Below are 115,343 nucleotides of genomic sequence, written 5' to 3' on the forward strand. Positions count from 1 at the left end.
GGCTCGACCGCGGCACGCAACTCGTCGGCGGTCACGGGATGCGCGGGCCCGTTGGCGGGCATGGTCGCGGCATCGAAAACCAGGACGAAGTACGACGCCCCCGGTGCGGCCGCACGCACGATGGAGCGCTGATAGCCGTCACGCAACTCAACCGGCATCGAGTGGAACAGGGTGGAGTCGACGATGGTGCCGAATCTGCCGTCGTAGCCGCCGAAGTCACTGATGTCGGCGACGTCGAAGCTCGCGTTGCTCAGGCCGCGCTTGGCCGCCTCAGCCCGGGCGAGCTCGATGGCCGCGGGCGACAGGTCCAGGCCGACGGTGGTGAAACCGCGCTCGGCGAGGTAGATCGAGACGGCCGCCTCCCCGCAGCCGGCGTCGAGGACATCACCATGGAACTTGCCCTGTTCGATCAGTGCCGCGATTTCGGGCTGGGGCTCGTCGATACTCCACGGCGGACGAAAACCCGCGAACCCGGGAGCCGCCTGACGGTAGGCCGAATCAAAGAGATCTTCTGTACTCATACCTCCAGGACTATCAACCACGTTGATATATGTCAATATCATTGACATGGGTGGAGGCCACGACGAGACGCTCGGCTACCTGATGCACCGGGTGGCCTCGGCGCTGCGCGCCGAAGTGAGCGCCACCGCGCTCGAACCGGCCGGCCTGTCGTTCCCGCAATACATCTGCATGCGAATTCTGTCCCGCTTCCCCGACCGCTCCAACGCGGAACTGGCCCGCGACACCGGCGTCTCACCACAGGCGATGAACATGGTGCTGCGCAGCCTGGAAGAACGCGGGCTGGTCACCCGCCCCGACACCGTGGCCTCGGGCCGCTCGTTGCCGGCCAAACTGACCCGCGCGGGTGCCGAGCTGCTGGGCAGCACCGAGACGGGTGTGCGCGCCGCCGAGCAGCGGCTGATGGCGGGCCTGTCCGCCGAGCAGCGGCGAGAATTCCGTGCGATTCTCGCCGCCCTCGGTCCCCCGGACTAGAAGCCGCCACCGATTACGTTGTGGTGCAGCACCGTTGGCGGTCAGTGATTTGCGTGGCAGGCCTTCGGCGGTGACGGTGGCAGGTCGAGCGCGGGATTGCCGTCGAAGAACCCGATCGGCTTCAGGTGGAATCCCGCATACGCACACGGCATCACCGGCCAGTCCTCCGGCCGCACGATGTGGTGCGCGCCGAGGGTGTACCAGAGCACCACATCGGTGTCCTCCAGCGGAGCGTCGTCGGCCACGTACTGCGGCAGCCCCTGCGCCTCGGCGCACTGGTACATGTAGTCCCCCGCGGCGAACTTCTCCGCCGGGTCGTACTTGGTCACCCACAGGTTGTGCTGGACGAACTTCGCCCGGTCGTAGATGTAGGAACCCTCCTGCACCATCACCGGAACGATCTCGCGCGGCACCAGCTTGTAGCCCACCGGGCTGCCGAGTTCGTTCTTCTTCGACGGGTTGGTCACCTTCCAGTACCGGCCGGTGCCCCAGTTCCAGTCCCTGGCACCCTCGGCTTCTGACGCCACCAACGTGTCCTTGGTGATCCAGGCGTTGTGGTGCGGGTTGAGCGCGGGGTCCGGCTCCACCACCGAATCCACCTCGTACACACTGTTGTTCGGCCCATCAACGCTCATGTCGAGCCGGAAGTTGAAGAAGTGCTGGTGGTTGGGGCCGTAGATGCCGGGGGCGACGAGCTTGCCCCAACGGGGCGACTCCCCGTCTTCGACCGCACCCGTGGTGAGCACCCCGGAGAGCTTGACCTCCATCTCGATCGACGCGTCGTTGTACAGGTACCAGAAGAACCCGTACTCGTAGTTGCCGACGGTGCAAATCATCGAGATCACCAGCCGGCGCGACCGACGCACCTCGACCTCGCCCGTGCGAAAGTCGGTGTGCTTCCAGGAGATTCCGTAGTCCTCCTCGTGCATGCAGATCGCGTTCGGGATGGTGACCGCGTTGCCGTCGGAGTCGTGCACCATACCGTCGAAGTAGAAGATCTCGCCAAGGCAGTCGCAGCCCAGGGTCAGTGGGTTCGCCGAGAAGCCCATGCCGACCTCACCCATGTCGAACACGTTCTTGTTCCAGTGTGTCGGTGAGGTATCCCCGTACGGCACCACCATCTCCGAGAGCGCGGCCCGGTACATGATCGGCCGGACCGTACCCCGGTCGTTGTAGGTGATCTCGTGCAGCGTCAGGCCCTCGCGGGGGTTGAATCCCACTCGTAGCGACCACTTCTGCCACTCGACCTTCCACCCGTCGACGGTGAAACTCGGCCCGTCCGGCTGGGTGATCTCGATGGTCTTGACGTCGTCCCGGAACTCGGTGAAGGCCGGCCGGTTGTCGGCGTCGAACATGAACTTCGCCGAGTAGTTGCCCGCCTTGGGGGGCAACGGCACCACGCCGTGGTCTTCGACGTCGAGCACCGTCATGGAGTCGAGGTCGAAGGTCACGATCACCCCCTCCACCGGACGCGCGTATCCGTGCTCCGACGGCGCCGCCCGCATGAACGTCAACGGGCGACAGATCAGCGGCGAATTCTCGTAGTGATCCTGCGCGCCGTAATAGCCGGCCGGCCACGGATCGATCATCGCCAGGTCGAAATCGGTGATGCCGCGCTTGCGCATCGCCTCCTGCCAACGCGGGTCCGCACGGACCACTTCCTCCACGCCGGTCATGTGCTCGACCAGATACGACGGGAAGCGGCCGGGAATCGCCGTCCAGGACTCCACCACCCGGGCGCCGATGTCGACGACGGACTCGTAGATCATCTTGGCTGCCCCGTCGTACATCGTGCAGGACGCCCGCCGCGGGACATCGGTCACCGACTCGAACGTCAGCCGCGCGTTCTTGTCCGGCTCGGCGAGCTGGATCATCACGAATTTCAGTGTCGGAGTTGCATAGTCGGACTCTTTGACGATCGAGGCCGCCATCTCGATCTCGGCGCCGCTGAGCGGGTCGAGCGGGTAACAGGCTCGGTCATCGGTCGTTCCCGTGCTCAGCACGGTGCTGTCCATGGTCATGGTCGGTCAAACCGCCTCAGGGCTCGGTGTTTCGGACTTCTTGAGATCGAGGACGGCCAGATGCGCCAGTGCGTCCTCTTTGGTCATCTTGTGCGCCGAGCGCCGGCCGAAGATGTAGACGATGACGCCCAGGGCGAACATGCCGACCGCGATGCTGCCGGTCCACATCATCCAGGTGCTGTCGGGGACGTCCTTGATCCACGACTTGGCGAACGAGTAGTAGATGCCGCCCAGCGTGCCCAGCGTGCCGATGGTCACCGTGATCCAGACGCCCACCGTGCCGCCGGGAATCCGCCAGAACTTCTCGGCGGCATAGCGATCGGCGTACTTCTTGCGCGCCAGGATGACCGGGAACAGGAAGAAGAACCCGGAGATCAGCCAGGCGATGGACAGACCGCCCTGCAAGAACACGGTGACGTTGGCCATGCTGCTCTGCGAGTACAACCCGACGATCAGCAGCGACGACAGCACGCCCTGGATCAGCACGGCGGTGACGGGGTTACGCGTGCGCGGGTTGAGGTGGGTGAAGATTCGCGGCAGGTGACGCTCCAGGCCGGAGACGAAGATCAGCCGCGAATAGGTCACCTGATAGCTCATCAGCGCGACGAACACGATGCAGGCCAGCACCACGGCCGCGACTTCCATCACGCCCTTGGGTGCGGCGGTGCCCAGCATGCCGATGACGCCGGTGACCGGGTCGACCTGGTCGGCAGGCAACACCATGACGGTGCCCAAGGTGGTCAGCAGATAGATCAGGATCAACGCGATCGACCCGTAGACCACCATCTTCGGACCGGACTTGCGCACCGAGAGGAACTCCGCGCCCATGTTGTAGGGCGTCTCGACACCGACCAGGTAGAGCAGCACCGTGCCGTACAGGAAACCCGCACCGGCGAAATCGGGTACCAGGGCGGCGTGCGCAGTGAACGGCTGAGCCGACCCGTTGCGGAACGCGTAGACGACACCGGCGATGAAGATGACGGCGGTCAGTGCCCAGTAGATGACGAAGACGGTGTTCATGATGCGTTGGTTGGCAGCGAGTTTGGCCAGGGCCAGACCGATGACGGCCCACAGCAGCGCCACCTGAATGATGATCGTGAGTGTCAGGCCCAATTCGGCGTGGAATGCCAGCAGCAGGAACTGCAGGATGATCGCCGGTGAGGACGCGGAGTTGAGCACCACCGGAATCCACGACAGGTAGCCGCCGATGAATCCCCATGTCTCGCCCATGGTTCGGGTCGCCCAGATATAGACACCACCTTCACCGGGCCACAGGTTGCCGAGTTCGGCGACCGCCATGCCCGCTGGAATCAGGAACGTGAGGATGCCGAGAATCCACATCGGGATCGCGGTCCAGCCGCCGGCGGCCATGATCGACGAACCGGTGATCCAGCAGATGATGAAGACGTAGGTGGCGGTCAGACCGAAGGTGGTCATCACCTTCGGCAGTACCTGCTCGGGAACGAGCTCTGTGGTCAGCAGCTTGTCACGCCCAGCCGAAGCCGGCGCGTCTATTTGTTGCGTCATACGTAACTCCCCATCGGAGTTGGATCAATTGATGATTTGTCCGTCTCTCATCCGGACGACACGGCTCGCTTCATCGGCCACCGTGGGATCGTGGGTGCTGGCAACGACCGTCACGCCCAGCGTTGAGCACAGGTCGCGCAGCATGCGCACCACCGTCTCCCCCGTACGGTGGTCCAGATTTGCAGTCGGCTCGTCGGCCAGCACCAGCGTCGGGTTGCTGATCAGCGACCGCGCGATCGCGGTGCGCTGCTGCTCGCCGCCCGACATCTTGGTCGGCTGGTGGTGCACCCGGTGGCTCAGCCCGACCAGGTCGAGCAGGTCGAGTGCGCGCTGCCGCAACGCCTTACGGTCGTACGGCTCGAACATCAGCGGCAGTTCGACGTTCTCCACCGCGGACAGGAACGGGATCAGGTTGTAGCTCTGGAAGATGAACCCGATGGTGTCGTGACGCAGTGCGGCGAACTGGCTTTCGGTCAACCTGGCGGTGTCCCGGCCTGCGATCAGTACCGACCCTTTTGTCGGCCGGTCCAGGCCGCCGATGATGTTCAGCAGCGTTGATTTGCCGCTCCCGCTCGGACCCATCAGGCAGACGAATTCGCCTGGCATCACGGTCAACTCGGCGGAGATCAGGGCTTTGACGACTTCGTCGCCGAGCTTGTGCAACTTCCACACGTCACTGATCTCGATCACCGGCGACGGCTCGGGTGCCGATGTGACGTCGGGGATGGCGTCTTCGACTGCGGTCATGTCTAACCTCCGGTCGACAAGGAGTGCACGGGGGGACGCGACGCCGCGTTCCAGGTGGGTATGACGCTGGTCGCCAGGGCGGCGGCAATGCTGACGGCGACCGCGATCGCCGCACCGAATCCAAGACCGGCCGCCGACACCCCGGTGGGCACCAGACCGAGCATGCCGAGTGCGACGGCGGCGACGATCGCAAGCACCACACCGAAGATCGCTCCGAGCGTGGCCGCGACCGCAGGCTCGACGAGCAGTGCGGCGATGACGGGACGGCGCGGCACTCCGGTGGCGCCGAGCACCCCGAGCTCGCGGGTGCGGTGCGCGATCGTGCGGGTGGTCGCCACCGCCACTTCCACGACACCCACCAGCAGCACGGTGATCGCGATCAGGATGACGGCCCGGCCGATTTCTCCTGCATGGCCCAGCGACGCCGACTGTTCCTGGATGCCGGCGGACATTCCGAAGACGATGACGACGAGGAAGGCACCCGTGGCGGTGGTGACGATCGGTAGCATCATCTCGCGGACCCGGCGCCGCGCCGCCAGCCAGCCGTAGGAAAGTCCGAACATCATCATCAGCGCGCTCCGAGCAGGTCGACCGGACGGTTCTGCAGTAGGCGATGCACCGGTATCAGCGCACCGACGATCGCCATCGCGGGCAGGAAGCCCGCCACCATTCCGGTCGCCTGCAGCCAGGCGACCGGAGTGGCGATGCCCGGAATCACCAGCCACACAGCGACTCCCGCGGTCAGCACGCCCACCAGGTAGGCAGCCATGAACACGACGGCGGATTCCACCAGGAAGAAATAGAGCACCTCGTCGGCCAGGCCGATGCTGGACATGATGCCGAATTCACGGCGGCGTTCCTGCACGGCCGCCAGGAACGACGACACCGCGATGATGAAGCCCAGCACCAGTCCGATGATCGAGATGATGCCCAGTGTCGAACTGGTGACCTTGCCGGAGAACAACGCCGAGAACTTCTGATCGAACGTCAGCGGGCCGGTACCGCCCACCGTGTCGTAGATCAGTCCCGGGCCGCCGGGATCGGGTTTGACGGATGGGTCGGAGGTGGACCGCAGACCTACCGCGTCACCGAATGTGCTGCCGAGGCTGCGGCTCTTCTCCTGGCCGGTCGGCGCGTACACCGTCCACCACCCGTTGTCGCCCACCACCGTGCGTGCCAGTGGAGTCGGCACGGTGACCGATTCTCCCGCGCCGCGCACCACCACAGCGAGGCTCTGCGAGCCGACGCTGATCCGGTCACCGTCGTGTACACCCAATCGCTGCGCGACACCGGATCCCAAAACCGCTTGCCCGTCCGGGATTTCGTCACCGCCGCGCAGTGAAACCGGCGTCCCGCCGATGTCGGTGGTTCCCGAGAGAGTCTTGATCGCACGCCACCCCCCAGGGGCGTCGATCACCGGTATCGGACCATCGGCGACAAGCGCCTGTACCGAGCTGTCGTAGTGCACGCCCGCGGCAGGCACCGCCCACAGTTGAGCACCACCGAGCACGTCGGTCACCGAATCGGCGCCGGTGATGGCGAAGCTCGACGAGATCGTGCGCACCACCGTCACGCAGGTGATCGCCAGTGCGATACCGAGAACCGACAGCACAAACCGTTCGGGCCGCCGGCGGATGTTCGCCCAAGCAAACCGGAGCAGACGCACGAACGTCTTGTTTCCAGATGTTGTGGCGATCACCGATGGCCGCGAAATCGTTGTGGACGCAGAGGTTTCCACACCGAAAATATTCGGCCTGGACTGTTTCGGCCACCGAATCCGCTGATGTCCCTCGAGTTACGCGAGCACCCCGGCTGTTAAATCAAGGTGTCTGCGGCAACTACTGCGACAGCGGCTGTTGACCCGCGGTGTCGATGCGCGGCCACGGCTGGGCCGCCTCGAGCTCGTAGGCGAGCTCCAGGAGTCGGCGTTCGTGGCCGAGCGGTCCGGCCAGCATCATGCCCACCGGCATCCCCGACGCGGATTGCGCCAGCGGCAAGGAGATTGCCGGCTCGCCGGTCGCGTTCTGCAGCGGGGTGAACGCCACCCAGTCGATCAGTCGGTCCATGATCTGCTGGAAGTCGGCCGTGGGATCCAGATGACCGATGCGGGGCGTCTCCTCGGCGAGCGTGGGCATCAGGATCACATCGTAGGTCTCATAGAGCCGGGCGGTGACTCGCCGCAGTCTGCGCAACCGCGTGATGGCGATCGGCAACTTGTGCAGGTTGCGACTGGCGTGCCGGTCGAGCCCCAGGGTGAGGTTGTCCAGCTTCGTCTTGTCGAAACTCTGACCGAACGTCCGCTGCCCGGTGCGCACCAACGTCATCGCCAAAAACGCCCAGTACAAAAGGAAGTCGTCCAAAAAGTAGCGCGGCACCGGCGGCTGATCGAGGTATTCGACGCTATGACCAAGGCCGGCAAGCAATTCGGCGGTCGCCAGCGTGTGGTCGCGGATACTGGGTGCGGCCTGGCGATTCACCGATTGGGTGACGACCGCGACGCGCAGCCGGGCAGCGCCGGGCCCCGTCACCGCGCCGATCGGTGGCAGCCTGCGGTCGCGCCAGACCCGCTCGGCTTCCCGGTAGAACGCCGCGGTGTCGCGCACAGTGCGGGTCAGCACCCCGTCGTTGACGATGCGCACCGGCATCTGTCGGGTCATCTTGTCCAGCGGCAGCCGGCCGCGCGAAGGCTTGAGACCCACCAGCCCGTTGCAGGCGGCGGGGATGCGGATGGAGCCGCCGCCGTCGTTGGCGTGGGCGATGGGCACCACGCCGGCCGCGACAAACGCGCCGGAGCCCGACGACGACGCCCCGGCGGTGAAGTCGGTGTCCCAGGGATTGCGGACGGCGCCCAGCCGCGGATGTTCGGCAGAGGCGCTGAACCCGAACTCCGAGAGCTGGGTCTTGCCCAACGGCACCAGCCCGGTGGCCAGAAAGAGGCTGGCGAACTCGCCGTGCGCGGGCTGGGGCCGGGGCTCCCAGGCGTCGGTGCCCTGCATCGTCGGCATGCCCTCGACGTCGATGTTGTCCTTGATGAACGTCGGCACCCCGTCGAAGTAGCCGCGGCCGCCGGCGTAGGCGCGGGCCAGTGCCCGCTCGAAGGTCTGGTGGGCCAAACCGTTGAGCATCGGGTTGACCGCCTCGGTGCGCGCGATAGCGGCCTCCACGAGCTCAGGACGGGACACCTTGCCGGTGCGGAGGGCGTCGACCAGGGCGACAGCGTCCATCGTGCCGAGCGCGTCATCGCGGTAGGCGTTCACATGTTGCATTCCGCCGACGCTAGCAGGCACGTGTTCAATAACAGTGATCCCGACATGGCAAAACCCCGCGCCTCCGGGATCGCCGGATGTGGCGCGGGGTTTTCCAGTGGGCGGTTGGTGTTCCGCCCAAGTTTTGGTGTCGAGCTAGGCCTGGCCGACCTCGAACCGGACGAACCGGGTCACGGTCACGCCGGCCTCGTCGAGCAGTGCCTTGACCGTCTTCTTGCTGTCGGACACCGACGGCTGGTCGAGCAGCACGACGTCCTTGTAGAAGCCGGTGACCCTGCCTTCGATGATCTTGGGCAGCGCCTGCTCGGGCTTACCCTCGGCCTTGGCGGTCTCCTCCGCGATGTGGCGCTCGTTGGCCACGATGTCGGCGGGGACGTCGTCACGGGTCAGGTACTTGGCCTTCAGCGCGGCGATCTGCAGCGCCACCGAGTGCGCTGCTTCTTTATCGTCGCCGGTGTACTCGACCAGCACACCCACCGCGGGCGGCAGGTCGGCGGCACGCTTGTGCAGGTAGGCCTCGACGTTGCCGTCGAAGTACGCCGCGCGGCGCAGTTCGAGCTTCTCGCCGATCTTGGCCGAGAGTTCCGCGACGGCTTCCTCGACGGTCTTGTCGCCGATCTTGGCAGCCTTGAGTGCCTCCACGTCGGCGGCCTTCGACTCCGCCGCGGCAGCGACGACGTCGTTGGCCAGTTTCTGGAACTCGGCGTTCTTGGCGACGAAGTCGGTCTCGGAGTTGAGCTCGATCATCGCCCCGCCCTTGGCGGCGACCAGGCCTTCGGCGGTGGCGCGCTCAGCGCGCTTGCCGACGTCCTTGGCACCCTTGATGCGCAGCGCCTCGACAGCCTTGTCGAAGTCGCCGTCGCTCTCCGCCAGGGCGTTCTTGCAGTCGAGCATGCCCGCACCGGTGAGCTCCCGAAGCCGCTTGACGTCGGCAGCGGTGTAGTTAGCCATGTGGCCCTTCCCTAAGAACTAAGAACCTTCAGTGGTGGTTTCGGTGGCGACCGGCCCGGCGTCGCTGGGGGCCGATGCGGTTGCGCTGGCGAGCAGCTCCTGCTCCCACTCGGCGAGCGGCTCGGCCGCGGCCCCGGAACCGGAGTCAGCCTTGTCGCCCGAACCGCCGGAGCGTGCCTGCAGGCCCTCGGCAACCGCGGAGGCGATCACCTTGGTCAGCAGCGCCGCGGAGCGGATCGCGTCGTCGTTGCCCGGGATCGGGTAGTTGACCTGATCGGGGTCGCAGTTGGTGTCCAGGATCGCGATGACCGGGATACCGAGCTTGATGGCCTCGCTGATGGCGAGGTGTTCCTTGTTGGTGTCGACGACCCACACCGCAGACGGCACCTTGGCCATGTCCCGGATACCGCCGAGGCTGCGCTCGAGCTTGGTCTTCTCGCGGGTCAGCATCAAGATTTCCTTCTTGGTGCGACCCTCGAAACCACCGGTCTGCTCCATGGCCTCGAGCTCCTTCATCCGCTGAAGGCGCTTGTGGACGGTCTGGAAGTTGGTGAGCATGCCACCCAGCCAGCGCTGGTTCACGTACGGCATGCCGACGCGTGTCGCCTCTTCGGCGATGGACTCCTGGGCCTGCTTCTTGGTGCCGACGAACAGGATCGTGCCGCCGTGGGCGACGGTCTCCTTGACGAACTCGTAGGCCTGATCGATGTAAGTCAGCGTCTGCTGCAGATCGATGATGTAGATGCCGTTGCGGTCGGTGAAGATGAACCGCTTCATCTTGGGGTTCCAGCGTCGGGTCTGATGCCCGAAGTGCGCGCCGCTGTCAAGCAGCTGCTTCATGGTTACAACAGCCATGGGTCGGCCATTCCTTATGTGTTGTCGGTTGTCGCCCGGCTTCGGGTGAAGCCAAGCCCTGGCGCCTGAGGCGTGCCGACTCGTCGTTGTGAATCCTCGGACGAGACCAACCGGCATGCGTGGTGCAAGTGTCGACGTGGCGAACTTGCTGAACAGGCGCGCGAAGTCAACCCGCTCGCGCGAGTTGCAGGGGAAAGTTTACACCGCTCGAAGGGGTGCTTTGTCCACAGCGCCACGCCCGTCCACAGTGTGGCTACCGGCGACTTTCGCCTCAGCGTATATCGCGCTGAACTGGAGCGATGCGGGTCGTAGCGGTGGTGGTGGCGGCGTTGCTGGTGTGCGCGGGCACCGGCCGCGCCCACGCGGGACGGCTGCTGTGGCCGCTGCGGCCGCAGCCGGCGGTGACCAGGGCCTTCGATGCACCGTCACCGGACTGGCAGCGCGGCCACCGCGGTGTGGACCTGGCCGGGGTGCCTGACCAGCCGGTTTACGCCGCAGGTCCGGCGACGGTGGTGTTCGCCGGAACGCTGGCCGGGCGACCGGTGGTGTCGCTGGCGCATCCCGGCGGACTGCGCACCAGCTACGAACCGGTCGAGGCCGTCGTGGGGGTCGGCCAGTTGGTCGACGGGTCGACGGCGGTGGGCCGGCTGCTGCCCGGGCATGCGGGCTGCCCGGCACCGGCGTGCCTGCATTGGGGTGCGATGTGGGGGCCGGCGTCGCGAGCCGACTACATCGATCCGCTGGGCCTGCTGGCCGGCACGCCGGTCCGGCTCAAGCCGCTGACGCGGTCAGCGAGTAGTCCTCGCGCGACACCCGGAACGCGTTCCCGGTCGTGGCGTCGGCGCAGCTGACCCCGGTGAGTTCGACCGAGCAGGTGATGCTGCCGACGGATCGCCGGGCGCCGGCGGCCAAGGTCGGGGGTGCGTACTGCCCGCCGAAGAAGAGCCGGCTCATCACGAAGCCGAGGCAGGGGACGTGGCCCTCGGCGAGCTGCACGTCCTCACCGCCCGGTTCGCCGACCGCGCCGGGGATGTTCGCCCGCGGGCAGGTGTCGGACTCCCGCGCGGACCAGGTGTGTGTTCTCGTCTTGCACCACGCGAAGGCCGATCCATCGCGGGCGGTCCCCAGCAGGCAGCCGATGTCTCCGGACGGAGTCAGGAACTGGACTTTGGAGTGAGCGGCGTGGGCGCTCGGCGCCAGGATGCCGGCGGCGGCCGCTGCGGCCAACGTGAGCATCGCGATCTTGTGCATGTAGCGAAGCTGACAACGCCGCTTTCGCTACCGAACCCAACTTCGGCGTCCGTAGGCTGGTCGGCAATGAGCATCGCGCCCGACACCACTGTCGTCCTCGGCCATCGATTCGCCGCCGAGCTGCCCGAAATCGCGCTGCGCTGGCAGGCCGAAGCCGCACCCGATCCACGACTGCTCGTGCTCAACGAGTCGCTGGCCGCCGAGTTGGGCCTGGATCCCGAGTGGCTGCGCACCCCCGACGGGATCGGGCTGCTTGTCGGCACCCGGCTACCCGCGGACGCCGAACCCGTCGCGCAGGGGTATGCCGGCCACCAGTTCGGCGGGTGGGTGCCGCGCCTCGGGGATGGCCGCGCTCTACTGCTCGGTGAGCTCGTCGACGCACACGGGCAGACCCACGATCTTCACCTGAAGGGATCGGGGCGCACGCCGTTCGCCCGCGGCGGCGACGGCCTGGCGGCGGTCGGTCCGATGCTGCGCGAATACCTGATCAGCGAGGCGATGCACGCGCTGGGCATTCCGACCACCCGCTCGCTGTCGGTCGTGGCCACCGGGCGCACCGTCCAGCGCGAGACCCCGCTGGACGGCGCTGTCCTCGCCCGTGTCGCGTCGAGTCATCTACGCGTCGGCAGCTTCCAATATGTCGGAGCCGCAGGCGAACTCGAGGTGTTGCGGCGACTCGCCGACCACGCGATCAGCAGGCACCACCCCGCCGCCGCCGAGGCCGGCAATCCGTATCTGGCGCTGCTCGACTCGGTGATCGCCGCTCAGGCCCACCTCGTCGCGCAGTGGATGTTGGTCGGGTTCATCCATGGCGTGATGAACACCGACAACATGACGATCTCGGGTGAGACCATCGACTACGGGCCATGCGCATTCATGGACGTGTTCGACCCCAAGACGGTGTTCAGTTCGATCGACTCGTGGGGCCGCTACGCCTACGGCAACCAGCCGTCCGTCGCCACCTGGAATCTCGCCCGCTTCGCCGAAGCGTTGCTCGGGTTGATCGATGAGGATCAGGACCGCGCTGTCGAGCTGGCCACCGAGTCGCTTCAGCAGTTCGCACCGCGGTACTCGGCGGCGTGGTTGGCGGGCATGCGCCGGAAGCTCGGACTCGGTGACGCGGTCGAGGACGCAGCGGCACGACAACTCACCGAGGATCTGGTGGAGCTACTCGAGGGCGAGCGCGTCGACTACACCTCGTTCTTCCGTCGGCTCGGCGAGGGTGTCATCGAGCCACCGTTCGAGGAGTGGGCGACCCGGTGGCGCACCCTGAGCCCGGATGTCGAGGCGATGAGTCGGGCCAATCCGGTCTACATTCCCCGCAATCACCTCGTCGAAGAGGCGCTGACCGCTGCCGCGGCGGGCGATTTGGAGCCGTTCACCCGATTGCTGGTCGCGATCAGCTCGCCGTACGACGAACGCGCGGGGTTCGAGCGCTACGCCGAGCCCGCTCCGGAAGACTTCGGCCGCTGCTTTCAAACATTCTGCGGCACTTAAATTTTCAGGCGCGCGGGTGCGCCTGATCGTGCACGGCGCGCAGGCGCGCGACCGTCACATGGGTGTAGAGCTGCGTGGTGGCCAGCGTCGAGTGCCCCAAGATCTCCTGGACGATGCGCAAATCGGCGCCGCCTTCGAGTAGATGGGTGGCCGCGCTGTGCCGCAGGCCATGCGGTCCGATGTCGGGCGCCCCGTCGACCGCCGACATTGTTTGGTGCACGACCGTGCGGGCCTGACGGGGGTCGAGTCGCTTGCCGCGCGTCCCGAGTAGCAGCGCGGGACCGGAGTCGGGGGTGGCCAGTTCGGGTCGGCCGTCGGTCAGCCAGGCGGTGAGCGCGGCCAGCGCCGGCGCCCCGAACGGGACCGTGCGTTGTTTGTTGCCCTTGCCCAGAACGCGCAGCACCCGCCGGCCGGTGTCGACATCGTCGATGTCCAGGCCGCACAGCTCGCTGACGCGGATGCCGGTGGCGTAGAGCAACTCGACGATGAGCCGGTCCCGCAGCGCCAGCGGATCGCCCTGCTCGGCGCCGAGGTCGGCGGCGGCCATGGCGGCCAGTGCCTGATCCTGGCGCAGTACCGCGGGCAGGGTGCGACGGGCCTTGGGCAGCTGGAGCCGAACCGCGGGGTCGTCGGCGAGCAGGCCGCGGCGGGCGGCCCAGGCGGTGAACGTCTTGACTGCCGAGGTGCGCCGGGCGAGGGTCGTGCGGGCCGCTCCGGCGGCGGATTGCGCGGCCAGCCAGGAGCGCAGGATCGGCAGGGTCAGACCGCCCAGCCCGGCGCCGGGGGCGCGCTCGTCGAGGAAGGCGAACAGCGATTTCAGGTCGGTGAGGTAGGCCCGCTGGGTGTGCTCGGAGCGGGAACGCTCCAGCGCGAGGTACTCGGCGTAGTCGTCAAGGATCGCCGCGTAATCACTCGGGTCCACTCCCCTACATTCGCATCCCCGCACAGCGGGGCGCGCACGGACGCGCGGCGTGTCCCGCCGTCGTGACTATTCCGTTGCGTCAGGACCGCTTGAAGGGGTTCCAGCGCGACGGCGGCGCCTCGCTCTGCGCGTGACCCGAGCACCACTGCCCGGCAGGCACGCCGCGACGTACGGCGTCGACGTGCATGCCACAGCCCGACCACGTCGTCTTCCCGCACACCCGACAATTCACAGCTCGGCACATCGTGATCTCCTTTCCGGAAGAGCCGGCGTCAGGCCAGGCTCAAGAACAATCTCTCCAACTCGTCGATCGTCAGCTTTCCCGTGGCGGAGCCCCCGCCGCCGGACGGGTCGGTACATTCACGCAGACCGGTCGCGATGATCGTGAAACCCGCACGGTCCAAGGCCTTTGACACCGCGGCGAGCTGAGTGACGACGTCCTTGCACCCGCGACCCTCTTCGATCATCCCGATCACGCCGCCGAGTTGACCGTGCACGCGGCGCAGCCGAGTCAGGGTTGCAGCGACAGCCGCATCACATTGCGGCTGCTGATCTTTCTCGACGCCGACGACGTCGTCTTTCACGGTTCCCACCATTTCTATATACCATACCCCCTATGGTATTACTAGATCGTCGTCGTCCACCGGCTGCGGCTTGAGTCGCGTCACACGAGTAGGAGATGCCGCCAATGCTTGGCTTGCTGAAACGGTTCTGGGTGGCAGCGATCGTCGTCATCGCCCTGCTCGCCGCGGTCGGTGTGGTCGGCCGGCTTCGAACGTTCTTCGACTCCGACAAGCCCTACCTCGCCGCCGCGATGCCGGCAGACGCCATCACGCCCATCAACACCAAGCGGGTGACCTATGAGATCGTCGGTCCCGCAGAGGCATCCGGGCGAATCAGCTACCTCGACGTCAATGGCAGAACGATAGAGGCGGCCTTCACCGAGTTGCCCTGGTCGGTGACGGTGAGCACCACCGACCCCGGCGTATTGGCCACTGTGGTCGCCCAAGGCGACACCGACAGACTGGGCTGCCGCATCCTGGTCGACGACAGACTCGTCGCCGAGAACTTCGCCGACGGCCGCGACGCGCAAGCCTTCTGTCTGGACAAAGCCGCGTGAGCGCGCACACCAAGGAAACTCGGACCCGGATCCCCCGCACCATCCGGGCGCTCGCGGTTCCGATCATCCTGGTCTGGGTGGCATTCACCGCGGCGGTGAATCTGCTTGTCCCCCAGGTGGAGAAGGTCGGCATGGCCAACGCCGTGTCGATGTCGCCGCAGGACGCGCCGGCGGTGATCGCCGCCAAGCGGATGGGGGCGAAATTTCAGGAGTCCAGTTCCGACAGCATCGCCATGGTGGTGCTCGTCGGCGATCAACCCCTGGGCGACGCGGCGCACCGCTACTACGAGACGCTCGTCGAGAAGTTCAACGCCGATAAGAAGCACGTACAGCACGTTCAGGACTTCTGGGGCGACATGATCACCGCCGCGGGCGTCCAGAGCAGTGACGGCAAGGCCGCCTACGTCCAGCTGAACCTGGCCGGTGACCAGGGCAGCACCGAGGGCAACCACTCGGTGGATGCTGTGCGCACGATCATCGACGAAACCCCGCCTCCGGCAGGGCTACACGCCTACGTCACCGGGCCTGCGCCGTTGACCACGGATTCACTCGAGGCCAGTGACCGCGGCATGATCAAGATGACCGTGGTGACGATGATCGTCATCACGATCATGCTGGCGCTGGTCTACCGATCGGTGAGCACGGTGCTGCTCATACTGGCGATCGTCGGCATCGAGATGGGTGCCGCCCGCGGGGCGGTCGCGGTGATCGGCCACCTCGGAATCATGGACTTCTCGACGTTTTCGGTTCCGCTGATGACGGCATTGTCGATCGCCGCGGGCACCGATTACGCGATCTTCCTGATCGGTCGATACCACGAAGCCCGACAGAACGGCGAGGATCCGGAATCGGCCTATTACAGCGCATTCCACGGCGTCGGCCATGTCATCCTCGGCTCCGGGCTGACCATCGCGGGCGCCATGCTGACGTTGCGGCTGACCCGGCTGTCCTACTTCAATTCGCTGGCCTACCCGTCAGCCCTGGCCCTGGTCATCGTCGTCGCCGCCGCATTGACCGTCGCCCCGGCCATCCTGGTCGTCGCCAGCCGATTCGGCCTGCTCGATCCCAAGCGGATGATGAAGACCAGGGGGTGGCGCAAGGTCGGCACCGCAACAGTCCGCTGGCCCAAACCCATTCTGGCCGCGGCAACCAGCGTCGTGCTGCTCGGCCTGCTGGCCATGATCGGCTACAAGACGAGCTACGACGACCGCCGTTACATTCCGTCAGACGTGCCGGCCAACGTCGGGTACACGGCGGCCGAAAAGCACTTCAGCACAGCGCGACTCAACCCCGACATCATGACCATCGAGTCGGACCACGACATGCGCAACCCCACCGACATGATCGTGCTCGACCGGATTGCCAAGGCGCTGTTCAGGATCAAGGGCATCGCGATGGTGCAGAGCATCACCCGGCCGCTGGGCTCCCCCATCGCCCACAGCTCCATCCCGTACCAGATCAGCATGTCCTCGGTACCGATCACCCAGAACCTGCAGTTCTTGAAGCAGCGCGTCGGTGATATCAGCAAGATGAGTGACGACATGGGCGCGATGATCGGCTCGATGACACAGCTGCAGGCGTTGATGGTGAAGTTCTCCGATGCCATGCACACCACCGTCGGCGCAGGCCACGGCATGGTGGAGTCAGCGCACCGCAGCGTCGCCGACATGGACACCATGAAGGCAACGCTGGACCAGATGCGGGATAACATCGCCAATTTCGACGACGAGGTGCGGCCGTTCCGTAATTACTTCTACTGGGAGCCAAACTGTTTCAACATCCCGGCCTGCATTGCGGTGCGCTCGGCGTTCGACGCCATGGACGGCGTCAACACGTTCAGCGATAACATGGCCTCGCTGCAGACCGACATGACCGCGATGGTCGACGGGATGGACAAGATGGTCAACGGCATGGACAGCATCGACGCGCTGGCGCCGCAGATGGTGCAGCAGTTCGGCCCGATCATCGCGACCGCCACGACGATGCAGCACACCCTGCAGACCATCCACAGCAGTTTCGACGGGCTCATCCAGCAGATGCAGCAGATGACCGACACGGCCACCGCGATGGGTGAGGCGTTCGACGCATCCAAGAGTGACGACTACTTCTACCTGCCGCCGGAGGTGTTCGCCAACCCCGACTTCCAGAAGGGGCTCAAACTGTTCCTCTCACCGGACGGCAAAGCGGCCCGGCTGATCGTCACCCACGATGTGAATCCCGCATCGGAAGCCGGCATCTCGGTGGTCGACGATCAGCTGACCGCAGCACACGAGGCGATCAAGGGCACCGCGCTGGCCAACGCGGACGTCTACCTGACCGGCACCGCCGCCACCTACCGCGACGTGCAGGCCGGTGCCAAATACGACACGATGATCGCCGCGTTCGCCGCTCTGACACTGATCTTCATCGTGATGCTGATCATCACGCGCGCACTGGTGGCGTCGATGGTGATCGTCGGGACGGTCGTGATCTCGCTGGGTGCCGCGTTCGGCCTGTCGGTGTTCATCTTCGAACGGATCGTGGGCATCGAATTGAACTGGATCGTGCTGGCATTCGCGGTGATCATCCTGATGGCCGTCGGCAGCGACTACAACCTGCTGTTGGTGTCGCGGTTCAAGGAGGAGATCGGCGCGGGAATCAACACCGGCATCATCCGGTCCATGGGCAGCACCGGCACCGTGGTGACGGCAGCAGGACTGGTGTTCGCCTTCACGATGGGTTCGATGATCTCCGGTGACTTGCTGAACGTCGGTCAGGGCGGGATGACGATCGGGATCGGTCTGTTACTCGACACATTGATCGTCCGGTCCTTGATGACACCATCGATCGCCGCGATCCTCGGGCCGTGGTTCTGGTGGCCCCTGCGGGTGCGTCAACGGCCGGCCTACAGCGAACGGATGCGCGCGGTCCCTCCCGAGCAAGCTGCCAAGTCCGCACCCGGGGATGACACCGAGGTGCTCGCCCCGGCTTAGCCCTCCCCGGCTTCGGCCTCGGCGAGTTCACGCTTCCACTGTTTGAACGTCTCTTCGGTGCGGCCGCGCCGCCAATAGCCGGAGATGGAGGTCCACTTGGCGTCGACGCCGCGCTCCTTGCGGATGTAGGGGCGCAGATTGTGCATGACGGCTTGGGCTTCACCGTGGATGAAGACCTGGACCTGGCCCGGTAGCCACAAAGTGGTGGTGACGGCCTCGATCAGCGGTGCGTTGTCACCGGCCCGGTCGTCGCCGACGAGGTCGGCGCGCCCGCCGCGGTAGATCCAGTTGATGGCCACGGATTCCGGCGCGTCGAGCTCGACTTCATCCTCGGGCCCGGCAACTTCGATGAATGCCTTGCCAACAGCGTTGGGCGGCAACGCTTCCAGGGCTGCGCTGATGGCGGGAAGTCCTGCCTCGTCGCCGGCGAACAGATGCCAGTCGGCGGCCGGGTCGGGTGCGTATGCCCCGCCGGGCCCCATCAGGTAGATGGTGTCACCGGGTTTGGCGGCCGCCGCCCAGGGTCCGGCCACACCGTGCTCGCCGTGGACCACGAAGTCGACGGTGATCTGGCGGGCCTGCGGGTCGACCCGGCGCACCGTATAGGTGCGCACGATGGGCTGATGCTCGGCCGGCAACTCGTGGAAGCTGTCCAGCGTCAGCGGGCGCGGCAGCGACGCGACGTCGATGTCGTCGCGCACGAAGACGAACTTGACGTAGGAGTCGGTGAACTCACCGGGTGTGAACGTGTCGAACCCGGTGCCGCCGAGGACGACGCGCACCATGTGCGGCGCGAGCTGCTCGGTGCCGATGACCTGAAATGTGTGTAGTGGTCGACCCGCCACATCGCCTCCCGACGAAAATCGATAGCCAACCGGCTCGACTATACGTTTCGAGCGTGTGTTGCGGCCGTCTACATTCTCAGGCCGGCCTGCGCGTCAGCCGCCAGCAGCCGTCCTCGCGGCGGGCCAACCCGGCGATCTCCAACATCGCCAGCGGACCGAGCACCGCGGTAGGCGCCAGGCCGGATGCCACCGCGATGTCATCGGCGCTGAGCAGTCCGCGGGCCGGCAGCGCCTCGTACACCTGCTTCTCAGGGGCGCTCAGGCCATCGAGTGGGCCAACCGGACGCGGCTGCTCGTCGGCGAATTCGCCCGCCCGACCTACCAATTCGACGACCTCTTCGGCTCGCGTCACCAGCTCGGCACCGTTGCGCAGCAAGGTGTGGCAGCCGATCGACGCCGCCGAGGTCACCGGCCCGGGCACGGCACACACCACCCGGCCGAGCGCCCGTGCCCACGCGGCGGTGTTCGCCGCCCCGCTGCGAACACCGGCCTCCACCACCACGGTGGCCGTACCCAGCGCCGCCACCAGCCGATTGCGGGTGAGGAAGCGGTGCCGCGCGGGGCGCACGCCCGGCGGGTATTCCGTGAGCAGCAGGCCGGAATTACCGATCCGGTGCAGCAGCGACGAATGGCCGGCCGGGTAGAGCACGTCGATGCCGCCGGCCAGCACCGCCACCGTCTGCCCCTCGGCTGCGAGCACGGCTCGGTGCGCCACGCCGTCGATGCCGTATGCGCCGCCCGAGACCACGGTGACGTCCTGCTCGGCCAATCCCGCGGCCAGGTCGGCGGCGACGTGTTCGCCGTACGCAGACGCCGCCCGCGTCCCCACGATGGCCGCGGCCCGCTCCGCGACCTCGTCGAGCCGGGCCGGGCCGATCGCCCACATCGCGATCGGTGGTCGCCCGTGCGGCCTTTCCCGCACCGCGGATCCGCCGAAGCCTGCGAATGCCAGGGTTGGCCACTCGTCGTCGTCGGGCGTGATCAGGCGGCCGCCGCGCCGCTCGAGCAGAGCCAGGTCTGCCTCAGCTGCATTGATGTCGCGCCGGGCGGCGGTTCGCTCCCGTAACGCATCACTGACCTCGCCCCCGGCGACGCGGCGGGCGGCATCCACCGGGCCGACGTCGCCGACCAGCGCGGCGATCTCGTCACAGGGTGGTTCGGCGACCCTGGACAGGTACGCCCATGACAGCGTCCTGGCGTCGTCCGTCACGGCTTTGCTCCTCCCTGACGGAAGCTCAATGCCACCGCCACGTCATCGATGTTCGGTGCAGTGCGTCCGGCCAGATCCGCCAAGGTCCACGCGACCCGCAGTGAGCGGTCGACGCCCCGGATGCTGAGCACCCCGCGTTCGAGTGCGGTCTTCAGCGGCGCCATCGCGGTGGCGTCGAGCCGGAACTTCCGGCGCAGCACCGACCCGGTGACTTCGGCGTTGGTGGTGAAACCGTATCGGCGCCACCGTTCGGCAGCTGCCGCGCGTGCCTGGGCAACCCGATCTCGCACAGCGGCAGTGGGTTCCGCCGCATCCGGTGCGAACGCACCGGCACGCACCATGTGCATTTCGACCCGCAGGTCCACTCGATCCATCAGTGGCCCGGACAGCTTGCCGAGATAACGACGCTTCTCCACTGACGTGCAGATGCAGTCTTTCGGGTCGGTCTGTGCGCAGGCGCACGGGTTGGCCGCCATCACGAGCTGAAACCGCGCGGGGTAGCACGCCACCCCGTCACGGCGGGCAAGCCGAATCTCACCGTCTTCCAACGGGGTTCGCAGGGATTCGAGGACGCTGACTCGAATCTCGGCGCATTCGTCGAGGAAGAGCACACCCCGATGTGCGCGACTGACGGCACCGGGACGAGCCATGCCCGAGCCGCCACCGACCAGGGCGGCCACACTCGACGAGTGATGCGGCGCGATGAACGGCGGGCGAGTGATCAGCGGGGTGGTCTCGGACAACATTCCGACCACCGAATGGATCGCCGTCACCTCCAGCGCCTCACGTTCGGTCAGTTCCGGTAGCAGCCCGGGAAGCCGTTGGGCCAGCATGGTTTTCCCCACACCCGGCGGTCCGGTGAGCATAAGGTGATGCGCACCTGCGGCGGCCACCTCGACAGCGAACCGGGCGTGCGTCTGGCCCACCACGTCAGCCAGGTCGGCAACCGAGTCGGCGTGCGGCGCCGGTGTGTCCACGCGATCGGCGAGGGCGGCCTTTCCCGTCAACCAGCCTTGCAGCTGCCGCAGTGTCTGGGCGCCAAGGACTTCGATGCCGTCGACCAGGCTCGCTTCAGCGAGGTTGGCAACCGGCACCACCACGGTGGGCCAGCCTTGTCGTTTGGCCGCCAGGACGGCCGGGAGCACGCCGCGCACCGACCGGATCCGGCCGTCGAGAGCCAGCTCGCCCAGCAGCACCGACTTCTCCAACCGATCCCACGGCTTCTTATGGCTTGCGGAGAGCACCGCGGCGGCGATCGCGATGTCGTACAGCGAGCCGGCCTTGGCCAACGTCGCCGGCGACAGCGCCAACGTCAGTCGCGACATCGGCCACTCGTTGCCGCAGTTGGTGATTGCCGCCCGTACCCGGTCCCGGGACTCGCGGAGCGCAGCGTCGGGCAGCCCCACCAGGTACACCCCGGGGAGCCCCGCGGTGATGTCGGCCTCGATCTCGACGATCTCGCCGTCGAGGCCCCGCACCGCGACAGAGTAGGCCCGCCCCAACGCCATCAGCCGACTCCACGCAGGTGGGTTATCTCTGGTGTGCGCTGCCGACCGATGCGCACACCGATCACGTCGATGCGGACGGCGGCCCAGCTCCGGTCTTGGCCGGCCAGCCAGATCCCGACCAGCCGGCGGATCCGCCGGACCTTGGCCGGTGTGACGGCGTACTCCACGCCGCCGAACCCGTCCGTGGTGCGGGTCTTCACCTCCACGAACACGACCGTGCCGTCGGAGGCGGCCGCGATCACGTCTAGTTCGCCGTAGCGGCAGCGCCAATTGCGAACCACGATCCGCAAGCCCAGCGACTCCAGATGCTCGACCGCCAGCTGCTCCCCCAGCGCACCGAGCTGGTTGCGGCTCATCGTCGTCATGGATGCAGCGTCGGGCACGCGGCCGACAGCCACCGACGCTCACCGACGCTCACCGACCGAATACTCGCCGAAACCGCCTAGTTGTCCCCAGATCCGCGCTCATCCACAGGCTGACCTTCGCTGAGGTCCAGCGGGTAGTCGCCGACCGGAACTAGTGCTGCACCACGAGACTCGGCAGCTCAGATCAGCTCGATCGCCTCCGCGATCGACGGCAATACGCGCGCCGGCCGGAACGGGTAGCGCTCGATGTCCTGAACCGTCGTCGAGCCCGTCAGCACCAGGATCGTTTCCAGTCCCGCCTCGATCCCGGCCACCACGTCGGTGTCCATCCGGTCGCCGACCATCACCGTGCTCTCCGAGTGCGCCTCGATCCGGTTCAGCGCGCTGCGGAACATCATCGGGTTGGGCTTGCCCACGAAATACGGTTCGCGACCGGTGGCCTTGGTGATCATCGCGGCCACCGACCCCGTGGCCGGCATGGGCCCTTCAGCCGACGGCCCGGTCACGTCGGGGTTGGTGGCGATGAAGCGCGCACCCTGCCCGATCAGCCGGACTGCCTTGGTGATCGCCTCGAAGGAGTAGGTGCGCGTCTCGCCGAGCACCACGAAATCCGGATCGGTATCGGTCAGCGTGTACCCCGCCTCGTGCAGAGCTGTGGTCAGTCCTGCCTCGCCGATGACGTATGCCGATCCGCCGGGCAGTTGATCGTTCAGGAAAGCCGCGGTGGCCATGGCCGAGGTCCAGATGGCCTCTTCGGGCACCTCCAGTCCCGAACGCGCCAGCCGCGCCGCCAGGTCACGCGGTGTGTAGATCGAATTGTTGGTCAGCACCAAAAATCGCCGCCGCTTGTCGATCAGGCACGCCAAGAACTCGGCGGCCCCGGGCAACGCATGCTCCTCGCGCACCAGCACACCGTCCATATCGGTAAGCCAGCATTCCGGTGTCGTTCGCACGGTCCTCCCTTCGGGGACGTCCTGCACAACAGTGTTACCCGATAAGGCGTCGCCAACCCCACGTTCGAGCAAGGTGGTCATGACGCGATATCCGCAGCGGCCCGACGTTGCACCACCCGGCCGACGCTGGTGCACGCCTGCGTGAACGTCACCACCGGCGTCGCCCGAAGGGCTTCGTCATCCATCGCGGGCGGAACACCGTGGCTACCAGAGGATCCCGAGCCGTAGAGCACGCTCCACCCCACTGAGCCGTTGTCATCGGAATAAGCGACCACAAGGGCGTCCCGCGTCGACATCTGGTCCAGCAGTGTTTCGAGCGCATAGTCGGGTTCGGCCAGCACGACGACGGGCTCGGCGCCCAGCGCGGCCAGCCGCGCCACTTCCTCGCGCAGCCCGGTCTGCTCCGTCAGCAGGATCTGCAGCAGCATCCGATCATTCGACGTATCCCGATGTACTGCACCGACTCTGGTCCGCACCCAGATGCCGCCGACCAGTCCCTCGATGTGCTCGACGACCGGTGGCAGCTCGCGGCGGTCCACGTGTAGCCGCTCGCACAGGCACATCCGGTAGGACGCACGGGCCTCGGCCAGCGTGTTGGCTTCGCCGGCGCAGCCGCTGGGCACGCCACGGAACGCCAGCTGAGGCTGGTGGTCGGGGTCGTGGCGAAATATCACGTGCTCAGCCATCAGCTTGCCTCCCGGCGGGTGTCCCGCTGCCCTACGACGATCGTCACCCGTTGCCGCGCAGGCAGATACAGATCTACGCACATCGGTGCCCGCCGTCTCAGGAGGAATGCCAGCATCGCGCGGATCACGAGGACACCGCCGCAGATCGACGCTGCAGAGCCACCGAGACGCTCAACACCACCAGGCCGACGACCGCCAGCGCCGCACCCGCGGCAGCCGGTGCGGTGTAGCCATACCCCGCGGCGATCACCAGCCCGCCGATCCACGCCCCCGACGCGTTGGCGATGTTCAAAGCCGAATGATTCAGCGCGGCGGCCAGCGTCTGCGCCTCGGCGGCGACATCCATCAGCCGGGTTTGCAGCGCGGGCGCGATCGCCGCCCCGCTGGCACCGATGCCGAACAGCAGCAGCATCGCCGTGAACGGGTTGTGCGCGCCGGCCACGAAAGCCGCGAGCACCACCGCAAGCGCCGTCATCGACACATACAGTCCGCGGATCACCGAGCGGTCGGCCATCCGGCCCCCGGCCAGGTTTCCGACCACCATGCCGGCCCCGAAAACCATCAGCCCCAAGGGAACCCACGAGCGGGAGACACCAGTGACATCGGTCAGCGTGGTTGCGATGTAGGTGTAGACGGCGAACATGCCACCGAAGCCCACCATGCCGATCGCCAGCGCCAACCAGACCTGCGGGCGTCGCAGCGCGCCGAGTTCGGCCCGGGGGCTGGTGCTGCTGGTCGCGGCCAGGTCGGGAAGCCACATCCAGATCGCGGCCAACGTCACCAGTCCGATGCCGACGACGAGCGCGAAAGCACTTCGCCAGCCGAGCAACTGGCCGAGCCAGGAGGCCAGCGGCACTCCGATCACGGTCGCCACGGTCAGGCCGGTCATCACCTGCGCGACCGCCTTGGCCCGCCGCTCCGGCCCGAGCAATTGCGCAGCCACCAGTGCCGCGACACCGAAGAATGCGCCGTGTGGAAGGCCCGCGAGGAAGCGGGCGGCGATCAGGACTCCATAGCTGGGCGCCAGCACGGTCAGCACGTTGCCGACGGCGAACAACGCCATCAGGGTCATCAACACGACCTTGCGATTGAATTTCGCGGTCAGCGCGGCGATGACCGGGGCACCGACCACGACGCCGAGCGCGTAGGCGGAGATGATGTGGCCCGCGGTCGGTTCAGAGATCCGCAGGCCGCCGGCGATCTCGGGCAGCAGGCCCATCGCGACGAATTCGTTGGTGCCGATGCCGAAGGCACCGAGTGCCAGGGCAAGAATGCCCAGCCCGGTCCTGGTCGGGCAGAGCGCGGGAGACGCCGCCGGTGCGGCGGGTCGGAGCGTGAGGGTCACGGGTGCTATCGACTTTCTGTGCGGTGGCGGATGCTGCCGCGGTGCAGCGCTCGGTCCCTGTCCCCCGACCCTACCGCCACTTAAACCACACAACCAACCGACTTTTGTCTAAATGTGGTCAAAGTGATGGGTATATCTATTGCTTTGCCTCACTGATTGATCTTGGTTCAATGGAAAGATGCCGGTAACCAGGCGTTCCGCTGCCCCCGCGACGACGGGGGACGTTTTTGCGCTGATACGTGCCGGTACCGCCACCACCCGAACCGAAGTCCGGGAGCTCACCGGGCTCTCCAGGACGGCTGTCGGCAGCCGTATCGCCGCCCTGGCCCGCCGCGGGCTGGTTTCCGAAGGCGAGGAGGGACCGTCGACCGGCGGTCGCCCACCGGCGCTGGTGCGGTTCAACGCCGAAGCGGGGGTGGTCCTGTCGGCGGCCGTCGGCCGCAGCCGCACCCGGCTCGCGGTGTGCAACCTGGCCGGCGACATTCACGCCCTGGCCGATATGGACTCCGAGATCCGCATCGGCCCCGATGATCTGATGCCCGACTTGGTCAAACGCCTCGAGGTACTGCTCGACGAGAGTGGCAGGTCCGCGGGCGACGTGCTCGGCGTCGGGGTGTCGCTACCCGGCACGGTCGACCAGCAGCGCGGCTGCAGCCTGGCATCTCCGGTGATGAGCGGTTGGGACGGTGTTCCGTTGGAGCCGTACTTCCGGAAGCTGACGGCGGCGCCGATCGTGCTCGACAACGACACGAACGTGCAGGCCCTCTCGGAACTCCGCGGGCCCCTGAGAATTCACGACGATCTGCTGCTCATCAAGGCGTCCACCGGGCTCGGCGCGGGAATCGTGTGCGGCGGTGCACTCCAGCGCGGCGCTGTCGGCGCGGCCGGCGAGTTCGGTCACAACAAGACCGTCGCAGCCGCGGGCATGCCGTGCCGCTGCGGCGACACCGGATGCTTGGAGGCGATCGCCGGTGGCTGGGCATTGGTGCGCACGCTGCAGGAGCAGGGCAGGCCGGTCCACCACATCCGCGACGTCGTCGAACTGGCCAACCACGGCGACGGCGAGGCGCGTCGGCTGCTGCGCGAAAGTGGCCGCCACGTGGGTGAGGTGATCGCCGCCGCGGTGAACCTGCTCAACCCCGAAGTTCTCGTCGTCGGCGGCGACATGTCGGGCGCGTACGACGTCTTCGTCGCCGGGCTACGAGAAACGTTGTACGGCAACGCAACTGCACTGGCTACCCGGCACCTTCAGGTCCTCCCGTCGACGTACGGCGACCGGGCAGGCAACATCGGCAGCGCGATGCTGGTCTTGGAAAAGATCTTGTCCCCCAGCGCCATCGACGCATCGCTGCGCTGACGAGAGCTAGCTGTACTGACCTGAGAGGTTAGGTACGCGGGTGGCGGGTGGTTGGCCGCCGAGTGCGGTGTGGCCGCGATGGTGATTGTAGGTATGCAGCCAGCGAGGGAACTCCGCGCACCGTTCGGCGTCGCTGGTGTAGAGCCGCGCATATGCCCATTCATCGGCAAGGGTTCGGTGGAATCGCTCCACCTTGCCGTTCGTCTGGGGTCGATAGGGTTTGGTTCGACGATGTTCGATCTGCCCGAGTGCATCTCGGAATGAGTGGGATCGGTAACAGGAGCCGTTGTCTGTCAACACTTTCCGTACGGTGAAGCCGCATGCGTTGAACCATTCGTTAGCCCTTTGCCAGAAGTCAGCAGCTGTGTCTTTGCGTTCGTCGATTAGCAGTTCGGAGTAGGCCAGCCGGGAGTGAGCGTCGATGGCGGTGTGCAAGAAGTGATAACCACGCCGCCCGGAACGGTCGCTGCCAGTTCCTATGCTTCTGTCCTTGCGGGAGTGATGATTTCCTGCGCTGCGGCCCAACATGCGCCATCCGCCGCCAGCCGGGATCTTGCCTACCTTCTTGACATCGACATGCACCAGGTCGCCGGGGCTGGCTGACTCCATCCGCCGGATAACTCGCCCGGTGGGCCGGTCCAGCCACCGCAGCTTGGCTAGGCCGTAGCGCCTCAACACGTTGTGGACAGTCGAGACATTCAGTCCCAGCAGATAAGCAATGCGAGCCGGTCCCCAACGTCGAAGTACTCGGACTTTAATGATGCGCCGCTCGGTGCGTGTGGGGGTTTGATTAGGGCTGTGATGTGGGCGTGAGCTGCGGTCGGCCATGCCGGCTTCGCCTAGTTCGCGGTAGCGGCGGGCCCAGCGCGCAGCGGTAGTGACCGCAACCTGGAACCGCTCGGCCGCCCGTCGCAGCGTCCAGCCATCCTCGACAACGCAACGTGCCAGCCGCAGACGACCGGTTTCGGACAAGGGGGCATTACGGTGGACCATGAAGACCTCCGGAGTGAGTTGGTGCGTTCCTTAAGCAGCTCGCACTTCACTCGGAGGTCTTCGTCATGTCACTACGCCACGCCGTACTTAACGTCCGTGGTCAGTACAGCTAGCGCTGCGCCACTGTGTAGCCCAGGTCCTCGAGGATGCCGAGTTCGACCGGGCTCAGGGTCCGCACTTCCGCGCCGTCGCCATCATCACCGGGGTTCATCATTTTCTTGTTCTCACCGGTGAAGACGTGGCCGTTCAGGTGCGCGATATTGCTGACATTCCACGTGGGGTCGGTCAGCAGAGGCACCGGCTTACCGTCGTAGGCCGCCATCGCGTGCGGCCCGCCGAAGAACAGACCGCCGTCACCGCCGGTGAGGTTGGGGTCGAACGCGGCGTTGAACGTGTAGTCGTCGTTGATCACCTTTGCCCCGTCGCCGGTGACGACGAAACTGTCGAAAGTCGGGTGATTCTTCATCTGCGGCGAACCCGGGCCCGAGATGCCGGTGTCGAAGCCCAGCGTGTGCACCAACTCGTGCATGATCGTCGCCTTGAAGTCGTCCGGGCTCTGGGTGCCGCCGTCGTCGTCCCCCTTGGTGACGTCATCGCCCAACGCCCAGTTGGCGTTCCAGTTCACGTCGATATCGCCGTCGGGCTTGTCACCGTTGGCGTCCTCACCGGTGATCAGCTTCTGCTGCACCACCGTGCGGAAGTAGCCGGCCGACTCGTCATCGACCCGGTCGCTGCTCGCCTGCGCCAGATGGTTGGGCTCGTTGTCGTCCGCGATCTTGTAGGTGAGGGTGACCGGTGTGGGAGCCACGATGTATGCGGCGATGGCGTTGGCGGCGTCGTTCAATGACGCTTTGGCTTCATCGGTCCAATGTTGATCCCCATCCGGGTAGATGAAGTCGAAGGTGATGGTGTTGGCGGTGCCGTCGCCCTCCGTGAGGTGGGCGGGCTTGTCCGGACCTGCCGCGACGACACTCGAGGCCGCGGAACTCTCGGCCGTCGCCGGCTCCGTCTGGGGCTGATTCGACGAACATCCCGACACGACGACACCGATGGCCGCACCTGCCGCTTGTCGCGATGCGAATTACCGAAAAGCGTACGTCAGCAATTCGCGGCCAGAAGGTGATTTCCGAGAACAGCCGCATCGGTGACAGTCGATGCGCAGGCAAATACCTTGCGCTGTACCGGATGTCGTGAAAGCCAGCGTCAATATCTCTGGTCGACGAAGAAGGCAGGAAAAGCGTGCGCAAACATGGCGTGCCGACCGCTGACCTATTCGGGCAGCCGCAGCTCGGGCTTCTCGACCTCTTCGATGTTGACGTCCTTGAACGTGATAACCCGGACCTGTTTGACGAACCGTGCCGGGCGGTACATGTCCCACACCCACGCATCGGACAGGCGCAGCTCGAAGTAGACCTCACCGTCGGTGTTGCGCGGCACCAGCTCCACGCTGTTGGCCAGGTAGAACCGGCGCTCGGTCTCCACGACGTAGCTGAACTGCCCCACGATGTCCTTGTATTCGCGGTACAGCGAGAGCTCCATCTCGGTCTCGTATTTTTCGAGATCTTCGGCACTCATCGGTTCAGCTGTCCTCTTTGTCTTGTCGTGGTGCTATCCATCTTGACTCACACCTGATCGTCGCGCTGCAGCGGTGGGCACTCCATCACCATCTCGGTACCACCGGCACGTGCCACCCGCCGGACATTGATGTAGGAAAACCGGTGCTGACGGCACGGACCGAGGCTGGTCAGCGCCGCGCTGTGCGCCGGGGTGCTGTACCCCTTGTGGTCCGCGAAACCGTAACCCGGGTGTTCGTCGTCCATCGCCACCATCAGCCGATCGCGGCTGACCTTCGCCAGCACGCTGGCCGCCGCGATACAGGCCGCCGCGGCGTCCCCGCCGATCACCGGCAACGACGGCATCGGCAGTCCCGGCACCCGGAACCCGTCGGACAGCACATACCCCGGCCGCACCGACAGCCCCGCCACCGCGCGCCGCATCCCCTCGATGTTGGCCACGTGCACACCGCGGCGGTCGACCTCGGGAGCCGGGATGAACACCACGTGATAGGCCAGCGCGTAGCGGCGGATCAACGGGAACAGCTCCTCGCGCGCCTTCTCGGTGAGCTTCTTGGAGTCGTCGAGGGCTGAAAGGCTCTCCATCCGGTTCGGCCCCAGTACACAGGCCGCCACCACGAGCGGGCCGGCGCACGCGCCCCGGCCGACTTCGTCGACTCCGGCGACCGGCCCCAAACCGCTTCGGTACAAAGCAGATTCGAGGGTGCGCAGTCCCGACGATTTGCGGATCACCGTCCGCGGCGGCCACGTCATCTCCGGCACGGTCAGCCCTGCTGCGGGTTGACCGAGGACACACCACCCCAGCGCGACGGCGGCCATGCGATGAACCGGGCCTTGCCGATGACGTTGCTCACCGGCACGGTGCCGGCCATGGGATCACCCGTGCACAGGATGCCCTTCTGGGCGTCGGCGGGCGTGCTGGTGCAGTGGGCGCGCGAGTCGGCCGAATGCGTGCGGTTGTCGCCCATCACCCACAGTCGGCCCTCGGGCACCTTGACTGGACCGAACTCATTCCCCAGGCAGGGATAGACGGCCGGGTCGGCCATCATCGTCTGCGCGTTCAGGTAGGGCTCGTTCAGCAGCTTGCCGTCGACAGTCAGCCCGGTGTCGGCACGGCATTGCACCGTCTGGCCGCCGGTGGCGATGACCCGCTTGACCAAGTCGTTCTCGTCGGGCGGCACGAAACCGACCACAGACAGCGCGTTCTCGATGTAGCGGACCGCGGTGTTGGTGGACCGGATGGATTTGTATCCGACGTTCCAGTTCGGCGGGCCCTTGAAGACGATGACGTCACCGGGCCGCGGGTCACCGAACCGATACGTGACCTTGTCGACCATGATCCGGTCGCCGACGCAGCCGGCGCAGCCGTGCAGCGTCGGCTCCATCGATTCCGACGGAATCAGGTACGGACGCGCGATGAACGTCAGCATCACGTAGTACAGGACTATGGCGATGGCAACGAGGATCGCGCCTTCGCGCAGCGCAGACTTCTTCTTCTCCCCGGTTTCCGGGGCCGCGTCGGCGGGACTGTCGTCCGCCCCGTCCGTCGCGGTGAGGTTGTCCGGCGTGGAGTCGTTCGAGCCCGTGTTGTCGGTCACGTCGTCAGCGTAGTCAGACCGGCTGACCGGTCAGTGACTCCAACACGTCGAAGCTCAGCGCTTCTCCTTGATCTTGGCCTTCTTGCCCCGCAGCTCGCGCAGGTAGTACAGCTTGGCGCGCCGCACGTCACCGCGGGTCAGCACCTCGATGTGATCGATGTTGGGCGAATGCACCGGGAAGGTGCGCTCGACACCGACGCCGTAGCTTTCCTTGCGCACGGTGAAGGTCTCGCGAATGCCACCGCCCGAACGACGGAGCACAACACCCTTGAAGACCTGAACGCGCTGCTTGTTGCCCTCGATGACCTTCACGTGGACATTGATGGTGTCCCCGGGGCTGAAGGTCGGGATGTCGTCGCGCAGCGACGCCTGGTCGACGAAGTCCAGCGTGTTCATCGGTGACACTTCCTTGCGGTTCGCGGCGCAGCCACCTGCCTGCGCGGAAAGCGCTGGCGATCGCCGGGCCGATGGATTCGGGCACGTGATGTTTGGCGCAGCAGGCGGAAAAGTCCCAGCCCGCGCGGCAACTGCTCAATTGTGCCAGATGCACCGCGAGCAGTGAAATCGCGCGACCCGCCGAGGGCCCGCTGATCTGTCGACGAACTAGACGCGCGGTGTAGAAAAGGTACCGTTAACCTGGACTAAGGTCGGGCGGCAACGCGGCACCCCGGATCTCAGCTTCTACCGGCCCCCGAGGAGATGGACATGCGACGGCATCTGTCGATGCTGGTCACCGGCACCGCGGCGGCCGTGATCGGCGTGCTGGTAGCCGCGTCGTCCGCTCAGGTGAACGCCGGTCCGAGCGACACAGCGGCCCGCCCGGTGAACCTGCTGTCCGCCGACCCGAACGCCATCGCGCAGGCCCCCGCCCTTGCCCCGCTGCCCGACGCGCCGCCGGACGCCTCCACCAATCTGGATGTGCGCGCCAGAGAAGCGGCGTCGGAGGCCGCGCAGGACGGCGCCGACATCAGTTTCACCTTGCTCGACCGCACCACCGGACGGACCCTCAAGGGCGGTGACGACGCCCCGTTCCCGGTCGCGTCGGTGAGCAAACTGTTCATCGCCGACGATCTGCTGCTGCAGGTGGCCAAGGGCCAGCGCCAGCTAACCCCGGCAGAGCAGCAGTCCTTCGACGCCATGCTGCGGTCCTCCGACGACAGCGCCGCCGAAGTGTTCTGGGGCGAAGGTGGCGGCAGCGCGATCATCAGCAGGGTCACCGCGCGATACGGGCTGACATCGACCAGCGCGCCGTACGACGGCAACTGGTGGAACACCATGAGCACCACCGCCGACCTGGTGCGGTACTACGACATGCTGCTCGACGGTGCGGGCGGACTGCCTGCCTCACAGGCTGCGGTCATCCTCGGCGACCTCTCGGCGTCGACCCCCGCCGGGGTCGACGGCTACCCGCAGCGGTTCGGCATCCCCGACGGGCTGTTCGCCGAACCCGTTGCGGTCAAACAAGGTTGGATGTGCTGCTGGAACGGCGGCAACTGGCTGCACATGTCCACCGGGGTGATCGGACCGGACCGGCGCTTCGTGCTGGCCGTGGCCTCACTGCAGCCGGTCGACGATGCGACTGCGCGCAACACCATGACGCAAGCCGTCAAGACGATGTTCCCCGGCGGGCGGATCTGATCCCGCACCGCGCCTAGCGACGCGGCGGCCCGTGCGGTGCCGGCGGTCCCGGCGGGGGCTGACGGAATTCGGCGCGGGTCCGGAATGGCCGGGTCGGTTCATTGCCGACGGTCGCTGCCACGGCTGTTGAGTTCGCCATCGGGCTGGCGAGCCGGGTCGTCGGTGCGGTCGGGCTGGCAGCGCGTCGCGGACCGAGCACCAGCGGACGGGTGGCCTGATCGCTCTCGTCGTCGTTCTGCTCGAGCACCCTCCGAGCGATCCGCTCGATCGCGCCCTGCACCTGCATACGGTCGGGCCGGCCGTCGAATTCGGGCGAGCGGGTGAGAGTGTCGGTGATCCAACTCGCCAGCATGTTGCGGGCGTGGTTCACTTCCGCGGCGCCGGCCGGGGTCAGCCACAGCTGATCGCCGCTGCGCTGGGCGTAGCCGTTCGCGACCAGCCGGTCGAACGTCGGCTCCAGGATCTCGACCGGCACCCGGTGGTGGGCGGCCACGGCGCTGAGGTCCGCTGTGCCGGCCACCTGCGCGTGCCGGTAAATCCGCAGCGCGGCCCACATCAACGGAACATCGAGGCGGGTGCCGCCGGCTCGAGCCAGCGCCGGTAGGTGCTGGCCGCGGCTTTCCCGCAGCAGTCGGCTGACCGCGACCTCCAGCACTTTCTCGGCCGGTTCGGTGGTCGGCATGCCGAAGCCCTCGCCAAGGTCGGTGCTGCCGGTGGCGGCCGCGTCGCGCAGCGGTACCTGCTTGAGGAACAGCGCGAGTACGAACCCGACGATCGCGACCGGCGCCGCGAACAGGAACACCTTGCTCAGCGAGTCGGCGTAGGCGTCGACGATCGGCGCGGCCGCTGCGGGCGAGAGCTTGTGCAGCGCCTGCGGGGACTGCGCGACCTCGGCCGAGGCACCGCTGGTGGCCAACGCCGCAGGCAGCCGCTCGGCCAGGAAGTTACTGAACAGCGAGCCGAAGATCGCGGCGCCGAACGAACTTCCGATGGTGCGGAAGAAGGTGACTCCCGAGGTGGCCACGCCCAGGTCGGTGAAGTCGACGGTGTTCTGCACGGTCAAGATCAGCACCTGCATGCTCAGCCCGATCCCGGCGCCGAGGACCAGCAGATCCAGCGACTGCACGAGCGTCGAGGTGTGCGCATCCATCAGCGACAGCAGGATGAAGCCGACCGCCATGGTCGCGGTGCCCATAATCGGGAAGATCTTGTAGCGCCCGGTGCGGCCGACGATCACACCAGAGGTCAGCGAGGTGGCCAGCAGACCGGCGACCATCGGCAGGGTGTGCAGGCCGGACACGGTGGCCGACACCCCGTCGACGAACTGCATGTAGGTCGGCAGGAACGTCAGCGCCCCGAGCATCGCGAATCCGACGACGAACGACAGCACGCAACACACGGTGAACACCGGGTCGGCGAACAGCCGGATCGGCAGAATCGGCTCGGCCGCCCGCTTTTCGACGAACACGAACGCCACCAGGATCGCCACCGAGCCGACGAACAGACCGATGATCGTCGGCGATCCCCACGGATAGGTGGTGCCACCCCAGCTGGTGGCCAGGGTCAGGCCGGCCGCGCCGAGACCGACCAGCACGATGCCGGGATAGTCGATGACCGGTCGGGAGGTACGGCCCAGCGCCGGAATCGCCACCGCCGCCACCGCGAGGACCACCACCGCGACCGGCACGTTGACCCAGAACGCCCACCGCCACCCGAGGTGGTCGGTGAACAGCCCGCCCAACAACGGGCCCACGACGGTGGTGACGCCGAACACCGCGCCCAGGGCGCCCTGGTAGCGGCCGCGTTCGCGCAGCGGGATCACTTCGCCGATGACCGCGACCGCGGTCACGGTGATCGCACCGCCGCCGATGCCCTGCAGCGCGCGGGAGGCGACCAGCATCGACATCGATCCGGCCAGACCGCACAGCACCGACCCGGCCAGGAAGAACAGCACGGCCGCCTGGAATACCGGTTTGCGGCCGAACGTGTCGCCGAGCTTGCCGACGACTGCCGTCACGATCGTCGACGCCAGCAGGTAACTGGTGACGACCCACGACTGGTGGCCGGCTCCGCCGAGATCGGCGACGACCGTGGGCAGTGCGGTCGCGACGATGGTCTGGTCGAGGGCGGCCAGCAGCATGCCGAGCACCACAGCGAGGAAGACGAAGTTGCGCTGCCGGCCCGTCACCTGCGCAGCCGCCGGTGCTGGCGGAGCGCCGGTGGATGGACGAGTCACGCTTTCCTCAATACCCTTCCGCGACCGTGGCTAAGCTGCGCCGCGCCGTGCTCTCAGTCACCGATCCCCGAACCACCGAGCAGGTCCGGCCGGCGCTCGCGCGTCCGCTGCAGCGCCTGCTCGTGGCGCCATGCCGCCACTTTGGCGTGGTCGCCGGACAGCAGTACGTCCGGGACGGGCAGCTCGCGCCAAGTCGGCGGACGCGTGTAGCTCGGGCCTTCGAGCAGTCCGTCTTTTTCCGGCGAGTGCGAATCATCCTGGTGCGAGCGCGGATTGCCCATCACGTTGGGTAGCAACCGGACCACCGCTTCGATCATCACCAGCGCCGCGACCTCGCCACCGGCCAGCACGTAGTCCCCAATCGAGACCTCCTCGACCCGCATCCGCCGCCGCGCGTCCTCGGCGACCCGCTGGTCGATGCCTTCGTAACGGCCACAGGCGAACACCAGATGCCGCTCCCCCGTCCATGCTTGGGCGTCGTTCTGGGTGAACAGCCGTCCGGCCGGCGTCGGGATCACGAGAACGGTGTCCTCGGTGCAGATCTCGTCGAGCGCCTCACCCCAGACCGGGGCTTTCATCACCATGCCGGGGCCGCCGCCGTACGGGGCGTCGTCCACCGAGTGGTGGACGTCGTGGGTCCAGCGACGCAGATCGTGCACGGCGAAGTCCACGATGCCGGACTCGATGGCCTTGCCGGGCAACGACTGTCGTACCGGGTCGAGATACTCGGGGAAGATCGAGATGACGTCAACCTTCATCGCTGCGCATCTCAGTCCAAGCCGTCCAGATCCAAAAGCCCTTCGGGAGGATCGATTTCGACGATCCCGTCGGCCAGAGACACCGACACCACGATCGCTCCGACGAATGGCACCAGCACTTCGGCGCCGTCGGCGCCGCGCACCGCCAGCAGTTCCGCGCCTGCGGTGTGCAGCACTTCGGCGATCGAGCCGACGACGCGGCCGTCCACGGTCCGTACCGTCAGCCCTTCGAGCTGATGGTCATAGAACTCGTCGGGGTCCTCGATGGGAGGCAGTTCCGCGGAGTCGACGACGAACAGGTGGCCGCGCAATGCGTCGGCGGCATTGCGGTCGGACACCCCGCGCAGCCGTACCAACAGACGCCCGCCGTGCGGCCGGGCCGACTCGACGACGACGTCTTGGCCGCCGTCACCGCGAGATGGCCGCAGCCGCAACCGGTTTCCGACCGCGAACCGCTCTTCGGGGTCATCCGTGCGGACGTCGACCACCAGTTCCCCGGTGATGCCGTGAGCCTTGGCCACCCGCCCGGCGACGAGTTCCATGGTCGCTACTGGTCGGTGTCCACCACGTCGACGCGGATCCCTCGGCCACCGATACCGGCGACCAGGGTGCGCAACGCAGTCGCGGTGCGACCGCCGCGGCCGATCACCTTGCCGAGGTCCTCGGGGTGGACATGGACCTCAACCGTGCGTCCCCGCCGGTTGGTGACCATGTCGACGCGGACATCGTCAGGATTGTCGACGATCCCGCGGACCAGATGCTCCACGGCGTCGACGACGACCGAACTCATTCTGCGGCGGCCTCAGTGGACTCGGCAGCCTCGGCGGCCGGCTCAGCGGCGGGCTCGGCCTCAGCGGCCTCAGCCTTCTTGGCCGGGGCCTTCTTCTTCTTGGCCTGGGTGGCCTCGCCACCGGGGGCGCCATCGGCCTCGGCCAGCGCGGCATTGAACAGGTCCAGCTTGCTGGGCTTGGGCTCCTTGACCTTCAGCGTGCCCTCGGCACCGGGCAGGCCCTTGAACTTCTGCCAGTCACCGGTGATCTTCAGCAGGTTGAGCACCGGCTCGGTGGGCTGGGCGCCAACAGACAGCCAGTACTGCGCGCGCTCGGAGTCGATCTCGATCAGGCTCGGCTCTTCCTTCGGGTGGTAGCGGCCGATGACCTCGATCGAGCGGCCGTCGCGGCGGGTGCGCGCGTCGGCGACAGCGATGCGGTACTGGGGGTTGCGGATCTTGCCAAGCCGGGTGAGCTTGATCTTGACAGCCATGAACTAACTCCTGTGGGTATCACGCTGCAATTCAGCGATGCCGGCGGATTGCCGGATCCGGTTTTGCCTCGCGTGCGTGACCAGCCGGCGGCCCATCCATAACGGAAGCCGCGGTCGGACAGCCACCGATTGTGCCAGACGGCCCTGGTCAGGTGTTAATCGCGCGACCTGCCGCCGGCCGGATCAGACGATCTTCTGGATGCACTTCTGCTCGACGCGCCGCGTCATCCGCCAGCCGTCGGGGGTACGGACGAACGCGTCGTCGTACCAGAGCCCGCAGAACATGATCTGGCCGTCGTCGCCGAGCGCCATCGGATTGAACAGGATCGTCCGCGACGTCGCGGTGTCGCCGTCGAGGCGGATGTCGAAGTTTCCGAGCATGTGGAAGTAGGCCGGGAAATTCGGCAGTACCTCGGCCAGCCAGGCCTTGACGTCGGGAAAGGTGCCCGCGATCCCACCCAGCTCGGTGTAGTCGATGTGGGCGTCCGGGGTGAAAACACGGTCCAGGTCGTCGAAGCGGCGGCTGTCGATCGCCGTCGAGTAGTCGACCAGCAGCTGCTGGATCTCCATCCGATCCGACATCTCTTCAAGGCTCAGCATGCGCGTGATTCAACACCTGATCGGTGGGCGCGGCCGGCGTGGTCCACACCTGCGGGACACTTTCTACTAAGGTTTGCCTAACCAAATCAGATCGGAGCAAGTGTGGTGGAGCGTCCCGGTTTCTCGCTGATCATCGGCTACGCCAGCGACATGGGCACCGCCGAGTACATCGCCATGCAGCTGGCCGACGCGGTCAAGGAAGCCGGTATCGACGCCACCGAGACCGAGCTCAATGACGTCGCCCTCGACGAGGTCCGGGCCGCGACGCACGTCATCGTGGTGGCCTCGACGTTCGGTGAGGGCGAGGTCCCCGACAACGGCACCGTGTTCTGGGAGGAGCTGGCGGCATCCGACACCCGGCTCGACGGCCTGGGCTACGCGGTTCTGGCGCTGGGCGACAGTTCCTACGACTTGTTCTGCAACGCCGGCCGGATCATCGACGCCCGGCTCGCCGAGCTGGGCGCCCACGCGCTGGCCGAGCGCGTCGAATACGACTGCTACCGGGAGGGCGAGGCCCGCGAGTGGATCGCCGACGTCGCCAAGATCCTCATCGAGGCGGCCGCCGCCGCACCCGCCTCCGCGGAACCGACCGCCCCGAAGACGACGCCGCACCGCCGTCACGACGCCAGCCCGTGGACCGACGCGAATCCCTTCACCTCGACCGCCCTGGTGAATCGCCTGCTCACGGCACCCGGGTCCGACAAGGAGGTCCGCCACATCGAGCTGGATCTCGCGGATTCCGGAATCACCTACCAGGCCGGCGATTCGGTGGCCGTGCATCCGGTCAACAATCCCGGACTCGTCGAGGCTGTGCTGGCCAAGCTCGGCGTCGACGGCACCTACGTCGCCGCGGGAAGTGATCGGCCCCTGGGCGAACTGCTCGCCGGCCACCTCGACATCTGCGCTCCATCGCGGGCATTGCAGGCGCTGGTCGCCACCCGTACCGGCGACACCGAGGCCGCCACGGCGCTGCGCTCCCCCGATCCCGCGGTGGTGTCGTCGTGGTTGTACGGCCGCGACGTTCTCGACCTGCTCCACCTCGCCGAACTGTCGGTTGACGAAGTACTGGAAACGTTGCGGCCCTTACAGTTTCGCGACTATTCGATCGCGTCGAGTCCATTGGCCCATCCGGACCGGCTGCACCTGACAGTGGCGACCGTGCGCTACCACTGCCGAGATCGCGCCCGCGGTGGCGTGGCGTCCACATTTCTGGCCGACAAGGTAGCCAGTGGGCAGTCGGTGCGAATTCACCTGCGGCCCAACCACAATTTCCGGCTGCCGGCCCCGGAGGTACCGATCATCATGGTCGGGCCCGGAACCGGCATCGCGCCGTTCCGCGCGTTCCTGCATGAACGCCAGGCGACCGCTGCGCCGGGCAGATCCTGGCTGTTCTTCGGCGACCGGCGGCGCCACACCGACTTCCTGTATGGCGACGAGCTGACGCGATTCCACGAGTCCGGCACACTGACCCGACTCGACCTGGCCTTCTCGCGAGAAAGCACCGGGCCGAAAACCTACGTCCAGCACCGCATGAAAGACAACGCGCGAGAGTTGTTCGCGTGGCTCGACGGCGGCGCGCATCTCTATGTCTGCGGTGACGCCGAGCGAATGGCCAAGGACGTCGACGCGGCCCTGCACGAGATCGTCGCCGAGGCCGGTGACATGGACGCCGCCGCCGCGCACTCCTACGTCAACGAGCTGATCAAAGCTCATCGGTACGTGCGCGACGTCTACTGACCGAGCGGGTTAGGCTCAGGGCCCATGCGCAGACTTCTCGCGAGCCTGACGACGGCGCTCACGGTATTGACGGCGACGGCAGGGATTGCCAACGCGGACACCATCGATCAGCCACCCGGCTCGGTGCCGGTCCCCGACGGACCCGCGCCCGCGTGGATCGTCGCCGACATGGACACCGGCCAGGTGCTGGCCGGTCGCGACATGTACGCCGCGCATCCACCGGCCAGCACGATCAAGACACTGCTGGCCCTGACGGCTCTGGACGAACTGCCCGACCTGAATGCGACGGTGGTGGCCACCAACTCCGACACCCTCGTCGAATGCAACTGCGCCGGTGTGCGACCCGGTCGCAGCTACACCGCCCGCCAGCTGCTCGACGGGCTGCTGCTGGTGTCGGGCAACGACGCCGCCAACACCCTGGCCGACATGCTCGGTGGCTACCAGGAGGCGGTCGACAAGATGAACGCCAAGGCCGTCGCGATCGGGGCGACCAACACCCACGCGACCACACCGTCCGGTCTGGACGGAGCGGGTGGTCCGGGCTGGACCACTCCGCACGACCTCGCCGCGATCTTCCGCGCCGCGATGGCCAATCCGGTGTTCGCACAGATCACCGCCCAGCCGGTCGCGATGTTCCCCGGCGAGACCGGAGACAAGCCACTGGTGAATCAGGACGAGCTGCTGGCCCGCTATCCCGGTGCGATCGGCGGCAAGACCGGCTTCACCGACGCCGCCCGCAAGACGTTTGTCGGCGCCGCCGACCGCGGCGGCCGCCGCCTGGTGATCGCGATGATGTACGGGCTGATCCACGAAGGTGGCCCGACGTACTGGGATCAAGCGGCGGCGCTGCTGGATTGGGGCTTCGCCCAAAACCCTTCCGAGAGCGTCGCCGCGCTGTAGTCCGCCCGGCTAGCGGCGTCCGCCGCCCGAGTTGAAGCCCGGCTGAGCCGCCTCACCTTCGGTGATTTGATACGGCGAGGTGGCCAGGTCGTTCGGGGTCGCCACGATGGCCGAGTTGTCGCCCGACGGCGGGGCGCCGGCTGGGGCCTGGCTGTCCGGCACGACCTGGAAATTCTCGTCGGAATCCGGCACGACGACCGGCGCCGCGGTGCTGCCCGGGTCACCCGGTACCCAGGCCAGGAGGTCACGAGTGCCGTCGTTGAAGACAACGCTGTTCGGGATGTCGCCAACAACGTCGAAGTACAGTCTTCCGCCATTCGACGCGCCCCAAATAGCGGGGTAGAAATCGCCGGACTCAGCGCGGGCACCGAAGCGCTCGATGAACGGCGGATAATTGCCACCCATCCCGTCGATGGTCAGTTTGGCCGAATACAACGTGCCATTGTGTGGCACCGGGTCCGAACTGGGCTTGAGCTTGCCCACGGCGTAGCCGATGTAGGGCAGGCCATTGGGCCCGTTCAACGTCTCCTGCTCGCCGAACACCCGCACGCTGTCCGTCGCCCACGCCGGTGCGGCGCAGACACCGGCAAGGCCCAATGCGACAACCGTGGCGCCCACTCCGGCCATTTTCGCGATTTTCATGTCTCTCCCCACCTGATCAGTGCCAACACCCCGGCATTTGTTCGAAAAATTTTACTGTGACTCACCAATCCAATACCCGCTTTAACCGGCATCTCCCCAATTAATCGGTGCGTTCGTCGCCGGACGCTAAACCCGTCGACCGTCATCGCAATACATTCGAGACTCGCTCGCGTCGTTGCCGAGGTGCAGTCTGGTTAGTTTCGGCTCATGCCGGCCCGCCCATTCGTCGCGATGTTGAGCATCGCCATGTCTCTTGTGCTGGTGGCGCCGGTCGCGGCCGCGCCCACCCCGCAGCCGGCCGGTGCGGTGACCGCTCCGCCCGACGGTCCGGCGCGGGCCTGGCTGGTCGCCGACCTCGACACCGGCCAGATCCTGGGCAGCCGGGAACCCTATAGCGCGCACGCGCCGGCCAGCACCATCAAGCCGCTGCTCGCGATGGTCGTGCTCGACCAGTTGTCGCCCAACGCCGTGATCCGGGCGACGGCGGCCAATACCCAAGTCGAATGCTCGTGCGTGGGGCTGGTGCCCGGCCAGATCTACACCGCGCGCCAACTGCTCGACGGGCTGCTGCTGGTGTCGGGCAACGACGCCGCCAATCTGCTCGCCGACATGCTCGGCGGACAGCGTGCGGCAGTGCAGAAGATGAATGCCAAGGCCTACCAACTGGGCGCCCGCAGCACCAGGGCCGGATCGCCGTCGGGGTTGGACGGGCCGGGCTGGGAGTCGGTGACCTCACCGCACGACCTGGCGTTGATCTACCGGGAAGCGTTGCGCTATCCCCTGTTTGTGCAGATCGTCCACCAGACCTCGGCGCAATTCCCCGACCGGTCGGGGTACCGGGAGATCAAGAACCAGGACCGCCTGCTGCGCAGCTACGCCGGCTTCATCGGCGGAAAGAGCGGCTACACCGATCTGGCCCGCGAGACCTATGTCGGAATGGCGCAGCGCGGCGGGCACCGGCTGATCGTGGTGGAGATGTACGGCGATGACGACCTGTGGAACCAGGCCGCCCAACTGCTCGACTGGGGCTTCAGCCACTATCCCGCGTGAATCACCGCAAACGCGGCGCTATCCACTTGATATCGGAAAGATCAACAATTCACTGATATTGCCGAATTGACGACCTTGCGAGCTAATTAGCTCTACTCTCAGGTCGGCCGATGTCGGCCGTTCTTATCAGCGTTGGTTTCGGGACGGGGATCGTTGATGGATTTCAACACGGGTCAGACGCGCAGGCGCAGGGCCGCACACAAATTCGCGGCGTGGCTCGCCGCAGCCACGATGGCCGCGGGCCTCGGCGCGGCGGTGGTCAGTGGCACCGCAGTGGCCTACGCCGACACCGGGTCGTCCGGCTCAGCGTCGCACGCCAGCTCGGGCGCATCGAACTCCCCTGCGACAAAGCATGATTCGACGGGCTCGTCGCGCAGAACGGCTGCCAACCTCGCACCGAAGACCCGCCCCACCAGCGCCGCCGCAACCACGCCGACATCTCGGGCGTCCCTGTCGCTGGTTCCGGACACCGTCGCGCCCAAGACCAAAGCCTCCGCGGTACCGCAGCTGCCGACACCGGAGGCGGTGCTCCGATACACGTTCTTCAACAGAGCGCCATCGGCCCATCCCACCCAAAACACGCAAACCGGTGACAACAAAGAGATCACGGGCGCCATCAACGGGGCCAGCAACAACGGCCTCGGCCTGACCTACAAGGTCACCCAGCAACCCAAGTACGGCGAACTGAGTTTTGACCCGAACACCGGCAATTACAGCTACGTCGCCCGCAACGACCTCATCACGCCGGGCATCACCGATCAGTTCACGGTCGCGGTCAGCAACGGGGGCGCCGCCAAGCTGCCCGGCGTGCTGGGCCAACTCCAACTCGCGCTGCACTCGATGGCGGTCGCCCTGGGAGCGGCCAAACCGGACACCGTCGAAAAGACGATCACGATCGCGGTCACCGGCACCGGCCAGTACGGGACTCCCGACGCGAACGCGAAGTGGTACCAGGACCAGCAGGTCGACAACAGCTGTGTCCTGGTCGCCGACGCGGGGATCATCGGCCAGCTGACCGGGAATGTGCTGACCGAGCAGTACATGATCACGCTGGCGAAGAACACGACCAGTGTGTCGAACCCGCCGCGAAAGATGTACCTGGGTACCCAGGCAGAAACCAAGTTCGCTGGGCTGACGATCACTGATGGCGTAGCCCTGTTGAAGCAGTTCGGTATCGACGGGACCTATACGACGTACAAGACCGCGCCGCGGGGCGGCCAATCGCGGAAAGAGGCGGCGGAGGTCAAGGCAGCGGACGGAAACCGGGCACTGACTGCCCTCTCGGCCGCCCTCGCCGAGGGTAAGGCGGTCATGGTCGATGTCGATGCAGATTCCATCGTCAAGGCAGCCAATGGGCAAGTCAGCGACACCATCGCAACCGAAACCAATCACATGGTCGTGGTGACCGGCGTCGACATCAAGGCCGGACTCGTCTACCTCAACGACGGCAATCTGAGCAAGGGCAGTGTTGGCATCCCCATCAAGGCATTCATGGATTCGTGGGGCGCAGATAATTTCGGGCTCGTCACCGCTCAGAAGGCCGTGTCCGACGCGTCGTTGCCCGCCGCGACCGTGACCCTGTCCATCGCCGCCTGACCTAGAAAACCCTGCCGCGCAGGATCACTCGATCGGGGTTGGACAAGATGTCGGCGCCGCCGCGCGGGTCCTCGGTGTAGCACACCAGGTCCGCGGGCGCGCCGTCGTCGAGAACCGGCCGGCCCAGCCACCGGCGCGCATCCCAGCACGCCGCGCCGAGTGCGTCGGTCGGGTTCATCCCGATGCGTGTGAGGGCTTCGACCTCGTCGGCGATCCGGCCGTGCACGATCGTGCTGCCGGCGTCGCTGCCCGCATAGATCGGCACGCCGGCTTCCCTGGCCGCGGCCACCCTCGGGTAACAGCTGGCGTAGAGGTCGCGCATGTGGGCGGCGTAGGTGGGGTATTTGCTTGCGGCGTCGGCGAATCCGGGGAAGTTCTCGATATTGATCAGCGTGGGTACCAGCGCGGTGCCGTGCTCGACCATCATCGCGATGGTGTCGTCGGTCAGCCCGGTGCCGTGCTCGATACAGTCGATGCCCGCACCGATCAGTCCCGGCAACGCGTCCTCGCTGAACACATGCGCCGTAACCCGAGCGCCCTCGTCGTGGACGGCGGCGATCGCCGCGCGCAGCACGTCGTCGGACCACAGCGGCGCCAGGTCGCCCACCGAGCGGTCGATCCAGTCGCCGACCAGCTTGACCCACCCGTCGCCGGCGCGGGCCTGAGCGGCCAGCGCCTCGGGCAGCTGCCACTCGTCCTCGAGTTCGATGGCGAAGCCCCGCGAATAACGCTTGGGGCGGGCCAGATGTCGGCCGGCCCGGATGATCCGCGGCAGGTCGTGATGATCGTCGAGGCTGCGGGTGTCGGTCGGCGATCCGCAGTCGCGCAGCAACAGTGCGCCGACCTCACGCTCGCGCTCGGCCTGGGCGATCGCCTCGTCCAGCGGGATCGCGCCGTCGTCTCCGAGCCCCACATGGCAGTGAGCGTCGACCAGGCCGGGCAGGATCCAGCCGCCGTCGAATACGGTCTCGGCCTCGGCGACCGGCTCGGCACGCAGGATGCCGTCGACGATCCACCACTCCACGACCTCGCCGTCGGGCAGGCCACGGCCCCGGACGTGAAGGGCCACCACGCTAGTTCTTGCCCGGGAACTTCAGCTTGGACAGATCGAAATCGGCCAGCCCCGGCGGCAATTCGTTGAGGCCTTCGGGCATTCCGGACAGGTCCGGGAAACCGCCGGGCATGGCGCCGGCGAGCAACGGATTGGTCTTGGGCGGCGTCGGCCCGCGTCCGCCCTTCTTCTTGCCCGCCTGCTTGTTCTTGCCCTTGGTCTGTTTCTTCGACGAGCGCCGACCGAACGGCATGCCCATCGCGCCGGCCATTTGCGACATCATCTTGCGCGCCTCGAAGAAGCGGTCGACGAGTTGGTTGACCTCGGACACCGTGACGCCGGATCCGTTGGCGATGCGCAGTCGGCGTGAGGCATTGATGATCTTCGGGTCGGCCCGCTCCTGCGGCGTCATGCCGCGGATGATCGCTTGCAGCCGGTCGAGCTGTTTGTCGTCGACGGTGGCCAGCGCGTCCTTCATCTGGCCTGCGCCGGGCAGCATGCCCAGCAGGTTGCCGATCGGGCCCATCTTGCGGATCATCAGCATCTGCTCGAGGAAGTCCTCCAGCGTCAGCTCGCCGGAGCCGATCTTGGCGGCGGCCTCCTCGGCCTTCTGCTGATCGAAGACCTGCTCGGCCTGCTCGATCAGGCTCAGCACATCGCCCATGCCCAGGATGCGGCTGGCCATCCGGTCGGGGTGGAAGACGTCGAAGTCCTCGAGCTTCTCACCGGTCGACGCGAACAGAATCGGCACGCCGGTCACCTCGCGGACCGACAGGGCCGCGCCACCGCGGGCGTCGCCGTCGAGCTTGGTCAGCACCACGCCGGTGAACCCGACACCCGAACCGAACGCTTCGGCGGTGGCCACCGCGTCCTGACCGATCATCGCGTCGAGGACGAACAGGGTCTCGTCGGGGTGCACGGCGTCGCGGATCGCGGAGGCCTGCTCCATGAGCACCTCGTCGATGCCCAACCGGCCGGCGGTGTCGACGATAACGACGTCGAAGTGCTTGCTTTGCGCCTCGGCCAGGCCGGCGGCGGCGACAGCGACCGGATCACCCGGGCCGGCGCCCTCGGTATCGGCGGCGTCGGGTGCGGTGCCCGGATGGGGGGCGAAGACGTTGACGCCGGCGCGCTCGCCGACGATCTTGAGCTGGTTGACCGCGCCGGGGCGCTGCAGATCGCAGGCCACCAGCAGCGGGGTGTGGCCCTGGCCCTTGAGCCATTTGGCCAGCTTGCCGGCCAGCGTGGTCTTACCGGCGCCCTGCAGGCCGGCCAGCATGATGACCGTCGGCGGGTTCTTGGCGAAAGCCAGCTGCCGGGTTTCCCCGCCGAGGATGCCGATGAGCTCCTCGTTGACGATCTTGACGACCTGCTGGGCTGGGTTGAGCGCACCGGAGACCTCGGCGCCGCGCGCCCGCTCCTTGATGCGGTTGACGAAAGCGCGCACGACCGGCAGCGAGACGTCGGCCTCCAGGAGCGCAAGCCTGATCTCGCGTGTAGTGGCGTCGATATCGGCGTCGGTCAGCCGACCTTTGCCGCGCAGGCCCGAGAGCGCACCGGTCAACCGGTCGGACAGGGATTCAAACACGGGTCAAGCCTATCTGGCGCAGCTCGGAGCCGAGATCGCCACCGTGGTCCTGATCGGGCGGTCGACCGCGGGGGCGATGACTGCTCGATGAACTGCGGCAAAATCCGGTGTCGCCGGCGTGCGTGTGGTATCCCTGGTCCAAGCACAGCGGATGTGCTTCCAGAGTCGGGTCTGGAGGTCGGGGTGGCTAAGTCTTCACGTTCTTCGCGCACGATATTGCCGGTGGTGCGGTGGCTCCAGTTGGGGACCGCCGCGGCGGGAATCGGTGTGGCGCTGATGGCCGCGCCGGGCATCGCCGCCGCTGACACGGGTGGCAACCCGTCGTCGTCGGATACCTCCACCAGCCACAGCTCGTCGGCGCGCGACTCCGTTGATCGGCACGCCGGCAAGGCAAGCACCGGTCGAAGCGCACCCGCCGCGCCACGGCGCAGCGCGGCCCAGACCACCCGGGGCGTCCCCGCCGCGGTCTCAGCGCGCGTGACGACCACCCGCACGGCAGGGCGCACCACCTCCCCGGCGCCGGCTCTCGCGTCCGCGAGCGCCACCGCCACCGCCACCGCCACGGCGACGAGCGCTCAACGGTTGGCCGTCCCGCAAGGACTCCAGTCGATTTCCGATGCGCTGCAAGAGTTTCTGGCCGGTGCCGCCAACCGGCTCGCCAACCAGCCGGCCACGCCGCTCAACAGGGTCCTGCAAGACGGCGTGTACCTGATCCGGCGCACTCTGTTCCCGGCCAGCGTGGGAGTGATCACCAGGCCCATCAAGGTGCCGCTGTACTTCCAGAGCATCGACAACGCCGGCACCCAGAAACTCGGCATCTACGTCTCGCTCGGGTACGGAGCACCGCCCCAGCTGTTCGAGTTCGACACCGGCGCGGGTGGCTTCTACGCGGCCTACGCCTCCGCTGACCCCACGCGATCGCCATGGTGGGGCAGCAATGTCACCACCTCCACGCAACAGGTGCAGGACACGTTCGACAGTGGTCTGCAGTACAGCGGTTTCGCGGCGACAGGAACAGTGTCACTGTATTCCATCGGCAACTCCACACCTCTGGTCACGAGTGGTCAAGTCGTTGTCGGACAGATGGATTCGATCACGAACAGCAAGTCCGGTGACACACTGTGGACGCCAGAGGGTCTGCCGAAGCCTGATTCGCCTGCGCCCATCGACAATGCGTTCTACGGCGACTTCGGTATGGCCCCGACATTTTCGGCCAACGGGATCAACCAGGTCATCGCCCAACTGACCTTCGGCTGGGGCGTCAAGCCCGGCTACCTCGTGCACGTGGATCCCGACACCGGCGAAGCGTGGATGCAGATCGGGTTGACCAACAGCGACATTGCGAACTCGCAGGGCATGTACTTTCCCATGCTGCCCGACGACAAAGCGGGCACGGACACGTTCAAGAACAGCGGGCTGCACTTCTACGGATTGCAGTTGTTCAACGCGACGATCAACATCATCGACAAGAGTGGCACCTTGTTGATCAACACTCCGAATGTGGGCATCACCCCGGACACCGGTGCCACCACCACGCTTCACAACACGAACCTGAGCCCCGACCCCTATCCGACGAGATACGACTCGATCATCGAAGGGGACAGCAGCGGGACAGAGACGGTCTCCAAGCTGAAAAACGACATGTTGTTCTGGCTTTCGGGGAACACCACGGGACAGACCCCGGTCCGCTACTTCCAGTTCGTCACGACCGACGCCCAGAACGCGGGCAAGGTCAAAGTGCAGAATCCGACCGCGGACGAGGTCGTCGACACCACCGAGGTGTACTACCTGAACACCGGCATCTCGCTGTTCTACACCTACGACGTCGTGTATTCCCTTGGCACCACAGCGGGTAACGGCACGCTCGGGTTGATCCCGCAGAAGCGCTGACGGTTAACCGGCCGCCTCGGCGGGCTTCGCGGGCGGCGGAGCCGGAAGCACCGCATAGAGGTCGCTCTCCAACTGCCTGCGCGCCTCGTCGACGGAAACCGACGCCGGGACCGAGATGCCGAAGGCGTCGACCACCGACGATCCCAGCGTCGTGATCTTGGCCCAGGCAATGTCCGCGCCGGTCCGTTCCAGCACGCCGGTGAGCGTCGCGAGCAGTCCGGTGCGGTCGGTGGTGCGGATCTCGACGATCAGCCTGCCCTCCCCGCTGCCGTCGTGCCACAGGATGCGCGGCGGGGCCGGCACGGCGTTGATCGGCACGGCCGGCTTGTGCTCGCCCACCCGGCCGGTGCCGTACTGCGCGGCGTCGGCATCGCGCTTCTCCAGAGCGGACATCACGTCGAGTTCGCCGCTGAGGGCGAGGATGAACTGCTGCCGGAGAAGCTCGGCGGCGGGCGGCGCACCGAAGTGCGGTGACACCACGAAGGTGTTGATCGCGGCACCGCCGGTGCTGTTGACCGACGCCGAATGCACCCGCAGCGAGTTGAGCGCCAGCACCCCGGCCGCCTTGGACAACAAGCCGCGCCGGTCCGGTGCGATCATCGCGACGTTGAAGGTGTGCGCACTGTCGCCCGGCGTCATCTCGACGTGTACACCGCCGTCGGCCGCCAGTGAAAGATGTTGTGGATCAATCGGATCCGCGTGTGGTTGCGGCTCGCCTGCCAACATCAGCCGGCAACGCCGGACCAGGTCGCCGATCAGCGAGGCCTTCCAATCCCCCCACACTCCGGGCCCGGTCGCCAGCGAATCCGCCTCGGCCAGCGCATCGAGCAACTCGAGCAGCACCGGGTCGCCACCGAGTGCGTCGATCACACGGGAAATGGTCTTGGGATCCTGCAGGTCCCGGCGCGTCGCGACGTCGGGCAGCAGCAGGTGGTAGCGCACGATCGCCGACAGCACGTCGATGTCGGACGGCCACATACCCAGCCGGGTGCCGACCTGCACAGCCAGTTCGGCACCGATCACACTGTGGTCCCCGCCGCGGCCCTTGCCGATGTCGTGCAGCAGTGCACCCAGCACCAGCAGGTCGGGACGGGACACCCGCGTGGTGAATGTGCTTGCCCGCGAGACCGTCTCGACAAGATGCCGATCGACGGTCCAGATGTGCACGACGTCGCGGGGCGGCAGATCGCGCACCGCGCCCCACTCGGGGAACAACCGTCCCCACAACCCGGTGCGGTCCAGCGCCTCGATGGTGGCCACCGTCGTCGGGCCCGCGGCCAGCAGCACCAGCAGGTCCTTGAGCGCGTCGCGCGGCCACGGCGTGCGCAGTTCGGGAGCGGAGGCGGCGAGTCTGTTCAGCGTCGACGCGGACATCGGCAGTCCGGTGGTCGCCGAGGCCGCCGCGACCCGCAGAATCAAGCCGGGATCGCGCTCCGGGCGGGCATCGCGGGCCAGGATCACCTCGCCGGCGAATTCCACCACCCCTCGTCCAGCGGGCGACGGGTCGGCCGTCGCAGCACCGAAAGACCACGTTTGGGAAGGGCATTGGCCGCGGTGCGCAACCCGGCATCCACGTAGTAGCTGATGGTGCGGGCGGCGTCGGAGAGCACCCGGGCAAGGTCGAAGCGGTCGCCGATGCGCAGGGCGGCGCCGATCTCGTCGGCGAACTGGGCCAGCAGTTGGTCACGGCCGCGCTTGGACGACCGGTGTAGTTCGGTGCGGACGTTGAGCAGCGCCAGATGCGCGCCGCCGAGTGAGCCGGTCGGCGACACCAGCGAGTTGCTCGGGTACACGTCCGCCAGTTGGGCGATCGCCAGCGCGTTGAGCAGCTGGACGTCGCGCAGCCCGCCCCGGCCGCATTTGAGATCCGGTTCGGCGCGGTGCGCGATCTGTCCGCTGCGCTGCCAGCGCGCCTGGGTGAGCTCGACGAGCTCTTCGAACCGGGAGCCGATTCCGGTGCGCCACTGCCGCCGTGCCCCGCCGATCAACAGCTGGGACAGTTCGGCATCCCCGGCGATATGCCGTGCCTCCAGCATCGCGAGCCCTGCCGAGATGTCCTCGTTGGCCACCGCGAGCGCCTCGGGCACGGTGCGAACACTGTGGTCCAGGCGAATGTTGGCGTCCCACAAGGGGTACCACAGCAGTTCGGCCACCTGGGTCACGATGTCGGCCGGCATATTGTCGTGCAGCAGCATGAGGTCGAGGTCGGAGTACGGCACGAACTCGCGGCGGCCCAGGCCGCCGGTGGCGACGATCGCGAACCCACTGGTGGCTGTGATACCGATCTCGGTGGCCTTGGTACTCAGCCAGAATTCGTGCAGATCCAACAGCGCGTCGCGCAGTGCCGCCGAATCCAGATGGCGCTGACCACCTTCCAGCAGTTGCTTGTTCGCGGCGGCCAGATCTTTCGCGGGTTTCGACGAACCCGCCGCCGGTGCCTCCCATCGGGGGGCGCCGGCGGCGGAATCTCTTGATTGCTTTGTCATCTCAGTCCTCCAACGGCCGACGCTCGACTAACGCTTATTCGGTGCGGCCGCAGCGAACCTCACAACGTCTGCGTCAGAGAGCGTCGGACCCCCGCTCACCGGTGCGGACCCGAACGACGGTCTCCACCGGACTGACCCACACTTTGCCGTCGCCGATTTTGCCGGTTCGTGCGGCCTGCACGATGACGTCCACGACCTTGTCGACCGCGGAGTCATCGACAATGACCTCCACACGCACCTTGGGCACGAAGTCCACGGAGTACTCCGCGCCTCGGTACACCTCGGTGTGACCCTTCTGACGTCCGTAACCCTGGACCTCGCTGACAGTCATCCCGAGGATGCCCGTCTGCTCCAGACCGGTCTTGACGTCTTCCAGCGTGAACGGCTTGACGATCGCAGTAATCAGCTTCATTTCCCTCATTCCTCCGCGCCGTGACGTCCGAGAACCGAGCTCGTGCCGGCCGCTGCGAAGTCGTACGCGGTCTCCGCGTGTTCGGCTTCGTCGATGCCGGACGCCTCTTCCTCGCGATCAAGCCGCAGTCCGATGGTGTACTTGACGATCAAGGCCAAGATAGCTGTCCCGATGGCGGAGTACCCCAGAACCGCGAAGGCACCGATTGCCTGCTTGATCAACTGATCGAAGCCACCGCCGTAGAACAGACCGGAAACCGCCGCCGGCGCCTCCGCGGTGGCCACCAGGCCCACCATCAGGGTGCCGAACAGACCACCGACGAGGTGCACGCCGACCACGTCGAGCGAGTCGTCGAAGCCCAGCTTGTACTTCAGGCCCACCGCGAGAGCACAGACGATACCCGCACCCGCGCCGATCGCCAGCGCGCCAACCACATTCACCGACGAGCAGGACGGGGTGATCGCGACCAGGCCGGCCACGATGCCCGATGCCGCACCCAGGGTGGTGGCGTGACCGTCACGAATCCGCTCGGTGAGCAGCCAGCCCAGCATGGCGGCACCCGTCGCGACCGTGGTCGTGAGGAAGGTGACACCGGCAATTCCGTTGGAGCCCACCGCGGAACCCGCGTTGAAGCCGTACCAGCCGAACCACAGCAGACCGGCGCCGAGCATCACGAACGGCAGGTTGTGCGGCCGCATCGGGGTGCCGGGCCAGCCGAGGCGCTTGCCCAGGATGATGGCCAGGACCAGGCCCGCGGTACCGGAGTTGATGTGCACCGCGGTTCCACCGGCGAAGTCGATTGCCTTGAGTTTGTTGGCAATCCAGCCACCCGTCTCACCGGTGACACCGTCGAAGGCGAACACCCAGTGGGCGACCGGGAAGTACACGAACGTGGCCCACAGGCCGGCGAAGACGAGCCAGCCCCCGAACTTGAGACGATCGGCGACCGCACCGGAGATCAGGGCGACCGTGATGATCGCGAACATGAGCTGGAAGGCCACGAAGACGACCTGCGGAATGGTTCCGGCCAGCGGGATCGAGACGGCCGCATCCTCCGGCTTGAGTTGCAGGTAGGTGCCGCCGATCAGCCCCTTGAGGCCGAAGTACTGGCTGGGGTCACCGAACAGGTTGAACTTGTCGTTGCCGAATGCCAGTGAGTAGCCGTACAGCACCCACAGCACCGTGACCACGCCCATGGCACTGACGCTCATCATGATCATGTTGAGCACGCCCTTGGCACGCACCATGCCGCCATAGAAAAAGGCCAGGCCCGGCGTCATCAGCAGCACGAGCGCGGAGCTCGCAAGCATCCATGCTGTGTCGCCGGTGTCCGGCACACCCATTACGGGAAATCCATCCACTCGCAGTTTCTCCTTCACCCATGCCACGGTTAGGCACCGTTGACCTAGGCCAAGACAATGCGCAGTGGTTGTTTCAGCTAAGACGCCTAGGTGTTTCGCATATGTGAACGGATCGGCAGTCTTCGTTTCGCGGGTGTTACATCCCGCAATTCGTGCCGCTCAGAACGGGTTCCGGGGCTACCCGAGCAGCGCGTCGACGAACGCGGCCGGCTCGAAAGGAGCGAGATCGTCGGGGCCTTCGCCCAATCCGACGAGCTTAACCGGTACCCCGAGCTCCTGCTGCACCCGGAAGACGATGCCGCCCTTGGCAGTCCCGTCGAGTTTGGTGAGCACCAGCCCGGTGATGTCGACGACCTCGGCGAAGACCCGGGCCTGCGCCAGACCGTTCTGGCCGATCGTCGCGTCGAGAACCAGCAGCACCTCGTCGACCGCCGCGCGTTTGCTCACCACTCGCTTGACCTTGCCGAGCTCGTCCATCAGGCCGGTCTTGGTGTGCAGTCGCCCGGCGGTGTCGATGACCACGACGTCGGCGCCGGCTTCGATCCCTTTGTCCACCGAGTCGAATGCCACCGACGCCGGGTCGGCGCCCTCCGCGCCGCGGACCACTTCGGCACCGACCCGTGACGCCCAGCTCTGCAACTGGTCGGCGGCGGCCGCACGGAAGGTGTCGGCCGCGCCCAGGACAACCCGGCGCCCGTCGGCGACCAGGACGCGGGCCAGCTTGCCCACCGTGGTCGTCTTGCCCGTTCCGTTGACGCCGACGACCAACAGAACCGACGGCTTGTCGGCGTGCGGCAGTGCCTTGATCGAGCGGTCCAGCCCGGGGTTGAGTTCGGCGATCAGCACGTCCCGCAGAACGGCACGGGCTTCGGCCTCGGTGCGCACGGTGGTGGCGGCCAGCCGGCTGCGCAACTGTGCGATCACCGAGCTGGTCACCACCGGGCCCAGGTCGGCGATCAGCAGGGTGTCCTCGACCTCTTCCCAGGACTCCTCGTCGAGATCGCCGCCGCCGAGCAGACCGAGCATGCTGCGGCCCAGCGCGTTCTGTGACTTGGCGAGCCGCCCGCGGAGGCGCTCGAGGCGGCCTTCCGTCGGCGCGATGCCGCTGAGATCGGGCGCGGTCGGCGTGACTGCGGCGGGCGCGGGGGCCTCGTCGACGGCAGGCTCTTCGGCGACCGGCTCCGCGGTCGCCGGCGGTTCCGCCACCGGCGGTTCGGGCAGCCGCACATCTTCGATCGGGCGCTTGACGGAGTCCCGCGGCAGCGCGGCATCGTCGCCGACTCCGGGCAGGCCCGTGGTGTCGATGGTGGGCGGCGTGGCCGGCGCTTTGGGGGGCGCCGTCGTTACTGACGATTGTGTGAACGAAATGCCGCTCGACGCGCTGTAGCCGCCGGATCGGTCAATTGGTGTGGGACTCTCTGAGCTGCGGCGCAGACTGATTTGGCGCCGCCGGTAGCGGACCAGACCGATGATGAGTGCAGCGACGAGCAGGACGGCGATGACCGCGATAGCGATCCAGAGACCCTCTGACACCGTGCCATTGTTTCAGGGCGTGGCGGTGGGCCGCGCCACCCCTGGGGTACGGGGTACCTCGTGACTACCGATGGGACGGAAGCGGGCAGCGGCCGGGGAGAGCGAAGCGACCCGGGACATGGGATGGCGAGCCGCAAACTGCGCCACATCGATGCCTGCCTGCACGGCCCGGTGGAGTACGAGACGGTGACCACCGGCTTCGAGCGCTACCGGCTCCCCTACAACGCCCTGACCCAGACCAACCTCGGCACCGTCGACCTCGGCACCGGCTTCCTCGGCGCACAGCTGCGCGCGCCGGTCCTGATCGGAGCGATGACCGGCGGGGCCGAGCTGTCCCGCACGATCAACCGCAATCTCGCCGAAGCCGCCCAGAAGCTCGGGATCGGCATGATGCTCGGTTCGCAGCGGATCATGCTCGACGACGACGCCGACGGCACTGTCGCCACCAGCTTCGAGGTCCGGGACCTCGCCCCCGACATCCTGTTGATCGGCAACATCGGGCTGGCTCAGCTCTCCGATGCGGCGTTTCCCAAGATCGCCGCGGCACTGGACCGGATCGGCGCTGACGCGCTTGCCGTGCACACCAATCCGCTGCAGGAGGCGATGCAGGCCAACGGCGACACCGACTTCAGCGGCTCGTTGGAGCGGTTGCGCAGGCTGGCCGAGACACTGCCCTACCCGATCGTGGTCAAGGAGGTCGGCCACGGGATCGGGGCCGCGGCCGCCGAGCGGCTGCGGGAGCTGCCGATCGCCGCGGTGGACGTCGCCGGAGCCGGCGGAACGTCGTGGGCCCGGGTCGAACAGCTGGTGCGCTACGGCGAGGTGCGCTACCCGGCCGTCGCTGAATGGGGGGTGCCGACCGCGCAGGCACTCACCGAGGTTCGGGCCACCTTGCCAGGCATGCCGCTGATGGCCTCCGGCGGAATCCGCACCGGGGTCGATGCCGCCAAGGCGCTGGCGCTGGGTGCCGATGTGGTGGCCCTGGCCCGCCCGCTGCTGGCCCCCGCCATCGAGTCACCGGCGGCCGCGCTGGATGCGCTGCACGGCTTCGTCGAAGAGCTGCGGGTCTGTCTACACGGCTGCGGGGCCGACGACGTGGCCGCGCTGAAACGGCTGGACCTCACGCGCCTCGACTGAGTCGGTCGACCGCGATCTGCAGGGACGAGACGACATCGAAGACCTCGGTCAGGCCGATCAGCTTCAGTGGCCGGCTGGTGCCGGGACCGTCGGCGACCACCGCGAATCCGATGTCCGGGGAGGCCGCCTCGTAGGCGTCGACGAGGACCTGCATGCCGGCCGAGCCGAGGAAGCTCACATCGGTCAGGTCGATGATCAGGGCAGCCGGCCGTTGTTCGAGTGTGCTGGTGACGAGTTGCTCGAGACGCGGCGACGTCAGCAGATCGAGTGCCCCGGACGCACTGACGACGGCGGTTCTTCCCAGCCAGTACTGCCGGCAGTCGTAAGCGTCCAAAGCCACCCTTCGATGATCGGTGCCCGCGCGGCGGGCGACAACTATCGGAAGGCTGCTGCTTGAACCCCGGCGAACAGATTAGCTCACCCATTTGGCCCGCTCTGACGGCCGGGCCTGCCCCCCGGGGTCAGAATTCCCGCTAGCGTGGAGGCGATGGCAAACCAGTCCGCGCCCGGTGTCGCGCACCGCGATGTCGAGACTGCGATGAACGGATCGCTGAATCTGCGGCGGACCGTCCTGAACCTGCTCAACGCGGTCCAGCCTGTACTGGCGGACTGGGCGGTACTGGCCATGCCCGATCACCGGACGGGTGGGCTGACGGTCTACGGCGGCGCCAACGTCGGGTTCTCCGACGTGATCGCCCGCTCGTCGCCGGCCGAGCGTGGTGTGGATCAGGTGTTGCGCACGGGCCAGCGACTCCATCGCCATGTCGGTCACGAGATGTCGCTTGCCGATATCGGCAGCCGGCTGCGACACCGTGCCCTCGCCGAGGAACTCGCCGCATTGCGTCCGGTCGACGTGTTGACCTTGGCGCTGACCGCGCGGGGGACGACATTGGGCGCGTTCGTTCTGGCTCGCACGGCGGGGCGGCGGTTCGACGCGGACACCATCGAAGAAGCCGAGCGGGTGAGCACGACCGCGGCTGTGGCGCTGGACTCGGCCCGGCTCTACGAGGAACGCGGGCAGCTGGCCGCTGCCATGCAGCGCAGCCTCCGCCCGCCGAAACTTCCTCAGGCAACCGGATTCTCGATCGCGGCACGCTATCGGCCCGCCGCGGAGCATCTGGAGGTCGGCGGCGACTTCTACGATGTCGTCGGCAGCGGAGACGACTGGGTGCTGACCCTGGGCGACGTGTGCGGCAAGGGGGTCGACTCCGCCGCACTGACGTTGCAGGCTCGCCAAACCATCCGTACCTCAGCGCATTTCGACCGGAGCCCCGATCGGATTCTGGAGACGCTGAACACGGTGCTGTGCGAACAGGCGGTAGGGCGGTTTGTCACCACGCTGTGCGCGCGCGTGCGAGGAAGGCCGGACGGCCAGTGGGCCGAGGCGCAGGTCGCCGCGGCCGGACACCCCGGCCCCATCGTGGTTCGGGCCACCGGCGATATCGAACAGATCGAGGTCTCCGGGATCGCCGCCGGCGTGAAGCTCGGCGTGCACTATCACTCGGCCGCAGTGCGATTGGATCGCGGCGACACCATGTTGATGTTCACCGATGGCGTCGAAGAGGCACGTCGCGACGAGCGTCTGTACGGCGTGCACCGGTTGTTCGAGCTGCTGCCCGCCTACGCCGGAGCCGGCGGCGAGACGATCTGCGAAGCGGTGGAACGTGACGTCCTGGAGTATTTGGACGGTGATCCGCACGATGACATGGCATTGCTGGCGGTCACATGCGGGAGCTGACACCGCTGGAGGATTACCAGCAAGCGTTGGCGAGCAGGAACCGAGCGCGAGCGACCGGCGTGATCACCGAATTACTCAGTGACGGCGTGGATCCCGTGACGGTGCTGACCGACGTCATAGCCGCATCGCAGCGCGAGGTCGGGATGCGGTGGCAGCGTGCCGAATGGACCGTCGCCGACGAGCACGCCGCCACTGCGATCTCGGTTGCCGCCACCGGCGCCGTCGACGAATACGTCAGCGGAATTCCGCTGGGGGGCCGGGAGCAGCCGACTCGACTGGCTACCCGTCCGACGGCAGACCGCGCGCAACTCCGCGCAGGTCATGTCGTGCGGCCGACCGGCTGCGCACCGGCTGCGGGACAACCTATCGTCACGCGGTTCGCGTGCAGGCGGAATCCGCGGGGGGCAGGTCGGTTCTGGTGGCCTGCGCCGAGCGGGAATTCCATGAACTGCCCGCCATGATCATCGCCTGCGCGTTGCGCGCGCACGGCTGGGACACCACCGTGCTGGGCGCGGCGACCTCGCCGATGCGCCTGAGCCAGCATCTCGTCGACCAGGGCCAGGATGCGGTCGCCATCAGCTGCTCGGTGCTGGGCGCCTTGCCGACCACCCGCCGCTTCATCGAGGCGGCCACCACGGCCGGGGTGCCGACGTTGGTCGGGGGTCCGGCGTTCGGCTACGACGACGTGCGGGCCCGGGCGCTGGGCGCCACCGCGTGGGCACCGAATGCACACGCCGCGGTCGCAGAGATGGACGGGTTGCCCGCGGTTGCCGGCGCGCTACCGGAGATTTCACCGGCCGCAGCCATCGAGCAGGCGCAGTTGGATCTGCACCACCGCCGAATCGTCGACTCCTTGCGCGAGCGTTGGTCGCTGACCCGTGACGCGCCGCCGAGCGCCGTCTTCGTCAATCTGACCCGCGACACGTTGAACCAGGCCCTGCATGCACTGTCGGCGGCGCTGCTCACCGGTGACCCTCGGCCGATCGCCGAGACCGCGTGGTGGATCAACGACGTGCTGCGGGCCCGTGACGCCGATCCCGCGTCAGTGGCCGAGCTGGCCGGCCTGCTCGCCGACGGCGTCGAGGACTACCCGCTGGCACGCGAGCTCGTGCGTGAGCACTTCACCATCGAATCCGACTGAGCCGCAGACGGTTACGGCGCCGCGCTGGCGACCAGCTCTTCGCCGCGCATTCGCTGCGAGATCACCGTGGTGATGCCGTCGCCCTGCATCGTCACGCCGTACAGCGCGTCGGCGATCTCCATGGTCGGCTTCTGGTGAGTGATGACGATCAGCTGTGACTGGGAGCGGAGCTGCTCGAACAGCCCGATCAGCCTGCGCAGATTCACGTCGTCGAGGGCGGCCTCGACCTCGTCCATGACATAGAACGGTGACGGCCGGGCCCGGAAGATCGCCACCAGCATGGCCACCGCGGTCAGCGACTTCTCACCGCCGGAGAGCAGCGAGAGGCGCTTGACCTTCTTGCCCGGTGGGCGGGCCTCCACCTCCACGCCGGTGGTCAGCAGGTCGCTGGGGTCGGTCAGCAACAACCGGCCTTCACCGCCCGGGAACAGCGTCGCGAACACCTGCTCGAACTCGCGCTCGACGTCGGCGTACGCCTCGGCGAACACCTGCAGGATGCGCGCATCGACGTCGGCGATCACGTCGAGCAGGTCCTTGCGGGCGGCTTTGACGTCTTCGAGCTGGGTGGACAGGAAGTTGTAGCGCTCCTCCAGCGCGGCAAACTCTTCCAGCGCAAGCGGATTCACCCGGCCGAGTTCGGACAGCTCACGTTCGGCCCGCTTGGCCCGCCGTTCCTGAGTCGGGCGGTCGAACCGCATCGGCGCCGGCGCCATGACCTGCTCGCCACGCTCCTTGGCCTGTTCGTATTCGGCCATCTCCAGCTCCGACGGTGGCAGCGTCACGTCCGGGCCGTACTCGGCGATCAGATCGTCGGCAGACATACCGAACTGCTCCAGCACCATCTGCTCGAGCTGTTCGATGCGCAGCGACGCTTGGGCCTTGGCCACCTCGTCGCGGTGCAGCGAGTCGGTCAGCGCGGCGATCCGGGTGTTCAGCGCGGTCACTTCCTCACGCGCGGCGGTCATTGCGGTGGCCCGTTCCTGCCGTTCGGCGGCCAGCGCATCGCGGCGCCGGGACGCCGCTGCCACGACACCGGACAGGTGCTCGGCCACGCGGCGCCCGGCCTCGGCCACCGCGGCAGCGACCGCGGCGGCGTGCTCGCGGGCTGCCCGGGCGCGCTGGGCGCGAACCCGCGCCTCGCGCTCCGCCGTAGCAGCGCGTCGCAACGAATCTGCCCGTCCGCGAACGGCATTCGCACGTTCCTCGGCGGTACGCACCGCCAGCCGCACCTCCACCTCGATGGCACGGGCTTCCTCGGCGGCGGACTGCATGTATTGGCGGTCCTCGGGCGTGTCCTCGACCTCGGTGACCCCGTCCTGCGCTGCGGCCAACCGGTTCTCGAGCTCGGTGAGCTCTTCCACCGTTTTCAGCCGCCCGGCCTCGAGCTCGTCGCGCTGAGCCTGCTGGCGGCGCCACTCCCACTCGGCGGCACGGGCTTCCTGCCCCAGCCTGCCGAGCTGTTCGTAGATCGCCGCGATCGCGGCATCGGATTCGTTGAGCGCTGCCAGCGCCTGCTCAGCGGAGTCCTGACGCTCACCCTGTTCGGTGAGCGCACCGGCCAGTGCGGCCGACAGCTCGGCGACCTGGGTCTCGGCTGCCGCGAGTTCGCGTGTGGCCTTGTCGATTTCGCCGGCGATCTCCAGAGTGCTGGGCTTGCGGTCGGAGCCGCCGCTGACCCACCCCGCGCCAACCAGGTCACCGTCGAGTGTCACCGCACGCAGCGATGGCCGCGCCGCGACCAGATCCAGCGCGGCACCCAGATCCTCGACGACGGCCACGTCGGCGAGCATTGCCGTCATGGCGCCCTGAAGTCGTCCCGGCGCCTCGATGAGATCCAGCGCCCACAACGCGCGCTCGGGCAGCGAACCGGTCTGGCGCGGCGCAATCGGCCAGTCCCCCAACACGATCGCCGCCCGGCCGCCGTCGGCGTCCTTGAGCGCTCGCACCGCCGAACTGGCGGCGTCGAAGTTTTCAGCGGCCACCGCGTCGGCCGCGGCGCCCAGCACCGCCGCCAACGCCCCTTCGTAACCCGAGCGCACCTTGACCAGTTTGGCAATCGTCCCGAAAAGTCCTGTGCCGCCATGGTTTTCGGTCAGCCAGGCCGAGCCGTCCTTGCGCTCCAGCCCGACCGCCAGCGCGTCGATACGAGCCCGCAACGAGGCCACCTGTCGTTCGGCGCTGCGCTCGGCCGCCTGCAATTCGGCCACCCGCTCGTCGGCCTGCCGCAGCGCGGCGATCGTGCGGTCGTGCTGCTCGTCGAGTCCGACCTCGCCCTGATCCAGTTCGCCCACCCGGCCCTGCACGGTCTCGAACTCGGCCCTGGCGTGCTGGGTGCGGGCGGCGGCCTCTTCGATCGCGGTGGTCAGCCTCGCGACGCCCTCGTCGATCGATTCGACCCGGGCGCGCACCGTCTCTACCTGACCGGCCAGCCGGGCCAGACCTTCCCGGCGGTCGGCCTCGGCGCGCACGGCGGCCATGTGGGCGCGTTCGGCTTCGGCGGCCGCGCGTTCGCGTTCCCCGAGCTCGGCACGCGCGAACTCGAGCCGCGATTGCGCTTCGGCCAGCTCGGCCAGCAGCTCCTGCTCCCGCGCGGCGACCTCGTCGGCCTCGGCGTCCAGCTCGTCGGGGTCCGGGCCGGTGCTCGCGGTGGGCTCGGTCTCGAGGTATTGCGCTCGCTCAGAAGCGATCCGGACGGTGGCGCTGACCCGTTCGGCCAGCGCCGACAGGCGGAACCAAGCCTGCTGGGCGGCGTCGGTGCGTTCGGAGAGCGTGGCCACCGCGGCCTCGTGGGCGGCCAGCGCCGTGGTGGCGACGTCCAGGCGTTTCGCGGCGTCGTCGTGCTCGCGGCGCAACGTGGTCTCGGTGTCGTCGGCGCCGGCGAACTCGGCCCGCCGGGTGACCAGGTCGTCGGCGGCCAGCCGCAGCCGCGCGTCGCGCAGATCCGCCTGAATGGTCTGGGCTCGCCGCGCCATCTCGGCCTGTCGGCCCAGCGGCTTGAGCTGGCGGCGCAGCTCGGTGGTCAGGTCGGTGAGCCGGGCCAGGTTGGCCGCCATCGAGTCGAGCTTGCGGACCGCCTTTTCCTTGCGCTTGCGGTGCTTGAGCACACCAGCGGCCTCTTCGATGAAGGCCCGGCGGTCTTCGGGGCGAGACTCGAGGATCTGAGACAGCCGGCCCTGACCGACGATGACGTGCATTTCCCGGCCGATGCCGGAGTCGCTGAGCAGCTCCTGGACGTCCATCAACCGGCAGCTGGTGCCGTTGATCTCGTACTCCCCGGCGCCGTCGCGGAACATCCGCCGGGTGATCGACACCTCGGAGTACTCGATCGGCAGCGCGTGGTCGGAATTGTCGATGGTCAGCGTCACCTCGGCGCGACCCAGCGGCGCCCGCGAGGAGGTGCCGGCGAAAATGACGTCTTCCATCTTGCCGCCGCGCAGCGTCTTCGCCCCCTGCTCGCCCATCACCCAGGCCAGCGCGTCGACGACATTGGACTTGCCGGAACCGTTCGGGCCGACCACGCAGGTGATGCCGGGCTCCAGGCGAAGAGTCGTCGCCGCAGCGAAGGACTTGAAGCCCTTCAGGGTCAGACTCTTGAGGTACACGGCGTGCCAGACTACCGCTCGCTAAAGCCTCTGATGGCTTCGCCGCGCGGTGACCAATCGACAACAACCTTGTCGACGTGCCCCGGCGTTTTCCCACTATTGAGCAGCTGTAACAGCTGTTCACATGCGTCACGCGGGCCCTGCGCGACGACCAGAACCCGGCCGTCGGCCTGATTGGACGCGTACCCGGTCACACCCAGCTCCAGTGCCCGAGACCGGGTCCACCAGCGGAAACCCACGCCCTGCACGTGGCCGTGCACCCAGGCGGTGAGGCGGACGTCAGGATCGGTCAACGTCGTCCACCTCGAAGCGGACCTCGGTGCCGGATTTGAGGGTGCGCCCCACGGTGCACACCTGGTCGATCGCGCGGTTGACCACCAGCACCAGCCGCTCGATCTCCTCCTGGGACAGCCCGGACAGATCGATCTCCAGCTTCTCCTCGAGCAGCGGATAGCGCTCCTGCTCCCGGTCGGCCGCCCCGGACACCCGGATCGTGGCCGCATAGTCGTCGCCGAGCCGGCGGCGCAGCGGCTGATCGCTGCTCAGGCCGCTGCACCCGGCCAGTGCGATCTTGAGCAGCTCACCGGGGGTGAAGACACCCTCGTCGGTCTCCGAGCCGATCAGCACCTCCGCGCCGCGGCTGCTGCGCCCGGTGTAGCGGCGGATGCCGGTGCGTTCCACCCACAGGTCAGTCATGTGTTCGTGTCTCCTTCTCCCGCCCAAACCGACATCTGGCCGGGAAAGTACGAGTAAATCACTGCAAAACGTCGATCTCGGCAGTTCAACGCCGGGGGCGGGGCTGGCCCGGTCTTCGTTGACACTGCGGGCAGTAGAACGATGAGCGGTTCATGAACTTCTCCCGCCGGATCGCGGTGCCGCAGCGCGGGCACGGAAGGTCTTCGCGGCCGTAGACGTTCAACGACCGATCGAAGTACCCGGACTGTCCATTGACGTTGACGTACAACGAGTCGAACGAGGTGCCGCCCTGGCCGAGCGCTTCACGCATCACCTCTCCTGCAGCGTCGAGCAGCTCGCCGAGTTGACGGCGGGTGAGATTCTCGGCCAGCCGCGCGCCGTTGATCTTGGCCCGCCACAGCGACTCGTCGGCGTAGATGTTGCCGATACCCGACACCACCGTCTGATCGAGCAGCTGCCGCTTGATCTCGGAGTGCTTGCGGCGCAACACCGTAACGACAGCGTCGCGATCGAACCGGGGGTCCAGCGGATCGCGGGCGATGTGCGCCACCGGCTCGGGCACCCGGCTGCCGTCGACGTCGACCAGGTCGGCCAGCTGCCACCCGCCGAACGTGCGCTGATCGACGAAACTCAGTGCGGTGCCGTCATCGAGCAATGCCGCGATGCGCAGATGGTTGGTGTTCGGCACCGGCCCGAGCAGCATCTGGCCGCTCATGCCCAGGTGTACCACCAGTGCGGTTTCGTCATTCAGGTTGAGCCACAAGTACTTTCCGCGCCGGTCGGTCCCGGTGATCTGCGCGTCGAGCAGCCGGGCGGTCAGATCGGCCGCACCGGCCTCGTGCCTGCGCACCGCCCGCGGATGATGCACCCGCACCGCGGAGATCGACCTGCCGGCGACGTGGGCTTGCAGGCCGCGCCGCACGACCTCGACCTCGGGCAGCTCAGGCATCGCGGTAACGCCGAATGCGACGGCGGCTCAAGCGTTGTCCAGCGCGTTCCAGGCCGCGGCGGCGGCCTTCTGTTCGGCTTCCTTCTTCGACCGGCCGACGCCATTGCCGTACTCGGTGTCCATCACCAGCACGACGGCGGTGAACTCCTTGTCGTGGTCGGGCCCGGTGGAGGTGACGACATAGGACGGCGGCCCCAGGCTGCGTGACGCGGTGAGCTCCTGCAGGCTGGTCTTCCAGTCCAGGCCGGCACCCAGCGTCGGGGCGGTGTCCAGCAGATTGCCGAAGAGCCGCAGGATCACGTCGCGCGCAACGTCGATCCCGTGGTGCAGATACACCGCACCCAGCAGTGATTCCATGCCGTCGGCCAGGATGCTGGACTTGTCGGCTCCGCCGGTATTGACCTCGCCGCGGCCCAGCAGCAGGTGCGCGCCAAGGCCTTCATCGGTCAGGCCCCGTCCCACGTCGGCCAGTGCCTGGGTATTGACGATGCTGGCACGCAGTTTGGCCAGGTCACCTTCGGTGCGTTCCGGGTGGCGATGGAACAGCTCGTCGGTGATCGTCAGGCCGAGCACCGCGTCACCGAGGAACTCCAGGCGTTCATTGGTGGGCAGGCCACCGTGCTCGTAGGCGTAGCTGCGGTGGGTCAGCGCCAGCGTCAGCAAGTCTTCCGGCATGTCGACACCGAGTGCGGCGAGCAGGTTTTCGCGTGGCGGGCTCACGAAGCGCCGGCCCCCGGTTCGGGGGTGTCGGCATCCGCGGCGGGAAACATGCCGGCCAGCTTGGCGAACCGTGGGTCGATCACGTCGTGGTGATGGCCGGGTTCGCCTGCCAGCGCGACACCGCACTGCGTGCACAGCCCCGCGCAGTCCTCGGTGCACAGCGGGGCGAACGGCAGCGCCAGTCCGACGGCGTCGACGATCGGTTGTTCCAGGTCGATGGTCTGGTCGACGACGTGGCCGACCTCGTCTTCCTCGGTGGTGGATTCCGTCGTGCTGTCGGGATAGGCGAACAGTTCGGTGAGTGAGATCTCGACATCGCCGGTGACCTCAGTCAGGCAGCGGGAGCACTCACCCCTGGTCGGGGCGTACACCGTCCCGGTGACGAGGACCCCCTCGGACACCGATTCCAGTCGCAGATCCAGAGTCAGGTCCGCGCCGGCTTCGATGGCGACCAGGTCCAGCCCGATTCGTGACGGGCTGGCCACCGTTTCGTGTAACTCGAGCATCGAGCCGGGACGGCGCCCTAAGCGGGAGATGTCGAGGACGAGGGGCGACCGGGGTTTGCGCTTCGTGTGAGCACTGTGTGAAGTCGCCATGATCCGATCTTAAAACCCGGCGCCGCGCGATTGCGCCAGTAGGCGCGGGCCGGGACGCTCAGCGCTGCGCGTAGTCGTGGGTGCCCGCGGCGGTGCGCAGTTGATGACGCCCGCGGCTCACCGAACGCAGAGTGCCGTTGAGGTAGTCCTCGAACTGGGCGAGCTTGTTGTCGACGTAGATGTCGCACTCGCCACGCAGCCGGTCGGCTTCGGCGTGGGCGGTGTCGATCAGCCGGGTCGACTCGGCGTTGGCCGCCTGGACGACCTCGGTCTGCGAGACCAGCCGCTGCTGCTCCTTGATGCCTTCCTGGACAGCCTTCTCGTAGGAGAGGTTGCCGCTCTCCACCAGCCGGTCGGCCTCGGCCTTGGCCCTGCTGGTGGCCGCTTCGTACTCACGCTTGGCGGTCGCCGCCAGGCGGCTGGACTCGTCGCGAGCCTCGGCGACCATACGTTCGCTGTGCTGACGCGCCTCGGCGACCATCCGGTCGGCCTGTGACTTGGCGTCGGCCAGCAGCCGGTCGGCCTCGGCACGGGCATGGCTCAGCAGGGAGTCGGCCTCGGCGGTGGAGTTCGACACCATCGACTCGGAGTGCTCTTTGGCCTCCCGCAGCAATGAATCGCGGGCGTCCAGCACATCCTGGGCGTCGTCGAGTTCACCGGGGATGGCGTCCTTGATGTCGTCGAGGAGCTCCAGCACGTCACCGCGCGGCACCACGCAACCAGCCGTCATCGGAACGCCGCGGGCCTCTTCGACAATCGCGCTCAATTCATCGAGCGCTTCAAAAACTCGGTACACGGCGCCACCCTCCTGGGCGTAGTTGGTAGTGACCAGTGTGCCTGGTGTTACGCCTGTGACTGCGGTGGCGGCCCGGTGTGTCGGGCAGACATTTCTGGCAACCGCACCGGTCAGGGGCGTCTCGCCGACGATTATGTCGGCTCGGCACCCCCGCCGGGGCGGATCCGGCGCTACTTGATGGCTGCCGAGATCGCGTCGCGGGCGCGATCGAGCATCGATGCGAACGGACCGACGGCGAAATTCAGGACGGCCGACTCCACTCCGGCGTGCGGGCGGGTCGGGGCGATCGCTTCGGCTGCGCGCACAGCTCCGGCCATCCGCTCGAGCGCCGCATCGTCCAGCTCGGCCTGCAGCTGGCTGAACTCCTCGTTCTCCTCGCGTTCGGCGTGCTCGACCACCGCATCGCGAAATTTCACGAGCTCGTCGAGGAACTCCTGGGAATCGAAGTCCATCTTTTCCAGGGCGGACAGCTGTTCCTTTGCCTCGTGCTCCTCGGCGAGCCGGGCATCGACGATGTTGTCACCGTCGGTCAGCTCGTGCCGCGCGCGCGGATGGACCACCATCTCCTCGGCGGTTTCGTGCACGGCGAGAAGCTGCCGCAGATCGACGAACGCCTTCTCCCTGGCCTTGGACTCCGAGGCGGACAGCACGTCGTCGAACATGTCCTTGATCAGGTTGTGCTGGTGCTTGAGAAAGTCGACGACGTCCGTCGTGGACTGCACAAATGTTTCGACCACAGCAATGCCTCCGCTGTTTGGTGGGTTGTCGGCGCAGGGCTGTGCGCCAACTAGGCGATACCCGGCGGGCCCGACACCAAACCCAGTGGTCAGCGTGCGCGCTGGGCCAACTTGGCCTGCAGTCGGCGGTTCACCGACTCCGGCAGCAGCGCCGAGACGTCACCGCCGAATGTCGCGACCTCTTTGGCCAGCGACGAGGAGACGAACGAATACTGCGGTGTGGTGGCCACGAAGAAGGTGTCCACCCCGGCGATGTGCTTGTTCATCTGGGCCATCTGCAGCTCGTACTCGAAATCTGTTCCGGTGCGCAGACCCTTGACGATCGCGGTCATTCCGCGCTGCTTGACGAAATCGACGACCAGTCCCTGCCCCGACTCGGCGTGCAGGTTCGGCAGATGGGCGGTCGCTTCGGAGATCATCGCGATTCGCTCGTCGATGTCGAACATGCCGGCCTTGTTGGGATTGATCAGCACGGCGACGATCACCTCGTCGAATTGCGCTGCGGCCCGCTCGAAGATGTCGACATGACCCCGCGTCACCGGATCGAACGATCCCGGGCATACCGCGCCACTCATAGCGGATGACGCTAGCAGGCCGCGATCTCAATCCGGGTATCTCCGTACCGGCGGTTGTCCCAGGCCGTCCAGCCCGCCGGCCAGGACAGTTCCGGCGACGACGTGGCCCGTTCGACTACCACCACGCTGCCCGGCGCGACCCAGCCGTGTCGGCCCAAACTTGCCAGCAGGGCCTCGATGTCGGCGCTCGACACCTCGTACGGCGGATCGGCCAGCACCAGGTCCACAGGTACGTCGGTGCCGCCGGCGAGCACCGCGGCGACCGCGCCGCGGCGTACCGTCGCTCCCGGCAGCCCCAACGTCGCGACGTTTCGTTTGATGACAGCGGCTGCGCGCGAATCACTTTCGACGAACAACGCCGAGGCCGCACCGCGCGACAGCGCTTCCAGCCCGAGCGCCCCCGAACCGGCGTAGAGGTCCAGCACCCGCAGACCGTCGAAATCCCGCCGCGCGGCAAGGACATTGAACAATGCCTCCCGGACCCGGTCCGTGGTCGGTCGGGTGCCACGGGGCGGCACATCGAGGCGCCGGCCGCCCGCGCTGCCCCCGACGATGCGGGTCAGGCCGATCCCCCGGTCAATCCCTCCGAACCGATCACCACCAGCAGGTCACCGCCTTCGACCTGCGCGGTGCTACTGACGGCGACACGGGTGACGGTGCCGCTCTTGGGTGCGGTGATGGCGGCCTCCATCTTCATCGCCTCGATGGTGGCGATGGTCTGGCCCGCTTTGACCTTCTCGTCGACAGCGACTCCGACGGTGACAACGCCGGCGAAAGGCGCGGCGACGTGATCGGGGTTGTTACGGTCGGCCTTCTCGGCGGCCGGCACGGTTTCGGCGATGTTGGTGTCGCGCACCAACACCGGGCGCAGCTGGCCGTTGATGATGCACATGACGGTGCGCATGCCTCGTTCGTCGGGTTCGGAGATGGCCTCCAGCCCCACGATCAGCTCGACACCGCGCTCGAGCTCGATTCGATGCTCGTCGCCGTGCCGCAGACCGGACCAGAACTGGTTGGCCGACAGTCCCGAGGTGTCGCCGTATTCCTCGCGGTGCGCCTCGAATTCGTTGGTGGGTCCGGGGAACAGCAGCCGGTTCAGTGCGGCCTGCCGGGCCGGGCCGGGTTCTCCCAGCAGCTTCTCGTCCTCGACCGACAGCGACTGTTCGGGCTTGGCGGCTCCACGCCCTTCCAACGCCTTGGTGCGCAACGGTTCCGGCCAGCCCCCGGGCGGGTCACCCAGCTCGCCGCGCAGGAACCCGATGACCGAGTCCGGGATGTCCTGGCGCGCGGGGTCTTCGGCGAACTCCTCGGCAGTGATGCCCGCACCGACCAACGCCAGCGCCAGATCGCCGACCACCTTGCTCGACGGCGTCACCTTCACCAGGCGGCCCAGGATCCGGTCGGCTCCCGCGTAGGCGTTCTCGACGTCCTCGAAACGTTCGCCCAGCCCCAGTGCGATGGCCTGGGTGCGCAGGTTGCTGAGCTGACCGCCGGGGATCTCGTGGTGATACACCCGGCCGGTCGGCGCGGGCAGGCCGGCCTCGAACGGGGCGTATACCCGGCGCAACAACTCCCAGTACGGCTCCAGGTCGCACACCGCGTCGAGGCTGATGCCGGTGTCGTACGGCGTGTGCGCCGCGGCGGCGACGATCGCCGACAGCGGGGGCTGGCTGGTGGTGCCCGACAGCGGAGCCGCCGCCCCGTCCACCGCGCTGGCGCCGGCATGCCAGGCCGCGGTGTACGTGGCGAGCTGGCCGCCCGGGGTGTCGTGGGTGTGCACATGGACCGGCAGGTCGAAGCGGCTGCACAGCGCGGAGACCAGCGTGTGCGCCGCAGGTGGGCGCAGCAGCCCGGCCATGTCCTTGATCGCCAGCACATGGGCGCCGGCGTCGACGATCTGCTCGGCCAGCCGCAGCCAGTAGTCCAGCGTGTACAGCGTTTCGGCCGGGTTGGACAGGTCACCGGTGTAGGACATCGCCACTTCGGCGACCGCCGTACCGGTCGAGCGCACCGCATCGATGGCCGGCCGCATGGACTCGACGTTGTTGAGCGCGTCGAAGATTCGGAAGATGTCGACACCGGTGCGGGCCGCCTCGTCGACGAACGCGTGCGTCACGGTCTCCGGATAGGGCGTGTAGCCGACCGTGTTGCGGCCGCGCAGCAGCATCTGCAGACAGATGTTGGGGATCGCCTCACGCAGCGAGGCCAACCGCTCCCACGGGTCTTCCTTCAAAAACCGAAGCGCGACATCATAAGTCGCTCCACCCCAGCATTCGATGGACAACAGCTCCGGCGTCATCCGGGCGATGTACGGGGCGACTTTGAGCAGCCCCGAGGACCGTACGCGGGTCGCCAGCAGTGACTGGTGGGCGTCGCGGAACGTCGTATCGGTCACGCCGATCGCGGGAGAATCCTTGAGCCACGTGGCGAAACCCTCGGGGCCCAGTTCGTCGAGGCGCTGCTTGCTGCCCGGCGGCGGTGCGCTCGCCGCGATATCGATGTCGGGCAGTTTGTCCTGCGGGTAATACCGGGGCCGGTCCCGGTACGGCGAGTTGACGGTCACCTCGGCCAGGAACTTCAGCATCTTGGTTCCGCGGTCCGCTGAGGTACGCGACGTCAACAGTTCGGGCCGCTCGTCGATGAACGAGGTGGTGATCCGCCCGGCCTGGAAATCCGGATCGTCCAGAACCGCTTGCAGGAACGGGATATTCGTCGACACACCACGGATCCGGAATTCGGCCACCGCCCGCTTGGCCCGGGCCACCGCGGTGGGGAAATCGCGACCACGACAGGTCAGCTTGACCAGCATCGAATCGAAATGCGCGGCGACTTCAGCGCCCAGATGAGTCCCGCCGTCGAGTCGGATCCCCGCTCCGCCCGGCGAGCGGTAGGTGGTGATCCGCCCGGTGTCGGGGCGGAATCCGTTGGCCGGATCCTCGGTGGTGATACGGCATTGCAGCGCCGCGCCGTGCGGCGCGATGGCGTCCTGGCTCAGGCCCAGATCGGCCAGCGTCTCCCCCGAGGCGATCCTCAGCTGAGCCGACACCAGGTCGACGTCGGTGATCTCCTCGGTCACGGTGTGCTCCACCTGGATCCGGGGATTCATCTCGATGAACACATGCCGGCCGCGCTCGTCGAGCAGGAACTCGACGGTGCCCGCACAGGTGTAGCCGATGTGCCGGGCGAAGGCGACGGCGTCAGCGCAGATCCGCTCGCGCAGAGCGGGATCCAGGTTGGGCGCCGGGGCCAGTTCGATGACCTTCTGATGGCGGCGCTGCACACTGCAGTCGCGCTCGTAGAGGTGAATGACGTTGCCGTGCGTGTCGGCGAGGATCTGCACCTCGATGTGACGCGGATTCACCACAGCCTGTTCGAGGAACACCGTGGGATCACCGAACGCCGACTCGGCCTCCCGACTGGCGGCCTCGATGGACTCCGGCAATGCCGACGGCTCGGTCACCCGGCGCATACCGCGCCCGCCGCCGCCGGCGACGGCTTTGACGAACAGCGGGAATTCCATCTGCTGGGCCGCGGCGACCAATTCCTCCACCGACGCCGACGGCGCCGACGACGTCAGCACCGGCAGGCCCGCCTCACGGGCGGCGGCGATCGCTCGCGCCTTGTTGCCGGTGAGTTCGAGGATCGAGGAGTCGGGGCCGACGAACGTGATGCCCGACGCCGCGCAGGCTGCCGCCAGTTCGGGATTCTCCGACAGGAAGCCGTAACCGGGATAGATCGCATCCGCACCGGCCGCCTGGGCGGTGGCGACGATCTCGTCGACCGACAGGTATGCCCGTACCGGATGCCCGACATCGCCGATCTGATACGCCTCGTCGGCCTTGAGTCGGTGCAACGAATTGCGGTCCTCGTACGGGAAAATCGCCACCGTGCCGATGCCCATTTCGTAGGCGGCGCGGAAAGCTCGGATCGCAATCTCACCGCGGTTGGCCACGAGGACTTTGGAAATCACTCAGATACCCTACCCGCGTGACCGCGCCTGTGACGGGCGACTAGATGAGCGTGGACCAGTAGTTCCAGAAGCGGACGAGGATCATCAAGAGCACCGCGGTGAACCACAACGCCACGATCGACCAACGCCAGGTGTAGATCACCCGGGCGACCACGTTGCCTGCGAGCGGACGAAGAGCGATCGAGGACACCACGACCAACAGCGGGACGGTGACCGCCCACACCACCATGCAGTACGGGCACAGTGCGCCGATGCGGTACAGCGTCTGGAAGATCAGCCAGTGGATGAACACCGTGGCCAGCGCGGTGCCCACCGTGAGTCCCAGCCAGTACCACCGCGGCAGCCGCACCTTGGCCACGGCGAGCACGCCGGTGACCACGACGACGGCGAACGAGGCGATTCCGATCAGCGGGTTCGGGAAGCCGAAGGCCGACGCCTGCGGCGTGATCATCACCGATCCGCACGACAGCACCGGGTTGATGCTGCAACTCGGCACATAGGCCGGGTTGACCAGGATCTCGATCTTCTCGATCGTCAGGGTGGCCGAGGCGACCAGACCGACTATGCCGGCGATCAGCACCCACCAGGCGCTGGCCGGCCGCACCGCGACCCCGCCCGACGGGTCTTTCGACTCGACGGGTTCGGTCGGTTCGACCGGAGCCGGGGTCGCCACGCTCATTTCAGTCCTGGCACGTTGCCCACGATGCCGGTCACCTTGGCGATCAGGTCCTCGGGCGAAGCCGGGCTGATGTCCTGGCCGTTGAGCCGGATGGTCGGCGTCGCCGTGATCTTCGATGCCGCGGCCAGACCTTCGACCATGTCGCTGTACTTGCCGGTGTTGATGCACTGCGGCACGCCGCCGGCCGCACCGGCTTGCCGGGCCGTCTCGATCAGGGCGTTGTTGTCCGGCGCGACGCCCGAACCCTCCTCGGGCTGCTGGGCGAACAGCGCGCCGTGGAATCGGAGGAAGGCGTCCTTGTTCTCGTCTGCGACGCAGTAGGCCGCGTTGGCAGCGCGCGTCGAATAGTTCCTGTTCGCCGACGAGTTCAGGATCGCGACCATGTTGTAGTCGGTGGCCACGGCGCCAGTCTCGACAAGCTTGGTGATGGTCGGGCCGTAGGCCTTTTCGAAATCACGGCAGTGCGGACACTGGAAGTCTTCGTAGAGCGACAGAACCGCCTTGGGCTCGTCGGTGCCGTCCTTCTTGATCAGCTGGCTGGACGCGATCCGCACCGCGTGCGCGTCACCGGCGGCAGCGGTCTTCTTGTCGTGACTCATCACGATGTAGAGCACCAGGGCCACGGCGAAGATCACGACGATGCCGGTCAGCCCCAGCTGGATGGCCAGGTTGCGCTTACGGTCCTGGGCTTTCAGGTCGTAGCGGGGGGTGGATTTCTTGTTGGTGGCCACTGCTCGGCTGATCCTCGCTGTCAAGACTCGGTGTTGGCGCCTCTAGAGTACCGGCGCGTCTGACCGCCGAGTCTCAGGCGCGGGCGAGGTGGGCGCGCAGTGCCGAGATCATCTCGGCATTGCACCGGCTGACCTGGCCGCCCAGCGCATTCAGGTTGAGGAATGCGTGGGTCATCGGGCCCATCTGCCGCACGTCGGTCACCACGCCCGCTGCCTGCAGCTTTGCCGCGTACTGTTCGCCTTCGTCGCGCAGCGGATCGAACCCCGCCGTGATGACCAGCGCCGGGGCGAGCCCGCTGAGATCGTCGGCCAGCAACGGCGACACTCGCGGATCGGTGATATCGACGCCGGACCCCTCGACGTAGGCGTCGGCGAACCAGTCCATATCGCGTTTGGACAGCAGGAAGCCGTCGGCGAACAAGGTGCGCGAGCGAGTTCCGCCGCGCAGGTCGGTGGCCGGGTAGATCAGCCACTGCAGGCTCGGCTGGCGGCCGCCGCCGTCGCGGGCCAGCTGGGTCACCACCGCGGCCAGGTTGCCGCCGGCGCTGTCACCGCCCACGGCGATGCGGTCGGCGTCGGCGCCCAGCTCGGCTGCGTTCAACACCGCCCACAGGTAGGCGGCGTAGGCGTCGTCGACGGCGGCGGGCGCCTTGTGTTCGGGCGCCAGCCGGTAATCGATGGACAGAACGTGCACGCCGGCGTCGCGGCAGATCAACCGGCAGGCCGAATCGTGCGTCTCGAGGTCGCCGAAGACGAATCCGCCGCCGTGATAGAAGACCAGCAGCGGCGCGCCGTCGCCGTCGGCGGGGCGATAGTGCCGCGCCGGAATGATTCCTGCGGGACCGGGAATGTCCAGCGGGGAGATCTGAGCAACGTGGACGTTCGCCTCGTCGAGGCTGTCGGTGGCTTCCCGGTTCTGCCGGCGGGTGGCGATCGGATCGCCGGTCACCGCGAGGCTGCTCATGCCGACCGCGCGCTGGGCGGCCAGCATCATCTGGATCGACGGATCGAGGGTATTTCCGTCGATCGTGATCGCGCGCCCACCCGACAGCAATCTCTTCACGGCGCTCGGCAGATGCGGGATGGCCTTGACTCCGGCGCGGTTGGCCACCGGCAACGCCCTCTGCAGGAACCGGCTTCGCGCGGTGCCGGACACGGTCTCTGTCATTGATAGTCCTCGGTTCTGGTGCGCAGTACCGGTATCGCCGCAGCGTACGGGACCGCAACTGTCGGCGGCCCGTCAGCCCTGGCCGGCGTCGGCGGTTGACGAATCTGACAATTCGACCATCTCCCAGCGGCGGCGCGCCGGGCCTGCTCAAACGACATATCGCCCTGGGTACTATCGTCACCCGAAGTCGGTTGACCCCGGAGCCGATTGCGACGGGTTCTGTCCCCGGCTCATTGGACTCCACAGACAGGTGACACGATGCCGGCGGCCGCGATCCCCACCGTCACGCTCAACGACGACAACACCCTCCCCGTGCTGGGCCTCGGCGTCGCCGAGCTGTCCGCCGAGGAGACCGAAAGCGCGGTGGCCACCGCCCTGGAGGCGGGTTATCGGCTGATCCAGACCGCCAAGGGCAACGAGGAGGCCGTCGGGCGCGCCATCGCCGCGTCGGGCCTCCCCCGCGACGAACTGTTCGTCGCCACCAAGCTCGCCACCGAGGACCAGGGTTTCCAGTCGTCCCAGGACGCCGTCAGGGCCAGCCTCGAACGCCTGGGCCTGGAGTATGTGGACCTGTATCTGATGGACTGGCCTGCGGAGCAGAACGGCAAGTACATCGACGCCTGGGGCGGCATCATGCGGTCCCGCCAGGACGGTCTGATCAAGTCGATCGGCGTCGCGAACTTCACCCCCGAGAACCTGTCGGACATCATCGACCTGAGCTATTTCCCGCCGGTGGTCAACCAGATCGAACTGCACCCCCTGCTCAACCAGACCGAGTTGCGCGCGGTACACAGCGAGCGCTCGATCCTCACCGGGGCTTACATCCCCGCCGATGAGGGCAAGCTGGCGAATAATCCCGCAATCGGCGAAGTAGCTGCGGCGCACGGGAAGTCACCGGCACAGGTGCTGATCCGCTGGAGCCTGCAGCAGGGCGATATCGTCGTTCCCCGCTCGGCCGCACCGGCACAGATCGCCGAGAACGCGGATGTGTTCGACTTCGAACTCACCGCGGCGGAGATGGAGACCCTCAACGGTCTCGACGACGGGACCCGGTTCCTGCCGAATCCGGGAACCTAGGCCCCGCCGTCGAGCCCGCTGCCGCTCAGGCGTCCAGCAGCCAGTCGTTCGGGCTGAACAGCTCGCAGTGCACCCGACCTGTGGCGATGCCGCGGCCGGTCAGCTGGGCGCGCACCGCCTGCACGAAACCGTCGTTCCCGCAGAGGTAGATCTCTGCGCCGTCGGCGATTTCGACGTTGTCGAGGTTCATCAGCCCGTCGTGGATTCGGGGGTTGTCGCCGTCGACACCCTCGGCGTACCAGAGATCCAGACTGGCGTCGGGCAGGATGTCGACGAGTTCGCGGTGCCGTTTACGCAGCGGGTGGGTTGCCGCGCTGCGGTCGGCGTGCAGGACCTGCACCCGCGCCGCATGTGACTGCCCGACAAGGTATTCCAGGATTCCGACCATCGGAGTGATGCCGATGCCCGCGGAGATGAGCACCACCGGCGCAGCACTGTGCGGTTCGGGAAGATCGCCGAACGGCACCGTGACGTCGAGCAGATCACCGACCCGGACGCAGTCGCGGATCCAGTTCGACACCTCACCTGCCGGGCTGTGGCCGACAGCGTCGACCGGCTTGACCGCGAAGGTCAACTCGGAAGCACCGGGAGCGTTCACCAGGCTGTACTGCCGCAGTTGACGCGCACCGTCCGGCAGCGTCACTCCAACCGAAACATATTGCGCGGCACCAGATCCGGCCAAGCCGTCGGCTCCCACTGTCACCAGCACGGCACCGGAGGGGTCGTCTTCGCGGGCGGTGACCCGCAACCGGCGGAAGACGTCACCGGTTTTCACCCCCGCGCCGGCGTAGAGATCGCGCTCCAGAGCAATCAGGGTGTCGGCCATGATCCAGTACACCCGATCCCATGCCGCGGCGACGTCGGCAGTCACCGTGTCGGCGCCCAGCACCTCGACGATCGCAGCGAACAGGTGCTCGTGCACGATCGGGTACTGGTCGGCGGTGACGCCCAGCGACGCGTGCTTGTGGCCGATACGAGACAGCAGTTCACTCGGATGCGGCAGGTCCGGATTGACCAGGTGCGTAGCGAAAGTCGCGATCGAGGCGGCCAGGGCCCGCTGCTGCGATCCCTGCGCCTGATTGCCGCGGTTGAACAGGTTGCGCAGGAGTTCCGGGTGACGACCGAACATCCGCCGATAGAACACCGAAGTGATCTCGTCGACGTGCGCGCCGACGAGGGGCAGTGTCGCCTTGATCGTCTCGGCGTGCTCCGGCTCCAATTCCTGAACCTCGGCCGCGTCGACTGCGGTGGTGGTCATGTCAGATTCCCTTCTGTTGTGAGTTGCAGAATCACGGGCAGCGGCTGGCTGCCGACGAGATCGGCGATCGTGTGGCGATCGAGTTCGGCGTAGAAGGCCTCTTTGGCATCGGCGAGCACACGACGGAGCCGGCAGCCCGCGATCAGCGGACAGGCCGATTGGCCGGTGCAATCGACGACTTCGCGATCACCTTCCAGGCGGCGCACCAGCCAGCCCAGCGATGCCTCGCGGCCGGCGTCGGTGAGTTCGAGACCGCCGGTGCGGCCGCGGCGGGAATGGACCAGCCCCAGCTCGGTCAGCCGCGAGACGGCCTTCGCGACGTGATTCTCCGATGCGCCGGCCGCGGCGGCGACCGTTCTGGTGGTGACCCGCTGCTCGCGGGCTTGGCCGGTGGCGAGCAGCATCATGGCCCGGAGACCTAGGTCGGTAAACCTTGTGAGCTGCATGAACCCGACGCTAGTTTATTCCGCATCCACGATGCGCATTTTGTGCGTGTGGGCTTGAATACTACGAATCGTGCGGTTTTTTGACCTGCGGTGACGGCCGCGTGAGCCCGATCCCGAGGGGGAAACCGACCCCGCCGGCTAGCTGTACTCGGTTAGGACGTTGGTGTCAGTCTGCTGATCGGTGGTTGGCCTCCGATAGCTGAGTGGCGTCGTTGATTGTTGTAGTCCTCGAGCCACGGGGCAAGGGCGGCAGTGCGGGCGGCGTTGGTGGTGAATATCTGCCGGTAGGCCCATTCGGTCTGCAGTGTGCGGTTGTAGCGCTCCACCTTTCCGTTTTGCCAGGGGCAGTGCGGCTTGATGAAGACGTGTTTGGCGCCCAGGTTTGCGATGACTGCGGCGACATCGGCGGAACGCCGATAGCTCCAGTGGTTGTCGGTGATGACTCGCTCGATGGTCGAGATCCCGTGGGTTCTGAAGTACTCGGCGGCTCTGGCCAGAAACCCACCGCAGGTCGCGCCCTTTTCGTCGGGCAAGATCTCTGAGTACGCCAGCCGCGAATGGTCGTCGACAGCGGAGTGCACGTAGTCGAACCCGATGCGCGCGTTCTTACGGGCGGCGGTGTCGCCCATCTTTTTGCCGTGTGCCTTCCAGCCACCCCCGTCGGGGATGCGCCCAATCTTCTTGACGTCCATGTGAATCAGTTCGCCGGGGTGCGCCCGCTCGTAGCGCACCGCGGTTGTCTTCGATGCCCGGATTACCTCACCGGTCAGCGGGTCACAATCCCGCAGATACGGCATCTGGCGACGGCGCAAGATCGCCGACACCGTCCGGGCCGGCAGACCCAACTCGGCGGCGATCCAGTCCTGACCCCGCCTGCTGGTGCGGCGCAGCTCTATCACCGCATCTTCAACCACAGATGGTGTGCGACGTGGGCATCGACGCGGTCGTGAGGACCGATCCGACAGGCCGGCAAAGCCTTCAGCGTGGAACCGGCGAACCCACCGGTGAGCGCACTGGCGAGAAACTCCCAGTTCGGCGGCGACATGAGACACCGGACGGTGTCCCTCAACGATCCGCTCAACGAGCAGCAGACGACCATGAACGGTCAAACGGGCATTAGCGTGGGACACGAGGACCTCCGTGGACTGGTGAAGACGTCAGACATCTCCACTAAGCCCGGAGGTCCTCCCTACAGCAATAGCGATCCGTCACCAATGTCTAAGCCGAGTACAGCTAGCGAGTGGGGCAGGTGCCTGCGGCCGAGCGCAATTCGTCGGCCGACGCCTGATCCACCGGCAGTGCGTAACCGCGCAGCACCGCGATGAACTGCATCGCGTACTGGCACCAGAACGCATGGTTGGGCGGCATCCAGCTGCCGGGAGGTTGGTCGCCCTTGTCCTGGTTCACCTGACCGTCGACGGCCAGCAGGTTGGCGGGATCGTTGGCGAATCGAATCCGCATGTCGTCCGGCCAGTTTCGCGCGCCCATGTCCCAGGCGTACGCCAGCGGCACCAGGTGATCGATCTGCACGGCGGCCCCGACCTGCGCGCCGCGGGTGAACGGGATCGTCGCGCTGGTGTACGGGTCGTGCAGTACGCCGGTGGCGACCGCCTGCGGACAGCGTTTGGTGAACACGAAGGTCTTGTCGACGAGGTCGCGGTCCAGGACGTCGTCACGGGTGTCGCAGCCGTTGTGTCCACCCGGCGCGGAGTTGTTGTCGTCCCACGCATCACCGAATGCCGCGCGCCGGTAGTCGTTGCCGCGCAGCCGCTGCGGGATGACGACGATGCCGTCGAGCACGTCGGTTCCCGGCGCCACCGTCGGCACGTCGGCGCGGGCGATCATCGCATCGGGATGACTGGTCGAGGACGTCACCTGCACGGAGACGATCACCGCCAGCGCCGCGATCACCGCCAGCCAGATCAGGGGCCGCCGTCTCACGACTTGTCCAGGTAGTCGATCCGGTCGCCGCCGGTGAACTGGCCGGCCAGGACCGCCATGCCGGGGTTCGCGGGATCGCGGGCATAGATCGACTGGGCCACCTCTCGCGCGTCGACGATGACCTCGAGGTGCTCGGCCAGAGACAGGAAGCGCAGCGTGATGGGGCGGCCGGATTGGTTGAGCCCCAACACGTCTCCCTCGCGGCGCTCCTGCAGATCCAGATCCGCCAGCTCGAAGCCGTCCAGCGTGCTGGCCACCGCGGTCAACCGATCGCCGGCTTTGGATCCCTCCGGGAGCTTGGTGGCCAGCAGGCACAGGCTGGCGTGCGAACCGCGTCCGATCCGTCCGCGCAACTGATGCAGCTGGCTGATGCCGAACCGGTCGGCGTCCATCACCACCATCACCGTCGCGTTCGGCACGTCGACACCCACCTCGATGACCGTGGTGCACACCAGGACGTCGATGTCGCCCGCGCGGAACGCGGCCATCACCGCGTCCTTCTCGTCGGGGGCCAGCCTGCCGTGCATCAGGCCCAATCGCAGCCCGGCGAGTGGCCCGTGCCCCAGATGCTTGAACAGGTTGACGACGGTCTCGGCGGGCGGGCCCGCGTCCTGCTCGGCCGCCTTGTCGTCCTCGTCGATGCGGGAGGCCACGACGTAGGCCTGCCGGCCTTCGCCGACCTCCTCAACGATCCGCTGCCAGGCCCGCGCCAGCCATTGCGGCTTGTCCTTGATGAAGATCGTGTTGGTGGTGATCGGCTGGCGCCCGCGCGGAAGTTCGCGCAGGGTCGAGGTTTCCAGGTCGCCGTATACCGTCAATGCGACCGTGCGCGGGATCGGCGTGGCCGTCATGACCAGCAGATGCGGAGTCAGTCCCGCAGGGGCCTTGGCGCGCAACCGGTCTCGCTGCTCCACGCCGAACCGGTGTTGTTCATCGACGACGACGAAGCCCAGCTTGTGGAATTCGACGGCATCCTGCAACAGCGCGTGGGTACCGACGACGATGCCCGCCTCTCCAGACGCCACCTCGTCGCGCACTTGACGTTTCTGGGCCGCCGACATCGACCCGGTCAGCAAGGCTATTCGGGTCGCTCCGTCCTCGCCGCCGAGTTGGCCGGCCATCGCCAGCGGCCCGAGCACGCTACGGATCGACTGGGCATGTTGGGCGGCAAGGACTTCCGTCGGTGCCAGCAACGCGCACTGGTATCCCGCGTCGACCATCTGCAGCATGGCCACCACCGACACGATCGTCTTACCGGAGCCGACCTCGCCCTGCAGCAACCGATTCATCGGCTTGCTCGCGGCCAGTTCGGCGGAGACCACGTCGAGCACCTCCCGTTGGCCCGCGGTCAGCGCGAAGGGCAGTCGCTCGATCAGCGCGGCGGCCAAGCCGTCCTCGCGGCGCGGCGCGACGGGGCCGGATTCGGAGAGCTCGCCGTGGCGGCGCTGCGCGAGCGCCCATTGCATGCCGACGGCCTCGTCGAACCGCAGCCGCTCGCGGGCTGCCTCCCGCTCGGGTTCCCGCTCGGCGACGTGGATGGCGCGCAACGCTTCATCCTCGGAGATCAGACCCCGCTGGCGCACAACGCTTTCGGGTAACGGATCGGGTATGGGGTCGAGCACGGCGAGTACCTGCTGGACGCAGGCGTAGATGTCCCAGCTCTGCAGCTTGGAGCTGGCGGGGTAGATCGGGAAGAAGTCACGCTCGAACGCCGCCATCGACAATTCGCCGGCCTCCGAAGTCGAGGTGTCGGCGATCGTCTTGAGCGACTTGCTTCCGAACACCCGTCCCCGCGGGAGTTCAGCGCCAGGAAGTCCGGGTGGGTGAGCTGCATGTTGCCCTTGAAGAACCCGACCTCGCCGGACAGCATCAGGCGGACGCCCTCGATCAATTCCTTCTTGAGCCACTTCGCATTGAAGAACGTCGCGGTGACTTTGCGCCGGCCCTTCCCCAGGGTGATCACCAGATACTCGCGCTTGGGTTGGCGATTGGTCCAGCGGACCTCAGCCTTCTCGATCTCGCCGACCAGCGTGATGTGCTCGCCCTCCTCCGGCGGCGCCTCGTCCTCACCCCACACCGACATTCCGTGGATGTACTTGCGCGGGTAGTGGCGCAGCAGGTCGTCGACGGTGCGTATGCCGAACACATCGTCGAGCAGGCCGGCGGCCTTGCCGCCAACGATCCCGTCGAGACGGTCGGTGAGACTGACCACGACTACTCCACCCCGATCAACAGCTCATCGCCGCGGTGACCGGTGGCATAGGTGGCGAATTCGATTCCGGGATGGCGCCGGTGGATGTGTGCGGCCAGCGCCTGGGCGACGGCCGGATCGGTGCCGGCACCGGTCAACACGGTCACCAGCTCACCGCCGGCCACCAACAGCAGGTCGATCAGTCCGGCGGCCGCACCGGTCACATCCTCGGCGACCACCAGGACTTCGTCACCGGCGATCCCCAGCCCGTCACCCGGTTGGCAGCTGCCCGCCCACGTGAGCGCCTGTTCGGTGGCGGTGCGCACCGAACCGTGCCGGGCCGCGGCCGCCGCCCTGGCCATCGAGTACCCGTCGTCGACGGCCTGCCGGCTCGGATCATGGACTGCGAGCGCTGCCAGACCCTGCACCATCGAACCGGTCGGCAACGCGACAACGTCAATGCCCCAACCGATTCCGGCCGTGCACCCGGCGACCAACTCCTCGGCAGCGACGTAGCCGTTGGGCAGCACCATCACCTGAGCGGCCCCGGCATCCACAAGCGCGCGCAGCAGCTCGCGGGCGCTCACGCCGTTGACCGGATCAGCCAGCTCGGCATCCGGGCGCAGCACACACGCGCCCTCCTGGCTGAAAAGCTCTGCGGCGCCGTCACCGTCGACGACGGCCAGCACCGCGCGCTCACGACTCCAGCTGCCCGGAGAAACCCGGGCGGGCCCGGTGCTCAACACCGAGATCTGGATTCGGCTCACCGCGCCGGCCGCCAGCCCGGCCTCCACTGCGGCGCCGGCGTCGTCGGTGTGGACGTGTACCGAATAGCGTTCGGCCGACGCGGCGATCGCGACCGACTCGCCGAGCTGCTCCAGCCGGGTCCGCAGCGGATCGAGCGCCGCCGGATCGCAGTCGGCGAGCAGATACATCACCTCGAATTGCGGTGGCGCGGGTTCCGCGGTGGCGGTCTCGATCAGCGGCGGCCCCGGTTCGTAGGCGTGCCGGTGGGGCGCGTGCCCGGTGACGGTGGCGGTCAGGGCGTCGATCAGAACGAGGAACCCGCGCCCGCCCGCGTCGACCACCCCCGCCTCGGCCAGCGCGTCGAGCTGTTCAGGGGTGCGGTCCAACGCGGTGACCGCGGCCTCGCCACCTGCGGTGAGCGATTCGGCAAGACTCGCACCATCGGCGGCCCACTGTTGAACGGTGTCGGCGACGGCCTGGAGCACCGACACGATGGTGCCGGCCACCAGCTGCCCGCCCATCGACGACACCACCAGCCCGACGGCGTGCCGCAGGGCCGCGCCCAGCAGTACCGCGTCGATGTCGGCGAGGTCACCGTCGGTGTCGGCGGCGGCCGCGGCGGTGACGTCGGCCAATCCGCGCAAGATCTGCGACAGGATCACCCCGGAGTTGCCCCGGGCGCCGTGCAGTGCACCTTCGGCCAAGGCCGCGGTGAGCTCGCCGACGCCGCCCGAGCCGGTCACCGACTCCGCCTCGGTCAACGCCGCCCGCATGGTGAACAGAAGGTTGGTCCCGGTATCGGAGTCGGCCACCGGGAACACATTGAGCCGGTTGATCTCGTCGGTGTGGGTGATCAGGTCGCCGACGGCGGTAGAAGCCCAGTCGCGCAGGGCAGATGCGTCCAGCCGCCGGTCCGGCATCGGCACCTCCTCGCGATCCCTGGCCATCACACGGCGTCGTCGCGCCAGCCTATCCAGTCCACCCGACACCGCGATGCCGCCGCGGCCCAGGACCGTGGGATGGCGGGATCACCGCAGGTCAGCGCCGCACGGACGGCGTCGTCCGAGCCTGGCAGCAGCGCATTTTGGCGTTCGGTTCGCCGGACGGCTATCCTAGTCAGGTTGTCGGGTCACCCGTTTCGGTCGTTGGCCCCCAGGAACACGTTCGATAGAGGAGTTCTACATGGCTGCCGTGTGCGACGTCTGCGGAAAGGGCCCCGGCTTCGGCAAGTCGGTGTCGCATTCCCATCGCCGGACCAGCCGTCGCTGGAACCCGAACATCCAGACCGTGCGCGCCGTGAGCCGCCCCGGTGGCAACAAGCACCGCGTGAACGTCTGCACCTCGTGCCTGAAGGCCGGCAAGGTCAGCCGCGGTTAATTCCGCTCTGCCCGCGCGCCCAAACCGACGTTTGGCCGCGAAAGATCGAGTAGATCTCGGCACAACGTCGATCTCGGCGTGCGTTAAGGCAGCTGCCAGTCGATCGGCTCGGCACCCATCCCGTTGAGCAGTTCGTTGGCCCGGCTGAACGGTCGTGAACCGAAAAATCCGCGTGACGCCGACAGCGGCGACGGATGCGGCGACTCGATGGTTCGGGAGTCCCCCAGCATCGGCTTGAGCGTCGATGCATCACGTCCCCACAGGATCGCCACCATCGGTTGATCACGCGCCACCAGAGCGCGGATCGCGCATTCGGTGACGGCCTCCCAGCCTTTCCCCCGATGCGATGCCGGCGTGCCGGGCTGTACGGTCAGCACCCTGTTCAGCAGCATGACACCGCGCTGCGACCACGGCGTGAGGTCACCGTTCGACGGCTGCGGGTACCCGAGATCCGCGGTGTATTCAGTGAAGATGTTCGCCAGGCTGCGCGGCAGCGGCCGCACCTCGGGGGCCACCGAGAAGCTCAGGCCCACCGCGTGCCCGGGTGTGGGATATGGATCCTGGCCGACGATCAGCACCCGCACCTCGTCGAACGGAAAGGTGAAGGCGCGCAGCACGTTCTGGCCCGCGGGCAGATAGTGCCGTCCGGCGGCGATCTCATCGCGCAGGAACTGGCCCATCTGGGTGATCTGGTCGCTGACCGGGGCGAGCGCCTGCGCCCAGCCCTCGTCGACGAGTTCGGCAAGTGGCCGGGCGGTGGTCGTCACCGACGTAACCTAACGCGCGCCGTCAGTCGAAGGATTGCCAACCCGCCGCGCCGGCCCATCGCAGCCCGTCGACCAGGACCTCGGGGGCGCCGTCTCGGACGGTGCCGATCACCCGCCAGCCGGGCGGCACGGCCGCGGGGAAACACGCGACGAGGGCGTGATCTTCGCCACCGGAGAGCACCAGCGCGCTGGGATCGGTACCGGCCGCCGTGGCTGCGGCGGTGACGGCGTCGACGTCGGGTCGCAGCGCGTCCGCGGCGAGATCGATGAGGACCCCGGAGTCGCGGGCCATGTGGCCGAGATCGGCCAGCAGCCCGTCGGAGACGTCGGTCATCGCCTGCGCGCCGGCGTCCGCTGCCGCGATCCCCTGCCCATAGGGTGGTTGCGGCACCAGGTGCCGCTCCCGCAGCTCGCTGAAACCGGCAATCCCCTTGTGTAAGAGCAGATATCCGGCAGCAGACCGGCCCAGCTCACCGCTGACGGCGACCACCGACCCAGCTCGCGCTCCGCTGCGCAGCACCGGTGGGCGGCCGGCCAGATCGCCGAACGCGGTCACCGAGATCACCCATTGCGGGCTGGCGACCAGATCGCCGCCGACGATCCCGGCGCCCAGCGGACCGGCCTCCAGCCACATTCCGTCGGCCAACTCCTGCGCCCGCGCTGCCGGGGTGTCGGGTGGGGCGCCGAACGCGACGACGAACGCGCTGACCCGCGCGCCCATCGATTCGATGTCGGCGGCGTTCTGCGCGATGGCTTTTCGGCCGACCTCCAGCGGCGAGGACCAATCCAGCCGGAAGTGACGTCCTTCGACCAGCATGTCGGTGCTCACGACGACCCGACCGTCGGGCATTGCCACCACCGCGGCGTCGTCTCCCGGCCCGACTGTGACCACCGCGGGTTGACGGCGGCCGGCCACCAGCCGGTCGATCACCGGGAACTCGCCGAGCTGGCGCAATGTGGGTTCGTCACCGTCGGCCACGAGGTCTGCCCTCCTCCCGTCGCCCAGGCTGATCGGCACGGCAACCTGCGGTACGTTGGGGCCTTGCCGGCACCCGGACATGCCAGTCTAGGGCGGCGCCGCATGCGGGCGGCCATCGAGAGGAGTCGACGGGTGGTGGAGGCGTACATGCTGATCCAGACCGAGGTCGGCCGCGCCGAGGTAGTCGCCAAGCAGGTGGCCGCGCTGCCGGGCGTACTGTCCGCCGAGTACGTGACGGGTCCCTATGACGTGGTGGTCCGGGTCGCCTCGGCCACCGACGATGACCTGGCCGCCTCGGTGGTGCCCAGCGTTCAGCAGATCGCCGGGATCACCCGAACCCTCACCTGCCCCATTGCCGATGCCGACTGAGCCGCTTCCCGTCGCCAGCGAGGACAGCACGGCGGATGGACCGCCTCGCGCCCTCCTGATCGCCGCGGTCATCGTGGCCGTGGTGGCGATCGGTGCCGTGCTCGCGATCGCGGCCACCCGCAAGGCTCCGGTCCAGCCGGTGGTCATCGCCGCCGCCCCAGCGCCCCAAGCGGATTCGCCCAGCTGCCGGGATCTGATGGGCGCATTGCCGGAGAATCTCGGCGAGTTCCACCGGGTGGCAGCGGCCGACCCGGTGCCGCCCGGCGCGGCGGCGTGGCGCGGAGCGGCCGACAACTACCCGGTCATCCTGCGGTGTGGCATCGACCGGCCCGCGGAATTCATGGTGGGCTCCCCCATCCAGCTGGTCAACGCGGTCCAATGGTTTCAGCTCGACGATCCCCAGACCGATCGCAGCACCTGGGTCACCGTGGACCGCCCGGTCTATCTGGCGCTCACCCTGCCGAAAGAGTCTGGCCCCACACCCATTCAGGCGTTGTCGGATCTGATCGCACGAACGTTGCCCGCGGTTCCGATCGATCCGAACCCGCCCCGCTGAGTCAGCGCAGACCTGTTCCGCGCGCCAACGCCGTCTCGACCATGGTGCCGACCAGCGTCGGGTAGTCGATCCCGCTGGCCGCCCACATCCGCGGATACATCGAGATCGTGGTGAAGCCGGGCATGGTGTTGATCTCGTTGACCACCGGGCCGTCGTCGGTCAGGAAGAAGTCCACCCGCGCCAGACCCTGGCAGTCCAGGGCTTTGAAGGCCCGAATTGCCAAGTGCCGCAGTTCCTCTGCCACGTCTTCGTCGACTTTCGCGGGCACGTCGAGTTCGGCACCGTCGTCCAGGTATTTGGTGGCGAAGTCGTAGAAGCCGTCTTCGCGGCCCGCGATCCCGGCGACCCGGATCTCCCCGATCGCGCTGGCTTGCACTGAGCCGTCCGGGAATTCGAGGACACCGCACTCGAGCTCCCGGCCTTCGATCGCGGCTTCGATGATGACCTTGGGATCGTGTGTACGGGCATCGGCGATCGCCGCCGGTAGCTCGTCGGGGCTCATGACCCGATTCACCCCGATCGAGGATCCACCGCGGGCCGGTTTGACGAACATCGGAAAGCCAAGGCGCATGATGTCATCGAGCGTGGGCGCCTTCTCCTGCGGGCGCAGCACGACGTGGTCGCCGATCGGAAGGCCGTCGGCGGCCAGCAGCTTCTTGGTGAACTCCTTGTCCATGCCGGCCGCGCTGGCCAGCACGCCGGCACCGACATACGGCACGCCGGCCAATTCGAGCAGACCCTGGATGGTGCCGTCTTCGCCGTAGGGCCCGTGCAGGATCGGGAAGACGACGTCGACCGCCGTCAGTACCTCGCCGGCGGCCTGGCCCAACGACACCAGCTCCCCGTGCCGCTGCGGGTCGGCGGGCAACGCCAGCGCCGTGCCGGAGTCGCCCCTGACCTCGGGCAGTCGCCGGTCGGTGATGGCCAGGGTTTCCGGCTTGCCGTCGGTGAGCACCCAGGAGCCCTCCGGGGTGATGCCCACGGCGACGACCTCGAAGCGTTCCGGGTCGAGGTTGCGCAGGATGCTTCCGGCCGACACGCAGGAAATGGCGTGCTCGGAGCTGCGGCCCCCGTAGACGACGGCAACGCGGATACGAGAAGTCACAAACTAGAGAGGCTACAGCCCGGGCGCTACCAGCACGATCTGACGCTGTGAGCAGGCACTATCCGGCGTCCAGGGCCGCGAGGACGTCAGCGACCAGATCGTCGGTGTCCTCGATGCCGGCCGAAATCCGGGCGAAGCCACCGGCCACCGGGTCACCCCAGCGGGCCCGACGGTCCACGCTGGTGTGGATGCCGCCGAAGCTGGTCGCGGCCACCAGCAGTTCGCTGCGCCGCACCACGTCGTGGACGGCGTCCGCGTCGGCGAGTTCGATCGACACCAAGCCCCCGAACCGCCGCATCTGCGCGGCGGCCACCGGGTGGGACGGGTCGTCGGGCAACCCCGGGTAGCGCACCGAGCGGACGCCCGGATGGCTGCGCAGCGCGGTGGCCAGTGCGAGGGCGTTGCCGCACTGCCGTTCGAAGCGCAGGCCGAGGCTCCCGAGGCTGCGCAGCACCAGCCACGCTTCGAACGAGCCCAGGATCGCCCCGGACAGCAGCCGCTCCCGCTCCACTGCGGCCATCAGGTCGGGGTCGTCGCCTGCGACATAACCGGCCAGCAGATCGCTGTGGCCCGACAGGGCTTTGGTGGCACTGGCCACCACCAGATCAGCGCCCAGCGCCAACGGGTGCTGACCCAGCGGGGTGGCGGTGGTGTTGTCCACCAGCAGCCGGGCGCCGCGGTGTCGGCAGATCTCGGCAAGCCGGCGCAGGTCCACGACATCCAGCGCCGGGTTGGTCGGGGTTTCGGCCAGCACCACATCGGCGCCGCCGGCGGCGTCATAGATCTGCTCCGCGTCGGCTTCATGAACCGTGATTCCTTGCGGGGCAAGGCTTTCAGCGGCGTAGCGGCGCACCTGGTAGTAACCGTCAGCCGGGACCACCAGTACCGAGCCGGGTTTGGCCGTCACGCGCAGCGCAGCGGTGATCGCCGCCATCCCGGAACCGAAAGCCAATGCCGCGTCGGCCCCTTCGAGCTCGGCCAAGGCTGATTCGAGCTGCCGCCAGGTGGGGTTGGTGGCGCGGCCGTACGTGTTCTGTTCGCTGCCCTCGTCAGCGGCGAGGTGGTATGCCGACGCCGGAACCGGACCCGGCTGAACCGGATCCCCCGGAATCGGCAGGGAACTCACAGCTTTGACGGCGCGGGTCGAGTCGCCGTAGCGGTCGGTCATTCCGGTTTGGTGCTGCGGCCCAACAACAGCGCCACCGCCTGGTCGACGGACAATCCTTTGTGACACACCTGGTGGACCGCATCGGTCAGCGGCATCTCCACGTCATAGCTGGATGCCAGCGCCAGGATCGATTCGCACGAGGTGACGCCCTCGGCAACATGCCCGCCGGCGGCCAATTGGGCGGCCTCCATGGTGCCGCCGCGCCCGAGTCGCTCACCGAAACTGCGGTTGCGCGAGTGCGGCGATGTGCAGGTGGCGACCAGATCGCCCACGCCGGCGAGACCGGCCAGCGTCGCGGTCTTGGCGCCCACGGCGATTCCCAACCGCATGATCTCGGCCAAACCGCGGGTGATGATCGCCGCAGCGGTGTTCTCGCCCAACCCCACTCCGGCCGCCATGCCGCAGGCCAGTGCGATGACGTTCTTGCACGCACCGCCGATCTCGGTGCCGATGACGTCGGCGTTCGTGTACGGGCGGAAGTAACCCGTGCTCAGCGAGCGCTGCAGCGTGATCGCACGGCCCGAGTCGGTGGACGCCACCACCGTCGCGGCGGGCTGTCCCTGCGCGATCTCGTCGGCCAGATTCGGGCCCGAGACGACGGCGACCTGGCTGGGGTCGACGCCGGTGACCTGGACGATGACCTGACTCATCCGCATCAGGCTGCCCAACTCGATGCCCTTGGCCAGGCTGACCAGGGTTGCGCCGTCGGCGATCACGCCGCGCCACTGTTCGAGGTTGGTGCGCAAGGTCTGCGCGGGCACGGCGAGCAGCACGGTGGTCAGCCCGTCGAGGGCCTCGGCGGCATCGGTGGTGGCGCGGATCGTGCTCGGCAGCGTGATGTCGGGGAGGTATCCGGGGTTGGCGTGTGTGATGTTGACCGCCTCGGCGACTTCCGCGCGACGAGACCACAACCGGACCTCGGAGCCGGCGTCGGCGAGAACTTTGGCCAGTGCGGTTCCCCAGGCGCCGGCGCCCATCACCGCGGCGGTGCCCACCGTGCTGGTCATGGTCATTAACGTAGCCCACGCCGCCGCGACCGCTCGCCGGCCAGGAATGCAGGCGACCCGAACGACGCTGGAAGGATGGTGAACATGAGCGCGGACCTCGGCGTGATCATTGCGGTGAAACGCCTCGCGGCCGCCAAGACCAGACTCAGTCCGGTGTTCTCGGCGGATACCCGCGAGCAGGTGGTGCTCGCGATGCTGATCGACACCATCACGGCGGCGCGTGCGGTCAGCGCCGTCGCGTCGATCACCGTGGTCACCCCCGACGACACCGCGGCCGCCGCCGCCCGTGAGCTCGGCGCGGAGGTGCTGTTCGACGCGACGCCGCCGACCGAGCCCGACCCGTTGAACACCGCCGTCCGATTCGCCTGGTCTGCCGTCAGCAAGAGGACCGCCAATACTGTTGTGCTGCAAGGAGATTTACCCGCCCTGCAGACTGACGAACTCACCGACGCGGCGGCCCAAGCCCGGGGGCACCGGCGCAGTTTCGTCCCCGACCGTCCCGGCACCGGTACCGCGGCGCTGTTCGCGTTCGGGGTCCCGTTGGACCCATTGCTCGGCCGGGATTCGGCCCGTCTGCACCGCGACTCGGGCGCCGTCGAACTGACCGGCGCATGGCCGGGGCTGCGCTGCGACATCGACACCATCGACGACCTGGAGGCAGCGCGGCTGCTGGGTGTCGGGGCGGCGACGACCAGGGCAATCAGCCACCACTGACGGTTAACAACGCCTGAACGGCCAGCAACTTCTGCCTGCCTCGGTCCGCGCGCTCCGCGGATGGGGGATGATCGGAAGCGTGACGGACATGGAAACCGATGCGCGGTCGACGGACGATGGCTGGCAGCCCGGCGACGCAGCGCCGGAGGCCCCGCCGGCGGCCACGGCTGCCGCCGTCGAGAATGCACTGCCCGAGGACCGTTACCTCAACCGCGAGCTGAGCTGGCTGGATTTCAACGCCCGCGTGCTGGCGCTGGCGGCTGACACCTCGCTCGCTCTGCTGGAGCGGGCGAAGTTCCTGGCGATCTTCGCGTCCAATCTCGACGAGTTCTACATGGTCCGGGTGGCCGGGCTGAAGCGCCGCGACGAGATGGGATTGTCCGTGCGTTCGGCCGACGGGCTGTCTCCGCGCGAACAACTGCGCCGGATCGGCGAACGCACGCGCCAGATCTCGCTGCGCCAAGCCGAGGTCTTCATCCAGTCGGTGCGTCCGGCCTTGGCCGACGAGGGAATTCACATCGTCACGTGGGCGGACCTCACCGACGCCGAACGCAGCGAGCTGTCGACGTACTTCCACGAGCAGGTCTTCCCCGTTCTCACACCGCTCGCCGTCGATCCCGCGCATCCGTTCCCGTTCGTCAGCGGGCTGAGCCTCAACTTGGCGATCACCGTGAAGTCCCCCGACGACGGTGGCGAACACTTCGCCCGCATCAAGGTTCCCGACAACGTCGACCGGTTCGTTGTGCTCAAGCGGGGCAACGGAGATAGCGACGTCGTCCGGTTCCTGCCCACCGAGGAACTCATCGCGGCATTCCTGCCGGTGCTGTTCCCCGGCATGGAGATCGTCGAGCATCACGTCTTCCGCATCACGCGCAACGCCGACATGCAGGTCGAGGAAGACCGCGACGAAGATCTGCTCCAGGCGCTCGAACGTGAACTGGCGCGGCGGCGATTCGGGTCTCCGGTGCGCCTCGAGGTCGCCGACGACATGACCGAGCACATGCTCGAACTGCTGCTGCGGGAGCTCGACGTCCATCCGGGTGACGTGGTGCAGGTACCGGGGCTGCTGGATCTTTCGTCGCTGTGGCAGGTGTACGGCGTCGACCGCCCGGCGCTCAAGGATCGCCCGTTCGTGCCGGCCACCCATCCGGCGTTCGCCGAACGGGAGACGCCCAAGAGCATCTTCTCCACGCTGCGCGACGGTGACGTGCTGGTGCATCATCCGTATGACTCGTTCTCGACCAGTGTGCAGCGTTTCATCGAACAGGCCGCCGCGGACCCGAATGTGTTGGCCATCAAGCAGACGCTGTACCGGACCTCGGGTGACTCCCCCATCGTCAACGCGCTCATCGACGCGGCCCAGGCGGGCAAGCAGGTGGTGGCCCTGGTGGAATTGAAGGCGCGTTTCGACGAGCAGGCCAACATCAAGTGGGCCCGCACGCTGGAAGATGCGGGCGTGCATGTCGTTTACGGCCTGATCGGGTTGAAGACCCACTGCAAGACCTGCCTGGTGGTGCGCCGCGAGGGCTCGACCATCCGTCGCTACTGCCATATCGGCACCGGCAACTACAACCCGAAAACCGCGCGACTGTATGAGGACGTCGGCTTGATCACCGCCGCGCCCGACATCGGCGCGGACCTGACGGATCTGTTCAATTCCCTTACCGGCTACTCCCGCAAGGTCAGCTATCGCAACCTGCTGGTGGCCCCGCACGGGGTGCGCAAGGGAATCATCGAGCGCATCGAACGCGAGATCGAAGCGCACCGCCAGGGCGAGAGCGGCCGGATCAGGCTGAAAGCCAACGCCCTTGTCGACGAACAGGTCATCGACGCGCTCTACCGCGCATCGCAGGCCGGGGTCCGCGTCGAGGTGGTCGTGCGCGGCATCTGCGCCCTCAAGCCGGGCGCCGAGGGTTTCTCCGAGAACATCGTCGTGCGTTCGATTCTCGGCCGGTTTCTGGAGCATTCACGGATCTTCCATTTCAACGCGATCAACGAGTTCTTCATCGGCAGCGCCGACATGATGCACCGCAATCTCGATCGGCGCGTCGAGGTGATGGCACAGGTGAAAGATCCCCGGCTCACGGCACATCTCGACGAGATCTTCGAATCGGCGATGGATCCCTCGACACGATGCTGGGAGCTGGGACCCGAGGGTCACTGGACCGCGGCGCCGCAAGACGGCAGGCAAGTCCGGGACCACCAGGTGTGGCTGATGGAACGTCATCGGCAGCGCTGAGTGCATTCCCCGTTGCGACCCACCAGATCCGGTCCCGCACAGGGCCCCGAATTGATTTGCGGGAGTTGACGTGGCCAAGAGAGCGTCGAATGACAGCTCGAGGACCAAATCGACGAAGAAGGCAGCGACAAAGAACGGCAAGACGCTCAAGCGTCGGGTAATTGCCGCCGGTGCCGCGCTGTGGCGACACGATCCCGCCACGGGCGAATTACACGTCGCAGTGATTCATCGGCCGCGCTACGACGACTGGTCGCTGCCCAAAGGCAAAGTGGATCCGGGCGAAAACGAACCCATCGCCGCGGTGCGCGAAATCTGGGAGGAAACCGGTCAGCGGTCTCAGCTGGGCCGGCGCCTGATCCAGACGCACTACCCGATCCCGCAGGGGACCAAGATCGTTCACTACTGGACGGCACGAGCGCTGGGCGGCGAATTCACGCCCAACGCCGAAGTCGATCTGCTGGAGTGGCTGCCGGTCGCCGACGCGGCGCAGCGTCTTACCTACCCACACGACCGGGAAGTGCTGAAGGCGTTCGCCAAACAACCGGCCGACACCACGACGGTGTTGATCGTCCGGCACGGAACCGCGGGCATCAAGTCCCGCTACAAGGGCGACGACCGCAGCCGCCCGCTGGACAAGAACGGTCGCGCACAAGCGGAGTCGTTGGCCGGCCAGCTGATGACGTTCGGGGCAACCGACGTCTACGCGGCCGATCGGGCTCGCTGCTTTCAGACGGTCGAACCGCTTGCGCAGGAACTGGGCGTGACGATCTCCGCCGAGGCCAGCCTCACCGAAGAGGCGTACGCCGCCGATCCGGACGCCGCACACAACCGCATCATCAAGATCGCCGCACAAGGCGGAACACCGGTCATCTGCACGCAGGGCAAGGTGATTCCCTACCTGCTGGCCTGGTGGCGCGGTACCGACAAGCCGGACAAGTCACGGAACCGCAAGGGCAGCACCTGGGTGCTGTCCCTGGCCGGCGACCGGGTCGTGGCCGCCGACTACATCGACAGTCCACTGGCAACACGCCCCTGACACGCGAATACGCCGCGGGCGTTGAGCCCGCGGCGTATTCAACTTCAGCTTTTAGCGACGGCCCTTCTTGGCCGGAGCCTTCTTGGCCGGTGCAGCCTTCTTGGCCGGTGCGGCCTTCTTGGCGGGCGCGGCCTTCTTGGCCGGAGCCTTCTTGGCCGGTGCAGCCTTCTTGGCGGGCGCGGCCTTCTTGGCCGGAGCCTTCTTAGCCGGTGCAGCCTTCTTGGCGGGCGCGGCCTTCTTGGCCGGTGCGGCCTTCTTGGCCGGTGCAGCCTTCTTGGCCGGTGCGGCCTTCTTGGCCGGAGCCGCCTTCTTGGCCGGAGCCTTGGTAGCAGCCTTCTTCACGACCGCCTTGCGAACGGCCTTCTTGGCCGCTGCCTTCTTGACGGGTCCGCCGACAGCACCGCGCTTGACGGCGGGGCCCTCCGAAGGAAGCTTCTGTGAACCAGAGACAACGGCCTTGAATTGAGCGCCGGGACGGAAAGCGGGAACGGAAGTCGGCTTCACTTTGACGGTTTCGCCGGTGCGCGGGTTGCGCGCCACACGAGCGGCACGACGCCGCTGCTCGAAAACGCCGAAGCCCGTGATGGTCACGCTGTCGCCCTTGTGCACCGCGCGCACAATGGTGTCGACGACGTTCTCCACCGCCAGGGTTGCCTGCCGACGATCTGAGCCCAATTTCTCCGTGAGTACGTCGATGAGCTCTGCTTTGTTCATTCAATTCCTCCGAAGCCAGTGGTCCACTTTGGACCGACTGCAGAACACGGTAAACCCAAGAGCTGCAGATTTCCAAGAGCCACGCCCAATTTCAGGCATTACTTAGGAGGATTTCAGCAATCCGCTTGCCGCCCTAGGGCGGTGATTTCAAGGCGTCCGAACCCCGGTTTTGGCGCGGGATTTCGGCGTCCCGCGTCGTTCAGGAGGGCGTCGTAATGCGCGGCTTCCACCTCGGACGGGCCTCCTCGAAGGCCGCGATTTCATCGCGTTTCCGCAGCGTAAGGCCGATATCGTCGAGGCCTTCCAGCAGTCTCCATGCCGTGTAATCGTCAATCGTGAACGGCACCACGGCTGTTCCCGCGGTGATATTTCGATCTTGAAGATTCACAGTCAGTTCCAGCCCCGGATTCTGCTCGATGAGCTTCCACAAAAGTTCAACATCATCTTGAGCGACTTCGGCGGCCAGCAGCCCGGCCTTGCCGGCGTTGCCGCGAAAGATGTCGGCGAAACGGGATGAGATGACGACCCGGAATCCGAAGTCCATGAGCGCCCAGACCGCATGCTCGCGCGACGAGCCGGTGCCGAAGTCCGGTCCTGCCACCAGAACCGAACCCCGGTCGAAGGGGCTCAGATTCAGAACGAAAGAAGGATCGTTGCGCCACGCGGCGAACAAGCCATCCTCGAAACCCGTTCTGGTGACCCGCTTCAAATACACCGCCGGAATGATCTGGTCGGTGTCGACATTGGACCGTCGCAACGGAACACCGATGCCGGTGTGGGTGTGAAATGCATCCATCGTGTTCTCCTTAGCAGGTCTATTTTTCGAGATCGGCAGGCGAGGACAGCGTTCCGCGCACTGCGGTCGCCGCCGCGACCGCGGGCGAAACGAGGTGCGTCCGCCCGCCCTTGCCCTGCCGGCCTTCGAAATTCCGGTTGGACGTCGACGCGCAGCGCTCCCCCGGCGCCAACTGATCAGGGTTCATACCCAGGCACATCGAGCAGCCCGCCTGGCGCCAATCGGCGCCGGCGGCGGTGAAGATCTCGCCCAGCCCTTCACTTTCGGCCTGCGCGCGCACCCGCATCGACCCCGGAACGATCAGCATGCGCACCCCGTCGGCGACCTTGCGGCCACGCAGCACGTCGGCCACCACCCGCAGATCTTCGATGCGCCCGTTCGTGCACGACCCGACGAAGACGGCGTCCACGCCGACCTCACGCATCGGAGTGCCCGCCCGAAGGTCCATGTATGCCAACGCCTTCTCGGCGGACTGGCGCTCGGCATCGCTGGTCATCAACTCGGGATCGGGCACCGAGGCGGCCAGCGGAACACCCTGGCCGGGATTCGTGCCCCACGTGACGAAGGGACTCAGCGTGGTGGCGTCGATGTAGACCTCGGCGTCGAATTCGGCGCCCTCGTCGGTCTTCAGCGCCTCCCACGCGGTCACGGCCGCGTCCCAGTCGGCGCCGGTCGGCGCGTAGGGACGGCCCCGCAGGAACTCATAGGTCGTCTCGTCCGGCGCGACCAACCCGGCGCGCGCGCCGGCCTCGATGCTCATATTGCAGATCGTCATCCGGCTTTCCATCGACAGCGATTCGATGGTGCTGCCCCGATATTCGATGACATAACCCTGACCGCCGCCGGTGCCGATCTTGGCGATCACAGCCAGAATGATGTCCTTGGCACTCACCCCGGGTGGCAGTTCACCGTCGACATTGACCGCCATCGTCTTGAACGGGCGCAGCGGAAGTGTCTGGGTGGCAAGCACATGCTCGACCTCGGACGTGCCGATCCCCATCGCGATGGCGCCGAACGCACCGTGAGTGGAGGTGTGGCTGTCCCCGCACACGATCGTCATGCCGGGCTGGGTCAGTCCCAGCTGGGGACCCATCACGTGAACGATGCCCTGCTCGACATCTCCCATCGGATGCAGCCGCACTCCGAATTCGGCGCAGTTGTGGCGCAGGGTCTCGACTTGGGTTCGGGAGATCGGGTCGGCGATCGGCTTGTCGATGTCGACCGTCGGAACGTTGTGGTCCTCGGTGGCGATCGTGAGATCCGGTCGGTGCACCGGACGTCCCGCGAGTCGCAGCCCGTCGAAAGCCTGCGGGCTGGTCACCTCGTGGATGAGATGGAGGTCGATGTAGATCAGGTCGGGTTCACGTGATGAGCCGGTGCCGGTTCCGGCGACCACCACGTGGTCGTCCCACACCTTCTCGGGCAGTGTCCTGGGCTTGTCGGACTGAGCCATGGGTTCTCACTTCACTTCTCGATTCCCGGAACACGAAAGTGGCTATCTCACATTTCGGGACGTTAGTATCTCTCTATGAGACAGGATAGCGGCATCGGCGTGCTCGACAAAGCCGTGGGCGTACTGCACTCAATCGCCGAGTCCCCCTGCGGGTTGGCCGAACTCTGTGAGCGCACCGGCCTGCCCCGTGCGACCGCCCACCGGCTTGCCGCAGGCCTGGAAGTCCACCGCTTACTGGCTCGCGACACCGCGGGACGGTGGCGACTCGGACCCGCCATCTCCGAATTGGCCGCCCACGTCAACGATCCGCTGCTCGCCGCTGGCGCCACAGTCTTGCCGCGGCTGCGGGAGATCACCGGCGAGAGCGTGCAGCTCTACCGCCGCGAGGGCACCACGCGGATCTGTGTCGCTGCGCTGGAACCCCCTGCCGGGCTTCGCGATACCGTGCCGGTCGGGGCGCGCCTGCCGATGACGGCAGGGTCGGGCGCGAAGGTTCTGCTGGCCTTCAGCGATACCGCCACCCAGCAGGCCGTCCTCCCGACGGCGAAATTCACCGAACGCACCCTCGCCGAGGTCCGCCGTCGCGGCTGGGCGCAAAGCGCCGCCGAACGCGAGCCCGGGGTGGCCAGTGTGTCGGCGCCCGTACGGGATCGCACCGGCACGGTGGTGGCAGCGGTCTCGGTGTCCGGTCCGATCGACCGGATGGGCCGCAGGCCCGGCGCGCGTTGGGCAGCCGATCTATTGGCCGCCGCCGACGCACTCACCCGCCGATTGTGATCCCCGCGACAGCCGCGCCGTAGGGCCTGACAAACTGACGCCATGGGAACCAATCAGCGCAACCAGATCGTCATGTCGGACGCCGAGGTCGCCGACTTCGTCGCACGCAGTCGCACCGGAACCATGGCGACGATCGGACCCGACGGCCAGCCGCATCTCGTGGCCATGTGGTACGGCGTTCTCGACGGCGAGATCTGGGTTGAGACGAAGGCCAAGTCGCAGAAGGCCGTGAACCTGCGTCGCGACCCGCGGGTGAGCTTCCTCATCGAGGACGGCGACACCTATGACAGCCTGCGCGGCGTCTCCTTCGAGGGGGTCGCCGAGATCGTCGAGGACCCCGACACCATCTTCAAAGTCGGCGTCAGCGTGTGGGAGCGCTACAACGGCCCCTACACCGACGACCTCAAGCCGGCCGTCGACATGATGATGAACAAGCGTGTGGCGGTGCGCATTGTGGCCAAGCGCACCCGATCCTGGGATCACGGCAAGCTCGGCTTGCCCCCGATGCCCTTGGCGGGCTCGACCGCGCCGGCGGACTAATTCGGCGGAGAAACGACGAATCGCCCGGTCGATGACCGGGCGATTTGATTTGGTAGCCCCGATGGGATTCGAACCCACGCTACCGCCGTGAGAGGGCGGCGTCCTAGGCCGCTAGACGACGGGGCCAGAACCAAATCCGTGGCGCGCCGTGCGGCGCACCGGCTTGCCAGCATAGCCCAGAGGGCGTTGCCGACATAATTGCTGGGGTACCAGGACTCGAACCTAGAATGAGGGAATCAGAATCCCTAGTGTTGCCAATTACACCATACCCCATCACCGACCTATAACCGCTGGTCAAGCGACCTTTTCCTGGTTTCCCAGGGAGTGAAGGCCGCTCCGCCGTGGTTGCGGGCCGACGAGCAGACTATCAAAGATTTTACCCGTCTTTTTCGGGCCCCCCGGCCTGCTCGTGCGCTCCCCGCAGTCGCTGCAGGCTGCGGTCACGACCGAGCAGTTCCAGGGACTCGAACAGCGGCGGGCTGATCGTGGATCCGGTCACAGCGACCCGGATCGGGCCGAACGCCTTGCGCGGCTTGAGTTCGAGACCCTCCAGCAGCGCGGCCTTCAGCGCCTCCTCGATGGCCGGCGTCGACCACTGCGCCACCGCGTCGAGCGCGGTGATCGCCGCGGCCAGCACCGGTGCCGCCTCGGGGCCGAGTTCCTTGGCGGCCGCCTTGGGGTCCAGCTCGTAGGCGTCGTCGTCGAAGAACTTCAGCAGTGACCACCCGTCGGAGAGCACCACGATGCGGGTCTGCACCAGCTGCGCGGCGGTGGCGAAACCCGCGTCGTCGAGCCCGGTGTCGTGGCCGTGCGCGTCGAAGTAGGCGCGCAACCGCGCGGCGAACTCCGCCTCGTCGAGACGGCGAATGTGCTCGGCGTTGATCGCATCGGCCTTCTTCTGGTCGAAGCGTGCCGGGTTGGAGTTGACGTCGACGACGTCGAAGGCGGCGACCATCTCGTCGAGTGTGAAGATGTCCCGGTCCTGGGCGATCCCCCACCCCAACAGCGCCAGATAGTTCAGCAGCCCCTCGGGAAGGAATCCCCGATCGCGGTGCAGGAACAGGTTGGACTCCGGGTCACGCTTGGACAGCTTCTTGGTGCCCTCCCCCAACACCGGTGGCAGGTGCGCGAATTCGGGCACCCGGTCGGCCACCCCGATACGGATGAGCGCCTGGTACAGCGCGATCTGACGCGGCGTCGAGGGCAGCAGATCCTCACCGCGCAGCACGTGGGTGATCTTCATCAGTGCGTCGTCGACCGGATTGACCAAGGTGTACAACGGTTCTCCCGTCGCCCGGGTCAGAGCGAAGTCGGGAACCGTGCCTGCGGCGAACGTGGTGGTGCCGCGAACCAGGTCGTGCCAGCTGATGTCCTCGTCCGGCATCCGCAGCCGCATGACCGCGTTGCGCCCCTCGGCAGCGAAGGCGGCGCGCTGCTCGTCGGTCAGGTCGCGGTCGTAATTGTCATAGCCCAGTTTGGGATTGCGGCCCGCCGCCACGTGTCGGGCCTCGACTTCCTCCGGCGTGGAGTACGCCAGGTAGGCCTCGCCGGAGTCGAGCAGACGCGCCAGCACATCGCGGTAGAGCTCGGTGCGTTGCGACTGCCGGTACGGCTCGTGCGGCCCGCCCACCTCCGGGCCCTCGTCCCAGTCCAGACCCAGCCACCGCAACGCTTCAAGCAATGCGGCATAGCTTTCCTCGGAGTCGCGCGCGGCGTCGGTGTCCTCGATGCGGAACACGAACGTGCCACCGGTGTGCCGGGCGTAGGCCCAATTGAACAGCGCGGTGCGCACCATCCCGACGTGCGGGATCCCGGTCGGCGACGGGCAAAACCGTACGCGCACAGTGTCATTGGCGGCCGCGGTCATCAATTGGCCTTTCGGATCACGGGATTGGACAACGTTCCGATGCCCTCGACGCTGATGCTGACGGTGTCGCCGTTCTCGATCGGCCCGACGCCTTCGGGTGTGCCGGTGAGAATGAGATCACCGGGCAGCAACGTCATCACCGCCGAGATCCACTCGATGATGGCGCCGATGTCGTGAATCATCATCGAGGTTCGGCTCAGCTGGCGCACCTCGCCGTTGACCTCGGTGCGGATCTCCAGATCGGAGGGATCGAGGTCGGTCACGATCCACGGGCCGACGGGACAGAACGTGTCGTGGCCCTTCGCGCGCATCCACTGGCCGTCCGCCTTCTGCTGATCGCGGGCGGACACGTCGTTGGCGATGGTGTAGCCGAGGATGTTCTCCGCGGCACGGGCGGCGGGGACGTCTTTGCAAGGCCGGCCGATCACCACGGCGAGTTCACCCTCGTGGTGTACCGGTGAAGCATTGGCAGGCAACTGAATTGGCACACCAGGACCGATGATCGCGGTGTTGGGCTTGAGGAAGATCACCGGATCCTCCGGCGCCTCACCGCCCATCTCCGCGATGTGCGCCGCGTAGTTCTTGCCCATGCAGACCACCTTGCTGGCCAGGATCGGCGCCAGCAGGCGCACATCAGCCAACGGCCACGTCCGGCCGGTGAACGTCGGCGTGCCGAACGGGTGTTCGGCGATTTCACGAACGATTTCGCTCCCGCGGTCCCCCTCGATACTGACGAAGGCGACCCCATCGGGGCTGGCAATTCGACCCAAACGCATGGGAACAGCCTAGTGCTCGCGCCGGCGACTCCCGCTATCACCCAGTGCTCTCATATTTTGAGAAACAGATTCAGCATTGTGGGAAACGAATGGAATCATGAACGCATGGCCGTCGACACGATCAGCACCGTGCGGCGATGGATGATGCTCGTGATCGCGCTGTTCGCAACGCTGTCCGCCAACGTCTTCATCAACGGCGCCGCCTTCCTCATTCCCACGCTGCACACCACGATGGGCCTCGACCTGGCCAAGGCCAGCCTGGTGTCGGCGATGCCCAGCTTCGGGATGGTGCTGACCCTGATCCTCTGGGGTTACGTGCTGGACCGCGTCGGTGAACGCTTCGTGCTGAGCCTCGGCTCGGCACTGACTGCCACCGCGGCACTGGCTGCAGCGGCATCGCACTCGCTGATCCTGGTGAGCGTGTTCCTGTTCCTCGGCGGAACGGCGGCGGCCAGCAGCAATTCGGCCAGCGGCCGGTTGGTGGTCGGGTGGTTTCCGCCACATCAGCGCGGACTGGTGATGGGCATTCGTCAAACCGCCCAACCACTGGGAGTGGCCGTCGGCGCGTTGGTCATTCCCCGCCTGGCCCAATCCCACGGAGTCGGGATGGCGCTGTTGTTCCCCGCGATCGTGTGCGGGGTGGCGGCGCTGGCGTGCGCCGTCGTCGTGGCCGATCCACCGCGGCCGCCGCGCGCCGAGGCGCCGGCCGAGCATCTGGCCAACCCCTACCGGGGTTCCGCCGTGCTGTGGCGCATCCACGCGGTGTCGGTGCTGCTGGTCGTACCGCAGTGCGTGGTGTGGACGTTCACCCTGGTGTGGCTGATCGCCGATCGCGGTTGGTCGGCGGAATCCGCGGGCGTGCTGGTGATGGTCGCCCAGGTTCTCGGGGCGTTGGGCCGCATCGCCGCCGGGCGCTGGTCGGACTGGATGGGCTCCCGGCTGCGCCCGATCCGGATGATCGCCGCGGCCGCGGCCGCATCGATGGCGCTGCTGGCGCTGACCGACGCCCTGCACTCGCCGCTGAGCATCGCGGTGATGGTTGTCGCCTCGGTGATCACCGTCGTCGACAACGGCTTGGCGTTCACGGCGATCGCGGAGATCGCCGGCCCGTTCTGGAGCGGGCGCGCACTGGGCACGCAGAACACCAGCCAGCTGCTGGCCGCCGGTCTCACCCCGCCGTTGTTCGGCGCACTGATCGGCGTACTGGGCTACCCGGTCGCATTCGCGGTGTGCGCGCTGTTCCCGGTGGTGGCACTGCCTTTGGTACCGACGGATCTGCCGCGCCGGGACTAAAGCGCCGCGCGGATCCGGTCGCCGACCTCGCGGGTGGACAACGTCGCATCGCCACGCGTGGCCAAGTGGTGGGCGACAGCCTTGTCGACCCGGGCCGCCGCGGCGTCCTCGCCGACGTGACCGAGCAGCAGCGCCACCGACATCACCGCGGCCGTCGGGTCTGCGATGCCCTGCCCCGCGATGTCGGGCGCACTGCCGTGAACCGGTTCGAACATCGACGGATTGGTGCGCGTGGCGTCGATATTGCCGCTCGCGGCCAGGCCGATTCCGCCGCAGACGGCGGCCGACAGATCGGTGATGATGTCGCCGAAGAGGTTGTCGGTGACGATGACGTCGAACCGTCCCGGATCGGTGACCATGTGGATGGTGGCGGCGTCGATGTGCTGGTACGCAACGTCCACGTCGGGGAATTCGCGGCCCACTTCATCGACTACCCGCGACCACAGGCTGCCCGCGAACGTCAGCACATTCGTCTTGTGCACCAGCGTCAGATGCTTGCGCCGGGACTGCGCGCGGGCGAACGCGTCACGCACCACGCGCTCGACACCGAAAGCGGTGTTCACGCTGACTTCGGTGGCCACCTCGTGCGGGGTTCCGACGCGCAGCGCGCCGCCGTTGCCGGTGTACGGCCCCTCGGTGCCTTCGCGCACCACGACGAAATCGATACCGGTCACCCCGGACAGCGGACTGTCCACACCCGGATACAGCCGACCCGGCCGCAGGTTCACGTGATGGTCCAGAGCGAACCGCAGTTTGAGCAGCAGGCCGCGCTCCAGCACACCGCTGGGCACCGACGGGTCGCCGATCGCGCCGAGCAGGATGGCGTCGTAGCCGCGCAACTCCTCGATGGTCTCTTCGGTCAGCAGCTCACCGCTGGCGTGGTAGCGACGCGCACCGAGGTCGTACTCGGTCTTCTCCACGCCGGGCAGCACCACATCGAGCACCTGGAGCGCTTCGCCGATCACTTCCGGGCCGATACCGTCGCCCGCGATCACCGCCAATTTCATGACAGGTCCACCACTTCCAGGGTCGTCGCGCCGACGGCTGTGCGGATCGCCGACCGGACATCGTCGGACACATCGCGGTCCAGCCGCAGCATCAGGGTCGCGGCCTCGCCGCTGGTGTCCTGGCTCAGCTGGGCGGCCAGGATGTTCACGTCGGCGTTGCCGAGCACCGTGCCGATCTTGCCCAGCGCGCCAGGCTGATCCGAGTAGTGCAGCACCAGGTTCACGCCCTCGGCGCGCAGATCGAAGTTGCGCCCGTTGATCTGGACGACCTTTTCGACCTGCTGCGGCCCGGACAACGTTCCGGACACGTTGGTGGCCGTGCCGTCGGGGCCGACCACCCGGACGTCGATCAGGCTGCGGTGGTTGGGGCTTTCGCTCGCTGTCGTCAGTTCGCTCTGCAGGCCGCGTTCGGCGGCCAGGTTCGGTGCGTTGACAAACGTCACCTGCTGATCGGTCACCGTTGAGAAGAACCCACGCAGCGCCGAAAGTTTGAGTACCTCAACATCTTCGGAGGCGATCTCACCGGAGACCCGGACCGACAGGTTCGACGCGGCACCGGTCGAGAGCACCCCGACGAGCAGGCCGAGCTTGCGGGCAAGATCCAGCCAGGGCGCGACCTCTTCGCTGACCGCGCCGCCGCCGACGTTCACCGCATCCGGCACGAACTCACCGGCCAGCGCCAGCTTCACGCTCGCCGCCACATCCGTGCCGGCCCGGTCCTGAGCCTCGGCGGTGGAGGCACCGAGGTGCGGGGTCACGACCACCTGCGGCAGCTCGAACAGCGGGCTGTCGGTGCACGGTTCGGTGCTGAAGACGTCGAGGCCCGCCGCGAAAACATGACCGCTGGTGATCGCATCAGCAAGGGCCTGCTCGTCGATCAGACCACCCCGGGCCGCGTTGACGATGACCACGCCCTTCTTGGTCTTCGCCAGCGCCTCCTTGCCGAGCAGACCGGCGGTCTCCGGCGTCTTGGGCAGGTGCACGGAGATGAAGTCGGCGCGCGCCAGCAGGTCGTCGAGCGACATCAGCTCGATGCCGAGCTGGGCGGCGCGAGCCGCGGGCACGTACGGGTCGTAGGCGATGACATGGGTGCCGAAGGCAGCCAGGCGCTGGGCCACCAGCTGTCCGATCCGGCCAAGGCCCACCACGCCGACCGTCTTGCCGAAGATCTCGGTGCCGGAGAACGACGACCGCTTCCAGGTGTGCTCCCGCAGCGTCGCGTCGGCGGCGGGGATCTGCCTCGCGGCCGACAACATCAGGGCCAGTGCGTGCTCGGCGGCGCTGTGGATGTTCGATGTCGGCGCGTTGACGACCAGCACCCCCGCTGCGGTGGCGGCGTCGACGTCGACGTTGTCCAGGCCGACCCCGGCGCGGGCGACGATCTTCAGCTTGGGCGCGGCGGCGATGACCTCGGCGTCCACCGTGGTGGCCGAGCGCACCAGCAGGGCATCGGCGTCGGCGACGGCGGCCAGCAGCTTCGGCCGGTCCGGGCCGTCGACCCAACGCACCTCGACCTGGTCACCCAGGGCGGCGACGGTCGACTCGGCGAGCTTGTCTGCGATCAACACAACGGGCAGATTCACGCCGGTCAGCCTAGTGGTTGTCGCCCGGTGGACGATCATCGGCCGTGGTGCGGTCTACTTAGGCGGTGGACGTGACCGTCGTCGGTAGTGGTCCCAATGGGTTGGCGGCCGCCGTCATCTGCGCGCGAGCCGGCTTGTCGGTGCGCGTCATCGAAGGCCAGTCGACCTTCGGCGGCGGTGCCCGCACCGCCGCCGACCCGGAATATCCCGACATCCGCCATGACATCTGCTCGGCCGTGCACCCGCTGGCGCTGGCTTCGCCGTTCTTCGCCGAGTTCGACCTCCCGGCGCGCGGCGTCCAGCTGGTGGTCCCGGAGATCTCTTACGCGAACCCGCTGCCGAACCGCCCCGCGGCAATCGCGTACCACTCTTTGCAGCGCACCTGCGCCGAACTCGACGAGGGCAGCTCGTGGCGCCGGTTGTTCGGTCCGCTGGCCTCCCACCCCGAGGGTGTGCTCGGCTTCTTCCTCGGCGACAAGCGCTCGCTGCCGCCCGATCTACTCACTACCGTCCGATCGGGGTTGCGGGTGCTCGCCCAGGGCAGCCCGGCGTGGGGCGTGCTGCGTGGCGAGGACGCCCGCGCGTTGTTCACCGGCGTTGGCACCCATGCGATCTCGACAATGCCGTCGCCGGTCAACAGTGGCGCCGGGATCATGCTCGGCACGGTGGCGCACACCGCGGGCTGGCCGGTGCCGATCGGCGGCAGCCAGGTGATCGTCGACGCGATGCTCGCCGATCTGCAGGCTCACGGCGGCGAACTGGTGGTCGGCGAGCCGGTGACCTCGCCACCGCCGGGTGTGGTGATCTACGACACCGCGCCGACCGCGCTGCTGGACATCTACGGCTCGGCCGTGCCGGATGGCTACGCAAAGTCGTTGCGGCGCTACAAGTTCGGACCGGGTGTCTGCAAGGTGGACTTCGTGCTCTCCGGCGACATTCCCTGGCGTGACGAGCGGATGGCGACCTCCCCCACCGTGCACATGGGTGGGACCCGCGCGCAGATGGCGTACGGCGAGAAGGAGATCGCCTCGGGGCGGCACGCCGAGTGGCCGATGACATTGGCGGCGCTGCCGCACCTGTCCGACCCGTCGCGGATCGACTCCGCGGGACGCCGGCCGCTGTGGACCTACGCGCACGTTCCGTCGAACTCCACCGAGGACGTCACCGAGACGGTCATCAGGCTGTTCGAGAACGCCGCACCCGGTTTCCGGGACCTGGTGCTGGCGTCGCGATGTGTGACCGCGGCGCAGATGCCGGCGCACAACGCGAACTACGTCGGCGGCGACATCATCGTCGGCGGGGCGACGTTGTTCGCGGCGATGGTCGGGCCGACACTGCGCTGGAATCCGTGGACCACGCCGATCCCCAAGGCGTATCTGAGTTCGTCGGCGACTCCGCCGGGCACCGGCGTGCACGGGATGTGCGGCTACTACGCCGCTCGCACGGTGCTCAAGCGCGAATTCGGCCTGCCGCTGCCGTCGTTGCGTCCCTGACGGGGAACCCGGATCGCACCGGCGGCGCTTACCCGCCCGGCAGCGATGCCGGCGCGAAGTCGAACACCGCTGTGCCGCCGTAGAATTCGGCGGGATTCGGTACGTAGGCAGGGGTGTACGAGAAGTAGATCGGCCCTTGCAGGAACGGGATGATGCCGGTGTTGAAGCCGAGGCTGGCGGGCCAGACTTGGGGTGCCTCTTTTTGCGCGACCTGGGCTTCGGTGACCGTCGTCCGGTAGAGAAGTGTCTGACCATCCGGTGTGAAGACCTCGATGACGGTGCCGGCGGTCAGCGAATCGTACTCGGCGATGCCGGCCAGGTTTGGGGGCAGCATGGCCGCCGGAACGCCGCCGCCGATACCGCCGCTGTCGATGGTGGCGGTGGCACTCTGGGTGGTCTTCGACTCCGTGCCGTAGGTGACCTTGACCCAGAGCGTGGAATAGAACCACCCCGGGACGCGGGTGACTTCCGGCAACGGGTTGGCACCGAACGCGACCTGGCCGCCGGGCTCGTTGATCAACAAGCCCTGGCCGAGTCCGCCCGGAAGCGTCAACACCGGGCTGGCGATGTCGCCTCCGGTGTAGGGGGCGACGCCCATCGTCGGGGCGAGGGCATCGGCGTACTTCGTCTTATCCCAGTCCGACTCCGGAACCGGCACCCATTGGCCGTCCGTGTTCAGCTCCTCGATGTGGTCGACGACCGCGACCGGGGTGCCTGCGGTCACCATCCCGTTGCCGAAATCGAGAGTGGGTGTGTAGACGGTGTAGTAGAAGCGTCCCCAATCCGCGTACTGGATCATGCCGGTGACGCCGAGCGTCGGGCCTAGATCGTTCGGATCCAATTTGTTGATCGGAATGACGAGACCCGCTGAGCCCGTGTCGATTTCGACGTTCGTCAAGGGTGTGCCGTTGACGTTGAAGTCCACCGTCATGAAATCGGCGGTGGGGTTGTAGGTCAATGCGGTCACCGGTGCGCCACCTGTGGTCCCCGCTGGGCCGGTCATGCCCAGCAGCCCGCCGCGGCCTCCGGCACCGCCTGCGCCCGACACCCCACCGGCGCCACCGGCACCCCCATTGCCGGCGAACAGGCCACCGGCACCACCGGCACCACCGGACGCGCCGGCACCCCCGGATCCGGCTGCACCACCGTTGCCCAGCACTACCGCACTGCCACCGGCACCACCAGCCGCGCCGGCACCCCCGGATCCGCCGGATCCGCCGTCACCCCAGAGCATTCCGCCGGCCCCGCCGGCGCCGCCGACCACGCCCCAGCCACCGGCCCCACCTGCTCCGCCGGCCCCGAACAGCCCGGCCGCGCCGCCGCTACCGGCAGCGCCACCTGCTCGCGGCCCGGCACCCCCGGAGCCGCCGTCGCCGCCGTCTCCGATCGACAGTCCGCCGGCATGACCCCCGCCGCCACCGGCGCCACCGATTCCCGCGTAGCCCGTGGCCGCACCGCCATCGCCGCCCGCACCGGCGCGGCCGAACACCGAGAACAGACCCGTGTCGCCGCCGGCACCGCCCGCGCCGCCGACGCCGAAGTTGCCTGCCGCCGCGCCGCCCCCACCACCGTTTCCGGCGACACCCAGGATCGACAACACACCGGTGCTACCTCCGGCGCCACCGGCACCGGCCACCAGCCCGGTTCCGGTGACCGCCCCGCCGGCCCCACCTGAACCGCCGTTGCCCGCGAGCAGCCCACCCCGGCCGCCGTCGCCACCGGCACCACCGGCGATGCCCGCACCGCCGGCACCGCCGGAGCCCAGCAGACCGGCCGAGCCGCCATTACCCCCGGCATAGCCGCTACCACCGTTGCCCCACAACAGACCGGACCGTCCGCCAGCGCACGCCGCACCCTGGTTGCAGGTCTCCGAGGTCCAGCTGTAGCCGTTGCCGATCAGGATCCCGGCGTCGGGATGAGCGGCGGTGCCGTCGCCGACCAGACCGCTGATGAGTTGCTCGACGCTGGGCACGCTCAGCGAGTGGGCCGCCACTCTGGGACCGACTGCCACGGCGGAACGAGCCTGACCAGACCGCTGAGCCGTCAGTGTGGATCTGGGAACGGTGTTCTTCGCGCGCACCGGCCGGTGCCCCACGGACGGACGGGCCGCCGGCGCTGCGACCGAACCCGTCGAGCTCGGCGCCGACGACCCGGTGTCGGCTTGCGCCGCTGCGGACAACGTCACCGCCGCTGCGCCGAAGGCCACCGTCAGCGCGCCTGCCCATCCGATGTAGCGCACACAACCGAGCCCGTCACGGCTTCTGGCCGCGGCGGGCCTGCCCGAAGCAGACCCGACAGCATCGGCACCAGTCACAGCTGACCCCCTCCGCACGGCCGACCACAGCCACCCTGACCGCAGACGCTACAACCAGCCGCCACGTCAGCACAGCAATTTGCTATCTGCGGATCACCGGCCGAAAGGCTGGTGCCCCGACTGCGAACGGTGGCCCTCTTCGCGGCCTCGTTTGGGAGTTACGTCGCCGCCCGCTCCGGGCACACCCGGGCAGACGACCGAATGCCTTACTGTTGCAATTTAGGTAAATCCGTCGCCCCGGTCGAAGTGACGCTGCCGCCGGCGTACACGCGATCACGGCGCGGATGTGGCGGGCCCACCCGTTCACCCGGCCCCTGAACGCGAATTCGGCGCGCTAACCGGTGCTGAGCACCGGCTAACGCGCCGAAAATCGAAGAACCTTAGGCGGTTTCGGTGATGGGCCGGTCGACCCAGCTCATCAGGTCGCGCAGCTTCTTGCCGGTGACCTCGATCGGGTGCTCGGCGTTCTTCTTGCGCAGCTCTTCGAGTTCCTTGTTGCCGCCCTCGACGTTGGCGACCAGGCGCTTGACGAAGCTGCCGTCCTGGATGTCCTTGAGGATGCCGCGCATCCGCTCCTTGGTGTCGGCATCGATGACGCGCGGGCCGGAGATGTAGCCACCGAACTCCGCGGTGTCGGACACCGAATAGTTCATCCGGGCGATGCCGCCCTCGTACATCAGGTCGACGATCAGCTTGAGCTCGTGCAGCACCTCGAAGTACGCCATCTCGGGGGCGTAGCCCGCCTCGACCATGACCTCGAAGCCGGCCTTGACGAGTTCCTCGGTGCCACCGCACAACACGGCCTGCTCACCGAAGAGGTCGGTCTCGGTCTCTTCCTTGAAGTCGGTCTTGATGACGCCCGCGCGGGTGCCACCGATGCCCTTGGCGTAGGACAGCGCCAGCGCCTGGCCTTCACCCTTGGGGTCCTGGTCGACGGCGATCAGGCAGGGCACGCCCTTGCCGTCGACGAACTGGCGGCGCACCAGATGGCCGGGGCCCTTGGGGGCGACCATGCCGATGGTCACGTTGGCCGGCGGCTTGATCAGACCGAAGTGGATGTTCAGGCCGTGGCCGAAGAACAGCGCGTTGCCGTCCTCGAGGTTCGGCTCGATGTCGTTCTTGAAGATCTCGGCCTGCGCGGTGTCGGGGGCCAGCAGCATGATCACATCGGCCCACTTGGCGACCTCGGCGGGAGTGTCGACCTCGAGGCCCTGCTCGGTGACCTTCTCGCGAGACTTGGAGCCCTCTTTGAGGCCGACCTTGACCTGCACACCCGAGTCACGCAGGCTCAGCGAGTGCGCGTGGCCCTGGCTGCCGTAACCGATCACTCCGACCTTGCGGCCCTGAATGATCGACAGGTCGGCGTCATCGTCGTAGAACATCTCAACTGACACGATTGAACTTTCCTTCTGTTGTTTTCTTCGGTGGGGTCGTTACTTGGCGTTCGTCATGCCGCGCGGTCCACGCGACAGTGACACCACGCCGGACTGCACGATCTCGCGCACGCCATAGGGTTCAAGCACCCGCAGGAACGCCTCGATCTTCTCCTGGGTGCCGGTGGCCTCGATGGTCAGCGACTCGGTGGACACGTCGATCACCTTGGCGCGGAACAGGTTCACCGCCTCGATGACCTGACCGCGAGTGCCGGCGTCGGCGCGCACCTTGATCAGCGCGAGTTCACGGTGCACCGAGTTCTCGGCGTCCTGCTCGACGATCTTGATCACGTTGATCAGCTTGTTGAGCTGCTTCGTGATCTGCTCGAGCGGCGTCTCCTCCGCGGTGACGACAATCGTCATCCGCGACATGTTCTTCTGCTCGGTGGCTCCGACAGCCAACGACTCGATGTTGAAACCGCGCCGGGAGAACAGTGCGGCCACGCGGGCCAGCACACCGGGCTTGTCTTCGACCAACACCGAAAGGGTGTGGGTGACAGTGTTTCCCGCCATCAGGCCCGTCCCTCCTCATTGTCGTCGAACAGCGGGCGGATGTTGCGCGCCGCCATGATCTCGTCGTTGCCGCATCCGGCCGCGACCATCGGCCACACCTGGGCGTCGGCGCCGACGATGAAGTCGATCACCACCGGCCGGTCGTTGATGGCCCGAGCCTGATTGATCACGTCGGCCACGTCTTCCTCACGCTCGCAACGCAACCCGACACACCCGTATGCCTCGGCCAGCTTGACGAAGTCCGGGATGCGATGGCTGTGGGTGGCCAGATCGGTCTGGCTGTATCGCTCTTCGTAGAAGAGGGTCTGCCACTGGCGGACCATGCCCAGGTTGCCGTTGTTGATCAGCGCCACCTTGATCGGCACCCCTTCGACCGCGCAGGTGGCCAGCTCCTGATTGGTCATCTGGAAGCAGCCGTCACCGTCGATCGCCCACACCTCGGCATCGGGGCGGGCCATTTTGGCGCCCATGGCCGCCGGGACGGCGTAGCCCATGGTGCCCAGACCGCCGGAATTCAGCCAGGTGCGCGGGTTTTCGTAGGAGATGAACTGCGCTGCCCACATCTGGTGCTGGCCGACGCCCGCGACGTAGATGGCGTCCGGCCCGGCGATCTTGCCCAACTGGGAGATCACGTATTCCGGGCTGAGGCTGCCGTCGTGCTGCGGGTCGTAGCTCAGCGGGTAGGTCGCCTGAATCCCGTTCAGGTACTCCCACCAATCGGTTTGGTTGTCTCGCGGCGAGGTGCCGATCTTGCGCAGCGCCTCGATCAGCTCGCTGATCGCCAGCTTCACGTCGCCCACGATCGGCACGTCGGCGTTGCGGTTCTTACCGATCTCGGCGGGGTCGATGTCGACGTGGATCACCTTCGCCTCGGGGGCAAAGGAATCCAGCTTGCCGGTCACCCGGTCGTCGAAGCGTGCACCCAACGCGATCAGCAGATCGCTCTTTTGCAGGGCGGCCACCGCGGCAACGGTGCCGTGCATGCCCGGCATCCCCAGATTCTGCTGGTGGCTGTCCGGGAACGCACCGCGCGCCATCAGGGTGGTGACCACCGGGATGCCGGTCAGCTCGGCCAGCATCCGCAACTCGTCGGTGGCCTGTCCGCGGATCACGCCGCCGCCGACATAGAGCACCGGCTTGTGCGCCGCGGCGATCAGCTTGGCGGCCTCGCGGATCTGCCGGCTGTGCGGCTTGGTGTTGGGCTTGTAGCCGGGCAGGTCGATCTGCGGCGGCCACGAGAACATGCACGGTCCCTGCAGGATGTCCTTCGGGATGTCGACGAGGACCGCTCCCGGCCGTCCGCTTTGCGCGATGTGGAATGCCTCGGCGATCACCCGCGGGATGTCATCGCCGTTGCGCACCAGGAAATTGTGCTTGGTGATCGGCATCGTGATGCCGGAAATGTCCGCTTCCTGGAACGCGTCGGTCCCGATCAGCGTCCGTCCGACCTGCCCGGTGATGGCGACCACCGGGATCGAGTCCATCTGCGCGTCGGCCAGTGGGGTGACCAGGTTGGTGGCACCGGGGCCCGAGGTGGCCATCATGACCCCGACCTTGCCGGTGGCGTGCGCATAACCGCTGGCGGCGTGCCCGGCGCCCTGTTCGTGGCGGACCAGCACGTGGCGCAGTTTCTGGGAGTCGTAGAGCGGGTCGTAGACCGGCAGCACCGCGCCGCCCGGGATTCCGAAGATGGTCTCGACGCCGATCTCCTCCAGCGAGCGGACTACCGCCTGGGCGCCCGTGAGCTGCTCCGGGGCGACGCGCTTGGCGGCGGTCGTGCCGTTCTTACCGGCGGAATGTGCTGCGCCTGGGCTGTCGGCGGTGGCCGACGGCTCGGGTGGTCGCGTGGGTGCGCTCACGATGTCGTCCTTTTCGGTCCTGTTCATTTCTTCGGGCAAGAAAAAACCCCCGTCAGCTTCGGCGGCTGTACGAGGGTTGCGCGCTGGTGCGTGTGGCTATGCCCGTGTCGGGGCAAGCGCGGCACCAACGCGCTGGCCAATTACTACGAGCATTCCGCCGGTCTTCATAACCTGCGACGGTAGCCTCCGCACTGGTCAAGCGTCAAATCCCGACGCGGCCCTGAAGCCCCGCCGCCGGTTGGTGGGATGATTACAGCCATGGCCTCCCGTCGTGCACCCGATGATTCGACGACCACACCCACCAAACCTGTGGTGATCCGGATGTCGCCGATGGCGCATTTCGCCTCCGGCTTCCTGGCGCTGGGCCTGCTGGTGATGATCACCGTGTTCCCCACCTGGGGTGCGGTGTTCATGGTGCTGCCCATCCTGGCCTCGGTGGCGATCGTGCGTCTGCGCACGGTGGCTGACCGCACCACTCTGACGGCACGCACGCTGTTCGGCAGCCGCACGGTGCGCTGGGATGAGGTCGACGGTCTGGGATTCGAGCGCACATCGTGGGCCCGGGCGCACTTGCGGGACGGCTCGCAGCTACTGCTGCCCGCGGTGACGTTCACAACGCTGCCGCTGCTGGCCGAGGCCAGCGGCGGGCGCGTGCCCAATCCGTACGAGTGAACGGGCCGTACGAGTGATCAGGCCAGTGGGTTGTTGCCGTGCAGGAACACCCACGCCGCGATGCCGCCACCGATGCCGAGCAGCAACGCGATGAACGACCCGACGAACGGGCGCCGGGCCCAGCCGCGTCCGCCGTCGAATCCGTAGCGGCCGGGGCCGACCAGGATGACCGCCGAGGTCGCGACGATCAGCACCAGCAGGTACTCGATGCCGTCCGGTCCCAATACGGCCAGGTAGCCGTCCTGGCGCTGCGCCGAGATGATCGTGAGCAGGCTGTTCACCAGGTAGGCGATCCCGCCCGCGGCGGCGATCGGGGTGAACAGCCCGAGCACCAGCAGGACACCCACCAGGATCTGGGCGCCGGCACCGGCATAGGTGAGCACGCTGGCGTGCTGGTATCCGGCGTCGGCGAGCGCGGTCTTGAAGCCGTCCAGCCCCTGGCCGCCCCACCAGCCGAAGGCCTTCTGCAGTCCGTGTCCGATGAACGCCGCACCGATGACGACGCGCAACAGCAACAGGCCGAGGTCCTGGGTGCCGCGGCGACCCGCGGCCTTCGCCCGTTCTTCGGCGTCGATGGGTTCGATCTCCATCGGCGTGGCCTGCGAGGGTGTCGGGTCCATGTGCGGCTGCACATAGGGCAACGGCTCGGGGTCGTGCAGCAGGCCGTAGCCGGTTGACGGCGCCGAACCCGGCAGTCCCGACGTGTAGTGCGGAATCGTCGTGGTCTCGAAGTCGCCACCGTAGGTGGCCGAGGGGAGATCGTCCTCCGGGTCGACCAGCTTGGCCGACGTCGGCCGGGCCGAGGAATCGTCGGGGCGCTGCCAGTGCGGATCGGGGCCTTGACTCGTCACGGGAGTCAGAGTAAGGCCACCCGGGGTGCAAACCTGGGATTTGAGCGGCGCTTCTAGCGGCCAATATTGCCTGGATTTCGCGTCACTGCGGGGCCGTCGTGGCGAACATCGACGCGATATCCGTAACCTGGCGGGCATGCAGGTACGCCGGTCGGTTCGCGGAGTGCTGGCCGGGCTCTGCGCAGTGACGGTCGTGGCCGGGTCATCGGCGGGCTGCGCGAAGTTCAACAACGATATTTCGCAGCCCTTCACCACGGCCCCGCAGTTGGCCCCGGGCCAGTCGTCGCCACCCCCGCCGCCACCGCCGCTGCCGCCCAAGCCCTTCCCCAAGGTCTGCCCCGCGCCCGGCGTCATGCAGGGCTGCCTGGAGAGCACCAGCGGGCTGATCATGGGTCCGGACAGCAAGACCGCTCTGGTGGCCGAACGCACCACCGGTGCCGTCAAAGACGTGTCGGTGAGCGCGGAGCCGAAAATCCACACCGTCATCCCGGTCGACCCCAGTGGGGACGGCGGGCTGATGGACATCGTGCTGTCCCCCACCTACTCGCAGGACCGGCTGATGTACGCCTACATCAGCACGCCCACCGACAACCGGGTGATCCGCGTCGCCGACGGCGACATCCCCAAGGACATCCTGACCGGGATTCCCAAGGGCGCCACCGGCAATAGCGGATCGTTGATCTTCACCAGCCCGACGACGCTCGTCGTGCAGACCGGCGACGCAGGCAACCCGGCTCTGGCCGCGGATCCGAAGTCGTTGGCAGGCAAGGTCATCCGCCTCGAACAGCCGACCACCGTGCAGCCCGCGCCGCCCACCACCGCACTGTCCGGGATGGGCCCGGCCGGCGGCATGTGCATCGATCCCACCGACAAGTCGCTCTACATCACCGATCGTTCCGCGGCAGGTGACCGCCTGCAGCGCATCACACCGGACGCCAAGACCTCCACGGTCTGGACGTGGCCGGACCGGCCCGGCGTCGCGGGCTGCGCCGCGCTGGATGGCACGGTGCTGGTGAACCTGGTGAACGCCAAGCAAACCGTCGCGGTGCGACTGGCGAAAGGCACCGGGTCGGTGACCGGCGAGCCCGAGGTGGTGCGTCAGGACACGCACGGCCACGCCTGGGCGCTGCAGGTCGCCCCGGACGGAAACATCTGGGGCGCAACGATCAACCGCACCGCCGGTGATGCCGAGAAGCTCGACGACGTGGTCTTCCCGCTCTTCCCGCAGGGCGGCGGCTTCCCGCGCAGCAACGCCGACAACACCTGACACCAACCAAACGGGTCTCCCGTAATTGGTCGTTTTCGATCGACATCCGCAGGTGGCGGGCCTATCAGCCGACTCGGCTCTGGTAGCGTCTACCAAATATTGGGTTCCGGCCATTGGAGGAGTCGTGGGTCGCTCGCGCATGACACCGAACGCGGGTGGGAGCCATGCCTACGACGACGGAACGCGCCGCACCGAGATATTGCAGACCGCGGCCTCGATCATCGCGACGTCCGGCCTCCGCACGTCCCTGCAGGAGATCGCTGACGCGGCGGGCATTCTTCCCGGCAGCCTGTATCACCACTTCGATTCCAAAGAAGCGATCCTCGTCGAGTTGCTGCACCGCTATCACGAGGACCTGGACCGGATCGCCGACGGGGCGCAGGGCCGTCTCAACGATCCCGAGTTCCATCCGGCCTTCGACCAGATCGCCGACCTGTGCAAGGCGATCGCGCACTGTTCGGTCACCCATCGTGCCGCCTTGCAGATGTCGTTCTATGAAGGCCCGAGTTCGAATCATGAGCTGACCGCGCTGACGGCGCGCCGCCCCACCGCGCTGGTGCAGGCGATGCTGGAAACCCTTCGGGCGGCGCGCTGGAGCGGCTACCTGAGGTCCGACGTGGATCTGGCCGTGCTGGCCGAGCGGATCGTGCAGACGATGCTGCAGATCGGGCTCGATGTCATCCGCGGCAACGCCAGCTCGGACAAGTCCGCGGCGCTGCTGTGCCGAATCCTTCTCGAGGGCCTGGCCGCCGGCTCACCGACCGACGAACAACTGGACGGATCCGCGGCGTTCCGGGCCGCCGACGCCGTCGTCCGGTCCTGGACCGATGACGCCGACGCCGAGGCCGATGACAAGGCGGCCCACGTACGCGCCATCGCCAGAACCGAATTCGGCAAGAAGGGCTACGAGGTCACGACCGTCCGCGACATCGCGTCGGCGGCCGGCATGGGCACCGGGACGGTGTACCGGTTGATCGGGTCCAAGGACCAGCTGCTGGCGTCGATCATGCAGTCGTTCGGCGAGAAGGTCGCCATGGGGTGGTCAGAGGTATTGGCGGCGGACTCCTCCAGTGTCGAGAAGCTGGACGCCCTCAGCTGGATCAACACCAACGCGATGGACCGCTTCGCCGACGAGTTCCGGATTCAGCTGGCGTGGATGCGGCAGTCTCCCCCGGACACGCCCAACCCGGGATGGCTGTTCACCAAGCGGGTGCGTCAGATGAAAGCCTTGCTCTCCGAAGGCATCAACTCCGGCGAGATCAGCATCGACAGCCCGTCCAACGATCTGCTGGCGCGCTCGGTCATCGGCGTCGGCTGGATTCCCGAGAGCATCCTGCGCGAGATCGGCACCCGCGCCTCGCTGTTGTGCATCCGCGACACCTCACTTCGCGGCGTCGTCGTCACACGGTCGTAGGTTTTCGCTCGCTAACGGGGATCGAAGAGCACCGGCAACGACGTCGGCGACCGGAATATCTGTCCGCGAATGTGCGGATCGTCCCCGTCCGGATCCATCCGCAGATTGGGCAGGCGGTCCAGCAGAAGGTTGGCGGCGGTGCGCATCTCGAGCCGGGCCAGGTGCATGCCGAGGCAGACGTGCACGCCGTATCCCCAGCCGAGGCTACTGCGCGGCTCGCGGAAGATGTCGAACCTGTCGGGATCCGGCCAACGGTCCTCCTGCCGGTTCGCCGCCCCCAGCATCGGCATCACCGACGCACCCGCCGGAATCGACACCCCGCCCAGTTCGGTGTCGCGGGTGGCAACCCGAGTGATGGTGAGCAGCGGTGGATTCCACCGCACCCCCTCCTCGATGGCCTGAGGCAGCAGCGACCGGTCATTGCGCACCGCATCGAGCTCAGCGGGGTCGGACAGCAAGGCGAACAGCAGATTCCCGAGGGACCGGTACGTCGTCTCCACGCCCGCCGGCAGCAGGAGTCGCAGAAACGAGAAGATCTCCTCGTCCGCCAGCTTCGATCCGTCGATCTCGGCGGCGGCCAGCAGGCTGATCAGGTCGTCGCGTGGCTCGGCGCGTCGTGCCTCGAGGATCGGCCGGTAGTACTCCACCAGTGCTGCCGAAGCCGCCAGTCCCCGTTCAGGATTCATGATCCAGCTCAGCAGGGAGATCGACCAGCGCTGAAACTGGGGATAGTCCTCCTCGGGCAGCCCCAGCAGTCCGGCGATGATCCGGCTCGGATAGGTGAACGTGAACTCTTTCACCAGATCCGCCTTGCCGTTCGGCGCGAAGGCGTCGATGAGCTCGTTACCCACCCGCGCGACCAGTTCGTCCTGGAAGCGGGCCAGTGACTTCTGGGAGAAGGCCTTCGAGATCAGCGCGCGCAACCGCCCGTGTACGGGTTCGTCCATGCCGAGCATCACCCGCTCACCGAGCACCGGGCCGAAGGCGGCGATCACACCGGCCGACGAGAATGTCTCGTTGTCGCGCAGCATCTGCTGCGCTTCCTCGAAGCGGTACACGATGAAAACGGGTAAGCCGGCTTCCCCGGGCATCGACGACCCTTCGATGCGTTGGACCGGCTGTTCTCGACGCAGCCGGGCCAGCTCCGGAAACGGGTCACGCACGTTGCCGGACACGACTTCGTCGAACGAACCGAAGTCGTCGAGATCGTCG

The 115,343-nt window shown here is 67.3% G+C and carries 108 protein-coding genes, 2 tRNA genes and 2 pseudogenes (2 of these 112 only partly in view); 31 read left to right on the forward strand and 81 right to left on the reverse strand.

Annotation, left to right across the window (positions count from 1 at the left end; genetic code table 11):
* Positions 1-521, reverse strand: partial view of a class I SAM-dependent methyltransferase gene (locus tag D3H54_RS18990; RefSeq protein ID WP_149380371.1) — the 5' portion only. The gene continues 157 nt to the left of window position 1, outside the view; only the first 521 of its 678 coding nucleotides appear in the window; it begins with the start codon at positions 519-521; its stop codon lies beyond the left edge, outside the window.
* A gap of 46 nt (positions 522-567) precedes the next feature.
* Here D3H54_RS18990 and D3H54_RS18995 point away from each other — a divergent pair, with 46 nt between their 5' ends.
* Positions 568-993 (forward strand): MarR family winged helix-turn-helix transcriptional regulator, encoded by a 426-nt coding sequence (locus tag D3H54_RS18995; protein ID WP_149380372.1) that lies wholly within the window; start codon positions 568-570, stop codon positions 991-993.
* Between the two features lie 41 nt (positions 994-1,034).
* On the opposite strand, the gene D3H54_RS19000 is transcribed toward D3H54_RS18995, so the two are convergent.
* The 8 genes from D3H54_RS19000 to rpsB form a co-directional block, all read right to left on the reverse strand.
* Positions 1,035-3,014 (reverse strand): primary-amine oxidase, encoded by a 1,980-nt coding sequence (locus D3H54_RS19000; RefSeq protein WP_149380373.1) that lies wholly within the window; start codon positions 3,012-3,014, stop codon positions 1,035-1,037.
* 6 nt (positions 3,015-3,020) lie between these two features.
* Entirely contained in the window at positions 3,021-4,541 is a 1,521-nt protein-coding gene (locus D3H54_RS19005) for an APC family permease (RefSeq protein WP_168214911.1), read from the reverse strand.
* Between the two features lie 24 nt (positions 4,542-4,565).
* Complete coding sequence (locus D3H54_RS19010; protein WP_149380374.1) at positions 4,566-5,288, reverse strand: ABC transporter ATP-binding protein; 723 nt, start codon at positions 5,286-5,288, stop codon at positions 4,566-4,568.
* A 2-nt stretch (positions 5,289-5,290) separates the two neighbouring features.
* Positions 5,291-5,857, reverse strand: coding sequence for an FtsX-like permease family protein (locus D3H54_RS19015; protein WP_149380375.1), 567 nt, complete (start codon positions 5,855-5,857; stop codon positions 5,291-5,293).
* The gene (locus D3H54_RS19020; RefSeq protein WP_168214912.1) at positions 5,857-7,026 is read right to left on the reverse strand and encodes an ABC transporter permease; all 1,170 of its coding nucleotides are present in this window, start codon (positions 7,024-7,026) and stop codon (positions 5,857-5,859) included. Before D3H54_RS19020 ends, D3H54_RS19015 begins: the two co-directional genes overlap by 1 nt.
* Positions 7,027-7,126: 100 nt before the next feature.
* A complete protein-coding gene (locus tag D3H54_RS19025) occupies positions 7,127-8,554 on the reverse strand; it encodes an amidase (RefSeq protein WP_149380377.1) in 1,428 nt (475 codons plus the stop codon).
* A 135-nt stretch (positions 8,555-8,689) separates the two neighbouring features.
* Positions 8,690-9,505, reverse strand: coding sequence for a translation elongation factor Ts (gene tsf, locus D3H54_RS19030; protein WP_149380378.1), 816 nt, complete (start codon positions 9,503-9,505; stop codon positions 8,690-8,692).
* Positions 9,506-9,523: 18 nt separating this feature from the next.
* Positions 9,524-10,360: a 30S ribosomal protein S2 gene (gene rpsB / locus D3H54_RS19035; protein WP_149380379.1), complete on the reverse strand. Its 837-nt coding sequence runs from the start codon at positions 10,358-10,360 to the stop codon at positions 9,524-9,526.
* Between the two features lie 299 nt (positions 10,361-10,659).
* On the opposite strand from rpsB, the gene D3H54_RS19040 reads away from it, so the two are divergent.
* Positions 10,660-11,211 carry a M23 family metallopeptidase gene (locus tag D3H54_RS19040; protein ID WP_149380380.1) on the forward strand — a complete coding sequence of 184 codons (552 nt, stop codon included), beginning with the start codon at positions 10,660-10,662 and terminating at the stop codon, positions 11,209-11,211.
* On the opposite strand, the gene D3H54_RS19045 is transcribed toward D3H54_RS19040, so the two are convergent.
* Positions 11,132-11,611: a hypothetical protein gene (locus D3H54_RS19045; protein WP_149380381.1), complete on the reverse strand. Its 480-nt coding sequence runs from the start codon at positions 11,609-11,611 to the stop codon at positions 11,132-11,134. The two genes, D3H54_RS19040 and D3H54_RS19045, sit on opposite strands and share 80 nt — an antisense overlap.
* Positions 11,612-11,677: 66 nt before the next feature.
* Between D3H54_RS19045 and D3H54_RS19050 the strand changes: the two genes are divergently transcribed.
* Positions 11,678-13,108: a protein adenylyltransferase SelO gene (locus tag D3H54_RS19050; protein ID WP_149380382.1), complete on the forward strand. Its 1,431-nt coding sequence runs from the start codon at positions 11,678-11,680 to the stop codon at positions 13,106-13,108.
* A gap of 4 nt (positions 13,109-13,112) precedes the next feature.
* Here the strand turns inward: D3H54_RS19050 and D3H54_RS19055 are convergent, their stop codons facing one another.
* The 3 genes from D3H54_RS19055 to D3H54_RS19060 form a co-directional block, all read right to left on the reverse strand.
* Positions 13,113-14,030, reverse strand: coding sequence for a tyrosine recombinase XerC (locus D3H54_RS19055; RefSeq protein ID WP_149380383.1), 918 nt, complete (start codon positions 14,028-14,030; stop codon positions 13,113-13,115).
* Positions 14,031-14,109: 79 nt separating this feature from the next.
* Entirely contained in the window at positions 14,110-14,274 is a 165-nt protein-coding gene (locus D3H54_RS32380) for a DUF8730 family Cys-rich protein (protein ID WP_502707684.1), read from the reverse strand.
* 28 nt (positions 14,275-14,302) lie between these two features.
* Complete coding sequence (locus tag D3H54_RS19060) at positions 14,303-14,626, reverse strand: metal-sensitive transcriptional regulator (protein ID WP_149380384.1); 324 nt, start codon at positions 14,624-14,626, stop codon at positions 14,303-14,305.
* A 92-nt stretch (positions 14,627-14,718) separates the two neighbouring features.
* On the opposite strand from D3H54_RS19060, the gene D3H54_RS19065 reads away from it, so the two are divergent.
* Positions 14,719-15,150 (forward strand): MmpS family transport accessory protein, encoded by a 432-nt coding sequence (locus tag D3H54_RS19065; RefSeq protein ID WP_286198929.1) that lies wholly within the window; start codon positions 14,719-14,721, stop codon positions 15,148-15,150.
* On the forward strand, positions 15,147-18,122 hold the full coding sequence (locus D3H54_RS19070; protein ID WP_286198930.1) for an MMPL/RND family transporter: 2,976 nt from the start codon (positions 15,147-15,149) through the stop codon (positions 18,120-18,122). The genes D3H54_RS19065 and D3H54_RS19070 overlap by 4 nt, the downstream gene beginning before the upstream one ends.
* Here the strand turns inward: D3H54_RS19070 and D3H54_RS19075 are convergent.
* The 7 genes from D3H54_RS19075 to D3H54_RS19105 all read right to left on the reverse strand — a co-directional run bounded on the left by D3H54_RS19075 (position 18,119) and on the right by D3H54_RS19105 (position 25,034).
* Positions 18,119-18,967 carry a siderophore-interacting protein gene (locus D3H54_RS19075; RefSeq protein ID WP_149380386.1) on the reverse strand — a complete coding sequence of 283 codons (849 nt, stop codon included), beginning with the start codon at positions 18,965-18,967 and terminating at the stop codon, positions 18,119-18,121. The genes D3H54_RS19070 and D3H54_RS19075 overlap by 4 nt on opposite strands.
* A 76-nt stretch (positions 18,968-19,043) precedes the next feature.
* Positions 19,044-20,207: a DNA-processing protein DprA gene (gene dprA, locus D3H54_RS19080; protein ID WP_432246599.1), complete on the reverse strand. Its 1,164-nt coding sequence runs from the start codon at positions 20,205-20,207 to the stop codon at positions 19,044-19,046.
* Positions 20,174-21,685, reverse strand: a complete 1,512-nt coding sequence (locus tag D3H54_RS19085; RefSeq protein ID WP_149380388.1) for a YifB family Mg chelatase-like AAA ATPase — start codon at positions 21,683-21,685, stop codon at positions 20,174-20,176. The genes dprA and D3H54_RS19085 overlap by 34 nt, the downstream gene beginning before the upstream one ends.
* Positions 21,685-22,050, reverse strand: a complete 366-nt coding sequence (locus D3H54_RS19090) for a YraN family protein (protein WP_149380389.1) — start codon at positions 22,048-22,050, stop codon at positions 21,685-21,687. The genes D3H54_RS19085 and D3H54_RS19090 overlap by 1 nt, the downstream gene beginning before the upstream one ends.
* A 179-nt stretch (positions 22,051-22,229) precedes the next feature.
* On the reverse strand, positions 22,230-22,970 hold the full coding sequence (locus D3H54_RS19095) for an HAD-IIA family hydrolase (RefSeq protein ID WP_432246600.1): 741 nt from the start codon (positions 22,968-22,970) through the stop codon (positions 22,230-22,232).
* 110 nt (positions 22,971-23,080) lie between these two features.
* Positions 23,081-23,689, reverse strand: a complete 609-nt coding sequence (locus tag D3H54_RS19100; RefSeq protein ID WP_149380390.1) for a hypothetical protein — start codon at positions 23,687-23,689, stop codon at positions 23,081-23,083.
* A gap of 124 nt (positions 23,690-23,813) precedes the next feature.
* The gene (locus tag D3H54_RS19105) at positions 23,814-25,034 is read right to left on the reverse strand and encodes an MFS transporter (protein WP_149380391.1); all 1,221 of its coding nucleotides are present in this window, start codon (positions 25,032-25,034) and stop codon (positions 23,814-23,816) included.
* Positions 25,035-25,212: 178 nt separating this feature from the next.
* Between D3H54_RS19105 and D3H54_RS19110 the strand changes: the two genes are divergently transcribed.
* Positions 25,213-26,391 carry an ROK family protein gene (locus tag D3H54_RS19110; RefSeq protein WP_149380392.1) on the forward strand — a complete coding sequence of 393 codons (1,179 nt, stop codon included), beginning with the start codon at positions 25,213-25,215 and terminating at the stop codon, positions 26,389-26,391.
* A 6-nt stretch (positions 26,392-26,397) separates the two neighbouring features.
* On the opposite strand, the gene D3H54_RS19115 is transcribed toward D3H54_RS19110, so the two are convergent.
* From D3H54_RS19115 to rplS, 6 genes are all read right to left on the reverse strand, one after another.
* Positions 26,398-27,384, reverse strand: a complete 987-nt coding sequence (locus D3H54_RS19115; RefSeq protein ID WP_149378248.1) for an IS481 family transposase — start codon at positions 27,382-27,384, stop codon at positions 26,398-26,400.
* Between the two features lie 109 nt (positions 27,385-27,493).
* Positions 27,494-28,423 (reverse strand): zinc metalloprotease, encoded by a 930-nt coding sequence (locus D3H54_RS19120; RefSeq protein ID WP_149380393.1) that lies wholly within the window; start codon positions 28,421-28,423, stop codon positions 27,494-27,496.
* A 230-nt stretch (positions 28,424-28,653) separates the two neighbouring features.
* Entirely contained in the window at positions 28,654-28,959 is a 306-nt protein-coding gene (locus D3H54_RS19125) for a DUF2469 domain-containing protein (RefSeq protein WP_005148868.1), read from the reverse strand.
* A 47-nt stretch (positions 28,960-29,006) separates the two neighbouring features.
* On the reverse strand, positions 29,007-29,711 hold the full coding sequence (locus D3H54_RS19130; RefSeq protein WP_168215090.1) for a ribonuclease HII: 705 nt from the start codon (positions 29,709-29,711) through the stop codon (positions 29,007-29,009).
* Between the two features lie 11 nt (positions 29,712-29,722).
* The gene (lepB, locus tag D3H54_RS19135; protein WP_149380394.1) at positions 29,723-30,556 is read right to left on the reverse strand and encodes a signal peptidase I; all 834 of its coding nucleotides are present in this window, start codon (positions 30,554-30,556) and stop codon (positions 29,723-29,725) included.
* A gap of 54 nt (positions 30,557-30,610) precedes the next feature.
* Positions 30,611-30,952 carry a 50S ribosomal protein L19 gene (rplS, locus tag D3H54_RS19140; RefSeq protein WP_036339053.1) on the reverse strand — a complete coding sequence of 114 codons (342 nt, stop codon included), beginning with the start codon at positions 30,950-30,952 and terminating at the stop codon, positions 30,611-30,613.
* Positions 30,953-31,261: 309 nt separating this feature from the next.
* Between rplS and D3H54_RS19145 the strand changes: the two genes are divergently transcribed.
* The gene (locus D3H54_RS19145; protein ID WP_149380395.1) at positions 31,262-32,194 is read left to right on the forward strand and encodes a serine hydrolase; all 933 of its coding nucleotides are present in this window, start codon (positions 31,262-31,264) and stop codon (positions 32,192-32,194) included.
* 13 nt (positions 32,195-32,207) lie between these two features.
* Here D3H54_RS19145 and D3H54_RS19150 read toward each other — a convergent pair whose 3' ends face one another.
* The 6 genes from D3H54_RS19150 to D3H54_RS19175 all read right to left on the reverse strand — a co-directional run bounded on the left by D3H54_RS19150 (position 32,208) and on the right by D3H54_RS19175 (position 37,051).
* A complete protein-coding gene (locus tag D3H54_RS19150) occupies positions 32,208-34,430 on the reverse strand; it encodes an MDR family MFS transporter (protein ID WP_432246349.1) in 2,223 nt (740 codons plus the stop codon).
* A 53-nt stretch (positions 34,431-34,483) separates the two neighbouring features.
* Entirely contained in the window at positions 34,484-35,188 is a 705-nt protein-coding gene (gene trmD / locus D3H54_RS19155) for a tRNA (guanosine(37)-N1)-methyltransferase TrmD (protein ID WP_149380396.1), read from the reverse strand.
* An 11-nt stretch (positions 35,189-35,199) separates the two neighbouring features.
* Complete coding sequence (gene rimM, locus D3H54_RS19160; RefSeq protein WP_149380397.1) at positions 35,200-35,730, reverse strand: ribosome maturation factor RimM; 531 nt, start codon at positions 35,728-35,730, stop codon at positions 35,200-35,202.
* 5 nt (positions 35,731-35,735) lie between these two features.
* Entirely contained in the window at positions 35,736-35,978 is a 243-nt protein-coding gene (locus D3H54_RS19165; protein ID WP_005148848.1) for an RNA-binding protein, read from the reverse strand.
* The gene (gene rpsP / locus D3H54_RS19170; protein WP_149380398.1) at positions 35,975-36,451 is read right to left on the reverse strand and encodes a 30S ribosomal protein S16; all 477 of its coding nucleotides are present in this window, start codon (positions 36,449-36,451) and stop codon (positions 35,975-35,977) included. Before rpsP ends, D3H54_RS19165 begins: the two co-directional genes overlap by 4 nt.
* 183 nt (positions 36,452-36,634) lie before the next feature.
* Positions 36,635-37,051 (reverse strand): nuclear transport factor 2 family protein, encoded by a 417-nt coding sequence (locus D3H54_RS19175; protein ID WP_083116790.1) that lies wholly within the window; start codon positions 37,049-37,051, stop codon positions 36,635-36,637.
* A 102-nt stretch (positions 37,052-37,153) separates the two neighbouring features.
* Between D3H54_RS19175 and D3H54_RS19180 the strand changes: the two genes are divergently transcribed.
* Entirely contained in the window at positions 37,154-38,788 is a 1,635-nt protein-coding gene (locus D3H54_RS19180) for a sulfite reductase subunit alpha (RefSeq protein WP_149380399.1), read from the forward strand.
* Between the two features lie 24 nt (positions 38,789-38,812).
* Entirely contained in the window at positions 38,813-39,688 is an 876-nt protein-coding gene (locus tag D3H54_RS19185; RefSeq protein WP_149380400.1) for a D-alanyl-D-alanine carboxypeptidase family protein, read from the forward strand.
* A 9-nt stretch (positions 39,689-39,697) separates the two neighbouring features.
* On the opposite strand, the gene D3H54_RS19190 is transcribed toward D3H54_RS19185, so the two are convergent.
* The gene (locus tag D3H54_RS19190) at positions 39,698-40,330 is read right to left on the reverse strand and encodes a DUF1942 domain-containing protein (RefSeq protein WP_149380401.1); all 633 of its coding nucleotides are present in this window, start codon (positions 40,328-40,330) and stop codon (positions 39,698-39,700) included.
* Positions 40,331-40,537: 207 nt separating this feature from the next.
* Here D3H54_RS19190 and D3H54_RS19195 point away from each other — a divergent pair, with 207 nt between their 5' ends.
* Complete coding sequence (locus tag D3H54_RS19195; protein ID WP_149380402.1) at positions 40,538-41,380, forward strand: D-alanyl-D-alanine carboxypeptidase family protein; 843 nt, start codon at positions 40,538-40,540, stop codon at positions 41,378-41,380.
* A 156-nt stretch (positions 41,381-41,536) separates the two neighbouring features.
* Positions 41,537-42,976: a hypothetical protein gene (locus D3H54_RS19200; protein ID WP_149380403.1), complete on the forward strand. Its 1,440-nt coding sequence runs from the start codon at positions 41,537-41,539 to the stop codon at positions 42,974-42,976.
* A gap of 1 nt (position 42,977) precedes the next feature.
* Here the strand turns inward: D3H54_RS19200 and D3H54_RS19205 are convergent, their stop codons facing one another.
* Both D3H54_RS19205 and ffh read right to left on the reverse strand, forming a co-directional pair.
* Positions 42,978-44,048 carry a metal-dependent hydrolase family protein gene (locus tag D3H54_RS19205; protein ID WP_149380404.1) on the reverse strand — a complete coding sequence of 357 codons (1,071 nt, stop codon included), beginning with the start codon at positions 44,046-44,048 and terminating at the stop codon, positions 42,978-42,980.
* A 1-nt stretch (position 44,049) separates the two neighbouring features.
* On the reverse strand, positions 44,050-45,615 hold the full coding sequence (gene ffh / locus D3H54_RS19210) for a signal recognition particle protein (RefSeq protein WP_149380405.1): 1,566 nt from the start codon (positions 45,613-45,615) through the stop codon (positions 44,050-44,052).
* 222 nt (positions 45,616-45,837) lie between these two features.
* Here ffh and D3H54_RS31280 point away from each other — a divergent pair, with 222 nt between their 5' ends.
* Positions 45,838-47,505 carry a hypothetical protein gene (locus D3H54_RS31280; RefSeq protein WP_168214913.1) on the forward strand — a complete coding sequence of 556 codons (1,668 nt, stop codon included), beginning with the start codon at positions 45,838-45,840 and terminating at the stop codon, positions 47,503-47,505.
* Between the two features lie 3 nt (positions 47,506-47,508).
* Here D3H54_RS31280 and D3H54_RS31830 read toward each other — a convergent pair whose 3' ends face one another.
* From D3H54_RS31830 to ftsY, 5 genes are all read right to left on the reverse strand, one after another.
* Positions 47,509-48,987 (reverse strand): [protein-PII] uridylyltransferase, encoded by a 1,479-nt coding sequence (locus D3H54_RS31830; protein ID WP_286198931.1) that lies wholly within the window; start codon positions 48,985-48,987, stop codon positions 47,509-47,511.
* Positions 48,963-49,991, reverse strand: a complete 1,029-nt coding sequence (locus D3H54_RS31835; protein WP_286198932.1) for a [protein-PII] uridylyltransferase family protein — start codon at positions 49,989-49,991, stop codon at positions 48,963-48,965. The genes D3H54_RS31830 and D3H54_RS31835 overlap by 25 nt, the downstream gene beginning before the upstream one ends.
* Before the next feature lie 73 nt (positions 49,992-50,064).
* Positions 50,065-50,403 carry a P-II family nitrogen regulator gene (locus D3H54_RS19225; RefSeq protein ID WP_036339085.1) on the reverse strand — a complete coding sequence of 113 codons (339 nt, stop codon included), beginning with the start codon at positions 50,401-50,403 and terminating at the stop codon, positions 50,065-50,067.
* Positions 50,404-50,408: 5 nt separating this feature from the next.
* On the reverse strand, positions 50,409-51,764 hold the full coding sequence (locus tag D3H54_RS19230) for an ammonium transporter (protein WP_168215091.1): 1,356 nt from the start codon (positions 51,762-51,764) through the stop codon (positions 50,409-50,411).
* Positions 51,765-51,941: 177 nt separating this feature from the next.
* Positions 51,942-53,297 carry a signal recognition particle-docking protein FtsY gene (gene ftsY, locus D3H54_RS19235; protein ID WP_149380406.1) on the reverse strand — a complete coding sequence of 452 codons (1,356 nt, stop codon included), beginning with the start codon at positions 53,295-53,297 and terminating at the stop codon, positions 51,942-51,944.
* A 123-nt stretch (positions 53,298-53,420) separates the two neighbouring features.
* Here ftsY and fni point away from each other — a divergent pair, with 123 nt between their 5' ends.
* Complete coding sequence (gene fni, locus D3H54_RS19240; RefSeq protein ID WP_149380407.1) at positions 53,421-54,434, forward strand: type 2 isopentenyl-diphosphate Delta-isomerase; 1,014 nt, start codon at positions 53,421-53,423, stop codon at positions 54,432-54,434.
* Here fni and D3H54_RS19245 read toward each other — a convergent pair.
* Positions 54,418-54,774: an STAS domain-containing protein gene (locus D3H54_RS19245; protein ID WP_353620030.1), complete on the reverse strand. Its 357-nt coding sequence runs from the start codon at positions 54,772-54,774 to the stop codon at positions 54,418-54,420. The two genes, fni and D3H54_RS19245, sit on opposite strands and share 17 nt — an antisense overlap.
* 147 nt (positions 54,775-54,921) lie before the next feature.
* On the opposite strand from D3H54_RS19245, the gene D3H54_RS19250 reads away from it, so the two are divergent.
* From D3H54_RS19250 to D3H54_RS19260, 3 genes are read left to right on the forward strand one after another with little or no spacing between them, the layout of a single operon-like run.
* On the forward strand, positions 54,922-56,172 hold the full coding sequence (locus D3H54_RS19250; RefSeq protein WP_149380408.1) for a PP2C family protein-serine/threonine phosphatase: 1,251 nt from the start codon (positions 54,922-54,924) through the stop codon (positions 56,170-56,172).
* Positions 56,160-56,633 carry a B12-binding domain-containing protein gene (locus D3H54_RS19255; RefSeq protein WP_149380409.1) on the forward strand — a complete coding sequence of 158 codons (474 nt, stop codon included), beginning with the start codon at positions 56,160-56,162 and terminating at the stop codon, positions 56,631-56,633. Before D3H54_RS19250 ends, D3H54_RS19255 begins: the two co-directional genes overlap by 13 nt.
* A complete protein-coding gene (locus tag D3H54_RS19260; RefSeq protein ID WP_168214733.1) occupies positions 56,591-57,313 on the forward strand; it encodes a cobalamin B12-binding domain-containing protein in 723 nt (240 codons plus the stop codon). The genes D3H54_RS19255 and D3H54_RS19260 overlap by 43 nt, the downstream gene beginning before the upstream one ends.
* A gap of 11 nt (positions 57,314-57,324) precedes the next feature.
* On the opposite strand, the gene smc is transcribed toward D3H54_RS19260, so the two are convergent.
* The 14 genes from smc to D3H54_RS19330 form a co-directional block, all read right to left on the reverse strand.
* Complete coding sequence (gene smc, locus D3H54_RS19265; RefSeq protein WP_149380411.1) at positions 57,325-60,915, reverse strand: chromosome segregation protein SMC; 3,591 nt, start codon at positions 60,913-60,915, stop codon at positions 57,325-57,327.
* An 11-nt stretch (positions 60,916-60,926) separates the two neighbouring features.
* Positions 60,927-61,208, reverse strand: a complete 282-nt coding sequence (locus D3H54_RS19270; RefSeq protein WP_149380412.1) for an acylphosphatase — start codon at positions 61,206-61,208, stop codon at positions 60,927-60,929.
* The gene (locus D3H54_RS19275) at positions 61,195-61,611 is read right to left on the reverse strand and encodes an OsmC family protein (protein ID WP_149380413.1); all 417 of its coding nucleotides are present in this window, start codon (positions 61,609-61,611) and stop codon (positions 61,195-61,197) included. The genes D3H54_RS19270 and D3H54_RS19275 overlap by 14 nt, the downstream gene beginning before the upstream one ends.
* Before the next feature lie 85 nt (positions 61,612-61,696).
* Positions 61,697-62,560: a DNA-formamidopyrimidine glycosylase gene (gene mutM / locus D3H54_RS19280; protein WP_149380414.1), complete on the reverse strand. Its 864-nt coding sequence runs from the start codon at positions 62,558-62,560 to the stop codon at positions 61,697-61,699.
* 27 nt (positions 62,561-62,587) lie between these two features.
* Positions 62,588-63,235 (reverse strand): ribonuclease III, encoded by a 648-nt coding sequence (rnc, locus tag D3H54_RS19285; RefSeq protein ID WP_370508337.1) that lies wholly within the window; start codon positions 63,233-63,235, stop codon positions 62,588-62,590.
* Positions 63,236-63,276: 41 nt separating this feature from the next.
* Positions 63,277-63,876 (reverse strand): YceD family protein, encoded by a 600-nt coding sequence (locus D3H54_RS19290; protein ID WP_149380416.1) that lies wholly within the window; start codon positions 63,874-63,876, stop codon positions 63,277-63,279.
* A gap of 58 nt (positions 63,877-63,934) precedes the next feature.
* Positions 63,935-64,672 (reverse strand): cell division protein SepIVA, encoded by a 738-nt coding sequence (gene sepIVA / locus D3H54_RS19295; RefSeq protein ID WP_149380417.1) that lies wholly within the window; start codon positions 64,670-64,672, stop codon positions 63,935-63,937.
* A gap of 170 nt (positions 64,673-64,842) precedes the next feature.
* On the reverse strand, positions 64,843-65,409 hold the full coding sequence (locus D3H54_RS19300; RefSeq protein WP_149380418.1) for a hemerythrin domain-containing protein: 567 nt from the start codon (positions 65,407-65,409) through the stop codon (positions 64,843-64,845).
* A gap of 89 nt (positions 65,410-65,498) precedes the next feature.
* Positions 65,499-65,984 carry a pantetheine-phosphate adenylyltransferase gene (gene coaD, locus D3H54_RS19305; RefSeq protein WP_149380419.1) on the reverse strand — a complete coding sequence of 162 codons (486 nt, stop codon included), beginning with the start codon at positions 65,982-65,984 and terminating at the stop codon, positions 65,499-65,501.
* Positions 65,985-65,995: 11 nt separating this feature from the next.
* Entirely contained in the window at positions 65,996-66,547 is a 552-nt protein-coding gene (rsmD, locus tag D3H54_RS19310) for a 16S rRNA (guanine(966)-N(2))-methyltransferase RsmD (RefSeq protein WP_149380420.1), read from the reverse strand.
* A complete protein-coding gene (locus D3H54_RS19315) occupies positions 66,544-69,954 on the reverse strand; it encodes a pyruvate carboxylase (RefSeq protein ID WP_149380421.1) in 3,411 nt (1,136 codons plus the stop codon). The genes rsmD and D3H54_RS19315 overlap by 4 nt, the downstream gene beginning before the upstream one ends.
* A gap of 40 nt (positions 69,955-69,994) precedes the next feature.
* A complete protein-coding gene (locus D3H54_RS19320) occupies positions 69,995-70,633 on the reverse strand; it encodes a vitamin K epoxide reductase family protein (protein ID WP_149380422.1) in 639 nt (212 codons plus the stop codon).
* On the reverse strand, positions 70,630-71,364 hold the full coding sequence (locus D3H54_RS19325; protein WP_149380423.1) for a DsbA family protein: 735 nt from the start codon (positions 71,362-71,364) through the stop codon (positions 70,630-70,632). The genes D3H54_RS19320 and D3H54_RS19325 overlap by 4 nt, the downstream gene beginning before the upstream one ends.
* Before the next feature lie 73 nt (positions 71,365-71,437).
* The gene (locus D3H54_RS19330) at positions 71,438-72,532 is read right to left on the reverse strand and encodes an alpha/beta hydrolase (protein WP_149380424.1); all 1,095 of its coding nucleotides are present in this window, start codon (positions 72,530-72,532) and stop codon (positions 71,438-71,440) included.
* A 258-nt stretch (positions 72,533-72,790) separates the two neighbouring features.
* On the opposite strand from D3H54_RS19330, the gene D3H54_RS19335 reads away from it, so the two are divergent.
* Positions 72,791-73,609, forward strand: a complete 819-nt coding sequence (locus D3H54_RS19335; RefSeq protein ID WP_149380425.1) for an aldo/keto reductase — start codon at positions 72,791-72,793, stop codon at positions 73,607-73,609.
* A gap of 25 nt (positions 73,610-73,634) precedes the next feature.
* Here D3H54_RS19335 and D3H54_RS19340 read toward each other — a convergent pair whose 3' ends face one another.
* From D3H54_RS19340 to D3H54_RS19365, 6 genes and pseudogenes are all read right to left on the reverse strand, one after another.
* Complete coding sequence (locus D3H54_RS19340; protein ID WP_149380426.1) at positions 73,635-74,867, reverse strand: globin domain-containing protein; 1,233 nt, start codon at positions 74,865-74,867, stop codon at positions 73,635-73,637.
* The gene (locus D3H54_RS19345; RefSeq protein WP_149380427.1) at positions 74,864-75,313 is read right to left on the reverse strand and encodes an RrF2 family transcriptional regulator; all 450 of its coding nucleotides are present in this window, start codon (positions 75,311-75,313) and stop codon (positions 74,864-74,866) included. The genes D3H54_RS19340 and D3H54_RS19345 overlap by 4 nt, the downstream gene beginning before the upstream one ends.
* 152 nt (positions 75,314-75,465) lie before the next feature.
* Positions 75,466-76,443 (reverse strand): IS481 family transposase, encoded by a 978-nt coding sequence (locus D3H54_RS19350; protein WP_149378470.1) that lies wholly within the window; start codon positions 76,441-76,443, stop codon positions 75,466-75,468.
* A gap of 103 nt (positions 76,444-76,546) precedes the next feature.
* Positions 76,547-77,254 carry an HNH endonuclease family protein gene (locus tag D3H54_RS19355; RefSeq protein WP_149380428.1) on the reverse strand — a complete coding sequence of 236 codons (708 nt, stop codon included), beginning with the start codon at positions 77,252-77,254 and terminating at the stop codon, positions 76,547-76,549.
* Positions 77,251-79,466 (reverse strand): annotated as a pseudogene (gene recG, locus D3H54_RS19360) (ATP-dependent DNA helicase RecG). The gene D3H54_RS19355 and the pseudogene recG overlap by 4 nt, the downstream one beginning before the upstream one ends.
* Positions 79,467-79,468: 2 nt before the next feature.
* On the reverse strand, positions 79,469-81,112 hold the full coding sequence (locus D3H54_RS19365) for a DAK2 domain-containing protein (RefSeq protein WP_149380429.1): 1,644 nt from the start codon (positions 81,110-81,112) through the stop codon (positions 79,469-79,471).
* A 262-nt stretch (positions 81,113-81,374) separates the two neighbouring features.
* On the opposite strand from D3H54_RS19365, the gene rpmB reads away from it, so the two are divergent.
* On the forward strand, positions 81,375-81,569 hold the full coding sequence (gene rpmB / locus D3H54_RS19370; RefSeq protein WP_036339124.1) for a 50S ribosomal protein L28: 195 nt from the start codon (positions 81,375-81,377) through the stop codon (positions 81,567-81,569).
* A gap of 83 nt (positions 81,570-81,652) precedes the next feature.
* Here rpmB and D3H54_RS19375 read toward each other — a convergent pair whose 3' ends face one another.
* Both D3H54_RS19375 and D3H54_RS19380 read right to left on the reverse strand, forming a co-directional pair.
* The gene (locus D3H54_RS19375; RefSeq protein WP_149380430.1) at positions 81,653-82,336 is read right to left on the reverse strand and encodes a uracil-DNA glycosylase; all 684 of its coding nucleotides are present in this window, start codon (positions 82,334-82,336) and stop codon (positions 81,653-81,655) included.
* Positions 82,337-82,358: 22 nt separating this feature from the next.
* On the reverse strand, positions 82,359-83,315 hold the full coding sequence (locus D3H54_RS19380) for a thiamine-phosphate kinase (protein WP_286198933.1): 957 nt from the start codon (positions 83,313-83,315) through the stop codon (positions 82,359-82,361).
* A gap of 132 nt (positions 83,316-83,447) precedes the next feature.
* Between D3H54_RS19380 and D3H54_RS19385 the strand changes: the two genes are divergently transcribed.
* Both D3H54_RS19385 and D3H54_RS19390 read left to right on the forward strand, forming a co-directional pair.
* Positions 83,448-83,684, forward strand: a complete 237-nt coding sequence (locus D3H54_RS19385) for an Lrp/AsnC ligand binding domain-containing protein (RefSeq protein ID WP_149380432.1) — start codon at positions 83,448-83,450, stop codon at positions 83,682-83,684.
* On the forward strand, positions 83,674-84,240 hold the full coding sequence (locus D3H54_RS19390) for a DUF3515 domain-containing protein (protein WP_149380433.1): 567 nt from the start codon (positions 83,674-83,676) through the stop codon (positions 84,238-84,240). The genes D3H54_RS19385 and D3H54_RS19390 overlap by 11 nt, the downstream gene beginning before the upstream one ends.
* A 1-nt stretch (position 84,241) precedes the next feature.
* Here the strand turns inward: D3H54_RS19390 and D3H54_RS19395 are convergent, their stop codons facing one another.
* The 3 genes from D3H54_RS19395 to D3H54_RS19405 are packed head-to-tail and all read right to left on the reverse strand — an operon-like array spanning position 84,242 to position 87,520.
* A complete protein-coding gene (locus tag D3H54_RS19395; protein ID WP_149380434.1) occupies positions 84,242-85,345 on the reverse strand; it encodes a D-alanine--D-alanine ligase family protein in 1,104 nt (367 codons plus the stop codon).
* A gap of 58 nt (positions 85,346-85,403) precedes the next feature.
* A complete protein-coding gene (locus D3H54_RS19400; RefSeq protein ID WP_149380435.1) occupies positions 85,404-86,513 on the reverse strand; it encodes a cystathionine gamma-lyase in 1,110 nt (369 codons plus the stop codon).
* Entirely contained in the window at positions 86,510-87,520 is a 1,011-nt protein-coding gene (locus D3H54_RS19405) for an NAD(P)H-dependent glycerol-3-phosphate dehydrogenase (RefSeq protein WP_168214914.1), read from the reverse strand. Before D3H54_RS19405 ends, D3H54_RS19400 begins: the two co-directional genes overlap by 4 nt.
* 75 nt (positions 87,521-87,595) lie before the next feature.
* Here D3H54_RS19405 and cofC point away from each other — a divergent pair, with 75 nt between their 5' ends.
* The 3 genes and pseudogenes from cofC (at position 87,596) to mutT1 (ending at position 91,509) form a co-directional block, all read left to right on the forward strand.
* Complete coding sequence (gene cofC / locus D3H54_RS19410) at positions 87,596-88,234, forward strand: 2-phospho-L-lactate guanylyltransferase (RefSeq protein WP_149380436.1); 639 nt, start codon at positions 87,596-87,598, stop codon at positions 88,232-88,234.
* 60 nt (positions 88,235-88,294) lie between these two features.
* A pseudogene (locus D3H54_RS19415) lies at positions 88,295-90,473 on the forward strand (RNA degradosome polyphosphate kinase).
* A gap of 70 nt (positions 90,474-90,543) precedes the next feature.
* On the forward strand, positions 90,544-91,509 hold the full coding sequence (gene mutT1, locus D3H54_RS19420) for an 8-oxo-(d)GTP phosphatase MutT1 (protein ID WP_149380438.1): 966 nt from the start codon (positions 90,544-90,546) through the stop codon (positions 91,507-91,509).
* Positions 91,510-91,560: 51 nt separating this feature from the next.
* On the opposite strand, the gene D3H54_RS19425 is transcribed toward mutT1, so the two are convergent.
* The 3 genes from D3H54_RS19425 to leuC form a co-directional block, all read right to left on the reverse strand.
* Positions 91,561-92,223: an HU family DNA-binding protein gene (locus D3H54_RS19425; RefSeq protein ID WP_149380439.1), complete on the reverse strand. Its 663-nt coding sequence runs from the start codon at positions 92,221-92,223 to the stop codon at positions 91,561-91,563.
* Positions 92,224-92,422: 199 nt separating this feature from the next.
* A complete protein-coding gene (gene leuD / locus D3H54_RS19430; RefSeq protein ID WP_149380440.1) occupies positions 92,423-93,019 on the reverse strand; it encodes a 3-isopropylmalate dehydratase small subunit in 597 nt (198 codons plus the stop codon).
* Between the two features lie 19 nt (positions 93,020-93,038).
* Positions 93,039-94,472: a 3-isopropylmalate dehydratase large subunit gene (leuC, locus tag D3H54_RS19435; RefSeq protein WP_149380441.1), complete on the reverse strand. Its 1,434-nt coding sequence runs from the start codon at positions 94,470-94,472 to the stop codon at positions 93,039-93,041.
* A 75-nt stretch (positions 94,473-94,547) separates the two neighbouring features.
* On the opposite strand from leuC, the gene D3H54_RS19440 reads away from it, so the two are divergent.
* Both D3H54_RS19440 and D3H54_RS19445 read left to right on the forward strand, forming a co-directional pair.
* Positions 94,548-95,249 carry an IclR family transcriptional regulator gene (locus D3H54_RS19440; protein WP_149380442.1) on the forward strand — a complete coding sequence of 234 codons (702 nt, stop codon included), beginning with the start codon at positions 94,548-94,550 and terminating at the stop codon, positions 95,247-95,249.
* Positions 95,250-95,291: 42 nt separating this feature from the next.
* Entirely contained in the window at positions 95,292-95,789 is a 498-nt protein-coding gene (locus D3H54_RS19445; RefSeq protein ID WP_149380443.1) for a PPOX class F420-dependent oxidoreductase, read from the forward strand.
* A 50-nt stretch (positions 95,790-95,839) separates the two neighbouring features.
* On the opposite strand, the gene D3H54_RS19450 is transcribed toward D3H54_RS19445, so the two are convergent.
* The 4 genes from D3H54_RS19450 to D3H54_RS19465 all read right to left on the reverse strand — a co-directional run bounded on the left by D3H54_RS19450 (position 95,840) and on the right by D3H54_RS19465 (position 98,432).
* Positions 95,840-95,915 (reverse strand) — tRNA-Glu (locus tag D3H54_RS19450).
* 75 nt (positions 95,916-95,990) lie between these two features.
* Positions 95,991-96,062 (reverse strand) — tRNA-Gln (locus D3H54_RS19455).
* Positions 96,063-96,165: 103 nt separating this feature from the next.
* Entirely contained in the window at positions 96,166-97,656 is a 1,491-nt protein-coding gene (gltX, locus tag D3H54_RS19460; RefSeq protein ID WP_149380444.1) for a glutamate--tRNA ligase, read from the reverse strand.
* Entirely contained in the window at positions 97,656-98,432 is a 777-nt protein-coding gene (locus D3H54_RS19465; RefSeq protein WP_083116742.1) for a fumarylacetoacetate hydrolase family protein, read from the reverse strand. The genes gltX and D3H54_RS19465 overlap by 1 nt, the downstream gene beginning before the upstream one ends.
* 105 nt (positions 98,433-98,537) lie before the next feature.
* Here D3H54_RS19465 and D3H54_RS19470 point away from each other — a divergent pair, with 105 nt between their 5' ends.
* The gene (locus D3H54_RS19470; protein WP_168214915.1) at positions 98,538-99,725 is read left to right on the forward strand and encodes an MFS transporter; all 1,188 of its coding nucleotides are present in this window, start codon (positions 98,538-98,540) and stop codon (positions 99,723-99,725) included.
* On the opposite strand, the gene D3H54_RS19475 is transcribed toward D3H54_RS19470, so the two are convergent.
* The gene (locus D3H54_RS19475) at positions 99,722-100,732 is read right to left on the reverse strand and encodes a 3-isopropylmalate dehydrogenase (RefSeq protein WP_149380446.1); all 1,011 of its coding nucleotides are present in this window, start codon (positions 100,730-100,732) and stop codon (positions 99,722-99,724) included. The two genes, D3H54_RS19470 and D3H54_RS19475, sit on opposite strands and share 4 nt — an antisense overlap.
* The gene (serA, locus tag D3H54_RS19480; RefSeq protein WP_149380447.1) at positions 100,729-102,315 is read right to left on the reverse strand and encodes a phosphoglycerate dehydrogenase; all 1,587 of its coding nucleotides are present in this window, start codon (positions 102,313-102,315) and stop codon (positions 100,729-100,731) included. The genes D3H54_RS19475 and serA overlap by 4 nt, the downstream gene beginning before the upstream one ends.
* Positions 102,316-102,380: 65 nt before the next feature.
* On the opposite strand from serA, the gene D3H54_RS19485 reads away from it, so the two are divergent.
* On the forward strand, positions 102,381-103,808 hold the full coding sequence (locus tag D3H54_RS19485) for a phytoene desaturase family protein (RefSeq protein WP_149380448.1): 1,428 nt from the start codon (positions 102,381-102,383) through the stop codon (positions 103,806-103,808).
* 28 nt (positions 103,809-103,836) lie between these two features.
* Here the strand turns inward: D3H54_RS19485 and D3H54_RS19490 are convergent, their stop codons facing one another.
* On the reverse strand, positions 103,837-105,819 hold the full coding sequence (locus D3H54_RS19490) for a PecA family PE domain-processing aspartic protease (RefSeq protein WP_149380449.1): 1,983 nt from the start codon (positions 105,817-105,819) through the stop codon (positions 103,837-103,839).
* A 37-nt stretch (positions 105,820-105,856) separates the two neighbouring features.
* Here D3H54_RS19490 and D3H54_RS19495 point away from each other — a divergent pair, with 37 nt between their 5' ends.
* A complete protein-coding gene (locus D3H54_RS19495) occupies positions 105,857-106,042 on the forward strand; it encodes a hypothetical protein (RefSeq protein ID WP_149380450.1) in 186 nt (61 codons plus the stop codon).
* 460 nt (positions 106,043-106,502) lie between these two features.
* Here D3H54_RS19495 and ilvC read toward each other — a convergent pair whose 3' ends face one another.
* The 3 genes from ilvC to D3H54_RS19510 are packed head-to-tail and all read right to left on the reverse strand — an operon-like array spanning position 106,503 to position 109,927.
* Complete coding sequence (gene ilvC, locus D3H54_RS19500) at positions 106,503-107,504, reverse strand: ketol-acid reductoisomerase (protein ID WP_210419750.1); 1,002 nt, start codon at positions 107,502-107,504, stop codon at positions 106,503-106,505.
* Positions 107,505-107,555: 51 nt separating this feature from the next.
* Entirely contained in the window at positions 107,556-108,068 is a 513-nt protein-coding gene (ilvN, locus tag D3H54_RS19505) for an acetolactate synthase small subunit (RefSeq protein WP_149380452.1), read from the reverse strand.
* Entirely contained in the window at positions 108,068-109,927 is a 1,860-nt protein-coding gene (locus D3H54_RS19510) for an acetolactate synthase large subunit (RefSeq protein ID WP_149380453.1), read from the reverse strand. The genes ilvN and D3H54_RS19510 overlap by 1 nt, the downstream gene beginning before the upstream one ends.
* 258 nt (positions 109,928-110,185) lie before the next feature.
* Between D3H54_RS19510 and D3H54_RS19515 the strand changes: the two genes are divergently transcribed.
* Entirely contained in the window at positions 110,186-110,599 is a 414-nt protein-coding gene (locus D3H54_RS19515; RefSeq protein WP_168214916.1) for a PH domain-containing protein, read from the forward strand.
* Positions 110,600-110,616: 17 nt separating this feature from the next.
* On the opposite strand, the gene D3H54_RS19520 is transcribed toward D3H54_RS19515, so the two are convergent.
* Entirely contained in the window at positions 110,617-111,450 is an 834-nt protein-coding gene (locus tag D3H54_RS19520) for a DoxX family protein (RefSeq protein ID WP_286198934.1), read from the reverse strand.
* A 136-nt stretch (positions 111,451-111,586) separates the two neighbouring features.
* On the opposite strand from D3H54_RS19520, the gene D3H54_RS19525 reads away from it, so the two are divergent.
* Entirely contained in the window at positions 111,587-112,717 is a 1,131-nt protein-coding gene (locus tag D3H54_RS19525; RefSeq protein ID WP_149380455.1) for a PQQ-dependent sugar dehydrogenase, read from the forward strand.
* 139 nt (positions 112,718-112,856) lie between these two features.
* Positions 112,857-114,131: a TetR/AcrR family transcriptional regulator gene (locus tag D3H54_RS19530; RefSeq protein ID WP_210419575.1), complete on the forward strand. Its 1,275-nt coding sequence runs from the start codon at positions 112,857-112,859 to the stop codon at positions 114,129-114,131.
* A gap of 11 nt (positions 114,132-114,142) precedes the next feature.
* On the opposite strand, the gene D3H54_RS19535 is transcribed toward D3H54_RS19530, so the two are convergent.
* A protein-coding gene (locus D3H54_RS19535; protein WP_149380457.1) for a cytochrome P450 crosses the window boundary here: on the reverse strand, positions 114,143-115,343 show its 3' portion. It continues 14 nt past the right edge of the window; the window shows 1,201 of its 1,215 coding nt (coding positions 15-1,215); the start codon falls outside the window, past its right edge; its stop codon occupies positions 114,143-114,145.

Origin of the sequence: Mycobacterium sp. ELW1, assembly GCF_008329905.1 — a bacterium.
GTDB lineage: Bacteria > Actinomycetota > Actinomycetes > Mycobacteriales > Mycobacteriaceae > Mycobacterium.

Coding starts and splice junctions, on each gene's coding strand:
- D3H54_RS18995 (WP_149380372.1), top strand. CDS start 568: ATGGGTGGAGGCCACGACGAGACGCTCGGCTACCTGATGCACCGGGTG.
- D3H54_RS19000 (WP_149380373.1), bottom strand. CDS start 3,014: ATGACCATGGACAGCACCGTGCTGAGCACGGGAACGACCGATGACCGA.
- D3H54_RS19005 (WP_168214911.1), bottom strand. CDS start 4,541: ATGACGCAACAAATAGACGCGCCGGCTTCGGCTGGGCGTGACAAGCTG.
- D3H54_RS19010 (WP_149380374.1), bottom strand. CDS start 5,288: ATGACCGCAGTCGAAGACGCCATCCCCGACGTCACATCGGCACCCGAG.
- D3H54_RS19015 (WP_149380375.1), bottom strand. CDS start 5,857: ATGATGATGTTCGGACTTTCCTACGGCTGGCTGGCGGCGCGGCGCCGG.
- D3H54_RS19025 (WP_149380377.1), bottom strand. CDS start 8,554: ATGCAACATGTGAACGCCTACCGCGATGACGCGCTCGGCACGATGGAC.
- tsf (WP_149380378.1), bottom strand. CDS start 9,505: ATGGCTAACTACACCGCTGCCGACGTCAAGCGGCTTCGGGAGCTCACC.
- rpsB (WP_149380379.1), bottom strand. CDS start 10,360: ATGGCTGTTGTAACCATGAAGCAGCTGCTTGACAGCGGCGCGCACTTC.
- D3H54_RS19040 (WP_149380380.1), top strand. CDS start 10,660: ATGCGGGTCGTAGCGGTGGTGGTGGCGGCGTTGCTGGTGTGCGCGGGC.
- D3H54_RS19045 (WP_149380381.1), bottom strand. CDS start 11,611: ATGCACAAGATCGCGATGCTCACGTTGGCCGCAGCGGCCGCCGCCGGC.
- D3H54_RS19050 (WP_149380382.1), top strand. CDS start 11,678: ATGAGCATCGCGCCCGACACCACTGTCGTCCTCGGCCATCGATTCGCC.
- D3H54_RS32380 (WP_502707684.1), bottom strand. CDS start 14,274: ATGTGCCGAGCTGTGAATTGTCGGGTGTGCGGGAAGACGACGTGGTCG.
- D3H54_RS19060 (WP_149380384.1), bottom strand. CDS start 14,626: ATGGTGGGAACCGTGAAAGACGACGTCGTCGGCGTCGAGAAAGATCAG.
- D3H54_RS19065 (WP_286198929.1), top strand. CDS start 14,719: ATGCTTGGCTTGCTGAAACGGTTCTGGGTGGCAGCGATCGTCGTCATC.
- D3H54_RS19085 (WP_149380388.1), bottom strand. CDS start 21,685: ATGGCGTTGGGGCGGGCCTACTCTGTCGCGGTGCGGGGCCTCGACGGC.
- D3H54_RS19090 (WP_149380389.1), bottom strand. CDS start 22,050: ATGACGACGATGAGCCGCAACCAGCTCGGTGCGCTGGGGGAGCAGCTG.
- D3H54_RS19095 (WP_432246600.1), bottom strand. CDS start 22,970: ATGGACGGTGTGCTGGTGCGCGAGGAGCATGCGTTGCCCGGGGCCGCC.
- D3H54_RS19100 (WP_149380390.1), bottom strand. CDS start 23,689: ATGGCTGAGCACGTGATATTTCGCCACGACCCCGACCACCAGCCTCAG.
- D3H54_RS19110 (WP_149380392.1), top strand. CDS start 25,213: ATGCCGGTAACCAGGCGTTCCGCTGCCCCCGCGACGACGGGGGACGTT.
- D3H54_RS19115 (WP_149378248.1), bottom strand. CDS start 27,384: ATGGTCCACCGTAATGCCCCCTTGTCCGAAACCGGTCGTCTGCGGCTG.
- D3H54_RS19125 (WP_005148868.1), bottom strand. CDS start 28,959: ATGAGTGCCGAAGATCTCGAAAAATACGAGACCGAGATGGAGCTCTCG.
- D3H54_RS19130 (WP_168215090.1), bottom strand. CDS start 29,711: ATGACGTGGCCGCCGCGGACGGTGATCCGCAAATCGTCGGGACTGCGC.
- rplS (WP_036339053.1), bottom strand. CDS start 30,952: ATGAACACGCTGGACTTCGTCGACCAGGCGTCGCTGCGCGACGACATC.
- D3H54_RS19145 (WP_149380395.1), top strand. CDS start 31,262: ATGCGACGGCATCTGTCGATGCTGGTCACCGGCACCGCGGCGGCCGTG.
- trmD (WP_149380396.1), bottom strand. CDS start 35,188: ATGAAGGTTGACGTCATCTCGATCTTCCCCGAGTATCTCGACCCGGTA.
- rimM (WP_149380397.1), bottom strand. CDS start 35,730: ATGGAACTCGTCGCCGGGCGGGTGGCCAAGGCTCACGGCATCACCGGG.
- D3H54_RS19165 (WP_005148848.1), bottom strand. CDS start 35,978: ATGAGTTCGGTCGTCGTCGACGCCGTGGAGCATCTGGTCCGCGGGATC.
- rpsP (WP_149380398.1), bottom strand. CDS start 36,451: ATGGCTGTCAAGATCAAGCTCACCCGGCTTGGCAAGATCCGCAACCCC.
- D3H54_RS19175 (WP_083116790.1), bottom strand. CDS start 37,051: ATGCTGAGCCTTGAAGAGATGTCGGATCGGATGGAGATCCAGCAGCTG.
- D3H54_RS19185 (WP_149380400.1), top strand. CDS start 38,813: ATGCGCAGACTTCTCGCGAGCCTGACGACGGCGCTCACGGTATTGACG.
- D3H54_RS19190 (WP_149380401.1), bottom strand. CDS start 40,330: ATGAAAATCGCGAAAATGGCCGGAGTGGGCGCCACGGTTGTCGCATTG.
- D3H54_RS19195 (WP_149380402.1), top strand. CDS start 40,538: ATGCCGGCCCGCCCATTCGTCGCGATGTTGAGCATCGCCATGTCTCTT.
- D3H54_RS19200 (WP_149380403.1), top strand. CDS start 41,537: ATGGATTTCAACACGGGTCAGACGCGCAGGCGCAGGGCCGCACACAAA.
- D3H54_RS31835 (WP_286198932.1), bottom strand. CDS start 49,991: ATGACAAAGCAATCAAGAGATTCCGCCGCCGGCGCCCCCCGATGGGAG.
- D3H54_RS19225 (WP_036339085.1), bottom strand. CDS start 50,403: ATGAAGCTGATTACTGCGATCGTCAAGCCGTTCACGCTGGAAGACGTC.
- fni (WP_149380407.1), top strand. CDS start 53,421: ATGGCGAGCCGCAAACTGCGCCACATCGATGCCTGCCTGCACGGCCCG.
- D3H54_RS19250 (WP_149380408.1), top strand. CDS start 54,922: ATGGCAAACCAGTCCGCGCCCGGTGTCGCGCACCGCGATGTCGAGACT.
- D3H54_RS19255 (WP_149380409.1), top strand. CDS start 56,160: ATGCGGGAGCTGACACCGCTGGAGGATTACCAGCAAGCGTTGGCGAGC.
- D3H54_RS19275 (WP_149380413.1), bottom strand. CDS start 61,611: ATGACTGACCTGTGGGTGGAACGCACCGGCATCCGCCGCTACACCGGG.
- mutM (WP_149380414.1), bottom strand. CDS start 62,560: ATGCCTGAGCTGCCCGAGGTCGAGGTCGTGCGGCGCGGCCTGCAAGCC.
- rnc (WP_370508337.1), bottom strand. CDS start 63,235: ATGCCGGAAGACTTGCTGACGCTGGCGCTGACCCACCGCAGCTACGCC.
- D3H54_RS19290 (WP_149380416.1), bottom strand. CDS start 63,876: ATGGCGACTTCACACAGTGCTCACACGAAGCGCAAACCCCGGTCGCCC.
- coaD (WP_149380419.1), bottom strand. CDS start 65,984: ATGAGTGGCGCGGTATGCCCGGGATCGTTCGATCCGGTGACGCGGGGT.
- D3H54_RS19320 (WP_149380422.1), bottom strand. CDS start 70,633: ATGAGCGTGGCGACCCCGGCTCCGGTCGAACCGACCGAACCCGTCGAG.
- D3H54_RS19330 (WP_149380424.1), bottom strand. CDS start 72,532: ATGACAGAGACCGTGTCCGGCACCGCGCGAAGCCGGTTCCTGCAGAGG.
- D3H54_RS19335 (WP_149380425.1), top strand. CDS start 72,791: ATGCCGGCGGCCGCGATCCCCACCGTCACGCTCAACGACGACAACACC.
- D3H54_RS19340 (WP_149380426.1), bottom strand. CDS start 74,867: ATGACCACCACCGCAGTCGACGCGGCCGAGGTTCAGGAATTGGAGCCG.
- D3H54_RS19345 (WP_149380427.1), bottom strand. CDS start 75,313: ATGCAGCTCACAAGGTTTACCGACCTAGGTCTCCGGGCCATGATGCTG.
- D3H54_RS19365 (WP_149380429.1), bottom strand. CDS start 81,112: ATGCCGGACCGGCGGCTGGACGCATCTGCCCTGCGCGACTGGGCTTCT.
- rpmB (WP_036339124.1), top strand. CDS start 81,375: ATGGCTGCCGTGTGCGACGTCTGCGGAAAGGGCCCCGGCTTCGGCAAG.
- D3H54_RS19390 (WP_149380433.1), top strand. CDS start 83,674: ATGCCGACTGAGCCGCTTCCCGTCGCCAGCGAGGACAGCACGGCGGAT.
- D3H54_RS19400 (WP_149380435.1), bottom strand. CDS start 86,513: ATGACCGACCGCTACGGCGACTCGACCCGCGCCGTCAAAGCTGTGAGT.
- D3H54_RS19405 (WP_168214914.1), bottom strand. CDS start 87,520: ATGACCAGCACGGTGGGCACCGCCGCGGTGATGGGCGCCGGCGCCTGG.
- cofC (WP_149380436.1), top strand. CDS start 87,596: ATGGTGAACATGAGCGCGGACCTCGGCGTGATCATTGCGGTGAAACGC.
- D3H54_RS19425 (WP_149380439.1), bottom strand. CDS start 92,223: ATGAACAAAGCAGAGCTCATCGACGTACTCACGGAGAAATTGGGCTCA.
- leuD (WP_149380440.1), bottom strand. CDS start 93,019: ATGGATGCATTTCACACCCACACCGGCATCGGTGTTCCGTTGCGACGG.
- leuC (WP_149380441.1), bottom strand. CDS start 94,472: ATGGCTCAGTCCGACAAGCCCAGGACACTGCCCGAGAAGGTGTGGGAC.
- D3H54_RS19440 (WP_149380442.1), top strand. CDS start 94,548: ATGAGACAGGATAGCGGCATCGGCGTGCTCGACAAAGCCGTGGGCGTA.
- D3H54_RS19445 (WP_149380443.1), top strand. CDS start 95,292: ATGGGAACCAATCAGCGCAACCAGATCGTCATGTCGGACGCCGAGGTC.
- gltX (WP_149380444.1), bottom strand. CDS start 97,656: ATGACCGCGGCCGCCAATGACACTGTGCGCGTACGGTTTTGCCCGTCG.
- D3H54_RS19465 (WP_083116742.1), bottom strand. CDS start 98,432: ATGCGTTTGGGTCGAATTGCCAGCCCCGATGGGGTCGCCTTCGTCAGT.
- D3H54_RS19470 (WP_168214915.1), top strand. CDS start 98,538: ATGGCCGTCGACACGATCAGCACCGTGCGGCGATGGATGATGCTCGTG.
- D3H54_RS19475 (WP_149380446.1), bottom strand. CDS start 100,732: ATGAAATTGGCGGTGATCGCGGGCGACGGTATCGGCCCGGAAGTGATC.
- ilvC (WP_210419750.1), bottom strand. CDS start 107,504: ATGTTCTACGACGATGACGCCGACCTGTCGATCATTCAGGGCCGCAAG.
- ilvN (WP_149380452.1), bottom strand. CDS start 108,068: ATGGCGGGAAACACTGTCACCCACACCCTTTCGGTGTTGGTCGAAGAC.
- D3H54_RS19515 (WP_168214916.1), top strand. CDS start 110,186: ATGGCCTCCCGTCGTGCACCCGATGATTCGACGACCACACCCACCAAA.
- D3H54_RS19525 (WP_149380455.1), top strand. CDS start 111,587: ATGCAGGTACGCCGGTCGGTTCGCGGAGTGCTGGCCGGGCTCTGCGCA.
- D3H54_RS19530 (WP_210419575.1), top strand. CDS start 112,857: ATGACACCGAACGCGGGTGGGAGCCATGCCTACGACGACGGAACGCGC.